The organism is Streptomyces sp. NBC_00271 (assembly GCF_036178845.1).
In the GTDB taxonomy this organism is placed as follows: Bacteria; Actinomycetota; Actinomycetes; order Streptomycetales; family Streptomycetaceae; genus Streptomyces.
Map to the genome: position 1 here is coordinate 114,795 of NZ_CP108071.1, position 115,343 is coordinate 230,137.

The window sequence follows — 115,343 nt, forward strand, 5'->3', positions numbered from 1 at the left end:
GATTCTTTGTCCCGGTGCAATCCGGGTTTACAGCCTGCGAACGGCCCCGAGGGGTCGCGCAGGGAGGACATGACGGGCATGAGGAAGTCTCGGTGCCAGGAAGCCGGCCCGCTCAGCGCAGATCCGTCTCCTGTCAGCTCCTGCCAGGCCATCCACAGTCCGTAAAGCTGTGCGACAGCTTCCAAATGCTCCCACCAGCGCGAGCACCAGGGCGCCATGGACGTGACCTCACGGCCGTAAACCGGAAGCAGCAATCCGTGGACCCACATCGTCAGGTCTTCGATGGCGGCCCTAAACTCCGGATCAGCTTTGTAAAGAATGAAAGGCGGTTCCCCCTGCGACGGCTGCGTGCCGTCGGGAGCGTCGGTTGCCGGCGGCGCCACAGCGTCTGCGGTCCCGGGTTGCCGGACCTCAGGGTCCGACGAGACCAGGACCCCGCCGTGCGGGAAGGTGCCCTCTTGGCCCGCTGTCAGCAACAGTCGGGGATCGGATTCCGTGGCCGGCGCGCCAGCCGCCCCGTCATCAGTGCTCGACGCCATGACCCACCCACTTCTGTGCGGCACGAATCGTGATTGCTTCGGCTTCCTCGGCGGCCGCCGCAGAGACAACGGCAGTGCCCGGTTTCTTGTACCGGGGAGGCAGGCGGATCAGTGCCGGCCTTGTTCCGGTGGCCAACAGCGGAGCCGTGCCCTTGGGCAGGGCCCGGACGCGGTCGGGCGGCAGGATCGGGCCGAGGCGGTAGGAGACGGACCGTGAGGTGCCCTCCTTGCTCCGAAGGACGCTCACGGTCCCCACGTCATGCCGGCCGACGAGCTTGCACACCTCGTCGACGAAGTCCGCGTCGTCCAGGCCTGTGCGGAGAAGTGCAACGGTCGCGGGGCTCCACATGGCGTCCATGCCCGGCCCCTCACCCCACACGCGGCCGCCCTGCCGGTAACTCCGCGACAGTGTCACCACGTTGGTCCCCCTAGAACCCGGCTGGCCGTAGAGATCCGGCAGGTCGGAGATCCGGCAGACGTTCACTGCCTCATCCAAACCCGCCGTCATGGGTGGACGAGCCGTCCACCCAGTCGCTCAGCGGACCGGTGGCGGGCTCAGCTCCCGCGGCGGCTTCCCGCTCCCTGGAGCCGCCAGGAGTCCGGGGCTGCTGCGACATCGGCCGGACACCCGCCGACCGCGTGGGCGGTGCCGGTCCGAAGTCGTCTTGCCACGACGGCGACATCTGTGGCGCCGCCAGTCCGCGTACCCAGGCACCTTCGCGAGGCCCGTTGGTTAAGGCACGCATGGATTTTTCAACTCCTTTACGCGAAGCGGATGGGGCAGCGTCGGACGCAACCAGGTCACAGAATGGGGATCAACGAATCGTGACGGGCTACCATCACGTGGCAATTGACACCTAAGTGCAACGGTCCTTGGAGGCGTTTTCTCCTCGGGCACCGTTGAGTATGCAGACCGCCCTGCACCTTTCAGCCTCCACTACGCGAAGACCCCGCCGTCCAGTTCACGGTTCGACCGCCTGAAAACAAGTTGAACCCCAACTGGTCCGGCCACGTACTTGATCCGAAAGACATCAGGGCGCCTCACAGCCCCGGACTCCTCCGGCCTGCTGCGGGCGGCACGGGATGTCTGTTGCCCCCGTCGTCCTCGCGGTTGGGATCGCGGCCGTTTTGGTTATCGGAGGTCTCTCGGTGAACCTCTAGTGGTGAGCCACCGTAGTAATCGAGGACAGCACACCAACAAGTGGAAGGACTCTAGTGCCTCAGAATAAGGTCACAGGATCAAGGTCCAGGGGACACGAAAGCTCGAGTGACGACGAATCCTGGCATTCCGGAAGTTCTTCAAGCTCTTACTACTCGGTCAGGACCACGGGCTCGGGGCGAAGTTCCGATCGATCCAGTGTGGACATCAGCGACTCCCTTGTAGTGGGACCGGAAGCGCCTCATGATCTCCGATTCTACCTGCACACCAACCAGCAGTTCTACTCTGCGTCTTCGTCCGACACGGAATTGAACGCGGTAGAGAGGTGGAGTGCAAGCCGGAAGCAGTGGGTGAGCGACCGTGATGCCTTCGTCAAGGGTATTCTACTCAAGGCGATTCCGTACATTCTGCAGGGCGCAGGCCGCGCCGTTGCAGGAAAGGTTGGAAATGCCATGTATGTCGCGGGGCAAGCAGCGCAAGGAATTGAACCTGCCATCAACGCGGCGTCTCAAGCCTATAAGGCATACCGGGGGGACCGGGATTTCAATGCGTTGGGCTTTGCGGGGAATGTCGCGCAGCTAGCTGGTGCCGGCGTCCGGGCGGCCGGCGCATACGGTGGATTCCCAGCACATACAGGTTACAGTCTTCAGGCTGGTGGCAACCTCGCGGTCGCCGCTGGTGGGGTCACTGCCAGTTTCCCTGGACCTCCTCCCCGCCATCCGCAGACGCCCGCTTCCGGCAGTCGGGCAGCTGGGCATACTGCACCTGCAGCGGCAAGTAGCACCCAGCAGCGACCAGTGCCCGCTTCAGTGAGCTGGGCGGCTGGGCATGCTCCACCTGCAGCGGTACATAGGAGTCAGCAGGGCCTACGACCAGAGGGTGACCGAGCCCGCGTGCGCCGTTCACAGAATTGGGGGTCGCTGGTGCCCGGTTCGCAGCCGCCAACTTATGCCACGTCTACGTCAGTCTCGAAGCGTGGTGGCCACTGAGCTATGGGTTCCACACCATCCTGCGTGTGATGAGGTCAGCATTGCCATACCCCGGTGAGCAGGCCGCCACCTGATCAGCTTTGTGCCCGTCTTCGGCTGAAGGCGGGCACAAGGGTGTTCGATTCGGTCATCGCCACGGCTGACGGGGAGACGTGCCACGGCGTGGCCAGGGCTGACGAGCTCGTGCACGGTAGGCAGTGAGGCGTCGAAGACGGCAGCGGGTTGCGGTGTTCATGGGCTGCTGTGCCGACGCCAGGTCCGCGATCCGATCGGACAGCAGTCTGAGCTGAACCGGATTTTGTAGCGGCCCTGAAGCCAGGCATGATCGCCTCGGCAGATGGGAGAACACAGATCCGATGCCTGCACCAAGGAAGTACCCGGACGAGCTGCGTGAGCGGGCTGTCCGCGAAGTCCAGACCTCCGGTCGACCGGTCGCCCACGTGGCCCGGGACCTCGGCATCCACAAGGAAGCATTGCGGGGCTGGGTCCGCCAGGCCGAAGCCGACCAGGGCAGCCGGCCCGACCTGCTGACCACCGCCGAGCGGACCGAACTCGCACAACTCCGCAAGGAAATAGCCGAGTTGCGGCGAGCCAACGAGATCCTCAAAGCCGCCTCGGTGTTTTTCGCGAAGGAGCTCGGCCAGCCCCGCACGAGGCAGACACAGTGATCAACCACCTCCGCGACGACTTCGGGGTCGAGCCGGTGTGCCGGGAACTGGACCTGCCGGTCTCGGCATACAACGCCCGCCGCAGGCGGCCCGCATCCGCCCGGCACCTGCGTGACGAACGGCTCATCGAGCACATCCGCCGTATCCACGCGGCCTCTGGGGAGACCTACGGAGTCCGGCGCGTCCACCGCCAGCTGCGACGCGAAGGCGTGCACGCCGCCCGGTGCACCGTCGAACGGCTGATGCGCGAAGGCGGCCTGGAAGGCGTCATCCGCGGACAGCGGCGCCGCACCACTGTCCCCGAGCCGTCCGCACCCAGGCCACCGGACCTGGTCAACCGCCAGTTCGAAGCCCATCGTCCGAACCAGCTCTGGGTCGCCGACCTCACCTATATCCGCACCTGGTCAGGCTGGGTCTACGTCGCCTTCGTCCTGGACGTGTACTCGCGCGTGATCGTCGGGTGGCAGCTCGCCACCCACATGCGCACCGATCTCCCGCTGGACGCCCTGGAGATGGCACTGTGGCGGCGTGGCATCAAGAAGGGCTCGGGCCTGATTCATCACAGTGATCGCGGTTCCCAAGGCGTATCCATCCGCTACAGCGAACGGCTGTTGGAAGCGGGCGCGAGCGCGTCAGTCGGCTCCGTCGCCGACAGCTACGACAACGCCACGGCTGAGGACCTCAACGGCTCTTTCAAGACCGAGCTGATCGAGCACCAGGGCCCATGGCGAGACGCTGACCTGGTCGAACACGCGGTCGTCCAGTGGGTCGGCTGGTACAACACCGAGCGCCTGCACTCCGCCTCGACTACGTCCCACCCGAGGAATTCGAAGCCGCGTACTACCGTTCCCTGGCCACCTCGAACGCCACCTGAAGACACTCAAACCGGCCGCTACGAAACTCGAGTCAGCTCAGTCCGGCGATGGCCTGGACGCTGTGACTCATGCGCTCTCGGCGACCGAGGTAGCCGGTCACGCTGGCAATACGGGCACCTGGCAGACCACTTGGCGCTGTGAGACCTGGCGCCGGCAGGGACCGAGCAAGGCAATCACGTACAGCATCTACGGCATCGCCGCGCACGCCGGCTGGGCCGGCGTCGTCGGAGGTGCAGCAGATCCGGCAAGAGAGAGACGGGGTGGTGCTGGGCCCGGCGAACGGGCCGCGGCCGTCGGCGGCACCTTCCCGCCCGGTCATCGCGGCGTCCTGAGGTGACGGTCACTCTCGCTGACGGAAGCGCGCGCCGGCCAACGGTGCGAAGACGGCCGTAATCCCCGCGGACCACATCAGCACGATCAGCGCAGGGTGGCCGACAGGCCCGCCGTTGATCAGGTTCCGGCTGGTATCGGCCAGCGCCGACAACGGATTGAACTGTGTAAAGGTCTGCAGCCAGTCCGGCATGGTCCGGGGGGGAGCAAAGATCGAACTGCCGAACTGAAGAGGCACTGCGACGATCACAATCAGGCCTTGAACTGATTGAGGAGTCCGCGCGACCATGCCGAGGAACAAGGATATCCAGAGAACCGCGGCAGCGAATACCAAGTTCAGCGAAATGGCCCCCAACAAGCCGAGCGGTCCTGCGGGTACGTCCAGGCCGATGACCATGGCGAGACAGAGCAGGATCGAAAGCGAGAACAGGGCTCTGAGGAGTTCTGCAATCAGTTTGGCGAACAGTACCGAGGAGGGCGATATTGGCAGTGATCGAAGGCGGTCCACGATACCGTCGCGGAAGTCAGTACTCATTCCGCTGCCGGCGGACAAGGAGATATTAGTGGCCAGGACACCGAGCAGGCCCGGCACCAAATATTGCATGTACGCCTCCCGGGAGGAGGACATGGCGCCGCCGAACACGTACACAAAGAGCACCGTGAAGACGACCGGCATCAGCACGGAATCGAGAAGCGACAGAGGGTCGTCTTTCACTCGCAGCAGATTTCGAAAAGTGAGGACTTGCGTGTGCCGCAGGTGGGCGCGTACATGGCCCCAGGACCCTTGCCACAGTGCTGTGATGCTCGGTGCGCTCACGAAGCCAGCCCCCCTTTCTCTTTCGGTCGATGCCCGTTACTGCCGGCAACCTTCCCCAAGGGTTCACCGTACTCGCTGGTCAGAGTGAGGAACACTTCGTCCAACGTGGGAGCACGGCTTTCTATACTGTGGACGGAGAACCCTGCCGACGCGATTACCCGGATTACAGCCGACATTTGTTCGTCGCCCTTCACCGGCACCGAAAGCAAGCATTGGTCCAGGTCGACCCGGACCTCGACCACTTTTGATGCGATCAAATACCGGTGCAGGGTGATGAGTTCGGAGTAGGAAACCGGCTGGATCACCATTGATTGGCCACCCAGTTGTGCCTTCAGCATGTCCAGAGTGCCAACGACCACCACGCTGCCGTGCTTCATGACAGTCAAAGCCTGGGCAAGTTTCTCGGCTTCCTCCATGTACTGTGTCGTGAGAAGTACGGCGGTCCCGGAGGCCGCGATATCGCGTATCTCGTCCCAGAGCTCATTGCGCGTCCGAGGATCCAGTCCCGTCGACGGTTCGTCGAGAAAGAGAACCTGAGGGCGGCCCACCATGCCTGCAGCGAGATCCAGGCGACGACGCATACCGCCGGAGTACGTCCTGGCCACGCGGTGAGCCGATTGCATAAGATCGAGCCACTCCAGCAACTCGTATGCGCGAGCACGAGCTCGCTTACGAGACATGTCGAGCAACCTGCCGATCAGGTAAAGATTTTGGAATCCGGAGAGGTGGTCGTCCACAGAGGCATACTGACCCGTGAGGCCGATGGCGCGACGCACCTTTCCTGCCTCGGAGGTTATGTCGTGCCCTGCCACGAACGCACTACCGGCGTCCAACCTGAGCAACGTGGAGAGGGCCCGGACAAGCGTTGTCTTGCCAGCTCCGTTAGGGCCGAGGACGCCATGGACTGTCCCAGGTGCGATAGTCAGGTCCAAGCCGTTCAACGCGGTGAACTTGCCAAACCTCTTTATTAAGCCGCGAGCGACAACACCTTCGGTTCCCGTGGCTTCGCGTGTCTCGAGTTGCGGCGCCATGGTCAGAATTCGTCTCCTAGAACTGAATAAGCAACCGAGTTTTCGATGCATGAATCCCGCATAAGTGAGCTCGAAGCTCCTGTGACCCCTAGCGGCGATATGCCGCCAAGGCTCACAGGCGCCTGGGCTGCGCGTCGTGGTTCAGGAGTAAACCGTCAGTTGGAGTCGCGGGGGAAGGGTCCATGCATGAGGCTCGCATGCCGCCCTGGCCAGGCTCATCCTCTGAGCGGCACTGCTGAGGATCCCCTCGATTTCGTGCTGTTGCTGCGCGCTGAGATAGCACCAGAAGAAGCTGTGCCACACGACTGTGTACACCGAGGGATCACTTGGTGCCTGCGCAAGTTCATTGGCGAGCCAGGCCGCAGCGTCGGCCCTGTCGACCCGAGGACGTTCTTCGGCAGCCAGAGCCAGGGCATCGTCCAGCTCCATCTGATCGATCTCACGCTCAGGGGGGAGGAATGAGTGGAGAATCATGGTGTCTGCAGGGCTGCTCGGGTCGCGCGGTGCCAGGTCACAACCGGCACGCTCCACGATCTGCAACTCACCCGGCATACGGCCCGGCGTAGCCAGTCGAACGGCCGAGTGGCGGTCTCCCCATTCCCAGCCGGGTCCGAACCATCGATAGCGGTCCACAAGCAGGTTCAGGCCGGCACAGGATCCCAGCTCGAGAAGCCTGACCCGGGATGCCGACAGTATGCCAAGCGCCTCAAGGAGCTGGGCTGCTCGGCTTGGATGGTGCTGTTGAACGGGACGGTCCAGTGCGTTACGGATCTCCTCGGGGTGCTCGAGGACTGCGCGAGTCACAAGCTCCCATGCCCGATGTGCATGCACGCACCAGTCCCTGCTGTCTTGCATCCGGTGGAGCAGGTCTCCTAGCTCGGGCGCGCGGCCCGCCAGGATGAGCCAACGGACGCCGGCAAGAATCCGGATACCTGAGAGCGAGGCGGTGGCGTTCGGGTGATCGGCTATCGCACGGCTGATGCGACCGTGTTCTTCAATATCATCGGTCACGCGCGAGAGCAGAAAAGAAGTAACAGGTGCGTACTGAGTAAGGCTGGCGGTCATCGCCCGCAGCTCAAGAATGTTCTGGTCCTGCGCTTGTGTCACGCGCTACTCCCCAAAAGAATGGGTCTCGGCATCCCGTCGGCACTTCTGACGGCCAATTATGCCAGGAGGAGGAAGAAGATAGAATCAGGGACACGGAAGGGGCCGACACCGGACTGTCGGCAACTCGCTCTCGGTCACCTGGCTCTCGGTCACCTGGCCGACACGATAGCGGCGTGATCGAGCTTACGCAATTCATTCTGCCCGCATCAGCTGGCCCCTATGTACAGTCATCAGGCAGAGCCTCCAAGGGCAGAAAAAAATGGCCCTTGGGCTTTCCTGCACAGACCAGCAGCCGCCCCTTCACGCTTTCCAAAATTGCGGGCCGCCTCGTACTACGCGCACATCCGGTAAGTAGTTCACCAGATTCCGAGTCGTCGCCGGGCGATGGGTACTCACCCGGCACTTTCGGTGACCTCGCCGCCCTCACCGGTCCAGTCCAGCAGTCCAGTCAGTCGGGACGAAACGGATCCAGGGCCTCGACGACCGCGCGATGACCACCAGGCTTGCAGTCGGCAGAGGGACCTGATGGGTCACGCAGAACGCTCTCCCATCTGCTCTGAATCGGGTGCGCTCCTGACATCAGTGGCGTTCGAAGCAGGCATGAAGGTCCCCTTCATCGCGATCATCGACTTGCTTTGACGACGTGTGTGAGGGACAGGAGGTTCAGATACCAGGTCAGCTGCCACCGGGATCGGGGCGCACGCGCCACCTCCCTGCGCCCCACGTCCTCGCCCCTCGGCCGTCCCGCCGCGTGCCCAGCAGGCCGTACGTGCCGCGGGCGGACGACCGACTCCCCCGCTGGAGAAGAAGCCCAGGGGCATTGCGTGATGAGGATTGGTCCGGGTTCGCCGGTCTCGCGGGTGACGTGCCGTCATGTCCGCTGTGTGGCAAGGAACCCCGCAGAGTAGAGCAGGCACGGTGCTGGTGATCATGTGGTTGTCGAGACCCATGAGAACCGAGCGAGACCGTGCCTGCCCGAACATCATCGCCCATCCCTTCCGCACTGGAGCAACTGGGCTCCCTGACCGATCCGCTCACCTCAAGTGATGTCGTTGACCTGCGATGTTTCCTGATCCTGGTCGCTGATCCCCGCGATGCGCGAGGACTGCGCTATCCGGCCCTCGCGTTGCTGTGCGCAGCCGTCTCGGCGGTGCTGACCGTGGCTCGCTCGCTCATCGCGATCGGCGAGTGGATCACGGATGCCCCACAGCACGTGCTGGGTGTCCTCGGCTTCGCCGTCGACCCGCTTACCGGTCTGCGGCCGGTGCCGCACGCCGCAACCGTGCGCCGCCTGCTGCAGCGCGTGGACGGTGACGCGCTGGACGCGGCGATCAGCGCATATCTGCAGGCCAGAACGCTGCCCCCGATCAAGCCTGAGGCGCAGAAGGCGCCAGTGCGACGGGTGATCGCGGTCGACGGCAAAGTGGTCCGCGGATCGCGAACCGCAACAGCCGCGGCGATCCAGCTGCTGGCGGCGATGGATCACCACGGCGTGGTCCTGGCCCAGCGACAGGTCGCCTCCAAGAGCAACGAGATCCCCGCCTTCGCACCGTTGCTGGACGGTCTCGGGCTGGAGAACACGGTGGTGACCGTCGACGCCCTGCACACCCAGCACGACCACGGGGCCTATCTGACCAGTCGCGGCGCGCACTACGTGGCCGTCGTGAAGAAGAACCATCCGGGCCTGTACGCCCAGGTCGGGAAGCTGCCCTGGCGGGACATCCCGCTCGGGCACCGCACGCGCGACCACGCACACCACCGCGACGAGATCCGCCGGCTCAAGGTCGCCGCGTTCCGCCACATCGACTACCCCGGCGCCCGCCAGGCGATCCAAGTCGTGCGGTGGCGACGCGACTTGAGCACCGGGAAGCTGACCATCGAGCGCGTCAACCTGATCACCAGCCTGAGCGTCTTCGACGCCACCTGCACCGAGCTCGCCACCTGGGTCAGAGGCCACTGGGGTATCGAGAACCTCCTGCACCACGTGCGAGACCGCACGTTCCGCGAGGACGACTCCAAGGTCCGCACCGGCAACCTGCCCCGCACCATGGCCTCCCTGCGCAACCTCGCCATCAGCGTCTTCCGCCAAGACGGTCGACCAACATCGCCGCCGCCCTCCGCCACACCGGCCGCACCTACCACCGGCCCCTACGAGCCCTCGGTCTCACGTGACGAACCCGGACAGATCTCGATCACGCAATGACCCTGAGAAGAAGCCGCGGGCAGGTTCGTCGAGTTCGGTCCGGCCGCGTACCGCAGGCCGCGGGCCCGGAAGCGGGCGAGGTCGCCCTCACGCGGCTGACGGCCTTGCGGGTCCGGACGGAGCGGACGCCGTCCAGATAGTCGATCGCTCGTTGTTGTGGGGCGCCGATGTTCGCGCCGCCATCGGCCCGCAAAGCCTGCCCGGTGACAAAGGGGAAGGACTGTGGCTCGGTGTGGACCGTTCCGATCGGGGTGTGGCCCCTTCCTGCCGGCTGCTCTGCCTGTTCCCCTGGATGTTGCACCCCGCTGATCGAACGCCGGTGCGTCGTCGTTTCTCCCAGTGCCGTGGTCCGGCCCGCAGGGCGAGGTGCGGCTGTTGTCCGCCGGGGAGGTTCAGAGGGTCTTGATGAGGCCGCCGTCGATGGTGAAGTCGGCGCCCGTGATGTTGCCGGCTCGGTCGCTGGCCAGCATGAGGACGAGGTCGGCGACTTCCTCGGGGCGGGTGAAGCGGCCGGTTGCGAAGCCGCCAGCGCCGGCGATGATCTCGTCGACGGCCGTGTCGTGGTCCACCCCCAAGGCGGACGCAACCTGGTCCGCCAGCCCGCCCTCGCCTACCCACATGTCCGTGGACACCGGGCCGGGAGCGACAGTGTTGACGCGTACGCCCTGGGGGCCGACTTCCTTGGACAGTGCCTTGGAGAAGTTGGTCAGGGCTGCCTTGGACGCGGTGTAGTCGATGATGCCGGGGTCGGGCAGGAAGGCGTTGACCGAGCTGATCGTCACGATTGCGCCATGGCTGGCCACCAGCGAAGGCAGAGCCGAGCGGCATGCCCGGACGGCGCTCATGAAGTTCGCGTTGAATGTGGTCAGCCAGTCCTCGTCGGTGACCGACAGGAACCCGTTCAACCGAGGGTGGAGGATGCCCACGTTGTTCACCAGGACGTCAATACCACCGAAGCGTTCCACAGCGGTTTCGACCAGTCGGTCGACCCCATCGGCAGCCGCGAGGTCACCCGCCACGGGCACCAGGCCGTGAGATTCGGCGAGTCCCGCAAGTCCCGGCCCAGGCGTGCGGGCCCCGGCCACGACGTAAGCGCCTTCCTCCGCGAAAGCACGGGCGATTGCCAGGCCGATGCCCCGGCTCGCGCCGGTGACAACTACTGTCTTGTCCTTGAGGTGCAGGTCCATGATGACTTCTTTCTGGATTGAATAATCCACAGAGTGAGGTGGGAGGAGTCGGTCGGGAGCGGAATGCAGCCAGCCGGCCGCTCAGTTCAAGACAACCAGAGCGCTGGAGACAGCACTCTCCAGGAACGCCCGGCCGGCGTGGACGTTGCCCATGACGCGCAGCCCTTGAACGAAGGCGGCCAGGAATCGGGCCGGCCCTGCCGGGCCCTTGTCAGCGGACAGCTCGCCACGCGCCCGCGCTCGCCCCAGGGCGCCGACGAGAGTGCCCTCCACCAGGCGCAGCGTCGCTCGGTTGCCGGATCGGCGGAGCGCTCGGTGGCGGCATTCACCAGGAAGCAGCCCCGCGCGGGATCGCACAGGTCCGCTTCGGTCATGCCGTGAGCGTTGCTCGCAGCGCGGACCACACGTCGGTGGCCGAATCCCGGTCAGAGATCAGCGCTCCGGCGTTGCGTGAGCGATACCGCTCAAGGGCGCGAGCATGGAGCTGCTCCTTGGAACCGAATGCGGCATACAGGCTCCCGCTGACGATGCCGAGTACAGCGGTGAGGTCCTGCAGGGAGGTCGCGGCGCAGCCGCGGCTCCAGAACAGGTCCATCCCACGGTCGATCGCCTGGTCTGCGTCGAACTGCCGGGGGCGTGCCATATCAGCACCGTAATTGTTCTGGATGAACAAGCAAGAATCATGATGGCCCGGCCTGGTTCGCAGCCTGGCCGGCCGGCTGCGGCCCGGCGTTCCTGGGGCCCACTGAGGCGACGCAGCGGGGAACGGGCGGAGGGCTCCCCCTGAGAAGCCGTGCGGCACAGCGGCCGATGGATGCGCCTTGCGGGAGCAGCGCACTCTCGGCCGCCGCGCGCGCGGAACCGATCCGCGATCCGGCCCATGATCACTTCAAGCGCCTCCCGCCAACGGCCGGATCCCTGTTGCGATCTGCGTCAACGACTCGTCGTCCCTCATCACGAACAAGATGACCACCGGTGACCGTAGCCGCCCCACCAGCGCGGATCACGATCTACAGCTGGAGTATCGGTTCCCTGCATGATGCCGTAGGGGTTGCAACGCACAATGAAGTCTTCTCGGCAACGTGACGGTTGCGGTGTGTGATGATGCCGGACGGCGGGATGGTGACTCGGCGTCAGACATGAGTGAAGCCCCTGGTAGGAACGAGTCTGCGAAGATCACGTTCCGTACAACCAGAGGCTCCACGTGGCGTCCAGTATCACCTACACCGCCGTGCTCGATGTCCGCAGGGCGACCGCCGAGCATCTCGCGAAGCTGCTGCGCGGGCACCGCGAGCAGCTCGGGACCCGCAAGGGCACTCGCGCGCTGGGCGTCTTCAAACAGGCGGTGTTCGTGCTGCGCTGGTTCGTCGACGGTACCCGGCTGGCCCAACTCGCCCGGGACAACGGCATCTCGGTACCGACCGCCTACCGCTACCTGCACGAAGGGCTGACGGTGCTCGCCAACCACGCTCCCGATCTGTCCACCGCGCTGGAGAGGGCGGCGGCGGCCGGGTACACCCACCTCAACCTGGACGGCACGGTCATCCGCACCGACCGTGTGGCCGCCGCCGGCCCCAACGGCGCGGACCTGTGGTGGTCGGGGAAGCACAAGCACCACGGAGGAAACGTGCAGGTCATCGCCACCCCGGACGGCTGGCCCCTCTGGGTCTCCCCGGTCCGCCCGGGCCGCGAGCACGACACCACCTGCGCACGGGCCCACGGGCTGGTCGACGCCCTGAACCGGCTCGCCGCCATCCTGGGCGTCCCTACCCTGACCGACCTCGGCTACGAGAACGCCGGGCCCGGCTTCCGCCACCCGGTCAAGAAGCCCAAGGGCGGTGAACTCGCCGACCCCGACCTGGCGTTCAACGCCGTGATCCGAGGCGTCCACGCTGTCGCCGAACGTGCCAACGCCCTGCTGAAGGTCACTTTCAAGGCCCTGCGCAGGGTCAGCCTCGACCCCTCGGCCATCACCCGCATCGCCCGAGCCGCCCTCGTCCTGCTCCAGCTCGAGCACGGCCGCACCGCCTGAACGAAGATCACAAAACGTCACGAGACGTTACCGAGAAGAGTTCAATGACCTCGCAACTGCAGATTCCGATAACGCATTTCAGGAGCGAATAGTTCAAGGCGCGATGCAAAATTTACTATCGCGTTCTCTCGGATCCGCCAATCAATCACCGGAGTTAATTGACAGTCCGATGGAATCGCCTCTACCGTTGTTGTGTCCGATACCGAGCACCCGGCAGAGGACTGCTGAGGTGCGTTCCAGAGTAGCCTGGAGTCGCCATGAATGAAATGTCCGTAATCAGTGCCGCAGAGCAGGTCCTGGCAGGTCAGCACGATGCTGAACTGCCTGAGCTTACCGACGAGGGTATCGACTACGCGGTGACCATGGACCACACGACGCCCAATTCCTACACCTCAAAGATCTGCTGAATAGGTACCGCCGGTTACTGAAGGCGTGCCGAATCCCCGAGCGGTACGCCTTCGCCGGGCCGGGGCCCTGAATGCCATTGTTCGGGCGGTAGCAAGAAATCCGCTGTCTCTGGAATTCGGGGCCCCGGTCACACGTGCACAGCAGAATTCCTAGTCAGAAAGTTTAATTCACACCATGACGGTCGTCGACATAACTCCGGCGTACAGCAGCCTACTGGTCTGGGAGGACGAAATCGCGGCGGCCGTTCGATCTTTCATTAGCCGACTCGGTGACTCATGCCCGTCCGTCGCAGACGTGGTCGTGAGACTCATCGACACCGATTTCACAAAGGCCAGCGTGTTTCGCCTCCTGCCCTTTCCTGTCCTGTCCGGTCTGGGCGGGGACACCATCCGTGCCCTGCCGGTGGCGGTTGCCTCGCGGATCTGGTGGACCGGGGCAGAAGTCTTCGATGACTTGGCTGACGGCCAGTATGACGACGCTGCTACTGGAGTGTCCGCCGCCCAAGCAGCTGTCGGCAGTGCTGCGTGTGTGGGCGTGATTCCCTTGGCAGTGCTCGACCACTGGGAACTGTCGCCCAGTCTCAGGACTCACTGGTCGCGGGAGCTCGTAAAGAGTTCACTCCATGCCGCCGAGGGCCAACTGTCGGACGTCTCCTCAGCCTCCGCAGCCCTCTCCTGGGCCACGGTGATGAGGGGATATGCGGGCAAGTGCGGAGCGCCGTACGCCAGAGACGCAGCCATGGCTGCACACTTGGCCGGCGCATCCGATGAGATGGTCCGTGGATGGCGCGCCTTCGGGCAGCTCTTCGGAGTGATGCGCCAGTTGGCCAATGACCGGGGAGCGGATTCGGCCGAGGTGGACGAGGACCTCGTCAACGGCACCCAGACATTGCTGCTCGCCCACGCATTCGAGACGGCCGGGGGAGCCACAGAGTTGGAGGAGCTCACGTCGCTCCGCGTTGCGGCTCAAAGCGACGTGACCGCACGCGTGGCCTTCGGGGAGCGGCTCAGCGCTCCGGGCATAGCGACCACCTACAACCGGCGCATAGACAGGATCCACCGGCATCTGTGCGCCCTGCTGGAAGCCTTGGCCCCAGCGTCGGGGGATAGGGCCCTGCTCAGGTGGATGCTGAACACCTCCGTGGAGGCGGCGCATCTGCACGGTGTGGAGGGTGCGGCATGATTCCGGCCAGCAGCCTTCGGACATTGCGCCACATGGCGGTCGCGATGACTCGGAGATGCCCATGTCCGTGAGCAATCCGGCCGGGCTCACCGATGATATCGGGGCGCCGGGAGCCGTATTTGCCTTGTGACGCCGGACCACCCGGACGCCGCTGCCCCATTATTCGGTCTCCGAGTCTTTGCGGGCGTGCGACTGCCGGGATGGCGTCCCGCGTGATGGTGTAGGCGATCACCGTGCGGGTGTGCGCGGGCGGGTGCCCGGGGCGTGCATCCGGTGACGGTCTCCGCTCCCTGCGCATAGGGCAGGCCACCGTGCAAATCTCCCTGGTGAACGGCCAGTTCAACCCGAGAGGTGCCCGATGGCCTTGTCCCAGTCTGACCTACAACGCCTGCTGGAGTCACTACGCACGGCGGACGGGATCGAGCTCGTCCGCAACGTCGCCGAGCGCATGCTGCAAGAGCTGATCGAGGCCGAGCTCAGCGGCCGGATCAGCGCCCAGTGGAACGAGCACACCGAAGCCCGCACCGCCTTCCGCAACGGCCACCGGGAGAAAACCCTGGCCACCCAGGCCGGCGATCTGGACCTGGCGATACCGAAGCTGCGCAGCGGCAGCTTCTTCCCCAGCCTGCTGGAACGGCGCCGCCGCATCGACCAGGCGCTCTACGCGGTCATCATGGAGGCGTACGTGCACGGGGTGTCCACCCGCTCGGTCGACGACCTGGTCAAGGCGCTCGGCGCGGACAGCGGCATCTCCAAGAGCGAGGTCTCACGGATCTGCGGTGACTTGGACGAACAGCTCACGGTCTTCCGCGGCCGGCCCCTGGATCACAGCCGCTTTCCCTACCTCTACCTGGACGCCACCTACTGCAAGGTGCGCGTGAACCACCGGATCGTCTCCCAGGCCGTGGTCATCGCCACCGGCATCAGTGAGGACGGCGGCCGTGAGGTGCTGGGTGTGATGGTCGGCGACAGCGAGACCGAAGCGTTCTGGAGCGAGTTCCTGCGCTCCTTGCGCGAACGCGGCCTGGGCGGGGTCCGTCTGGTCATCTCCGACAGTCACAGCGGCCTGGTGGCAGCGATCCGCAAGGTCATGCTCGGCGCCGCCTGGCAGCGTTGTCGTGTCCATTTCCTGAGGAATGTGTTTTCCGTGATCCCCAAGGGATCCGGGGAAATGGTCGCGGCGACCATCCGCACCATCTTCATCCAGCCCACCGCCGAAGCCGTCCATCACCAACTCGATGCGGTGGCCGACATGCTCGGGCAGCAGTTTCCCAAGGTCAGGAAGATGCTCCTGGACGCCAAGGAGGACCTGACCGCCTTCGCCGCCTTTCCCATCTCGCATTGGAAGAAGATCCAGTCCTCAAATCCCCTGGAACGGATCAACCGCGAGATCAAGCGCCGCACCGACGTCGTGCAGGTCTTCCAAACCCGGCCGCCCTCGAACGGCTGGTCACCGCCGTGCTCAGCGAGATGCTTCCCAATCTGGAAGTCAAGCGGCGTGAGTGACTGGTGGTGTCACGGTGTAGCACCGTCGGTCACGTATCAGGGCCCACAGGACGTTGACGCGACGACGGGCCAGGGCGAGGACGGCCTGGACGTGTCGTTTACCCTCGGCTCTCTTCCTGTCGTAGAAGCGGCGCGAGTTGGGGTCGCAGCGGATGCTGACCAAGGCGGAGGTGTAGAAGACGCGTTGCAGGCGTCGGTGGTATCGCTTGGGGCGGTGGAGGTTGCCGCTAACCTGCCCGGAGTCTCGTGGCGCGGGCGCCACGCCGGCGAAAGCGGCGAGCCGGTCCGGGGTGGGGAACGCGTCCATGCTGCCGCCAGTGGCGGCGAGGAGTTCGGCGCCCAGGGTGGTGCCGATGCCGGGCATGGAGGTGATCACATTGGCGAGTTCGTGTTCGCGAAACCGGCCCTCGATGAGCTTGTCCGTCTCGGTGATCTTCTCGTTGAGGGCCATCACCTCCCTCGCCAGGGTGTGCACCATCTTCGCGATGGCCCTCTCACCCGCAACGGCCGTGTGCTGGCGCTCCGCGGCCTCGACGGCCTTGGCTGCGAGGGCTTCAGCGCGGTAGACCTTGCGGTTGCGCAGCCAGGTCGTCAGGCGCCGTTTGCCCGTGCGGCGAATCGCTGCCGGGCTCTGGTATCCCGTCAGCAGGACCAAGGCGCCGACGGTTCCCATGTCTAGGGCCCGTTCCAGGGCCGGGAACATGCTGTTCAACAGGGACTTGAGTCGGTTGAGCGTGCGGGTTCGGTCCTCGACCAAGTCGGAGCGATGCTCGGTCAGAAGCCGCAGTTCGATGGCGGCCTCGTCACCGGGGCGGATCGGCAGCAGGTCCCGGCGCATCCGGGCCTGGTCGGCGATCACCTTCGCGTCCCGGGCGTCGGTCTTGCCCTCGCCGCGGTAGCTGTCGGTGGCCCGGTTCACTACGACACCAGGGATGTAGACGAGTTCCTGACCGTGGGCGATCAGCAGCTCGATCAACAGGGCGGGCTCACCACCCGTCATGTCCATCGCCCAGGTCACACGGCCACCGTCGGCGATGTCGAGAACGTCGCCGATCAGCTCCAGCAACTCGGGCTCGTCGTTGGCCACCCGGCGCGACAGCAACGTGTCACCCTCGGCATCCAGGACCAGGCAGTGGTGGTGGGTCTTGCCGCAGTCGGTCCCCGCCCATATCCGGCTCATTGCACTCCATCAGGTCGTTCTTGTCTTGCGTACCACGGACGACCTCGCCGGCATTGCTCTACACAGCGACACATTCGCACTTCCCAATCGGCGGCCGAGTCGTCGTGGGGAACCGGGCGGCCAAGCATCTCGAGCCACAACCGGCAGCACGACGACAGCCACACCCGGCTCCCCTGGGCGCCACAACCCTACGAATGGCTGGGGCTAACCCAGGAAGGAAGGTAGAGCACGACGAATGGATCGCCTTCCCCCGCCGCTACCTGTCCGAAGGCAGCATGACTGCCATCTACGCCGCCGAACACGCCGACCACACCACCCATGCACTCCCCAACACCCCGAACTGAAGTTCCCCCGAGATGCGGAGGAAGTTGACAGCTGGTCAGATGGGGCTCATGAGAGGACCTGTGACCATGGCTGCACCCCGGAAATACTCGCTCGAGTTGCGTGAGCGTGCGGTACGGATGTACCGCACCACCGAGCCGAAGCCCCAGATCAAGAAGCTGGCCGTCGACCTCGGCGTGCATCCCGAGGCCCTGCGCGGCTGGATCCGGCAGGCCGAGGCGGACGCCGGCGAACGCGACGACCGTCTCACCACTGATGAACGCGCCGAACTCGCGACCCTGCGCAAGGAGAACGCCCAGCTCAAGCGGGCCAATGACGTCTTGCGGACGGCCTCAGCTTTTTTCGCGGCACAACTCGACCCGACCCGGCCCAGGTGACGGCGCTCGTTGACGAGCATCCCCGTCTGGGAGTCGAGTACGTCCTGCGGGAACTGCACATCGCCTCCACCACCTACTATCGCTGGCGCCGTGCGGAGAAGGAGCCGTGCGAACGGCGGCGCCGCGACGTCGAGCTGACCGAGCGGATCAAGGAGATCCACGCGGATTCCGGCGGGAACTACGGCTCGCCGCGTGTGCACGCCGTCCTCAAACGCGAGGGCGTCCACGTGGGCCGCAAGCGGGTCGAGCGCCTGATGCGCGAGGCCGACATCGCGGGAATCAGCCCGCGGCGGAAGGGCTTCACGCGCCGCGACCCCAAGGCCACCCTCGCCCCGGACCTGGTCAACCGGGACTTCACCGCACCGGCACCGAACCGGTTGTGGGTCACCGACCTCACGATGATCTCCACCGGCGAGGGACCGTTGTGGCTCTCGGCGATCAGGGACGCCTTCTCCCGCCGGGTGGTCGCGTGGGAGACCTCCGCCCGCGCGGACGCCGACCTGGTCCTGACCACGCTGGAGTACGCGCTCGCGTCCCGCGAGGTCGAGCCCGGCAAGCTCATCCACCACGCCGACCACGGCTGTCAGTACACATCCATCAAGCTCACAACCCGGCTGTTGCGAGCTGGAGTTGAGGCGTCCATGGGCTCCGTCGGGGACTCGTACGACAACGCCCTCGCGGAGAACCTCTGGATGCTCATCAAAACCGAGGGCCTCCGTGGCCGCACCTTCACCACAAGGGCCGAGGCGAACCTCGCGCTCTTCGAGTACATCGACGGCTTCTATAACTCCCGCCGCATCCAGGAACGCCTCGGCTTCCTCAGCCCGATCGAGTTCGAGGAGAAGTACTACGCCGAGCAGGCGACGGCCGAACCAACGAATCTGAACACCCGTCACCCCCTGCCGACCAGCTGATCAGCGGCTCCCGCATGACGGGGGAACCTCAAACGCTACGCAAGATTGATCGCCTACACCAACACAGGGGACGTGACCACTGCCGGCGCTCACAGGCCGCGCTTTAGAGCTCGCCGCGCACCTCGCGCACCGCAGATCGAACCTGCTTCAGTCCGGGAGACGGCCTGCAAGCGTATGAGTCTGCAGTGCCGTGCCAGTTCCGGGCAGAAGTGCGTGCCCGGTCCAGGAGGCCGGTCGAACCCGCATCGTGACCGGCTCTGGGGCAGGGGCATTGCGTGATGAGGATTGGTCCGGGTTCGCCGGTCTCGCGGGTGACGTGCCGTCATGTCCGCTGTGTGGCAAGGAACCCCGCAGAGTAGAGCAGGCACGGTGCTGGTGATCATGTGGTTGTCGAGACCCATGAGAACCGAGCGAGACCGTGCCTGCCCGAACATCATCGCCCATCCCTTCCGCGCTGGAGCAACTGGGCTCCCTGACCGATCCGCTCACCTCAAGTGATGTCGTTGACCTGCGATGTTTCCTGATCCTGGTCGCTGATCCCCGCGATGCGCGAGGACTGCGCTATCCGGCCCTCGCGTTGCTGTGCGCAGCCGTCTCGGCGGTGCTGACCGTGGCTCGCTCGCTCATCGCGATCGGCGAGTGGATCACGGATGCCCCACAGCACGTGCTGGGTGTCCTCGGCTTCGCCGTCGACCCGCTTACCGGTCTGCGGCCGGTGCCGCACGCCGCAACCGTGCGCCGCCTGCTGCAGCGCGTGGACGGTGACGCGCTGGACGCGGCGATCAGCGCATATCTGCAGGCCAGAACGCTGCCCCCGATCAAGCCTGAGGCGCAGGAGGCGCCAGTGCGACGGGTGATCACGGTCGACGGCAAAGTGGTCCGCGGATCGCGAGGCTCTGACGGGGAGGCGGACCGCGCAAAGCCGCCGGAGTGCTGACCAACTCGTCACGTCAGCGTCACCGGAAGGGTTTCGTACCCGCGCAGCACCAGCCGGTCCCGGCGGGTCGGCCGCGCCTGCCGGTCCGGAGCCAGCCGCGGATAACGCGCCAGCAACCGACGGACGGCCACGGTCGCCTCCAGTCGGGCGAGCCTGGAGCCGAGGCAGAAATGCGCGCCCGCGCCGAAACTCAGCGGCCGGATGTCCGGACGGTCCGGATCGAAGCGGTCCGGGTCGTCGTACCGGCGCGGGTCGCGATTGGCGGCACCGAGCAGCAGCAGCACCTCGTCACCGGCCCGGATGCTGACGCCGTCGACCGTGAGGCCCTCGGCGAACGCCAGCCGCGAAGTGAGCTGAACCGGTGAGTCGTAGCGCAGCACCTCCTCGACAAAGTCGGCCGGTGCCACGGCGCCGGCCCGCAGCCCCGCAGCGATGTCGGGGTGGTCGAAGAGCACTTGCAGTCCGTTGCCGAGCAGGTTGGTGGTGGTCTCGAACCCTGCGACGAGCAGCAGGACGAGATTGGAGATCAGTTGCTCATCGGTCAGCCGGGCGTCCTCGGCGTCCCGCACCTGGACCAGCGCGCTGACCAGGTCGTCACTCGGATTGGCCCGCCGCTGCGCGACCAACTCGCGGAAGTACGCCTGCAGTTCGACGGCCGCAGCATCGGCGGAGTCGAGTACGGACAAGTCGGACAGCAATTCCAACGAGACCATCAGATCGGAGATGGGTCCCCGGAACCGGTAGCGGTCCGACTCCGGGAGGCCAAGCAGCTCACAGATGACACTGACCGGCAGCCGGAAGGCGAAGGCGTCCATGAAGTCCACCGGCGAGCCGTCCCCGCCCGCCTTGTCGAGACCGTCCATCAGGACGTCGACGGTCCGCGTGATCGCGGGCTCCAGCGCGGCGACGCGGCGGGCGGTGAAGACAGCGGAGACCAGCGACCGCACCTGGCCGTGAACCGGCGGATTGGTCCACAGCATCGAATCGTTCAGCACGGCGAACGAGGCATGCTTCTGGTATTCGTTCGACCAGGACATCCGGACCTCCCTGTCCGGCACGCCGTACCCGGGATCACGCAGGATGGCGTTGATCACCCGGTATCCGGAGGCGAGCAGAAACCCGTCCGCGACCGGCGCGATGGGTGGCAGCGCACGCGCATGCGCGTACAGCGGATAGGGGTCCGCCCGCCCCTCCGGGGTCATCAGTTGTTCCACTATCGTGGCCACGTCCATCGGCGCTCCTTCGCAACGGCGGACCACCGGCCTCGGCCGGTGGCGGCTCACACTGCCTCTGTCGTTGAATTCTCTAATCCTGTTGCGATGAGGGGCTTGCCGAAGTGGTGGCGCTGAATGACGGAGACGGGGCACCCACGCCCTCATACTTCGCGAACAAGGACCTAATCACTGTCACATACCCCTGGGATTGGTTTGTGGCCGGGACGCCCCTGGCCTGGCGTACCGCGTCCAGGCCGGCGTCATACGCCGCCAATGTCAGATCGAGTTGACTGCCGACGGCCTCGTTGTTTTCGATAAGATTTTTTACGTCTGCAGCCAAGGAGCACAGGTAGCGGCCTTGAGCCATGATCGAGTCGGGTGCGTCGAAGGCCGAAACCCTGCCGTTCCCGTCGTCGTCCTGGCCGAACTGGTTGAATACGGCTTCAGGTAGTTGGGAAATGCCTTGGGAGCCGTCCGGACCAACCAGCGTCGGGTTGTATGCAGACTCCCGCTCGATCTGGGCGGCGATTACGACGGGCCCGACCGTGTCGCAGATACCGCCCGCGTTGTGAATGGGTTCCAGCAGGTCCGCTGGCACTTGAGCCGGGTCTATTTCGCCTTTTCCGTCTCCCTGCATGATTTCGATGACCCGGTCTGCTTCGCCACCCGGGTCCGAGCTCCCGCCGCCACCCGTGAAGAAAAGAATGAGGGATATGAGCGGTGCGAACAGTACCCCGAGCCCACCAAAGATGACGATGACGACAGCAACGCCCGCCAAGGCGACGGGCGACATCAGGCAGCCGAAACCACCCGCTGCGCCGAGCGCCATCTGGGACGCGCTGCCGCTCGCTGAAGAATTCTGCTTGCCAGGGTCTTCTGGCGACTGCGTCACGAAGACATCACGTGCTCTCCCATACCGCTTGAACGAACTCCTCCACATTGAGTCGCCGATGTCATGGACACTGGTTGGCCGACCCTCGTTGTGGCGGTCTGACGGGCCACGACGGACTCAGAGAGCCCAACGAGTGCCAGAGCAAACCAGTTCAACGAGAACGACACGGTGCAAGGAAGGGGGGAAAGGGCCGTATGAGCGTTCCTTCGATGGAGCGCATCGTCTCGACAACCGAACGTGCCTTGGTGCCGGCAAAGGGAACTGACGGGGCGGTCAACTCCCGCCACGCCAGGACGAAGCGTGATTAGGCGGCGGGCGTCTTCATCAACTTGCCCTGAGCGGTTACAACGAACCACTCACCGTCCAGTCCCTGTCCATTGATGTCCCCGGGTACGGCGTCGCCGACGTAGTAGTAGAGTGGCCAATCACCATAGGTGACCTGACTGACGTCGCCCGTGAGTTTGGCCTTGCTCAGCAGCGACTTCTCCGTGCCTGCTCCGGCCCGTGCTGCCGTCGATGAGGTAAGGGCGGGCCAGACCGCTATGCAGTCCGTGCCGCAATTACTCACACTGCTCTTGTCCCGGGTGAATCCGTACAGGGTACGGCCCGACTGGTCCACGAGAATGCGCCCGAACTCGGAATCGGCGACCTTGATCGATACTGAGTGTCCGGCGTGCTGCCCTGCGGGCCGGGTGGCTCCGCCACCTCCCGCTTCAGTCCCCTTACTGCAAGCGGATGTGGTGACTAGTGCGAGTGCAACAGCAGGAAGTACTAGGAGAGCAAGGCGAGTACGCATTCGGGGACTCCTGTGAGAAATAAGGTGGGCGGTCGGTGACTGTTGGGGAAGGGACTGCGCAAGCCGTCCCTGGCACGAGTCGCTACGGCCGTACACCGGATCGGGTTCAAGCAGTGGTGTGCGAAATTTTTTCTCCGCTCGTGTTGATGCGGTCCCGGGACTCCTTGCGTAGTGCGGGGTGCACCCGACAGCGTCAATGACACGGAGGTCAACAAGTGCGCCCTCGTACTCTCGCTTCCACTGCGGTGGCCATGGTTGCCGCACTGGCTACCGCAACGCCCGCCCTGGCCATGAGCCAGCACGACCACCACATGCTCGGAGGGTCTACGAACCACGGCATGGACTACTCAAAGCCCAGGGGCCCTGCCAGGGGACCGTCTTTCTCCCTCGTGGCGAACCTCACCGGTGACCAGGAAGTTCCCGTAGCCGGCGGCCCCGCCGTCGGCGACAAGGACGGTTCCGCTCAAGCGCTTGTACAGGTCAGGGGTGACCGGGTCACCTTTGCCCTGGCGTGGCAGGGTATCGGTGCACCGACCCTGGGTCATATCCACCAGGGGAACGCCGGCACCAATGGTGACGTCAAGGTCCCGCTGTTCACTTCGGCAATGCCCAGCACCTTGAACTCAGCGGCCGGCCAGGTAAGCGTCACGGACGCAGCGCTGGCCCGGCAGCTCGAAAACGAACCCGCTCATTTCTACGTCAACCTGCACAGCAAGCAGTTTCCCGGCGGTGCGGTGCGTGGACAGCTCAAGCGTGCAAGGGCACACGTGAACCCTCTCAACATCATCGAGGGCGGCGCTCTGCATGCAATTTCCGATGGCGGACAGGAAGTTCCGAAGAACGACCAGAGTAAGGTGGGGGATCCAGACGGTGAGGCCATTACCTTCCTGCACGCGCGCAACAATACCGTTGATTTCTCCATGGCCTGGGTGAACATTGCACCTCCCACCCTGGGCCATGTCCACCAAGGACGTTTCGGGCAGAACGGTGATGTGAAGTTCCCGCTCTTCACGACGCCTGTTCCCGCCGGGGTCTTCGCGGTGTCCGGCTCTCTGGTCAACCAGGACCCGTCAGCGATCCGCCAGGTGCAGAACAATCCCGGGGATTTTTATTCCAACCTCCACACGCCTGAATTTCCTGACGGAGCCGTTCGGGGCCAGCTCTTCGGAAACGACCTCGGCTATGGCACGAGTACTTCCAGCGAGCCCAAGGAGACAACTCCCGGGAACAGCGGCGGGTCGGCTTCCAGCACGAATGGTAAGGCCGCCCCCCGATCCGGTCGCGCAACCCTGCTCGACGATCCTGGCCCGTTCTCCGGGAAAAGCCCCTCGCAGGGTGTGGCAGGCACGGGGTGCGTTGATGTGTCGCGGCCCGGGGTCGCGTCGGCCGTCCAGACTGAGCAGCCGATCAATGTCTGGTCTGGGCCGGGTTGCACCGGTGACTCGTTGGTGATCAGTGGCGACACCACTGACCTGAGCAAGGTCGGCTTCAACGACAAGATCGCTTCGATCTTCTTCGGTGACATCTGACATCCTCGTCACTTGCTTGCGGGGACGCACATGTCCGGCCTGTTGTCCGCTGGGCCGTGCTGTTCGGCACGGTGCGCCCCTTCTTCCTGGCTCGGGGCTGTCGGCGAATGAGCTTTTCAGAGTGGCCGCCGGGCGGGTGACGAGGCAGGTTCCCGCAACGCACGAGGCTCCTGCGCTGTTGAGAGAGATGTTCGGTGTCTCAACTCACCAGCACAGGAGCCGCGTTGGTTCCCTGTCCTGCCGCTCGTGATCCGGACACAGCCGAACGTGAAACACGCAGGTCACGGGGCAGGAGCGAACGTCTGCCGCAGTGATCACCACACAGCGTCTTCGACAGATCACCCTGTCGATGGCGGACGCCGTCTGCGTGCAAGCTCGCGACCAGCGTCAGGCGCTCAGTAACAGGCGCCCCACTCGCGCAGACGACAGTCATGTGACTGAAGCGGATGGAAAGCCACGCGCCAAGCATGGTCCTGCAAGTACAGGTTCGCTCATGACGGAAGGACGAATCGATGCCGCAGGGCACGGCGAAACCCGTGATTTTCATCCAAAGTCTCTGGCTGCACGCATCGTCCTGGGAGCCGTGGGTGCATATGTTCAAGGAAGCAGGATCCTCCCCGCTCGCGCCAGGTTGGCCAGGATCGGCAGAAAACGCTGATGCGAATTATGCCTGCCGAGAGAGTATCGCGGACAAGGGAATCGACGATGCTGTGCAATACTACGCGGGTATCGCGGCTGCATGTTCGCAACGACCGATTCTGATTGGTCATTCTTTCGGGGGTCTGATCGCTGAAACGCTGCTACAGCAGAGACTATGTGCTGCGGCGGTCTCTATCGCCGCTGTCCGTAGTGCGCGTGAAGTTCCCTTTTCCGCCTTGCGCTCTCCGTGGTCGAGACTTGCCTCCTTGTCCAGCAGGCTCCCCACTGTCACGTTGTCCGCGCGGCAGTTCAGATATGCGTTCGGCAACGCTGTGAGTCTGGAGGAGTCAGAGAGACTGTACGAACGTTGCACGGTTCCCGCACCAAGCAGACCTCTCTACGAAGTCGCGGCAGCCAATTCATCTCCCCTTCCCCCGGTCAAAAGCGAGACCGCAAACAACGGGCGTGGGCCACTGCTTCTAATCTCGGGGGGAGAGGACAACACCGTCCCCGCATCTGTTGTGAAGCATGCTTTCGAGGAGTATTACAGGTCATCGGCCGTGACTGATTATCTTGAACTCCCCGGCCGGGGCCATTCGCTGACGATTGACAGCGGCTGGCGGGACGTTGCCGCTGCTTGTCTTGAGTGGCTGGCCAAGCAGGACTGCAGCAGCTGACCCAGGATGGAAGCCGACGGCACGGCCGCACACTGCCTTCGCACCCAGGGCCTATACCCTCTGAGGTTCCCCCGCTGCGCGAGAGGTGCTGATCAGCTGGTCAGGACGGGTTGACGGGGTTTCAGGTTCGCTCGGTTGGGTGCTGCCTGTTCGGCGTAGTGCTTCTCCTCGAACTCGATGGGGCTGAGGTAGCCGAGGCGTTTCTGGATGCGCCGGGAGTTATAGAACCCATCGATGTACTCGAACAGCGCCAGGTTCGCCTCGGCCCGCGTGCCGAAGACGCGGCCGCGGATGCACTCCGTCTTGGTGATCATCCATAGGTTCTCCGCGAGTGATGCCGATCTCGAATTTTCCTCAGAGGTGCTCTTGCTCCCCAGTTGATTCGCGAAGCGAATCAACTGGGGATGTTCGGTGAGCGTCGGGGATGCTCCCAGTGTCAGACCCATCGGGAATGATCGGCTCATGCTGCAAGCGAGAGACGAACGCGGCCGCCTGGTGAAGAAGCCCCAGGCGTCGGCACTGAGTGAGATGGTGGCCAACCTTGGGCGGGGCAATGCCTTCGTGATTGTCGAGCGAGTCGACGATGAGTCCGAGGGTGACTGGTATGTGCAGGTGTGGTTGAGAGACGACAACACCTACCAGTTGGAGTTCCGGGACGGGACGGCCGCTGAGCACTATCAGACTCGGACGATCTCCCAGGAGAAAGTGATCGAGGCTCTGGGTGGGTGGGCCGAGAACCGCCGGACCTGGAAGGACGCCTTCATGTGGAACAACATCGGCGACTGGTTCGAGAACGCCGACTGACCCTACCGCCTGGTGCGACAAGGTCAGCGGTCTTGCTGAACTCAGCAGCGGCGCATGGGGATGACATCAGGGCTGGCCGCGGGAATGCTGGGTCGAGCGGCTTCGGGGGTCGCGAGCAACGCGACGATGGTGACCGGTTTGTCGCAGTGGGGGCAGTTGCGGATTGCCGTCGGTGCCAGTGGGGTCACCGGCAGAGGCGCCTCAGCTGGCGTGCCCTCGGCTTGGTCAGGGGTGTCCTCGCGTTCGCGGCGTCGGCGGCGGGCGGCTTCTGCTTTGCAGCGGGGTGTGCAGTAGGTATGACGGGCGGCTGCCTGGGGGTTGACCTGGAACTGTGTCCAGCAGATGGGGCAATCTCGGAGTTCAGCCAGCACGTCCGGTCACTCCCTTGCGGAGGTTGTCGGAGTGGGCCTGGTGCGAACGCAGACGATAGGACGGTCCGTCGATGCCGACCACCGCGGCCCGGTGCAGGAGCCGGTCGAGCATCGCGGCCGCGACCGTGGCGTCGCCAAAGGCGCCAGCCCAAACTGCGATACCGACGTTGGTCGTCAAAATCGTGCTCGACTTCAGATACCTCTGGTTGATCACCTGGAAGAGAGCTGACGCACCGTCACCAGGCAGCGGGAGATAGCCCAGTTCGTCGATCACCAGAAGCCGGGGGCCGGCGAAGAAACGCATGATGGTCGACCAGCGTCCTTCGAGAGCGGCCTTGTGGCATTTCGCCGCGAGTTCGGCGGCGGTGGTGAAGTAGACGCGGTGGCCGGCGTCGACCGCGGAGCGGGCGAGCGCGACGGCCAGCATCGTTTTGCCGACGCCTGGCGGGCCGACCAGCAGGACGTTGGAGGCGTTGTCGAGGAACCGCAGGGTGGCCAGGTCGCGGATGAGTTTCTCGTCGACTCCGGGCTGAGCGGCGAAGTCGAAGTCATTCAAGGTCCAGGGCTCGGGCAGGCAGGCGAACCGGAGCCGGGAGGCGAGTTTGCGCGCTTCGGTCGCCTCGACTTCGATCTCCAGGAGCTTCTCCAGGGCCGTGGTCAGCGTCATCCGCTCGGCTCGCGCCTGGTCGAGCACCCGGGGCAGGGCCTCGGCGGCGTCGTTGAGTTTGAGATAGGACAGGTGGCCTCGCAGCTGCTGGTAGCGGCGGGCCTCGCTCATCGGCCGGGTGTCACTCACTCTCACGCTCCTGGTTGTCGTGGGTGGGGTTCTGCCGTAGCTGGTCGGCGACGGCGGCATAGTGGGCCAGGTCGATCACGACCCGGTTCGCGACGTCCGATTTACTCTGGCCGCGGAGGCGTTCGGCTTCTGCCAGGGCCGCAGGAGATGGTGGCCGACGGACCTTGGTGCGGCAGGGCGCCTTGTCGGAGAAGGAGGCCAGCACCGCGCGTTCGAGGGCAATGACATGTCCAGCATCGCGGATGGTCTGTCCGGCCCCGTCCCGTGCCCGGCGGTGCTCGGCGACAATCGCTCGACCGGCCGTGATCACGTGCAGGGTGTCCTCGCCGAGCCGGGTGCGGACGATGACCTGGGACCCGGTCAGTCCGGGCGGGACGGAGTAGAAGTTCCCGGCGAAGGAGACCAGTGCCTGCGGGCTGACGGTGCGGGTCTGCTCCAGCTCAGCGGGGAACGGCCGGGTCGGCAGTTCCAGCAGCGGCTCTGTCTCGGCGAGCGCGCCGGCGGTGGTCGACAGTCCGTCGATCTTGCGTCGGCGGCCGTCCATCTGAATCGCCAGCTTGTCGATACCGTTCTGTCCGGCCTCGATGCTGATGCCGTCGGGGACGGTGCGCCACCAGCGTTGGGCCGCGGAGTGGTTGGCCTTCTCCACGACGCCCTTGCGGTTGCCGCGACGGGGCGGGCAGATATCAACTCCGGCCCCGTAGTACTTCGCGACGGCCGCGAAGGTCGGCAAGAGCCGTCCGGTCGGCGGATGACAGACGGTCGCCATCCGGTCGAAGCGCCACCGCCGCGATGTCCCGCCCAGGCGCCTCAGCACGGCATCGAGAGCCTGAACCAGGTGCGGAAAGGTCTCGGCCTCGGCCAGCACGGCCCGCCATCGGCCCGAGTGCGCGAGGGCACCGACCAGGAGGTGAGCATGGGAACCGACGCCCCACTCCTCGGGCGGGTCAGGGAGTTCGACCCAGTCGAACTGGATCTCCTCGCCCGGCGGGTGGGCGATGATCGCGACATCGCGCCCGCTCGAGGCCCGGCAGGGTTCGCAGTGCGGACGGGCCTGGTAGCGGCGCAGAGCCCGGGTGAATGTGGAGTAGCCGCCAGCGTAACCGAGTTCAACGATCTCGTCGAAGAGCGTCGTCGCCCACAGATGTGGGTCATCGCTCAGCCGCTGGCGGCAGTACTCCAGGAACGGCGTGAATGCGTCCGGCGACTGACGTCGATACCCCGACACGCGCTCGCCGTTGAGATAGGCGCGGATGGTTTTGCGGTCGTGGCCAAGATGCCGGGCGATCGCCGAGATCGACCAGCCTTGACGACGCAGCGCATGAGCATCCACGTCTTCCTCCCAGGTGAGCATCCGGGCCTCTCAACAGGCCGAATTCATCGCGCACCGAGACTGTCCGGGCCAACACGCGTACAGCCCGACACGCCGAGGAAGATCACGCAAAGGATGGGGAGATCAACTGAGCAGGTTTGGCCCCACCGAGAGCGCTACCTGGGGAAGTTCAAAGAGCGCCATCAACGGCTCCTATCTGTCAGTCATCGGCACCGTGCGGGTGCGGGTCATCGATGCGCAGATCACCGTGACCTGCACCGACGGCACTGTCTTCACCGGCTCCTACCGGCTGGCCACCACCCTGACGGACGCCCGCCGCTTCCCGGCGGCCGTGTTGGTGGATCTCTACCATCAGCGGTGGGAGCACGAATCAGCGTATTACGCGCTCCGCCACACGATCATGAACGGGCGCCTGTTGCGCTCGGGCGACCCCATCGGCATCGAGCAGGAGATGTGGTCGCTCCTTACGCTCTACCAGGCACTGCGGACCGTCATCGTCGACGCCGCCGAGTCCCTCCCTGGCACAGACCCCGACCGCTGCGGCTTCACTATCGCCTTCCAAGCCGCCCCTGACCAGGTCATCCACGCCGCCGACGTCGTCACCACGACCGTCAAACCGGTCGGTCTCATCGGACGCCGGATCCTGTCCGGCCTGCTCCCGCCCCGGCGACAGCGGGTGAGTACCCGCAAGGTCAAAACACCGACCTCCCGCTACAACGGGCGATGCGACAGCGACGGCCGGCCCGATGCCAGCCGCACCGTCACCGACCTCGACGTCACCATCCTCGAACCCTCCGATCCGCTGCCCGCGCTGCCGACCGCCTCCAGGGATGATCGGCACACCGCCCCCGGCAAGCGCCGCCGACACCGAATCCTGGCCCTGCTCCAGGAAGACCCCACCCGCCTCTGGCAACCCCGCGACATCGCGACTCACTTCGGCGACGTCACCCTGGAAACCATGTATAGACAACTGAACCGCTGGGCCGCCAGCGGACTCATCCACAAGCTCGGCCCCGGCCTCTACGCCGCCACAGTGTGGTCACCAACTCCCCTTGCGTGACCTGCGAAAACGTTAACTACCCGGCCTTGGGGGAGGCCCCCCTCACCCTCGCCGGATGAGCGGCAAACAACGCCGGCCAACCACCACGCCGTAGATCATTCGCGGGGCAACGCCTATCTCACGTCAATCATTCGTCAATCGAACGTGGCACTGCGGCTTGCAGCGTGTCTCTTGGGACCGGTCAGACCCTCCGGTCCCGCTTCCCGGTCGGCACGACCGCGTAGACAAGGAGTCAGCCGTGGGCTGGACAGCTTTGGGAGCAGAAAAGGCCGATGAGCGTGAGCAAAGTGTGTACATCAGCTACAACGAACACGTACCTGCCCTGTTCACGTATGTCTGCCGACTGGTAGGAGGCGATCGGCACAAGGCCGAGGACATCGTCCAGGAGACGCTTTTGCGATGCTGGAACAAGTTTGACCACGAGCACAGGGAGGTGTTGCGGCCCTGGCTGTTCAGGGTCGCCCGTAACCTTGTGATCGATGGTCACCGCAAGATCAACTCGCGGCCGCCCGAGGTCGACGGCGCCCCCTGGCTCGAGCAGGAAGCCGCGGAGATCGACGAGATCGAGCGGATGCTCTCCGCGGTCGTCGTCGATGACGCGCTCAAAGCGCTTTCACCGGCGCACCGTGAGGTCTTGTACCAGACGTACTTCGTCGGCCTGACGCTCGAAGAGGTCGCGCGGGCCCTCGACGTCCCCCTCGGTACCGTTAAGTCGCGCCTGTACTACGGCCTGCGCGCGCTTCACCTCGCAATCGAGGAGCGAGGGGCCAAGGCTCCCCCGAAAAAGGTGACACCGAGTTCTCCGACCACACCCGGTCGAGGTAGCCGGGGGCGGCTCAGCCGAAGCCTTGCCGGCGAGTGAATGGTATGAGCCTCGCAGGGCCGTATGCGGGTCTTCAGAGTTGAGCGGTGCCAAGGTGTCCACGGGCTCGGCGGGTGGTGACGCAGCGTGTCCGTAGCCGCTGATTGTCGGCGTTGCGGAAGCCGAACGCGTTGCGGGTGGCGACTTTGATCACGCGGTTGTTCCTCTCGCTATTGGCCTCAATGTGGCCTGTGTCGATGAACGCGGCCATCTCGGTCCACCAGCGGTCGACGGTGGCAGCGAGGGTAGGGCTTCAGGGATGTCGGATTCCGCGCACCAGGTGCGGACCTTCCAGCGGGAATGGCCGACTTGGAGGCGGTCCGTCATCGGCCCTTCACCACCCGTAGCCGGCCTGCTGCCCGCCCCTGATCCGGCCGAGACGAGGCCAACGGGGTGTTCCCCCGGCAGTGTCGGGCGGTCGGCGAGGGAGCGTTGAGCCATGCTGGGGCAGGGCGATTCACACCGCCTGGAGCGGCTACCGCGTCCATCTGACTGAGTGCTGCGACGAAGAGCGCCCCGAGCTGGTGGTCCACGTGGCCACGACACACTCGACCGTGCAGGACGTCGAGATGACCGCGATCATCCATGACGACCTCGCCAAGCGCGAGTTACTGCCGCGCGAGCACATCGTGGACAGCGGTTACGTCACGCCGGCGCACATCGAGCGGGCGGCACGGGTGCACGGCATCACCCTGCTCGGCCCGGTTGTCCCCGACAACAGCCGCCAGGCCACGGCCGGTTCGGGTTTCAGCAAGTCGGCCTTCCCCGTCGACTGGGACCGCCGGCAGGCCACCTGCCCCCAGGGCGCGGTCAGCCGGGAGTGGAGACCCCTGCGGATCAGCGGACACGACTACATCCAGGTCAAGTTCGCCAAAGCCGACTGCCAGGCCTGCCCGGTCCGCCCACAGTGCACCACCTCCGCCACCCGGCCAAGAGCCCTCGCCCTGCTACCCACCCTCCACGAGATCCAAAAGCGCAACCGGCTCGACCAGACCACCGAAGAGTGGCAGCGCCGCTACGCGATCCGAGCCGGCATCGAAGCCACCCTCTCGCAGAACGTCCGCGCCCACGGCCTGCGCCGCTCCCGCTACCGCGGGCTGGCGAAAACCCACGTCCAGCACGTACTCACCGCGCTGGCCTGCAACGTCGCCCGCATCGCCGACTGGATCAACACCCCATCCACAGCCCACCGCCGATCAAGCCACTTCCGTGCACTGTGCACCGCAGCCACCTGACCCCGCCAACATCACCAACAGAGTCACGCCGGGCAGTTAGGGCTCGCAGAGCATTAACCCTGGGTATTCAGCGAACTGGGCGGCCTTATGCCCCGATAGCAGAAAGGTGCCGTTGACCTGCAAGGATGCGAGTGTCTAGGTCGTATCCGCTGCAGAGAGCAAGGCACCTTTCCGGCGAGTGAGCGTACAGGGTGGGACGGTCGGCTGTCCGTGGTGGCCGATGGGAAGAGGCTGGTCGGGCATGCCGGAACGGTGCTGCTGCGCCGGTGCGCGGACCGCACGGGGCTGACGGGGGCGCTGGCAAGGGTTTTGCCGTCCAGCACAGTGGCCGGCTGGCGGGACCGCGCCGGGGTGCTGGTGCACCTGGCCATCGCGATCGTGCTGGGGGGCGGCGAACTTATCGGAGACCGAGCAGCTCCAGTTGCATGACGGGCCGCCGTTCGGGCCGACGGCCTCGGACTCCACCGCCCGCCGCACGCTGGCCGCGCTCGACGCGGCCACCCTGGTGAAGATCGCGAAGGTGCGGGCGCGGGTGCGTCGGCAGGTGTGGAGTCTGCTGCATTTGCGGCCCGGCGGCTTCCCGTGGCTGGCGGTGGCGGGCAAGCGGCTGACCGGCTGGATCGTCATCGACATCGACGCCACCATCATCACGGCGGCGTCCAAGAAGGCCGGGGCAGCAGTCACGTTCAAAAAGACCTTCGGGTTTCATCCGCTGGCCGCGTGGTGCGCGAACACAAGCGAGTCCCTGGCCATGATGCTGCGTCCCGGCAACGCCGGAGCAAACACGGTGACCGACCACATCCGCGTGCTCACCGACGCTATCGCCCAGATCCCCGGCTCCTCTTCGACCACCGCTACCTCTCCGAAGCCTCCATGGCCGAACTCCTCACCGCCAAACCGGCCGAGGACGACCACCAGCTTCCTCCACAGCAGGAACCGAATCAGCTCGGCCAGTGACTACATCACTCGGCGGGACACCATCACGAATGGTCGTGTCCCGCGACGTGGTGTAGGGGATCAAGCGCTACGCGTTCCGGTTCGAGATCCGTGGCGATCTCTGCGGAGACTGCAGCCCACGAAGTGTCCCGGCAAGGCAAGTTGGACATCCGATCGGGCATGGTCGGCGCCCCTGGCCTGCAAATTCCGGTGTCTTGATCCCGTACAACACGTGGCGGCAACACCGCTGCGTTAGACCGGCGGGCGGGTCGTCAAGGGGGCGAACATCAGGACGGGACCTCGGGTAAGTCCCTTGGTGTCGAGCCAGGGCGAGCAACCCGGAGGTCCCGTTGTTACCGAAGTCTGCCAGCGTCTCGTCGATACCGACAGGCCCGGACGTATACGCACCCGGCCATGTCGGTGAGCTGACCCAGATCATCGATCCCGTCCTCGTGGATGCGGTCATCGAGGAAACCGCCGCGAGGGAACAACGGCTGCGTCTGCTCCCGGCGCGGGTCGTGGGTACTTCGTCCTTGCCCTGGCCTTCTTCGAACGGTCCTCCTATCAGGGCGTCTGGGGCAAGCTCACCGTGGGCCTGGGCGATACCGTCGTGGCTCATCCGTGCGCGTCGTCTCTGTCGCGGGCCCGCCGCCGACTGGGCGTCGCACCCTTGCGTGCCCTGTTCACCGTTCTGGCCGGGCCGGTGGCCACCCCTGCCCAGACCTGCGCCTTCTACCGCGGGCGGCGCGTGGTCGCCATCGACGGCACCACGCTGAACGCCCCCGACGAGCCCGCTGTGACCTGGCGCTATCCCAAGCACATCGGTCCTGTGCGCGAGTTCGGCTACCCGATCGTGCGCCTGGTGGCCCTGGTCGAATGCGGCACCCGTGCCCTGATCGACGCGGTTTTCGGCCCGGACCGCACCGGGGAGATCTCATACGCCCACCGCCTGCTGGGCAGCCTGGACGGTTCGATGCTCCTGCTCGCCGACGCCTACTACGACGCCGTCGGCTTCCTGACCGCTGTCTCCGACACCGGCGCGGCCTTCCTGCTCCGGTCCACCCGCAAGCGCCGCCCGACCATCCGGCATCCTCTGCCGGACGGCTCCTACCGGACCTTCATCCAGTCCAACAACTACCGGGCAGGCCGTGGCTACGGGCAGCGCCTGGAGGTGAGGGTGATCGAGGCATGGGTGACCGTCACGCTCGCCGACGGGACCCGGCGCACCGAGCTGTGGCGTCTGCTCACCACGCTCCTGGACGCCGAGCGCCATCCCGCCATGGAGCTGATCGAGCTTTATCACCGGCGGTGGCAGGCGGAGACCTGCTACTTCTCGCTGAAGACCACCATCCTCGACGGGCGCATCCTGCGGTCCCGGACGGTCCCCGGCCTCGAGCAGGAGATCTATGCCCTGCTGACCGTCTACCAGGCCTTGGTCCGGATGGCCGGCGACCTCACCACCGCACACCCCGAACTGTCTCCTCGGCAGGTGAGCTTCACGATCCTGCTGCAGGCTGCCGCCGACCAGATCGTCGCCGGGAACGGCATCACCATCACCGAGCCGGTGACGCTGGTCGGCGCTATCGGCCATGTTGTCTTGGCGAACCTGGTCCCAGAGCAACGGCGGTGGCGGGTGAAGTCACGGATGCTGAAGAGGTACAGCAAGTACCCGTTCAACCGGACACGGCACCCCCGGAAGGCCCAGAAGTACACCCTCCACACCGAAGTGATCCCAGATGGATGGGTCCCTTGACATCAGCATCTCCCGCCAAAGGCAACGGTGTTGCACCCGGCGGGACGCCATCGTCGGTCGGCCAAGGCAACCGCTCCTCACCGTCGCGCGTACAGTCCACGCCGGCCTGTTCGCGCGGCGTTACCCCCGCTGTGGACACGCTGTCTGTCGGCCGACTGGCATGCGTCGTTACCCAGTGCACACGAGGACCGAAATCTGCCCCTCAGGGCGGCACTTCCACTGGCCGCTGAAGCCCCGACGGTCGAATCACCGCCCCTGCTGACGGCCTATCAGACGCTCCCAGATGCGCCTCGCGCTCCAGCCACCGTGGTCGGGCACGATCGGATGAGGCGCGGCAACGTCTGGGGCAACGTGGGTCGCCGACGGCTGCATGACCGGCGTGGAAGCAGGACTGGGCGCGCTCCGCGGGGCCTCATCGGGGAGCCTGTCCGCCCAAGCCGAGTCCTTCACCGGTTCGAAGCGCACCGGGAGCGCGGTCAGCGCGCGGTGGAAGGGGCCCGGCCGCCATTTCAGCTCTGCGACGGGTACGACGAGTTCCACATCGGGCAGCCTGTCCAGGAGCTTCTCGATGGCGACCGTGGCGATGAGCCGGGCCGAACCTTGCGCCGGACACGCGTGTGGACCCGCACTCCAGGCAAGGTGTGCGCGATTCCCGACACGATGGTTGGACGCCTGCGCGGGATCGTTGTTGGCGGCGGCCAGACTGATGATCACGGGATCACCCTGGCGCAGCCGGGTCCCCTCCAAGACGACATCGTGTACCGGGTAGTGCACGCAGTAGTTGGCCATCGGCGGGTCCTTCCACAGAACCTCGTCGAGAGCGTCCTCGATCGGCAGACTGCCACCGGACAGGCTGCCGGCGAACCGGTCGTCGGAGAGCAGCAGCCGAAGCACGTTTGCTATCAGGTTCTGCTCGGGCTCGGTGCCCGCCCCGAAGAGTACGGACAGCTCATGGACCATCTCCTCGTCGGTGAGTGCCACCGGATGGGCCATCATCCAGGAGATCACGTCGGGCCCAGGGGTCGCCCGCTTGAAAGCGATCAGTTCATTGAGGCACTGCAACGCCTCTCCGTGCGCGCACTTGGCATCGGCCCCTGCCTCGAAGATCGCGCGCATCGCCACGAACAGCCGCTCACCGTAGGCGGCGGGGCAGCCGATCATCCGGGTCAGTACAAGTAGCGGCAGCACCGCCGCGTAGTTGCTGAGCAGGTCCGCTTCACCAGCCTCCTGGAAGCTGTCGATGAGCGTGTCGGCTGTGGTCTCGACGTACGTACGCAGTGCGAGGGGATCGACCCGCTTCAGGCTGTCGTCCACCACGGCACGCCGTCTGCGGTGTTCCTCCCCCTCGGTGAACATGCAACTGGGCCGGTACTCCATCATCGGCATGACCGGGCTGTCCGGCCCGATGGTCCCCTCGGCCAGTGCACGCCACCGGCGGGGGTCCTTGCTGAAGGTCCCGGGGTCGCGCAGCACTCTGAGTGCGGTTTCGTAACCGATCACCATCGAGGCCTCCACACCGGGGGCGAGCTCGACCGGTACCACCGGTCCGAACCGGCGCAGTGCGGCATAGGTGCCGACGGGGTCGGCGGCGAACTCCGGTTTGTACAGCGGGGTCCGGGAACTGACGCCGGCGCCCGAGTGTGCTGGACAACCCGGTGGGGGTACCGCGCCGACGGCAGGGTCGGAAGTCATGCGCGCTCCTGGGGGATACGGGTCTGGAGGTATTCGACGAGTGTGATCAGAGCTTGGGTGGAGGACTTCGGATCACGGGCGTCACAACTGACGAGCGGTGTCTCAGGGAGCAGGTCAAGAGCATCGCGAAGCTCGGGTTCGGGATACCTCGGGGCGTTGTCGAAGGTGTTCACCGCCACGGCGTAGGGCAGTCCCTGCTCCTCCAGCCTTCCCATGACGTCGAAGGACTGCTCGAGGCGGCGCGTGTCGGCGAGCACCAGCGCCCCCAATGCTCCACGTGACATGTCGTTCCACAGGTGGATAAAACGCTGCTGTCCGGGTGCCCCGAACAGGTACATCACCAGGCGGTCGCTGAGCGTCAGGCGGCCGAAGTCCATGGCCACCGTGGTGGTGGTCTTCCCCTGAACTCCCGTGAGGTCGTCGATCAGGGCGCCGGCCTGGGTCATGACCTCCTCAGTTCTCAACGGTCTGATCTCGGAAAGGGTGTGGACGAAAGTAGTCTTGCCGACCGCGAAGTGCCCGACCACCAGAAGCTTCACCGAGATCCGCACCGTGTCCGGCAGATGACCATGGTCAGAGACGAGCGCGGAGACCATTGAGCACCTCCTGCAGTATCTCGGCCTCGGGGAGCCAAGCCGAGGGAATGGGGGAACGAGTCAGGATATGGCTGCTATCCACCAGGTCTCCGATGAGCACCTTGGTGACGCTGACCGGCAGACTCAGGAACGCGGCGATCTCTGCGACCGAGAGCGCACCTGCACGGCACAACTGCACGAGGCGGCGCTTCTCCGGACTCAGCGCACTCACGTTCTTGTCGGTGGCAATGACCAGCGTCACCAGATCGAGGGTGTTGCGCGTCGGATGGGCTCGGCCCTCGGTGACCACGTACGGCCGTACCAGGCCTTGTCTCTCACGCCTCAGCGGGGTCATGCAAGGCTGTCCATGCGCCGGGGGGGCGTGGTCAACTCCTTGCCGAGGCGGTCGACAAGTTTGTGCATGCGGAAGGTGACCGCCTCCATGTCTACCTTGTCGGAGGTGGAAACCGCCAGATACGCCCCGGGGCCGGCCGCAACGAGGAAGACGAAACCGTCGACGAACTCGATCAGGGTCTGCCGCCACGGTGTCTCGGATTGCCCACAGAACTCGGCGGTGCTGCGGCTGATCGACTGCAGACCTGACAGCGCCGCGGCCTGCCTGTCCGCCTCGTCCCGGCTGATGCCCTTGGAATGCGCGCGCAACATCCCGTCCGCAGAGAGCAGAATGGCATGACGCGCTTCGGGTACCTCCAGAGCGTCGTCGAGCATCCAGCCCAGCTTGTCGTTCATGATCTTGTTCATGCGTCACGTGTTCCTTCGGCGTCCGGGGTGAATCCGCGGCCGGATCGGGTGCCACGGGAGAAGGCCCCCAGGAGGGCAGCGGCGTCATTTGCGGAACGGACTTCCGCCGAGCCCTGCTCCGGCTGGGCGGCTGTGGAGGAGGGCGCGGCAACCGGCTGGCGACGGCGGCGCTTCGGCAGGTGGAGGGCCGATTCCGTGTGGAGAACCGGTTGCGTCTCAGCGAAGTCCTGCTCCGCCGTCCGCGATACGTCTGCTGATGCGTCCGTTCGGGTCTCGGTCTGGGCGCCCAGGGGGGTTAGTAGTGCACTCGGCAGGAACACGACCGCGCGTACTCCTCCGTAGGGGGACTGGGTATCCACGGAGACACTGAATCCGTAGCGGGCCGCGAGCAGACCGATCACCGCGAAACCGAACTGTGGCGGGTCGCCAAGTCTGCTGACGTCCACCTCCTGCTGCCCGGAAAGAAGGGCCTGCGCCCTCTCGATCTCCCGTCGGCGCAATCCCACTCCGGCGTCGTCGATCACCATCGAGACGCCGTTGTGCGCCGGTTGGAGGCTCACCTGGACCATGGTGTTGGGTTGGGAATGCCGTGCGGCGTTGTCCAGCAGTTCCGCAACGACCAGTACAGCGGGCTCCACAGCGCGGCTGACGACTGCGCTGTCCACCTGCTCGTAGACCTGAACGCGTCGATAGTCACGGATCCGGGACGTCGCGCCGCGCACCACGTCAACGAGCGGCGCGGCGGCTCGTTGCCGCCCCGGCCATGAGCCGCAGAGGACCGAGATGGCCTGCGCTCGACGACTGAACTGCGCGTTCATGTGGTCGATTCCCAGCAGATCATGGAGCACCTGCGGATCGTCGTGGGTCTCCTGCATTTCCGAGATCGCCAGTTGCTGCTCGTTGGCAAGACCCTGGAGCACGCGCATCGACGCCTTCAGCGCCGCCGTCGCTGCCTGGGTGGCACGCCTTTGCGTCGATTCTTCGGACCGAACAACCATGTCCGCCACCTGCTCGACGCTCCGCGCGAACGGTGTGGCGGTGAGCTGCGGGTGCAGGAGACCGGGCACCGACTCGGAGCGGTCGGACAACTCCAAAATCGCGGGAAGTCGTACCGCGGTCAGGTGCCCCATCTCCTCGTCTCGGGCGAGCAGTCCGGCTTCGAGGGCGGAACACCGCGCTTTCAGCGCGGCAGCCCCCCGGTGCCGGCGCGCCAGCAGGAACAGGGACACGACCGCGGCGACAGCCGGGATCCAGAATGCCGCCTCTGGTATGTCTGATGTCATTGATTCCTCGTGACAGCTCATCGGACGGGTCGCGGACGTGGCCGTTGGGGGAAGACCAATCCATCACCTTGCGGTAGGAGTCGTCGCGCCGGGCCACTGGGGGGCGGAAGCTCGCTCCATGGCGATCGGGCCGATACCGACGTGCTCCTGACGGGCGCCAGCAGGTGCAAAGTTATCCGTGAGAGCGGGCAGTTGTCAGCCTCGCCAGGGGGCTGACGGGGCAGACTTCAGTGATCGAAAAGGCAGCAGCACCTCATTCCTTCCTACCTGGGCGGCGGGTTGAGCCCCGCGCCCGCGGGGATCAGCAGTCAAGGGGGAGCGGGCGAGCTCGCTGATCCGCTGGGGTGACGCCTGTTGGCGGCCCAGGTCGGTGACGGTCAGCGCGCGCACCGCACGGGTCTCCCGGCGCCCGTGGCCGGTGCCGCGCTGATAGTGCCGGCGCGGCGACCTTGGTCCGGGGCAGAGACCGCAGCCGGGCGAACAGACGGACTGGTTGGTCTTGACTGAGGCTGATCCTTTGGAGTGGACACCCTGACAATGGGTCTCGAAGGTCCAGGAATGGATGTCCAGGTAGGACGTCAGTCTCCGATCCCGGGAAATCCCGGAAGGGACGCCGTCGCGTTGTACCGAGCCGGCGGTGGCAGGCGCACGTACGCGGCGGTGGCCGCGGAGCTCGGGATCACCAGGAGACGCTGCGCACGCGGGTCCGCAAGGACACCGCCCAGCACACGTCCGAGCACCGCGTGGACGGGGCCGGCCGGGGTCCCGCTGAGGAGCCGGCTCGGCTGCGGGCGGAGAACGCCCAGCTACTCAAGGCGGAGAAGGAGTGGCAGCTGAAGCGTGAGATCCTGCGCCGGGCGGCTGCGTATGTCGCTCGGGAGGTGAAGTGAAGACCCGCCGCTGAGACTTCCTCTCTGACAACTACTCCGGCTTCGGCGTCCAGCGGCTGTGCCGGGTCCTCGGGGTGTCCCGCTCCGGCTTCTACCGGCACCAGGCAACTGCCAAGGCTCGCCGCCGAGCGCCAGGCGGCCGACAATCGGGCGGTCGGGGAGATCCGCGCTGTCCACGCCGAACACCACGGCGCCTACCGCGCCCCGCACGTGCATGCCGAACGCCGGTCGCACGGGCGGAAGATCTCGGAGTCGTGGCCGAAGTGGGCGACGGCGTGACCAGCCTCGCCGTGCCGACGTGGCCGCCGCCCACAGGGCACGCGGGTGTTCTTCGTCGTCGGTCCGCACCGTGGCGACCTGCGGGCCGTCACCGGAATGATCGACGACGGACGGCTCACGGACGCGATGGACCGAATTGTCCCGCTGCCTGAGACGCGTATCGCCTACGAGGCACTCCGCACGGAGCACCGACGTGGCAATGTCGTTGTCTATGTCGACGGGGGCAATGGCGACTGACCGCTTCGCGGGTGCTCGTAGCCGCTCAGCCGTGGTGTGGCCGCCGTCCAAACGGCGGCCACACCACGGCTCGAACGGCTGCCCCGTCCTGCCTCGCTGCACGCTGAGCGCGTTTTCGCCTATGCGCGGTGACGCAGTCAGTTGACTCAAGAGAATTCCGCCCGGTGTTTTCTACGGTCACTACATGAAAAACTTCATACGCCCGTGGCGTATCGCCCTCACCATGCTGATGGCCACAGCGCTCATCGCAGCGACGACCTCCCTCATCACAACCTCCACCGCAGCCGCCTCCCCGGAGACGGCAGGGGCGCGGCCGCCGGCCGGATTTGCCGAACACATCGCCCACGTCAACGGCATCAACGTGGACTACGTCCGCGGCGGTCATGGACCCACCCTCGTCCTCCTGCACGGCTATCCGGAGACGTGGTACGAGTGGAAAGCGGTCATGCCCGCCCTCGCCAAGCACTACACCGTCATCGCACCCGACCTGCGCGGCGCCGGCAGATCCAGCGCGCCTCGCGACGGCTACGACAAGAAGACGATGGCCGAGGACCTGCACGCACTGCTGGTCCGACTCGGTCTTACCCGGCACATCAACCTGGTGGGCCACGACATCGGCACCATGGTGGCCTACTCCTACGCCGCCCAGCACCGTAACCAGGTCGCCAAGTTGGTACTCACCGAGGCACCGATACCGGACCAGAGCGTCTACAACTTCCCCGCACTCACCCCCGCAGGGCCCGGCTTCTGGAACTTCGGATTCTTCAACGTCACCAACGGCCTTCCCGAAGCGATGGTCAAGGGGCGCGAGCAGACGTGGATCGACCGGTTCGTGGCCATGCTCGCCGTTCACAAGGACCGTGCCACCGAGCCCGCCGCCGTGCGGGAGTACGCCCTACGGCTGAGTGACAGCGCCCACCTGCGGGCGAGCTTCGAGTGGTTCCGGGCGCTCAACCAGGACGTCGCCGACAACAAGACGTACGCCAAGAAGCCGCTGGAGATGCCGGTGCTGGCCCTGGGAGCCGAGAGCAGTCTCGGAACGAACGTTCCCGACCAGGTCCGGAAGTATGCCCGGAATATCCAGGGTGGCGTGGTCGCCGACTCCGGCCACTGGATCTTCGAGGAGCAGCCACAGGAGATGACGCGGCTGCTGCTGAACTTCCTCGCCAAGGCCTGAACACACACGCACCCGAGACCGGAGGCCGACACCATGAACCGAGTTCCCGACGAAGCCCTGATCCTGGTTCCCGGCGGCACCCTCGTCACCAGCACCCCCGAAGACGGCCGGGCTCTGGCCATCGCGATAGCCCGCAACACCGTGCACACCATCCAGCCCGACCTTGACGTACTCAAGGCCGGACGGCCCGGGTACGCCGGTGGCCCCGACGGGCTGATCGCAGCTGCCCAGGTCGTAGCACTGGAGTTCGCCACGATCGCGGCAGCCAACGGCTACTGGCGTTGACCCGTTGGCCGTTCGGCGTCGGCGGCGGCCGCCGACGCCGAACGGCCGAACTCGCCAGGCGCATCGCCGACTACCTCTGGAATACTGCTGCTGGCACACTTGCCCGAGGAACTGGCCGAAAGGCGGAGATCATGGCGCCTGGTTCATTGCTGCCGGAAGACGGGCACGGCCCGGGCAGCCAATACACCACGGATTCGGTGCCAGTCGGCCAGAGGCCCGCGTACTGGCGCGAAGCCCTGTCCCGGACTTTCTCCGCCGTCGACATCGTCCTCCCCGACAATGTGTACTCGGGCACCATCCGTACTTCCCAGCTGGGGAGTCTGCGGGTCGCCACAGTGGAATGCGATGGTCTGTACTGCGTACGCAACTCGCGCCTGATTTCCCAGGGCAACAGCGAGGACGTGATCGTACGACTCCAGGGCAGGGGCGTCGCCCGACTCGAGCAGGGCGCCCGCGAGGTCTACCTGCATCCGGGCGAGATCGTCCTGTACGACATGACACGCCCCCACCGAATGGACTTCCCCGAGCCCCAACAGACGAAATCCCTCGTCCTCCCGCGGCGACTCCTGGGGCTGGAGGAGTCCGACCTGCAACGGCTCACGGCGATACCCATCCGCCCCGACACAGCCCTGGGCGCGCTGCTGTCACCCTTTCTTTCCAGGCTCGTGGACACGGCGCAAACGTACCCGTCCCATATCGGTGAACTGCTGGCCCGTAACGCCGTGGACCTTCTCACGGCCCTGGCCGATGAACGCCTGGGCCGACGGACGGGCGAGACACCCGGTGCCGACCGGGCATTGCTCGTGCGGATCCAGGCGTACATCGGCCGACACCTCGCCGATCCGGACCTGACCCCGAAGGCCATAGCCCGAACCCACCACATCTCGGAGCGCTACCTGCACAAGCTCTTCGAGCAGACTGACGTCACCGTGGGCCGGTGGATTCAGCGCCGCAGGGTGGAGGAGTGCCGGCGTGAACTTGCCCATCCGGAAGCGGCCGGCCACACCGTGGCCGCCCTGGCACGCCGATGGGGTTTCACCAGCGCCGCCCACTTCAGCCGGGTGTTCCGAGCTGTGTACGGGATGTCCCCCAGGGAGTGGCGGGACGCGGGCAGCATGTGCGGGGTATCGAAGACACGGTCTGAGCCGCTCGATCCGGGCTTGCACCTTGCCCGTCCTGGGGCCGAGTTCTGACATGCCGGTTCATTCACCGAAGGTCGTTCCGTTGCAGAGATGAAGACTCCCGAACTGGCCGTGCCGTTCGGGGGCGCGGGACTGTCAGGGGTGGATTGCGAAGGGGCCGAGCAGCCCGGCGTCGATCCGAAGAGACTCCACCAGCGCGAAGGCGTTGTCGACCGTGAAGACGTCCGCGGCGGCCAGGACGCCTGTGCCGTCACCGGCGCCGCCGCCTGCTCCGCCGCGGCCTGCAGGTAGGTCTTGAAGATCGCCCACGAGTTGCCGGTAGGCCCGTACTGGCGAAGAACGGTGTGGGGTCCAGGGTGGCGATGGTGTCGCGGGCGCTGGCCTGCAGGTCCATGACGTACTACTGCTGGGTCTCGCCGTCGGCGCGGCGGCCGAGATGGCCGAGGTGACCGCCGACCAGCGTCCGCCATGGGTAACTCATCGCAATGTAGTGGGCACGGATCCAGCCCGGTATGTCCTGGGAGACCGCAAGGTTCTTGAAAGGCGCCCAGCCCGGATAGATCACGTCGACGAGCATGAGCGTCTTCTGGCGTAGGGCGTAGACGAAGATGTTGTCGGGAGCGTGGTTCGGTCCGTGATGGGCCAGCTCCAGCCGCTCCTCTCCGACATGCAGGACCATCCGGTCGTCGAAAGTGGTCGTGGGAGCGGGCCGATTGGGGTCACCAGCGCGCCGCAGCAGGCGACGGGTCTCGGTGTGGCCGATGCGCTCGACGTTCTTGCCCCACAGCGAGGCGGCCCCGATGTGGTCGGCGTGCGAGTGGGAGTAGATCAGGTGGGTCACCTGGCCGGGGGTGCCGGTGACGCGAGTGACGTCGTCGATGGCGCGTAGGAGGTTGCGGCCGATGGTCGGCGGCGCGTCCACCAGCACGACGCCTTCCCGGGTGGCGAGGAACATCGCCTGGTAATAGCCGTCGGTCACCGAGGAGAGGTTGCCTTCGACGCGGCCGACGAAATAGCCGTCCGCGTTGAGCGCGGGACCGACCGAGGCCGCGGGCACCGGCCCGTAGTCGGGCAAACCGTTCCAGGAAGGATCGTCCCGACCAGCGACGCGGCTGGAACGGATGCGACCATGGCCGCTCGTTTGAGGAAGATCCGGCGGTCGGCGTGGTTCTGTCCCTGCTGCTGCGCGGTCACGTCATCAACCTCTCTGTGAAGTCACTACTCGGGGTGGTTGTCATTCGTGATCCTGTCGGACCGCGGTGGATTGCGCACCGGGGGCTGGACCTGCGGCAGACGGCGCGTCTCGCCACGGCTCCCGCTTCGCGTGCAGGTGTTCGAAGGAGGCGTCCCAGTCGATCGATCGGCCCTCGGTTCCGGCGGGGACCACGGCGGAAGTGCCCGCCAGCCAGTCATGAACCGGAGCGACGTCAGTCTCGAGCAGCACTCCGCCGTCCCGACCCTTCAGACCGATGTGCAACGTCTCCCGCCGGTGGTACGGACACGGCGGCTCGAACCAAATGTCTCCCTCACCGCTCGGACGCAGCAGACCCTCGGCAAGCAGGTCCCGGGAGAAGACCCAGGTCGTGGTGCAGGCCATCGTGGCGAAGTCGACGGAGACCGCGAACGCGAATGCCGGGTCGTAGCGGAAACGGGCGCGGACGGGCAGCGTCGACGGCGGGGAACCACGCTGCCGCAGGGTCAGATACAGATCCGGTTGGCGTCGAAACGATGAGGACCGATCCTCGTCGCGGGGTCGGCGGCTGCCCATGATGCGTTCCTCCTGAAGTCCGCAGGTCATCCGGCTCTCGTGTCACATCAGATTCGGACATCACGCGCGTACACGCATCAGTCGAACGACTGCGACAGTGACACACTCAGTGGCGAGACCCGACAACACGGTCACCTACACGGCCCGCCGCGTCGCGCACAGCGGCGCGGGCTCAGCGCGTCCGAGAACGGTCGGGCAACGACCGCCGCGTCTCGCTGGTACGGCGTCGAACCCATCTCGGCTCATTGCGGCCGTGGCACTGCCGGATCCTTCGCAATCGGTCAGGGGCCGGGGTCGGGCCGGCTCACACCGCTTCCAACCGGTCCGCGAGCTGGACCCTGGAGGTGATGGCGAGTTTCGGAAAGATCCGGTACAGGTGCGACCCGATCGTCCTGGGGGAGAGATAGAGCCTTCTGCCGATCTCCCGGTTGGACAGTCCCTCGGCGGCCAGGCGCGCGATCTGCAGTTCCTGTGTCGAGAGCAGATTGAGCGCCGAGGGCTCTTCCACGGAGGTCCGCTCTCCGGCCGCACGCAGCTCTGCCCGTGCCTGACCGGCCCATGACTGTGCACCGATCAGATCGAACCTCATCAGCGCCGACCGCAGCGGCACACGCGATTCCGCCACCCGCCGGTGCCTTCGCAGCCAGCATCCGTAGGCGAGTTGAAGGCGGGCCTGTGGCCATGGCCAATCGGTCAGCCCCTGGCTGAGCGCCGCAACGAACAGGGCCTCGGCCTGATCGTCCGGCGCGAGAACCGCCCTGGCGTAGGAAAGCTGCACGCGCAGCGTCGTCGACGCAGTTCTGGAGGTCAGCTCCTCCAACTCGGCGATCACCGAGCGTGCCTCGTGAACGCGGTCGGCGCGCACGGCCGCCTCGGCGAAATCCATTACGCCATGGAAGGAAGCGGTGCTGTGGTGGCACGGGTCCTGAGTGTCAAACATACGCCGCAGACCCTCGTAGGCCCGGACGTACTCCCCCGCGGCCAACCAGCCGGTGCCGCGGGCGCGCTGCACGACCGACAGCACGCAGTTCAGCCCTCGGGCCCTGGCGGTCTCTTCAGCCTCATCGGCGAGTTGCTGTGCTGTTGCGTTGTCGCCGCGCAGTGCGGCAGTGACCGCCCGGTACGCCAGCGTCCCGCTGTTCCAGATCAGTTGGCCCGTCTCGTGCGCGAGGCGGCCGCCCTCGGCGGCGGCTGCCTCAGCCCGTTCCCAATCCCCCAGTTCGACGCGGCTCACCTGACCCATGTTGAGCACATGGGAAAGGAGACCGAGGCGGCCTTGTTCGCGCAGCTTCGCCTCCGCCCGGTCGAGGAACTCCAGGCTGGCCACCGGTGAGCCGATGGCCATGGCAGCCATGCCCAGCAGCCTCATCGCGGCGGGGTCCGTGACGGAGTCCACGGCGACCCGCGAGAGCAGCTCGGTGACACGAACCGACCGCAGGACGGTCTCCGCGAGACCGAGCGTCGCGACGTACCGCGGATCGTCCTCGACATCCTCCAGCCGTTCAGCGACGGCCACGACCTGGGCACGTGCGACTGGACCGGTGTCGGCCCACCAGCAGCGCAAGGCTGCCCCCAGCAGCAGATTGAGCGCCAGGTCCTTGTCGCCGGCCTGTGCGGAGCGCTGCGCGGTGTCGCACAGCTCGAACACCCTCGTGGCGTCGCCGGGCACCCCGTCGTGGAAGATCTCGCCAAACAACTCCATCCGCGCCCGGTCCAGTTCGGACAGGGCATTGGCTCCGGCCAGGGCCAGCAGTTGATCGACCATGTCGGCACGGCCGAGACCGAACGCGTGCTCCGCCGCGAGCAGGAGGCGACGTCCACGCGTTCCGGAATCACTGGTCAACTGCGCCGACCGCTCGAGTGCCGAGATCGCGGCGGCCACCGAGCCGCGCCGGATGCTCACGACGTGATGGGCCTCCAGTTCGTCGGCCACCTCGTCGTCCGGACCCACGATCGCCTGGGCGCGGTGCCAGGTGCGGCGGTACGGCTGATCGACAAGCACCTCGGCGAGCGCGGCGTTGGCGTCCAGGCGACGTCGTACCGACTCCGTCTGGAGAACACCGGAGCGGACAAGTGGGTGCCGGAAGAAGAGATTCACCTCGTCGAAGCGGATCAGCCCCGCCGCCGCGGCGGCGTCGAGTACATCAACGGTCACCGCGTGTCCCGACAGCACCGAGGCCGCAGCGAGGATTTCCGACACCGCGTTCTCGTCGGCGACGGAGGCGATGAGCAGGGCGTCACGGGTCGGGGAGGGCAGCTCCATGATCCGTCCGCCGAAAGCTTTCTCCAGCCGGGCGCTGAGCGGCACGTAGGTGGGAAGGGACTCGACAACGGGATTGCGCGCCAAGCGCCATCCTGCGGGGAGTTCGACGAGCGCGAGCGGGTTTCCGTTCGCCTGCCGCAGGATGCTCATCCGATCGGCCGCGCTCAGATCTGCCGCGGTGACCTTGAGGATCTCGAGGGAGGTTTGATCGTCCAGGCCGCCCAGGAGCAACTCGGGAAGCCGCGCGGCGACGAGCGGTCCGGTGTGCCCGTCACGTATCCCCGCGACGATGACGATCGGGTCGCTGCCGATCCGCCGGGCCAAGAAAGCCAGTGCCTCATGGCTCGGCCGGTCCAGCCACTGGACGTCGTCGACCAGTATGGCCAGCGGCCGGCGGGCCGACGTCTCCGTCAGCAGATTCAGCGCGGCCAGCGCGATGAGGAAGGGCTCGGGGGACGGCGCGTCCTCGGCACCGAACGCCGACGACAGCACCCGCCGCTGCAACGCGGGCAGCTTCTCCGCATCGTCGAGGAGAGGACTGAGCAGCTGGTGGAGGCCGGCGAACGGCATCCGTGCCTCCGCCTCCGTCCCTGTGGCCCGCAGGACGTGGTGCCCGGCGCGGCGGGCGTGGTCGGCCACGGCGTCCAGCAGGGTCGACTTGCCGATGCCGGCCTCGCCGCGGACGACGATCGCCCCGCCTCGTTCCTCGGCCTGGTCGATGACGTCGGACAGTGCTCTCAACTCTGTATGACGCCCGAAGACTTCCATCGCCATCATCACGCCGCCTCTCTTGCTGGGCAGTCGCTCGGCGGTCCCGGCGCGGAGCGCCGTCGGCGTCTTCGCCGGCTTCCCCCATGGCCGCGGAGCCCCTGGATCCCGTCTGCCATGCTCGCGCGGCAGTCCTTACCGTCCAACAGGTGAGCCGGGTCGTCCCGGCTGCCGGCCATGGGTTCCAGGCCCGCAGGCGAACACGACGGCGCCCCTGTGATGCGTGGTTCGGGAGCCCCCGTCGGGCTCTCACGAAGACATTAAGAGCCCGGCGTCCGTATGATCTGGCTGTGTACGCACAGGCCTTGCCTGAGGCTGCACACACCGGGACCTCCGCTCCGACCCGAGAAGATCACCGGCCCGTCCCGGCCGGGCCGCAGACACCGGACGGTACGGGGTGTCCGCGGCTGTGGTGGCCGTGGTGGCTTCTGGAGGACCGTTGGGAATCATTCTTGACACAGCAGACATATCGCCTCGTGACCGGTTGGAAGCTGTCAGCGTGGCCATGACGCACGCGGCGGTTCCCTGCCATGTGATCCATGAGAAGCGCGGCCTCGAAATCAGCACCCGTATGGAGCTGTGGCAGCTCGGCAACGTGAAAATCTTCTCCACCTGGTCGTCCGGCCTGCGGTTGCTCCGTACGCCCAAGCAGGCCAGACAGGACGCCGCACCTGTGGTGGCGCTCTCCGTCCAGAGGCTCGCCGACGCCCGTCAGGAACAGTTGGCATGCGAGCGTGTCGTCCCGCCCGGCGACATGCTGGTGATGGATCTGTCCGCGCCCTACGACTACGCCTGGTCGGGGCAGGGAGCGGTGAGCTGCATCCAGGTCCCCATCGATGACCTCGGCCTTCCGGTGGACGTCGTCCGACGTGCCGCCCGGCAACTGCCGAGCAGTCCCCTGTACCGCCTGGTCACCGAACACATCAGCCATCTCACGCAGGACGCCGCGCGGCTCAGCGAGCACCCGGCTGCAGCGACCCTGGGCGCCACGAGCACGGAACTGGCCATGGCGCTGCTGGCCTCCGCCGCGCAGGATGAGCTGCACTCCCGCCCGGTGCTCGCTGAAACCCTGCTCACACGGATACGCGCCTACGTACGGTGCCACCTCGCCAATCCGGAACTGGGACCCCACACCATCGCTGCCGCGCACAACATCTCCGTGCGTTACCTGTACAAGATCTGTTCCCAGGCCGATTTCAGTCTCGAACAGTGGATCATTGGCCAACGGCTCCATGGCGCACAGGAGGAACTGGCCCGGCCGGGCGGCCACCAACGATCCGTCACCGTGATCGCCAGGCAGTGGGGATTCCGCGATCCCACCCACTTCAGCCGCCGGTTCCGGGCGGAATACGGGTTGTCACCAAGCGAATTCAGACGCGCAGCCGCAGAACCGGACCCAAGTCGTTAGGCGCCGAGGCCAACCGGAAAGGCCCGTCCGCCCGTCGGGAATTCAGTCACATCACGCAAGCGGTTTCACCGGCCGGATGCCTAGCGTGGGCGTCGATCGACCGATGCGGCCGCCGGCCGCCGGCCCCGAAGGAGTCATGCCATGAACCATTCCGATGCGGCAGAGACGCGGGCTGGGGAAACCAGCGGCTCTCCAGCCAGTTCAGTGATGGGCTGGTGGAAGAGGGCGCATTGCCGGGGTTCCGACGTCGACAACTTCTTCCCGCTTCCCAACGACCGGCCGGCCGTTGAACGCGCGCTCGAGATGTGCTGTCGATGCCCAGTGCGGAATCCATGCCGCCGGTACGCCATCAGTCATTCCGAACGGTACGGAATATGGGGTGGTCTGACGGAGGCGACGCGCGAAGCACTCATGCGCAGGACGCCAGTACCTCGAGTGCCGAGGTGAGGCTGACGAGCCCGACAGCACCACTGGCGGTTCCCTGCCCTGGGCAGGTTGTCGCCGAGCTGAAGCCGGTCGGGCCCGACAGTTGGGCCTCGGTCGCGGTCGGATGACCGAAGCGGGTCTGTCGGGAGGCAGGGAGGCTGAACCAACTCTCCTCCCACAGCCGATCAGAGCGGGCCCTGGTGCTGCTGAACGCGGCACAGATCCACGTTCGACCGGATCGGCTCGGCCCCCTACGAGGCCAGACTGGAAATGAGGGCGGCCGGAGCGCCGCCCACCTGGCCCGCACCGGTCGAACAGCGCCGCGTAGAGGGCAGGGAACGGCAGATCGGCGCACTCGTCGCCCGCGGACTTCTGGACACGAGCTCGCGTACCGGCTCTACCCTCCCGTAGGCGTGGTGACGTTGTACCGGCAGAAGCTTCTGGTGGAGCGACGCCTCAAGGTCCGTCCCACTCGGCCGACCCCTCCGCCCCAGGGGCGGGATGACTGAAACAACCTGTTGGGAAGACTGCGTTCCCTGCCGTCCCCGGTGCAGCGGAGAGGCGGTTCTCCCTGGTCACTCGGGGAAATCGGGACGGGCCGACGGCAGTCGGACCACGGGCAGTCAGATGACTCAAGCGAGCAACGTGACCCGCCCGAAAGCATGCGGGCATAGCGACATCCCATGGAATCCGCCCGACGAAGGGACCCCCTGCCATGCCCGCCAATGCCGTACCCGTCGTCTTCATCCACGGCCTCTGGCTGCACACCTCCTCCTGGGCGCCCTGGCAGGAGCTGTTCGAGGTGGCGGGCTACCGCCCGATCGCGCCCGGCTGGCCCGGCGTGGCCCGATCCGTCGAGGAGGCCCGCGCCGATGCGAAGAGCATCGCCGACCGGGGCATCGATGACGTGGTGGAACACTACGCGGGCATCATCGCCGAACTGCCGCAGCCGCCCATCGTGATCGGCCACTCCTTCGGAGGCATGATCGCCGAGAAGCTGCTCGGCCAGAACCTCGGCGCCGCCGCGATCGCCATCGACGCGGCACAGATCAAGGGCGTGCTCCCGCTGCCACTGTCGGCGCTGCGCGCGACCTTCCCTGTGTTCGGCAATCCGGCCAACAAGCACCGGGCGGTCTCACTGACCGCCGAGCAGTTCCGGTTCGCCTTTGGCAACGCGGTCAGCGCCGAGGAGTCCGACGAGCTGTACGAACGCTGGACCATCCCCGCACCGGGTAAGCCCCTCTTCGAGGCGGCCGCTGCCAACTTCTCCCCGCACTCAGCCGCGAAGGTCGACACCGACAACAACGACCGCGGGCCACTGCTGCTGATCATGGGCGGCCAGGACCACACCGTCCCGGAGGCCATCACCAAATCCACGCTCAGGCAGTACCGCCACTCCACGGCTGTGACCGACCTCGTCGAATTCCCGGACCGCGGCCACTCGCTCACCATCGACAGCGGCTGGCGCGCGGTCGCCGACACCTGCCTCGACTGGCTTTCCCAGCAAGGTCTGTAGCGGATGTCCGCCGCCGAGAACTGTCCGCCGAGGAGGAGCTGAACCGTCTATCGCCCGCGGTCAGCTGACCGCGGGCTCCCCCGGGAGTCCCGGGCTCGCCGACGAGATCTTCGCTGATGACTTCCGCGGCGACCCTGTGGACCAGCGCGTCAACCTCGAGCCGGCCCTGCCATCAAGCAGCGCCGTTGTCGGCGTGGGCCCGGTCCCGCACAGTGCGACCGCGCAAGGAGGAAACATCACATGTCCGACACCCCTACCCCCTACACAGGTTTCGACCGGATGCCGCTGGCCGGCGAGTGGCGCCACGGCAGCTCCGGCTCCGTGCTCACCGACAGCAACCCCTACAGCGGCGAGGTCCTCGCCGAGATCCCGCTGGCCGGGAGCACGGACGTGGACCTGGCCTACCGCGCGGCGCGCGAGGCGCAGCGCGAGTGGGCGCAGACCGGCCCCGAGGGGCGCGCGGCGGTCTTCGAACGGGCCGCCGGCATCATCATGAAGCGGGCGGACGAGTTCGCCGACTGGCTGACTCGCGAGATCGGCGCCACCCGTGACCGTGCCGGTGTGGAGGTCGCCATCACCGCCGCGGTCACGGCCGCGGCGGCCGGCCACACCGCCGAGGTCGTGGACACGGTCGGAACGGATGTCCCCGACAAGGAGAACCGCGTCTACCGCAAACCCGCCGGGGTGGTCACCGTCATCAGTCCGTGGAACTTCCCGATGTACCTGTCCAATCGCTCCGTGGCCCCCGCGCTCGCGCTGGGTAACGCCGTCGTGCTGAAGCCGGCCGAGGACTCACCGGTCACCGGCGGCCTGCTGCTCGCCAAGGTGTACGAGGAAGCCGGACTGCCCACAGGTCTGCTCAGCGTCGTCGTCGGCCGGGGCCGGGACGTGGGCGATCATCTCGTGCAGCACGAGATCCCCCGGGTGATCTCCTTCACCGGCTCCACCTCAGTGGGCCGGGGCATCGCCCCCAAGGCGGGCCTGAAAAAGCTCGCGTTGGAGCTGGGCGGCAACGGACCGCTGGTGGTGCTGAACGACGCCGACCTCGAACGGGCCGTCGAATGCGCGGTGTTCGGCAGCTACTACCACCAGGGCCAGATCTGCATGGCGACCAACCGCGTCATCGTCGACGCTTCCGTCTACTACGAGTTCGTGGACCGGTTCGTCGAACGCGCCCGCGCACTGCGCACCGGCGACCCTCGGGAGGCATCCACCCAGATCGGCCCCGTCATCAGCCGCAGGCAGTTGAACGGCATCCAGGAGAAGGTGGTGGAATCCGTGGCCGGCGGAGCCAAGGTGTTGCTCGCTGGCGAACCGACCGGCCCGACCGGCCTCGTTCTGCCGCCCCACGTACTGCTCGGCGACAACTACGTGACCACGGCCGCCGAGGAGGTCTTCGGCCCCGTCGCCACCCTCATCCGCGCCCATGACGAGGCTGACGCCCTGCGGATCGCCAATGACACCATGTACGGCCTCTCCAGCGGCGTCTTCACCCGTGACGTGGAACGCGGCCTACGTTTCGCCCAGCAGGTGGAGGCCGGCATGACGCACATCAACGACACCACCGTGCACGACGACGTCCACGCGGCCTTCGGGGGCGAGAAGGCTTCCGGCATCGGCCGGTTCGGCGGCAAGTGGGTCGCCGATGACTTCACCACGCACCACTGGATCAGCATCCAGCACAAGCCGCGTCCACTGGTGTTCTGAGGAAGCGTCGGCGGTGACCTGAAGGGGTCGGACCGGGCCAGGACCGCGGTGGGGCTCAGCAGGCCCACTGCCGTCCTGGCCCGGCCCGCTTTGGCGGGGTACGGGCGCACAACCCATTCGGTGAGGAAATGGGGTCCGGTTCTCGCCACGGGGAGAACCGGTGCCTGAGCTCAGCCCCAAAGCGGACGAACTCCCGCCTGCTCCCGTTGGCCGCAGACGTCAGCCGTGGTGTCCTGGACCCCGCTCCGAGGTCCCGGCTTCGAGAGCTCAGTGGCGACTGCCCCCGCGGCCGCTCCGGCACCAGGTGGCGGCGGAGGACCACGGAGAGCTTCGGCTGCGCCACGGCGTCAGGCTGCTCGCTGTGGCCGTAGGGCCTTGCGGCGGGGCCGGAGTACCTCGCGCTCTTCTTCGGTCAGTCCGCCCCAGAGGCCGTACTCCTCCCCGCTGCGCAGGGCCGTGCGGACGCAGGCCTCCTTGACGGGGCAGCGCGCGCAGATCGCCCGGGCCCTCTCCTCCCGGGCGCGGCGCCGAAGGCCGCGCTCGCGTGTTGGGGAGAAGAAGACCGAGCTGTCCATGCCTCGGCACAGGGCGTGGCGCTGCCAGTCCCAGTAATCAACGAACGGGCGGTGTCGGGGGATCATGCTGCTTACTCCTTGTCTTCCGGACTGCGCGGTCACGACTCCGGGGCGTGAACCGACAGATCCGGAGCCTGCTGGTTGTGCTGGGTCGGCGTGGTAACGGCGCGGACCTCATCCGGAGTCAGATAGCCCCCGGTGTGTTCCATTTCCCGAATGGTGGCGGGCTGCCGGGCGAGGAACCCGGTGCGGACGAAGTCGTCACCCGCCACCGCGTGCAGGGCCCAGTTGGTGGCGACCCGGGCCCTGGCCACGAAGGTGGGCAGCGCCAGCAGGTGGTAGCCACGCGCCACCACCTGCGCCGGGAACCCGCTGAGTGGTATACCGAGCGGCCGGGACACCGACCCGAAGCCGCCCAGGTCCACGACCAGGCCCAGATCTCGGTGCCGATAGGAGTGCGGTCGCTGTCCGCGCACCCGCGCGGCGACGTTGGTGCCGGCGGTCCTGCCCTGACGCAGCGCGTGCTGCGCGGTGGGCGGGCAGATCGCGTCACCGCCGGTGGCCAGGTCGGGCACGGCGGCGGCGTCGCCGAGAGCGAACACGCCGTCAAGTCCCGGCACGGTCAGATCCGGTGTGACCGCGAGCCGTCCGCGCACGGTCTGCGCCTCCATGGAGGAAATCAGCGGGCTGGCAGCGACGCCTGCGGTCCACAGCAGCGTATGTGTGGACATCCGCCGACCGTCGGTGAGTACGACACTGTCGGGACCGGCCGAGGCGACGCTGACGCCGAGCGCAACGTTCATTCCGCGGCGTCGCAGCAGCTCCAGCGCCTTGTCGCCCAGGTAGTCGCCCAGTTCTGGCATCAGCCGCGGAGCGATGTCGACGAGGTGCCACTCGATCATCTGCGGATGCAGCCTGGGGTAACGGCGCGCCGTGGCAAGGGTGAGTCGCTGCAGATACGCGGCCGTCTCGGTGCCGGCGTAGCCGCCGCCCACGACGACGAAGCGCAGCCGGGCTTCCCGCTCGCGCGGGTCCTCGCTGGCATCCGCCAGGTCGAGTTGGGAGATGACGTGGTCGCGCATGGCGACTGCCTCTGCAAGGGTCTTCATGCCGTGGGCGTGCTCGGGCACGCCCGGGATGTCGAAGGAACGGGTGACGCTGCCGCTGGCCAGCACAATGAGGTCGTACCGTTCGTGCACCTCCTGGTCGGTGATCAGCCGCACCACGCACACCTTGGCCTCGGGATCGACACCGAGCGCGGCACCAGGGATGATCCGGGTCCGGTGCAGCGATCTGCGCAGCGAGACGGCCACCGACTGCGGCGTCAGCACCCCCGCCGCCACCTGTGGCAGCAGCGGTGGATAGAGCTCGTAGCTGAGCGGCGTCACCAAGGCGAGCTCCGCTTCGCCGGGTGCCAGAACCCGTTCCAGGCGGCGCGCGCAGGCAATGCCTGCGAAGCCACCTCCGACGATCAGGATGCGGGGGCGGGTCATAACGTTGTCCTCCCTGACGGATGAGCGGATCCAGTACTCCGGCATCCTGATCTGCGGAACCTGGCCCCGGCTTCTGTCGAATGACTGACGGTCGCGCCGTGCCTCAGGGCCGAATCCAATCCTGGGCGGGTGGCCGGCATGACATCCCAGGTGCAGTCAGCTGACCGCAACCAGGCCTGTCTGGCCACTCATACCTTTGGCTCGAAGCTGAGGTGTTCTACGAGGGCGAAGGAGAGAGGCCATGAAACGGGTACGACGAACACCTCCCGTGACAGTTGTCGTCAACGCCTCCGACCCGGTGATCGCGTACGACACCGCGGCTGCCTTACGGACTGAGCCCCTGCTACGCGTACTCGGCCAGGGCCAGACGGCCCGGGCGGAGGCGTTGCTACGGGCAGACCGATCTCCCTGAATTGGTGATCCGGACCCTGCAGTCGGACCTGAGTGCACGCCACACGGAACCTGGCCGGGCTTACCTCCCCAGAGCGTGGATCCGCGCGAAGCAAACGTGCTGTGGCTGCTGACCGAGGGGGCTCAGCGCCAGGGACATCGCCCTGGCGCTGGACCGCTCCGAGTGGACCAGCAAGCACGCGATCCACCGGTCCTGCAGCCGCCTGAGCCTGCACACCCGGACCCGGGCCGTTGCCGGTGCCGCCCCAGAGAATCCGATGTGAAGGCTCGCCAGCCGAGAGCGGGGATGCCGGCTCTCCGCCGCATGACTTCTCCCGAGTCACCGCTGCCGGAGGCGAACGCTCGCGGGCCCGAGATGACATGGAATCCTCCGGGCGGTCCGGTCCCGGCAACGATTCTCGGGACACGGGCAGTCAATCGACGGACGCGCGACAACTCGCGTCCGTGGAGGCTGACTCCCAGAGGAAAACGCCACAGGGAGGAAGAACATGGTCGGCCCACAGCATCCCGGCATGAACATCGGCCCGTCGGACCCTGACTGCCCGGATTTGCACCTCACTCTGTGGCTGCACGTGTCGCAACAGGAGACACTTCCGGTGGAGGCCCGCTTCCACTACGACCGCGCCAACCCTTTCGCGGTGTCTGTCATTTTCTCGAACGCGGCCGGTGGAGCCGTCACCTGGGTGCTCTCCCGAGAACTGCTGATGGCAGGCCTGCTGCGTCCGAGCGGCGAGGGCGACGTCCGGATCTGGCCACCCTGCCGACGCCATGGCGGGACGAACCTGCATGTTCTTCTGTTGGGGCGGACCGGCGCCGCCCTCCTCGATGTCGCCATCCTGCCTGTACGCGCCTGGCTTGCCGACACCTTCGCGCTCGTCCCCGTCGACACGGAGGCGCAATCCATCGACTGGGACAGTTCCTTCGAACGCGTCCTGCACCGGCGGTACTGGTGATGCCCCGTCACACGGGGGGAGCAGTCGCTGGGCGGCTTGTTCTCCTCTGCGGCAGAGGGAAATGGCGCCGAGGGGGGCCACTGTCCGTATCCGTTCCCAGCCCAGAGCCGGCAGAGCGATGACATCTCAGGAAGTGAGACCGGCCATGGCAGCCGATCCGGCAACGATACCCGGCGAGAGTAACCGGCTCGCCTACGCCAGTGGGCGAGGGCGCTGGGTCGTGGCGGCCACCGTCCTCGGCTCGGCAATCGCCTCCATCGACGCGACCGTGGTAGGCATCGCCCTGCCGGCCATCGGCCGTGAGTTCGGCTCGGGGCTGGCCACCCTGCAGTGGGTCGTCACCGCCTACACCCTCACACTGGCCAGCCTGCTGCTGGTCGGCGGGGCGCTCGGCGACCGCTACGGGCGCAGACGGGTCTTCATGGCCGGGGTCGTCTGGTTCGCCCTGGCCTCCGCACTCTGTGGTATCGCCGCCGACCCGGCGATCCTCATTGCCGCCCGCGCGCTGCAGGGAGTCGGCGCGGCACTGCTCACCCCCGGCAGCCTCGCCATTCTGGAGGCGTCCTTCCGGACCGAAGACCGCGGCAAGGCTATCGGCGCCTGGTCCGGCCTCAGCGGCGTGGCCACCGCGATCGGCCCGTTCCTAGGCGGATGGCTGGTCCAGGCCGTGTCCTGGAGGCTGATCTTCGTCATCAACCTCCCGCTCGCCGCCCTGGTCGTGGTGGTGGCCCAGCGCCACGTCCCCGAATCCCACGACCCGGACGCCGCCGGCCGGATCGACACGGCCGGCGCCGGGCTGATCACCGCCGGCCTGGTCGCCTTGGCCTACGGCCTCATCGACGGACCCACCGACGGCTGGACCAGCCCGACCGTGCAGATCGTGCTGATCAGCGCCGTTCTGCTGCTGGGCGGCTTCGTGGTCCGGGAACGCCGCACCGCCGCACCGATGCTGCCGCTGAAACTGTTCGGTTCCACCCAGTTCACGGCCACCAACGTCGTGACCTTCGTGCTGTACGGAGCATTGGGCGGCGCGCTCTTCCTGCTTCCCATCCAACTGCAGCAGGTCTCCGGCTACACGGCCCTGGAGGCCGGCGTTTCTCTGCTCCCGGTGACCGCTCTCATGCTGGCGCTCTCGGCCCGTTCCGGAGCCCTCGCCGCGCGCATCGGGCCGCGGCTGCAGATGAGTCTCGGCCCCGTCCTCGTCGGCTCCGGCCTTGCGCTGTTCACCCGTGTGGACCACGCGGGGAGTTACGTGACCGAAGTGCTACCCGCCGTCCTCGTCTTCGGCCTGGGCCTGGCCACCACGGTCGCGCCGCTGACCACCACCGCCCTGACCGCGGCCCCGGCCCGGCACGCCGGTATGGCCTCGGCCGTAAACAACGACGTCGCCCGTGCCGCCGGGCTCGTCGCCGTCGCCGTGCTCCCCGCGGCAGCGGGCATCACCGGCTCCGCATACCTCCACCCCGCGCAATTCTCCACCGGCTTCCACATCGCCTGTCTGATCTCCGCCGGGCTGTGCCTGCTGAGCGGCGTCCTCGCCGCAGCCACGATCCGCAACCCGCACGAGGGCCTGGCGCCGGCGTCCCCGGCTGCCCAGCACCACATGCACTGCAGCCTGGACGCACCGCCCGAGCACCCCAAGGGTCCTGAAGCGGTCGGATGACTGAAGTCTCCTGTCGCGCAACGGGCTTGACGACGTATCACCTGCGATCGGTTCCGGTGCCGAAGCTGGGACAGATCCTGCCCGGCGCGCGTTCGTGGAAGGGTTCCCGCAGGGCGTCGGACTCCTTGAGGATGCGACTTGACCTGCGCTCTGCAAGTAGATCGGCAGCAGTGCGATCAAACACCTCGAAAATATCGGTACGAACTGACGACGCTGAATGGATCGGGCCCTCAGCCCGAGTCTGGTGGCCCGCCGGACGGGTGATCAGAGCCGCCCTCAAGCGCGGACCATGGCAGAACGCCTCGTGTGCTTCAACTCCATCGGCCCGACGTAGTGACTCAAGCAGCCGCATCAGCTCAGAGTGGGACAAGGCCATCGTGCGCCCCCCCGTTGAACTGCCCGTTCACTACGGAGACTTGCGCGATGGCCTGCCCTTGTTCAGGGAGCATGCAACGCCAGCGGATGCACGCCCCGGGCAGACACCCGCGCGTTCCGGGACTCTGCCCGGCTACACCACTTCATGGGACGCGATCCGACGACTGCCCGTGCTGCGGTCCGATCGAAGCCCGTGACGCCCCCGATGAGGCTCTCTGGCATTTGCCGTCAGGCGCGCGTGCTGATTTGGCCCGTATCATCGGGCAGTGTCAACGGCCACTCAGTTCTCCCCGGAGGCGGCCAGTAATTCTCCCCACTGGCGGCCAGTAGAACTTCCCCAACCGCGGCCAGATATCTCCCCGCTGTTGGTCGGATGGGTCAGCGCAGGGGGATCACCCCCTGGCCGCTGGTGGCCTGGTTGAGCCGGAAGGAATCACCCTGGGTGACCACGACGTGAGCGTGGTGCAGGAGCCGGTCGACGGTGGCGGTGGCCAGGGTCTTGGGCATGATCTCGTCGAAGCCGGACGGGTGGAGGTTGCTCGAGACGGCCAGCGCCCGTCGTTCATATGCGGCATCGACCAGTCGGTAGAAGCCCTCCGCGGCGTCCGGTGAGACGGGCAGGAGCCCGATGTCGTCGACGATGATCAGGTCGGTGCGGATCAGCCGGGCCATGGCCCGGGCGAGCGAGTCGTCCGCGCGGTGACGTCGGACGAGGGCTCCGAGATCCTCGATGGTGAACCAGGCGACGGTCATGCCGGCCTCGATGGCGGCCTGGCCGAGTGCCTCGGTGAAGTGGCTCTTGCCAGTGCCCGAGGGCCCGCAGATGCAGAGATTCTCCTTGCGGGTCACCCACTCGAGCATCTTCAGCGAGTCCTGGGTCGGCCGAGGAATCGAGGAAGCGGTCTCGTCCCAGTCGCCGAAGGTCTTGCCGGCCGGGAACCCCGCCCGCTTGCGGCGAGTACGAAGATTGGCGGCGTCCCGGCCGGCGGCCTCCTCGGACAGAAGGACACGGACAACCTCGGCGGGGTCCCAGCGTTGGGCCTTCGCGGTGGGGATCAGATCGGTCAACGCCCGCCGGATGTGCGGGAGTTTCAGCCGCCGGGTGAGCTCGATGGCCTCGGCGAGGGGATCGCCGTGGGTGCCGGTGACGGTGCGGATCGGGGTGGCCATCAGAGCTCTTCCTTCTCATCGGCGATGCCGAAGTTGGACCAGGCGGAGGTGCCCGGCTGCAGACTGTGATCTTCGGAAGGCCGCGTGGGCTCGACCGTTTCCAGGCCGACTTGGTAGGTGAGGATGCGGATCAGGTCGTTCTCCGCAAACCGTCCGGCGATCGCCGCCGACCCCAGGGCCCGGTCGACATCGGCGGCGGAGTGCAGCTTGGCCAGCGCGACCGCCTCGGCCATCTTCGACTTGACCCTGCGAGCTCCGGCCGCCCCGGCCTCGATCAGCCAGGACGCAGCCCCGGGACCGAGCGCGAGGAAGGCCGCCTCCTCGGCGGAGTTCGCCCGCGGAGTCCGGGCGCCCTCCTTGTCCTCCCTCGGCGGGTAGTGCTCGTCCTTGATCTGTGGACTGCCGGGAGTCGAGCGGTCGCGGCGGGCGACCTCGGCCGGCCCGTCCTCGCCGACCGCGGTGACGACCAGCTCGTCGCCGTTGAAACGGGCCCAGACCCGGGTGTCGACGAGCTGGTGCGGGACCGAATACCGCACCCCCTCAACGGAGATCGTGGCGTCCCAGTTCACCCGCCGCGTGGTGCCGAACGCGACCGCGAACGGCTCCCTCGGCAGCGGATGCAATCGCCCGCGTTCCTCCGCGAGGGCCTCGGCCGGCTTGCGCCGGGTCGCCCGGTGGACCCGCGTGTTGACCTCCTCGCAGAAGTCACGGCAGGCCGCCTCCAGATGCCCGAACGACCCGTACTGCTCAAGCAGGTTGGCGTCGGTCGGCACCAGATCGGCCTTCGCGATGCGGACGGTCGCCTCGGATCCGCCCTTGGTTTCCGGGTCGGCCGGCAGACAAGTACGGATGGTCAGTCCGTAGTGTCGGGCGACCTCGACGATCTCCGGGTTGCGGACTGCGATGTTCGCGACGTGCATCGTGGTGACCGTCTTCTCGTTGTCGGTCAGCGCATAGGCCGGCACCCCTCCTATTCGCCGCAAAGTGGTGTCCAGGCAGGCCACGATCGTCGGCAGAGTCTTGTCGAACACCGGGATGACGACGCGGAACCGGGACCAGGCCAGCCAGGCGCACCACAACGAAGTACGGCGTCCGCCGATCCGCGGCCCCTCTCCCCAGTCCCACTGCAGCCACAATCCGGGTTCGGTGATCCACGGCCGATAGACCCGCCGTGCTCCGGCCCGCAGGCTTACCTTGACCTCCGCGACCACCCGCCGGGTGGTCCTTTCCCCGCCTGTGAAGCCCATCGCCGTGATCCGCCGGTGCACGACATCGGCACGGATCCGGCCGTGGGAGTTGACCACCAACTCCTCGATCTTCGCGAGGTATTCGTCGATCGGGCGGGCCCGGTGCTGCCGCTCGGTCGGGCTCTTGCCCTCGGCCCGAGCCTGCACATACCGGGCCACCGTGTGGTGGTCGCAGCCGGCCAGCTCGGCCGCAGCTCGGTAACTCCCCGTGAGGTCGTATGCCTCGAGGATCTCCATGATCTCCCTGCTGTTCTTCACACCGGCCAGCTTCGCTGACCGGTATCGGTCCAGGTCCGGGGAGATATCTAGCCGTCCGTGGGGCAATCCTTGGCCACGGGTGGGGCGCTAAGTGGCCGCCTACGGGGAGTATCTACTGACCGCCGTCAGGGCAGCTCGACGACGACCTTGAGCGCCGATGTCCTTCCATTTCGTGTATCCCGCCGCACAGCCCCGCGGCCGGTCGTGGGCGGCAACGACTCCACGAAGACTGAGCGGCGGGCCGGGCGCCCTCAGCCCAAGCGACAAGTTCTCGGCGTGCTTTGAAGCGTGACCCCCTTTCGGTCGAGGAAACAGTGATCCCTTCCGTGATCAAGTGAAGGAGATCGCGCGGTGTCCGGGGATCACCCGCACCCCGTGCGGCGCGCTGCGGCCAGCGATGATCCGCCGAAGTACTGGCGGGCGCTTTTCCGGCGCATCAGGCAGCCCGGCCGCCCGCCGGTACTGGTGATGATGGACATCATCGCGGCCCGGTCGGCCTCCCACCGATCAGCAGGGCGGGCGTCCAGCGTGCGGCGGAGTGCGCCCCTCGCAACTGCGCATGGGGAATCTCGCACGGCCCGCGCACGGCGCAGTCGACCCGTGACAGAGGCAGGGCCGGCGGCCCCTGCCGGCAGCAGGCCGAGCGGCCCCTGATGGTGGACGTGATCCCCATCACTGAGGTGAACCCCTCAGCCGTCAGTCGACATACTCAAGCACGACTGGAATCAGCCACACAGGATGGGTTCATGGATCGTTCAACGAACAGCTGGATCGCTGCGGGAGCAGGATCTGGCCCGAACATCGGACGCGTTGTCCCCGAAGGTGACGTCGAGGTGCGAGCGCCCGGAGGGCCGACGTCACGGGAACAGAATCTGCCCGGTGGAAAGGACCCATGGATCGTCGCGGACGCCGCTTACGGACCGCAGGGACCCACGTCCCCCTTGGTGGGGCGGGAGCGCGAGCTGCGGGTACTCGACGCCTTTCTCACTGGGCCGAACCCAAGGGGACCGATCCTGGTACTGCGCGGCGACCCGGGCATGGGCAAGACAATGCTTCTGCGCGCGGCCGCGGCACGTGCCGAAGCTGCGGGTACCCGGGCGCTGCGGGCGTCCGGAGTGGAGTTCGAGAGGGAATTCGCCTTCTCAGGGCTACACCAGCTACTCCGACCCCTGCAGCGTCACCTGGGCTGTTTGGAACCAGTGGAGCGCAACGTACTGGCACAGGTTCTCGGACTGGCCGAGGCGGCACGGCCGAGCAGGCTCGCGATCTCGTCGGCCACGCTGGCTCTCCTGGACGCAGCGGCTGTCCACTCCGCGCTGCTGCTGGTCGTGGACGACATACATTGGATGGATCGCTCCTCGGCGGAGATTCTCGGGTTCGTCGCCCGCAGGCTCGATCAACGTCGCATCCTCGTGCTTGCGGCAACCCGCTCAGGCCACGAGAGTCCGTTCGATCAAGCACGATTTCCTGAATGCGCTCTGGAGCCCCTGGACGGAGACTCGGCCCGCCGGTTGCTGGAGGATCGGTATCCACACCTGGCCCCATCTGTCCAGCAGTCTCTTCTCACCGACGCCGCCGGAAACCCTCTCGCCCTTCTGGAACTGGCCTCCTCGCTCAGCGACCGGCAGCTCACCGGCCTCGACGAGCTCCCGGCCTCGCTGCCCGTGAGCCATCGGCTGCGGATGCTCTTCGCCGGCCGCGTGAGCACTCTGCCCAGTGCCGCCGCCCACGTGTTGCTGCTCGCCGCGCTGGAAGGCTCTGGTGACCTGGTCATCGTCGAGGCTGCGGCGGGCGACAGTTGGGACCAAGCAGGTCTGGCGGCCGCGGAGGCGGCCGATCTGATCCGCGTGGGAGACAACAACCTGAGTTTCCGTCACCCCCTCATTCGCTCCGCGATCGTGCAGATGTCCTCTCCATCGGCGCGCCGCGACGCTCACCGAGCCCTGGCTGGATGCCTCGTACGAGACCCCGAGCGGCAAGCGTGGCACCTGGCCGGAGGGTCTGTGGAACCCGACGAGGCGGTCGCCCAGGCCCTGGAAGAAGCGGCCCGGCGTGCCGCCGGCCGCGGTGGGGCCACCGTCGCCATCACCGCGCTCGTACGGGCGGCGGAACTGAGTCCCGACCCTGCCGACCGGGCCCGCAGGCTGACGGAGGCCGCTTATACCGCCAACCACACCGCCCAGTTCGACCGCGCTGCAAGCCTGCTGGACAAAGCCCAGCGAGCCTGCGGAAATCCCCGGGACTTCGCTCGCGCGGCAGGGACAGCCACGGCGTATCTGCAACTCCACCACGAGGGCGACATCGACGCCGCACACCGTCTGCTGCTGTGGCTGCTCCAGGACGATGACGCCATCCCCAGCGACGGTGTGAAGAGCGACCGTGCCACCAACGAAGCGCTGTACACCATGCTCTTTGCCTGCTTCAGCGGAGGCCGGGAGGTCCTGTGGGATGCCTACGACGAGGTGTTGCTCCGCCATGCCGACGAGGCATCGGACGACCTGGCGTTCTACGGGGATGCCTTCGCTGCCGCCCAGGCCGACAGCGTGCGCGCGCGTCTACGGGAACAGCTCGCAACGCTTCCCGAAGACGGCGACTTCTGGCGTCTGCCACGACTGGGCCTCGCCGCCGTCCAGATCGATGCGCTCGACGAGTGCCGCCCACGACTCAGACGCACTGTCGAGCGTGAACGCGACGGTGGCGCGGTGGCCCCACAGCTCGCCTGTCTGATCCTCCTCTCGATCGAAGCCCGGCTCGCCGGACGGTGGGACGAGAGCCAGGCCCTCGCCGGCCAGGGAGCTGAGATCGCCGAGGCGAGTAGGTATCCGCTCTACAGCTGCATTCTGCGGTGCCAGTCCATGCTCGTCGCGGCCAACCGGGGACAGACGCGTACAACGCAGCAGTTGGCCTGGGAACTCACAGCGTGGGCCGGCCCCCGACGTGTGGGCCTGGCGATGGCTGCGGTCCTGCAGGCGCGCACCATCCTGGCCCTGGGAGAGGACAGCTACGAGGAGGCGTACACCCACGCGTCACGCGTCACGCCGCCCGGCGTGCTGTCTCCCCGTATCCACTACACGGCGGGCATGGTGATGGACCTGGTCGAGGCGGCGGTGCGCACCGGGCGGATGGCAGAGGCCCGAGCACATGTGGCTGCGGCACAACAGGCACAGATCGCTGGGATCTCATCCAGGCTGGACCTGCTGACGAGCGGTGCCGCGGCCCTGGCCGCCGACGATGAGGAGACCGGAAGCATCTTCGCCGACGCTCTGGCCAAGCCCGGCGCCAGCCGCTGGCCCTTTGAGCGCGCCCGCGTCGAGCTCTACTACGGCTGCTGGCTGCGCCGATCGCGTGATCTCACCGGATCGCGAGCGCACCTGCGCTCCGCGCTGAAGACCTTCACGAGCCTGGGCGCCGTGTCCTGGGCCGCCCGGGCGGAGCGCGAGCTGCGCGCGACCGGTGTCAGCCTGACCCGCTCGCCCGATGGGCGAGCCGTACTGACTCCCCAGGAGTGGCAGATCGCCACGCTCGCGGCAAGCGGTATGACGAACAAGCAAATCGGTGAGCGACTCTCTCTGTCCCCTCGCACGGTCGGCAGCCACCTCTACCGGCTCTTCCCCAAATTGGGCATCGCTTCGCGATCCGCGGTCCGCCGGGCTCTCGAGGGCGTCACCGACCCTGGCCAGGAAGCCGACCGGTGAATCCACCGACACGGCATCACGGACACGGCACGGCCGACGGGCTTCGGCTATTCCACGGGACTGACGTCCTCGACTTCTCCGGTCAGGCTGGAGGCCAGCTGCCCTCGGGAGGTGATGTTCAGTTTCGGGAAGATGCGATAGAGATGTGAGCCGACGGTGCGGGGGGAGAGGAAGAGCCGCTGAGCGATCTCGCGGTTGGACAGGCCGTCGGCCGCTAGCCGGGCGATCTGCAACTCCTGTGTGGAGAGCACGTCCTGAACAGACCGGACACGGGTGGGCGCCCGTTCGCCGGCCGCACGAAGCTCGATGCGGGCCTGCTCGGCCCACGCCCTCGCTCCCATCAGGTCGAAGACAGTCCGCGCGTTGCGCAGCGGCTCCCGTGACTCGAGGGCCCGCCGCCTGCGCCGCAGCCAGCTCCCGAAGGCCAGCTGGACGCGGGCCTTGACCCATGGCCAGCGCGTGAGGTCGGCTCTCAGCGCCGACAGGAACAGGTCCTCTGCCTCACCGTCCTCGGCCAGTACCGCACGCGCGTAAAGGAGTTGAACGTGCAGGAGCGGAGAGGGAGTGATCAGCGCGACGTCCTCCATCTCGGCAAGAATGCGACGGGCGTCGTCGCGGCGATCGGCGTGGACGGCGGCCTCGGCAAGGAACATCAGACCGGAGAAACGTTCCCTCTGGTGGTAGCAGGGTTCGAGCGGGTCGAAGAGCCGCTCCAGGGCTTCGTAGGCGTCACCGAACCCGCCCGCACTGATCCATGCGTAGCCGCGAGCAAGCTGCGCGCAGGCCAGGAAGTCGTTGAGGTTGCGAAGAACGGGGGACACTTCGGCTTGCGAAGCCAGTGCCAGTGCCTGTTCGACGTCCCCTCGCAGTCCGGCCGCCCTGCCGTAGTTGACCAGCTGCCCGATGCCCCACATCGACTGTCCGGTCTCCAGAGCAATCCGGCCCGCCTCCTCCGAGGCCGCTGCGACGCGTTCCCAGTCTCCCAGGTCCAGGCGGACCGGGCACTGCATACCGAGCACATGAGGGAGCAGGCCGAGACGTCCTTGGTCACGGAGTCTGGTCTCGGACCGGTCGAGGAAGTCAGCTGCCCGGACCTGGTCGCCGACCGCATGGGCCGCCATGCCGAACAGACGCAGCGCGTCCGCGTCGGTCACGCTCTCCAGGACGACGCCGGACAGGCGTTCCATGACGACACGGCCGCAGAGCACCGGTTCCGCCACGGCCAGGGTAGCGACATGGCGTGGGTCCTCCCGGACATTGGCGAGCTCCTCGGCGGTCTTCACCACGAGTGCGCGGGCGGCCTGGCCGGTGTCGGCCCACCAGCAGCGGAGCGCGGCACCCAGCAGAAGGTTGAGGGCAAGGTCGCAGTCGTCGGCCGCGGCGGCTTGCCGGGCGCTGCCGCACAGTTGCGTGACGCGTGCGGCGTCACCGGGTACACCGTCGTTGAAGATCTCCCGCAGCCACTCCATGCGCGCCTGGTCCAGATCCGAGAGCGGGCTGTGCGCCGCCGCATCGAGCAGACGCTGAACCATGTCCGGGCGCCCGAGCCCGAAGGCTTGTTCCGCGGCGAGGAGCAGGCGGCGGCCGCGGCGGGCCGGCTCGGCGGTCAGCTGGGCGGAACGTTCAAGAGCCCAGATGGCGGAGATCGGGGAGCCCCGGTGCAGGGCGATCTCGTGGCTGGTCTCGAGCTCGTCGGCGATCTCGTCGTCGGGTCCGACGATCGCCTGTGCGCGGTGCCAGGTGCGCCGGTAGGGCTCGTCCGCCAGCACCGTGGCGAGCGCGGCGTGGGCCGCCTGGCGACGGGTCGCGCCGTGGGACTGGAGGACGGCCGAGCGCACCAGGGGATGACGGAACCTGATGCGCATCTCATCGAAGCGCAGCAGCCCGGCCTCGGCCGCGGCTTCAAGGTCCCCGATGCTCACCTCGTGACCGGTCAGTACCGAGGCGGCGGCGATGACGTGGGACACCTCGCCGCCCGAGTCGACTGCGGCGACCAGCACCGCGGCAGAGGTGGACGGGGCCAGCTGGGAGATGCGACCGGCGAAGGCTGCCTCGAGCCGGGCGGTCAACGGCATGAACGAGGGACTGGGGTGTGCGCCGGTGTCGCTCGTACGACGCCAGGCGACCGGCAGCTCCACCAGGGCCAAGGGGTTGCCTCGGGCTGCCCGCAGGATCCGGTCGCGATCGGAGGGGCTCAGGTTGTCGGCATGGACCGACAGAACCTCGCAGGCCGAGGCGTCGTCGAGGCCCTGGACTTCCAGTTCCAGGAGACCGGAGGTGATGAAGGGGCCGGTGTGGCCCTTGCGTATGGCGCCGAGTACGACGATCGGATCGCGGCTGATGCGTCGTGCGAGGAACGCGATGGCGTCGTGGGTGGGCTGGTCCAGCCACTGCACGTCATCGACGGCGACGAGCAGGGGGCGCTCCGCCGCCACGTCTGTCAGGAGATTCAAGGTCGCGAGGGCGATGAGGGTCGGCTCCGGTGGCAGCCCCTCCTGGACGCCGAAGGCCGACATCAATGCGCGGTGCTGGGGGGAAGGAAGGCCTTCGGCAGCTCCCAGGACCGGTCTCAGGAGTTGATGCAAACCCGCGAACGGCACCAGGCTCTCGGACTCGACGCCCACTGCTTGCAGGATCTGCAGACCCTGGCCGCGGGCGTGTCGAGCTGCAGCGGCCAGGAGTGTCGACTTGCCGATTCCCGCTTCACCGACGATGGCCGCCGCTCCGCCACGCTCGGCAACATGCTCGGCGAGGTCGGTCAGCACACGTAGCTCGGCGTCCCTACCAATGACGGTGGGCGGAAGATACGCCGGTTCCATCGCTGTGAATGTCAACGCGTGTCCTGTCTGGGCGCCGTATGGCCGGCACGAGAGAACATCGACGTCAGCGCGCCCAGCCACGCTCAGGCTACAACGCGGAGTGGTCCTGCCGCAGAGGCGCTGAGCCAGGGTTTTATGGACCTTGACGACCGGTGGCGCAGGCCTGGCAGGGCCCCACGGCGAGCAAATCCGTGGGGTCCTTCCAGGCCTTCGGACCGTTCGATCTTGAAAATATTGCGAATCGACGTTCGCGGCCGCAAGGCCTGTCGATGACCACGCGGGACGCAGTGACGATCACCGCTGCACGGAAGGGTGGACAGATCAGCCACCAGGTTCAGCTCGCTCCTGAGACACCGGGGGCAATTCATAGAGCCTCACCACGTGCCTGAATCAGCTCCCTGAGCGCCATGTCCGACCACGTCAGGGCACCCATGTGGCGGAGGGTCCGGTGCGCCGCTCGCAGCTGCGGCCGGGCATCGCCGAGACGGCCGGCGCGACGCAGCCAGCTCCCGTACGCGAGCTGGATGCGGGCCCTACCCCAGGGCCACCGGCTCAGGTCGTACTCAAGGCCCTCCAGGTAAAGGGCCTCCGCCTGGGCGTCGTCAGCCAGTACGGCCCTGGCGTACAGCAGCTGCACGAGCAGCATGGGCGAGGGCGTCAGGGCAGCGGTCTCTTCCAGGCCCGCCACTACGTCACGCGCGTCGTCTCGACGGTCGGCGTATACGGCGGCCTCCGCGAGGAGCATCACCCCGTTGAACCTCTCCCGTTGGTGAAAGCTCGGATCGGCCGGGTCGAAGGGGCGGCGGTAGGCCGCGTAGGCCTCTGCGTATCGGCCCGTGACGAACCAAACGAGTCCCCGGGCGAGCTGTGCCCAGCACAGCATGGCGTTGAGATGCAGTCGGCGGGCCGGCACTTCGGCCTGCGCGGTGAGTTCCAGCGCTCGCCCTGCGTTGCCCCGCAGGCCGTTGGCCAAGGCGTCATAGACCATCGTTCCGGTGTGCCAGATCGTCTGCCCGGTCTCCTCGGCCAGGCGCAGGCCCTCGCGGGCGGCCTCGTCGGCACGTGTCCAGTCGCCGAGGCCAAGCTGGGCGCCGGCCTGCAGGCTCAGAACGTGGGTGAGCATACCCAGAGAGCCCTGATCACGCAGGGTCGACTCGGCCTTGTCGAGCAGGTCGGCGGCCTGCGGCAAGTCGCCGATGGCGTATGCGGCCATGCCCAGACGGCGCAGGGTGACAGCATCGTCGATGTCGTCGATGTCGATTCGTTCGAGTCGGCGGCTGACGTCGCCGCCCTTGAGCACGGGCTCCGCGATGGCGAGAGTGACGATGCAGCGTGGATCGTGCCCCAAGCCAACCAGACCTTCGGCAGCCTGGACGACACGGGCCCGCACCACCGGACCGCCATTGGTCCACCAGCACCGCAGCGCGGCCCCGGCCAGGACGTAAAGCGAGAGGTCGGTGTCGCCGGCGTCGACTGAGCGCCGGGCGACATCGCACAGCTCCAGCACCCGGGTCGCCTCACCGAGCGCCCCGCCCTTGAATATCTCCCGCAGCCACTGCGCCCGGGCCCGGTCCAGCTCGTCCAGTTCGGTACGTGCAGCGGTGCCGACAAGACGGTCCACCAGACTCTCGCGCCCCATTCGGAACGCGTGCTCGGCGGCCAGCAGCAGTCGGTGCCCGCGCCGGGCCGAACTGCTCGTCAACTGCGCGGATCTTTCCAGGCCGGCAATCGCCGACATCACGGCACCACGGCTGAGTGATTCGGTGACCGTGGCCTCCAACTCGTCGGCGATCTCGTCGTCCGGCCCGACTACCGACTGTGCCCGGTGCCACGTACGGCGGTACGGCTCGTCGACCAGCACCGCGGACAGTGCCGCATTCGCCGCCTGCCTGCGTCGCACGGTCTCCGACTGCAGGACGCCCGAGCGCACCAGCGGGTGCCTGAACTCGACGCTGGCGGCGGAGACCGTGAGCAGCCCGGCCCGCTCCGCCGGCTCCAGGACATCCAGCGCCGTGTCCCGGCGGCTGAGCACCCCCGTGGCCGCGAGTATTTCGGACACGTCATTGGTTCCGTCCACTGCCGCCACAAGAACCGCGTCGCGCGTCGCGTCGGGAAGCTCCGCCATGCGACCGGCGAAGGCCCGTTCCAACCGCGCGGTAAGGGGCAGGGGCTGCTGGTCCGACGTAGGCGCGTCCGGGCCCCGCCAGAGTGTCGGCAGCTCAAGGAGCGCCAGCGGATTCCCTGAGGCCTCGTGCCGGATCCGCCTTCGTGCCGCCGCGCCAAGGTCCCCGGCGTGGGAGAGCAGGATGCGCTCGGCCGACGCGTCATCGACGCCGCGTACGTGGAGTTCCGGGAAGCCGGCGGAGACGAACGGGCCCTCGTGCCCGGTGCGCGCCGCGCCGATGACGACGAGCCCGGTGTCCTGCGCCCGCCGGGCGATGAACGTCAGCGTCTCCTGGGTTTGGGCGTCGAGCCACTGGACGTCGTCTGCGATAACCGCCACCGGCCGCTCGGCGGCTCCTGCGGCCAGCAAGCCCAGCGCCGCGCGGGCAATGAGGGACAGTTCCGGTCGCGACGCGCTGTCCGACCGGCCGAAGGCCGCCAGCAGGGCGTCGCATTCGGAGGCCGGCAGAGCGTCCACAGTCGCCAGCACCGGGTCCAGGAGCTGGTGCAGCCCGGCGAAGGGCAGCTGGGCCTCGGCCTCCACACCGACCGTCGTCAGCACCCTGAACCCGGCGACGCGCGACTTCCGCTCGGCAGCCCGGAGCAGTGCGGACTTGCCGATACCCGGATCTCCGACGATGACTAACACGCCGCCGGAAGCCGCGCCCTCGACGACCGTCCTTTCGAGGATCTTCAGCTCACTCTCCCTGCCCGTCAGCGCGGGCAGGGTCAGAATCGGCATTTCCTCGGTCGCATGCAGTGTCTCCTTGACGGTCCGCTCCACTGGTCACCGGATGCTCGGGATGACCAATGGTCACCGGAGGCTCTCCCCGGCTTGTCCAGGTGCGCTGCGGACGCTGTGACTGCGTCCGTCGCGGGACCTGGCTACGGCTTGAGCGCTTCCAGCAGGACGGGGGTCTCGACGTACACTTCGAGACCCATGATCCGGCCGTTCCTGACCCGCCAGACGTGCATCTCCCGGGCGTCGAACGGCTTGCCGGTGGCGCGGACGATGCCCCGGGTCCGGCCGGTCTGAACGACCCGGTCCCCGGCCTGATACAGCCGTCTCGGTCTCCACCTCGCTGTGAATGGCGCTCGATACGGCTTGGTAGAACCTCTGGAACCCGGTGAGGCCGGCGTACGAACCACCCCAGGGCAGCTCCTCGCTGTGATAGACGGTGATCTCCGGGTCTGCCAGGGAAGCGCCGTCCGGGTCGACCCGTTGACGAAGTCATAGACGACACGGACTACCGCGAGGTCATCCTGCGGCTGATCGGTCAGGGGCTTGTCCACGGCTGTTCCCCCTCGATGGTTGCGTCTCCACCCAGAGTCGGCCGCCTGCGTCATCCCCCGCCGATGCTGACGGCCGTGGCTACCTGGCGCAGCCGTCTCAGAGCCCCGCTCACCCGGATCAGCTCGCCGAACATGGCTTTGGCTGAGACGGACATGACGTCGTTCGGGACGACGTTGCCGTCGTCATCGAGGAACTGGCGGACAAAGGGCAGGGCAACCGCCTCAACAACCGGGGCCATCTTGAGCGCGGTGACGACTTGCTTGATCATTTGAGCAGCCCGGGTGCCGGCTGCGACACCGCCGTAACTGACCAGGCCGACCGGTTTGTACCGCCATTCCTGGTACAGATAGTCAATCGCATTCTTCAGTTCTGCGTTGTAGCCGTAGTTGTATTCGGGCATGACGAAAACAAAGGCTTCCGCCTCTGCCACCTTGGCACTCCAGTCGCGTGTGTGCTGATGCGTGTACTGGCCCAGCCTCGGATGATTGGGTTCGTTCATGAAGGGGAGATTCACCTCTCGGAGATCGACCAACTCGATCTCCGAGAAGCCACCGTGCGCCGCCGCCTCCGCTTCGATCCATCCTCCGATCGACAGTCCTACCCGGCCCGGCCGGGTACTGGCCACGATGATCTTTAGTTTGGTCAAGGTTCCTCTCTTCGGATCGCTCACGGTTTACGCGTCATGGGGGCAAAGCTGCTCTAGAACTTCGTCGCGACGTCGGCGGGGACGCGCTTCTGCGCAAAAGCTGGAAGGTCCGCCGACGGCATCTGTGCCCGGGTCACTTCCTCAATGAGGGCTGCATTCCGGTGCTGACCCCGATCCGATTCCACAAGTTGATCGTGCCGATCGCCAGGATGAGATCGGCGATCTCCTTTTCCGTGAAGGCCTGCTCCACCCCAGCCCACACTTCGTCCGGGACACCGCCCTCACCCAGGCGTGTCGCCGCGTCGGTCAGCATGAGAGCGGCCCGTTCCCGCGAGCTGAGGAAGGGGAACTCACGCCACACCGCCACTCCCATAACACGCTGGGTGCTCTCGCCTGCCTTGAGAAGGTCGTGGCTGTGCAAATCGACGCAGTAGGTACACCCGTTCAGGACGGAGGCCCGCAGCCTGACCAGATTGAGCAGCTGATCGTCGACATTCGCCTGGACGTACTTATCCAGACCTATCAGCGCCTGATAACCCTCCGGCGCAACGTGTCCCAACCTCATCCGCCCGCTCATGACGTCACCTTTCGTAGTTCGGTCTTGCACTCCATGCGACCGCCGCCAGGACGTGAACGACGTCAATGATCAACGTGACCACGAAGCCGACTCCAACGCCCTGGGCCGCAGAACGATGCCGGAGGGCGGCTCAGGAACCGGGACTCCAGAGCAGCGGATAAGCCCCGGCCCTCGCCGATGCGATACACGATGCTGATACCGACGGCGCCGTCGCTTGGGTCATCTGACTGCTGTTCCGCAGCCTCGTCCGCGGAAGCGGGTTGCGTTAGGGCGAGGAAGTATTCCGGTGGCTGGCCCTGGCGGGCGGCTCATCTCGCCCAACTCCCGCTTCCCGCAGGAAGTTGCAGGAGGGCGGCGCCCTGCGCGCGGCAGCCCTTCCCAGCTATGCGCCTCCGGACATCCGCCGCGAGCAGCAGCAGCCGTTCGGCATCGGCCGGGTCGGGAGACAACTCGGCGGCGCGCTCCAGTCGGCCGCGTCAGGCGCCGTGCAGGAGGGCGATGGTGGGTTTAGCGGCGGTCCGGGCGTGCGCGGAGGGGACGGCTGAGGCGGTCGTGCCCAGGCCGGCGGCGCGGGCGGGTGAGGCGGTGGTTGAACACGGGGTTTCTCCTTCTGTGGTGCGGGGCGGACGGAAGGTCCGCGAGTGGTGGTCGTGGGGCGGTTTCACATCGGGGAGGCGGCCACCCCGCGGCCTTGGGGGCCAAACGCAAGAGCGGGGCAGGTGCGCACGCTCAGGCGCGGCTGAGGCTGTGACCAGCGGCCCAGTCGAGGGCGTAGTCGGCGGCTTCCTGCCACCCGTCCTGGCCGGTGATGAAGTGGGAGCGGCCGGGAAACCCCTGGTACTCCGTGACGGCCGGGGAGTTGCGGCACAGGCGCCGATTGGCCTTGCTAACCTCAGCCGCGATGTGGTCGGCATCGCCAGCGGTGAACAGCAGCGGCGCTCGTCGCCGGTTGCAGAGGTTGATTTTCGTGGCGGCGCGGGGCTTGAAGTCGGCGAAGGCCCCTGGAAGGGCACACGTGCCGATCCGGGCACCTCACAGCGCTCATAGACGGCCGCGGGTTCCTCTTCGCTGAGGGTTTTGGTGAAGCCGTAGTGGAACTGACTCGGCGTCAGCGCGATGGCCTTTTCTTGTTGGCGGGGTTGCCCAGGACCGGCCAGGCCGACTTCAGGGTGGAGAACGGCAGCGGGAGCACGCCCTTAACGGGGGCCGAGTCGATGGCGCCGCCGAAGGAATGTCCGATGATCACGTGCGCCTCGGGGGCGCGTCTGATCTCTTCGACCTCGCAGTCAAGGTCCGGCCAGGACGGGGCGATGACCCGGTAGCCCTGCATCGGGTAGCGCTGAGCCCCCTTCTCCCAACTGCGAGGGGTCGTCCAGAGCCTGTGGATGAGCACGACCGAGTCGGCCGCTACACCGACTGACTCGCCCGCGGACATTCAGTGGCATAGGCATGCCGCGGACGAAGCCTGGCATTCCCCTCGCAAGCAGTGCGGCTGCGCGAGCCGCTCAAGGCGTTCGCAGGTGGCCGCGCGCCGCTACGGGGGCAACCATCGCTGCTCCGACCAATGCGGCGTCCCGCGGATTGGCCGCCTGCCGTACTTCCGGCAGCGGCGGCCCGGCGGTCCGCAGGCCGCGGGTAAAGGGGTCCGCGATCAGGTCCCAGGCCCCGGTGATGGAACCGCCCACCACCAGCACCGAGGCGCCGAAACCGACGATCCACGGGCCGAGCGCGCGGCCCAGGGCCTCGAAGGCCTCGCCCAGTACGGCACGGGCCGGGCCGGACCCGGCCCGTGCCTGTTCGGCCACCTCACGCACCCCCTCCACCGCGGCCGCGGCCTTCGGTCCTGCCAGAGCCGTGAACCGCTGGACTATGGCGCGGCTGGAGATGGTGTCCTCCAGCGGCCGCCCATCGACGCGCAGGAGGTCGACACGGCCTTCGGAGGGAACGAGTGGGCCGGAGCAGACGAGCCTTCCATCGCGGAGGAAAGCCGAGCCCACCCCGGTACCGAGCGTGATTCCCACGGCGCGGCGGTGTCCCGCCGCAGCTCCGACGGCGGCCTCGCCGAGCAGGAAGGAGTGGGCGTCGTTGACGAAGGCCGCGGCGGTCATCCGCTCCCCGAGGGTGCCCCGGAGCGCCCGGCCGAGATCCATCCCGTACAAGGCGTCGAACTTCCCGACGCCGCGGTACCACGCCACCCCGGTGGCGTAGTCGAAGGGGCCGGGCAGGGCGATGCCCCAGGCGGAGGCCGCGGTGGGCAGCAGCGCGGCGCAGCCGGCGACGCTGTCCACGATCTCCCGTGCGTCGCCTTGGGGCGCGACGGGCATGCGTCGGTGCGTGCCCGGCCGGATCACGCCGGCAACCGGGTCTACGAGGGCGGCCGAGACATGGCTGCCGCCGAGTTCGAGGACGGGGATGTCCGCAGGGAGTCTCACCGGAGCAGCGCCTTCACCACCCGGGCGCCACCCGCCCCCAGCGGTGTGAGGGTGTAGCCCCCCACCGTGGCTGGCAGGACCACCGTCTCGGCGTAGGCCAGTCGCAGGCGGTGCCCGCTGTGGGTCTCGATCAGGGCGCCGCCGCCTTCGACCACGTTGAGGATGTGGAAGCGGTCCATGGTGTCGTCCTCGGCGCGGCTGCCGGGCCCGAGCACCGTGCGCCGTACCTCGAAGAACATCTCCGACAGGGCGCCGACGACCTCCTCGCGCCACCCGTGGCCCTCGCGCAGGGTCCGTGGGCGCTGGATGAGGGTGTCGGGGACGGCGGCGCCCGAGCGCTCGCGGTCGAGGTTACGGAAGGCGTGGTCGACGTGGACGGGGCGCTGCGCACCCTCGGCGTCCTTGCGGAGCCAGTCGTAGAAGCGCAGCGAGTACAGGTACGGGGTGGCGCTGATCTCCAGCACCACATTGCCGCGCCCGCTCCCGTGGGGTGTGCCGGCGGGGATCAGGAACAGCTGGTGCGCCTTTGCGGGGAAGGCACCCACGTAGCGCTCGATGTCGAAGGGTCGGCCGTGCTCGTTCGCCGCATGCGCCTCGCTCTCGAAGCGCTCCAGGTCGGCGCCCTCGCGTAGGCCGAGATAGACCTTGGCGTCTTGGCCGCCGGTCATCACGTAATAGGTCTCGTGCTGGGTGTAGGGCCAGCCGAACACCTCGCGCATGTAGTCGGACCGGGGGTGGCAGTGGACGGAGAGGCTGCCGCCGTCGACCGTGTCCAGGTAGTCGAATCGCAACGGGAAGGAGGTGCCGAAGGTGCGGTGCCCGGGTTCGCCCATGATCTCGCGGGGGTGCAGGCCGACCAGTACCTGGAAGGGAACCTCCACCTGGGCCTCGGGGCCGTCACCGATCAGCACACCGGATTCGGGGGCGATGAGTTCGTAGCCGAGGGCGGTGTTTCGGGCGTGGGGGTTCATACCGAGGGTGCGCTGGGCCCAGTGGCCGCCCCAGGAGGTGGAGTTGAAGGTGGGGCGGGTGCGGAAGGGGCGGGTGGCCAGCTGGGCGGCGGTGCGGCGCAGGGTCTCGCCGTCCAGGGAGGCAGGGCCCTGGGCGTCCTGTAGGTCGAGCCAGCGGTCGATGCGGGGCGCGAGGGTCTCCCGGTGCCGGTCCAGCAGCGGCCAGTCGATGTAGAACAGCCGCTTGGTGGTGGCTGCTCCGGTGCCCTCGGGCTGGCCCAGGTTCCGGCCGGTGCCCGCGGTGACGGCCGCTTCCGCGTGACGTTTGGGCAGGTCGGCGTACCAGAGGACATCGTGCGGGAGGAGCGCCGCGCCGGGGCCGAGGACGACGGCGAAGCCGGCGTCGGGTCGCGGCGGGTGGGGGAGGCTGTCGAAAAGGTCGGCGAGGGTGCCGTCGGCGAGGGGAGCGAAGTGAGGGTCGTCGGGGAGCCGGGTGGAACGGGTCGCCCTGTCGATCACCTCCCATGGGGCGAAGTGGTCGCGTACGTCCAGGAAGGCCAGGGGCAGGTCCAGTTGTGCCGCGGCTTCGCGCAGGCGCTCGGTGACGGCGCTCCAGTCCAGGATGGCGGGCCCGTCCAGGGCGAGGACGCCCGGTCCGTCCGGCAGAGCGGTGAGGGCGCGGGCCCACCCGCGGTCGACCGTGCCGCCGCAGGGGGACTGGCGGGGGCTGGCGTCGTAGGTGGGAACACCGGCGGAAGGTGTCATGATGGGGCCTGCTGCTTCCTTGATCATGGGGCCGATCGTGGGGTGGATCACGGGGTGCTGCCGGGGATCGCCGGCGGGGCGCCGAAGGTCAGGGGGACTGCCGAAATCGCCGCCCAGTCCTCCGGGCTCAGGTCCTCTGCTGCCCGGCGGGCGGCGGACCGTGCCTGCGCCGCCGAGCGGGCGCCGGCCACGACGCAGGCCACGGCCGGGTGGCGTAGCGGGAACCGCAGGGCGGCGTGCGGCAGGGCGACCTGCCGCCGTACGCAGACCTCGGCCAGGGCGCGTGCGTCCCTGAGCACCGCAGCGGGGGCGGGTCCGTAGTCGAAGAACGCGTCGTTCGACGGCCAGGGGGTGGCAAGCACACCGGAGTTGAAGGGAGCCGCGGCGATCACCGAGACTCCGTGTTCGACACAGAGGTCGAGCAGCGGTCCGGCGGAGCGGTCCACGAGTGTCCACCGGCCGGCCACCATGACGGCGTCCACGTCGGTCTCGCTGACGATCCTCATCAGTGGGGCGACAGTGTTCATCCCCGCCCCGATGGCTCCGATCACGCCCTGGTCGCGCAGCTCCGCCAGGGCGGGCAACGCCTGATCGATCGCGGTGTCCATGTGGTCGTCAGGGTCGTGGACGAGGACGAGGTCGACCCGGTCCAGCCCGAGTCTGCGCAGGCTGCCGTCCAGGCTGCGCAAGACTCCGTCGCGCGAGTAGTCCGGCTGCCTGGTGAGCGTGTCGGGTACGGCGAAACCACCGACGCGGACGTCGGAACCGTTGCGCGCGGGGTTGGGCACCAGCAGCCGTCCCACCTTGGTCGAGACGGTGAACCGCGCTCGTGGGCGGCCCGCCAGGGCGGCGCCGAGGCGGCGTTCCGACAGTCCGAGGCCGTAGTGCGGTGCGGTGTCGAAGTACCGGACTCCGCACTCCCAGGCGGCGTCGACGGTGGCCTCGGCCTCGTCCTCGTCCAGTGGGGAGTGGAGGTTGCCCAGAGGCGCGGCACCGAGGCCGAGGCGGCTGACGTGGACGTCGGTGGCGCCGAGGCGGCGGGAGTCGGAGTGTCGGCGGTGCGGATCGCGGGGTTCGCGGGGGTGGGCGTAGTGCTTCAACGGCTGCGCCTCTCGGTGGCGTTGGAGCCCGATGCTTCCGAAGCATCTGCTTCATCCGGCGCGAGGACGATACGTATGGGGTCGCGATGGACGCAACGGCCGGAACCAAAGAATCGGCCTGTCTGCGAATACGGCGTCACTTGACCACAGGCGCCGGATTTCTCTCGACCGGATGCTTCCCATCCAGTAGGCCCGGTGCCATAGTTGCCGCGCCGATAGATCTGAAGCATTCGAGCCGCGAGGAGATCGTCCGGTGCCAGACGTGCCCACCCCCGGTGCCGCAGGAGCGAGTGACCCGACGGACCGCTACCGCCCCGGGTACGAACTCGTCGCGGAGCAGTTGCTGACGTACATCGCCGAGCAGAACCTGCTGCCCGGCGACCGGCTTCCCACGGAACAGGGCCTCGCGGAAGTCCTGGGCGCGTCCCGCAACGTCACCCGTGAGGCCGTCAAGGTCCTGGCCGCGATCGGCCGGCTGAGCGTCCGCAAGGGCGCCGGTATCTTCGTCGCCGCCTCGACCAGCGCGCTGGCCGACGGCCAGCTCGCTCACTTCCAGCCCACCAGCATGGAGCACCTGCTGATGCTCCTCGACTACCGCCGCCTGATCGAGGCCGAGACGGCGCGGCGTGCCGCGGCGCTCGCCACCCCGATCGAGGTGCGTGCCATACGCGAGCACGCTCAGGACTCACTCGCGGCCGCCCGGACCGGGGACGTTCAGGCGTTCGCCCGCGCGGACGCCCTGTTCCACGACGCGGTCGGCGTCGCCGCGCACAACGTGTTCCTGCGTTCGAGCGTCGCCAACATTCGCCGCTTCGCTGCCCAGTCGGACGTGCTGCTCTTCCACGGAGACGTCCCCGGGTCGATCGAGGTGGCCGGCAACCAGCACCTCGCCGTCGCCGAGGCCATCGCTGCGGGCGAGGCCGAAGCCGCTGTGGAGCAGATGACCGCCCATATCGGGACCACCCAGGCTCAATTCGAGCGTAAGATCCGCGACCGGCTCTTCACCATGTCCGACCGCGCGGGCGCGCAGCAACCGGCACCCGCCCCCGCGCCCGCACGGTCGTCGCGGGGCGCGACCCCGCCCCCTGGTACGCAGAGCTCCGCGTCCTGACCGGTCCTCGCGCCATCGAGCGACCCAAGCGACCCACCCGTACGACGGGCGGAGACCCACCTTCCCCCCCGGCACGTGATTGGAACTTTCAGTGTCGAGAATTCCTGTCTTCCTCCGCGCCCTGGCGCGGAGAACCACCGCCATCGCCGCCATATCCGTCGCTGTCACCGCCCTCGTCCCGCCGGGCACCGCCGCCGCGGCTCGAACTTCCGTTGCGCCCCCGGCCCTCAGCGTCTACGTCTCCCCTTCCCAGGGCCGCGACAACTGGCCCGGCACCCAGGCCCGTCCGTTCCGAACCCTGCAGGGCGCCAGGGCGCACGTCCGCCTGATCAACCGGGACATGCACCGCGACATCCATGTCGAAATGCTCGGCGGCACCTACCAGCTCACCGACACCTTCGAGCTGACCAGTGCCGACTCCGGCACCAACGGGCACCGCGTGGTCTACGAGGCGGCAGCGGGCGCCCACCCGGTCATCAGCGGCGGCACCGCCGTCACCGGCTGGAAACCGGCCGACGCCGGCCACCGGATCTACGAGGCCCATGTCGGCGACCTCGACTTCCGCCAGATGTACGTCAACGGCGAACCGCAGACCCGTGCCCGCGGGCCCGAGAACCCGTCGGGCTTCTCCAAGACCGCGACCGGTTACACCGTCACCGACACCTCCCTCGCCGGCTGGAAGAACCAGTCCGACGTGGAAGTCGTCAGCGCCTGGGGCTGGATGCTCTACCGCTGCCCCGTCAAGTCGATCAGCACCACGACCATGACGATGCAGCAGCCCTGCTTCCACAACGCCAACCTCCACCAGGGCCAGGAGATCCAGAACCCGACCTGGCTCGAGAACGCCCGCGAACTGCTGGACACCCCGGGGGAGTGGTACCTCGACAAGAGCGAGGGCGAGCTCTACTACATGCCCAAGCCCGGCCAGGACCTCGCGACCGCGGCCGTAACGGTGCCCCGCGTCCAGGATCTGGTGGACCTGAACGGCACCGTCGACCACCCCGCGTCCGATGTGACCTTCCGGGGCATCACCTTCTCCTACTCGACCTGGCTCGATCCCAGCTCCGACGACGGTCTCGTCGAGGGCCAAGCCGGCTTCCGCATCATCGGGAACGACAACCCCGACTTCGACTCCACCCGCCTGAAGTGGGTCAAGACCCCCGGCGCCGTCAACGTCGGCTACGGACGCGGAATCTCCTTCGAGGACTCCGTCTTCACCCACCTCGGTGCGGTGGGCCTGAACCTCGACACCGGTACCCAGGGCACCACGATCACCGGCAACGTCTTCAAGCAGATCGCCGCGACCGGCATCCAGATCGGCGGCACCGACGTCATCGACCACCACCCGGGCGACCCCCGCTCGATCACAAAGGACAACACCGTCCGCGACAACGTCGTCACGGCTGTCGCCGACCAGTACCGCGGCTCGCTCGGCATCCTCGCCGGCTATACCGACCACACCGTCATCACCCACAACAAGGTGTACGACCTGCCCTACAGCGGCATCTCCGTCGGCTGGGGCTGGGGCCTCACCGACCAGGGCGGCGACAGCAACTATCCGGGCAACTCCGGGGTCCCGGTGTACGACACGCCCACCACCAGCCGGGACACCCTCGTCACCGACAACGAGATCAGCGACATCATGAAGCACCAGGCCGACGGGGGCGCCATCTACACCCTGAGCGCCGACCCCGGCGGCGTGGTCTCCGGCAACTACATCCACAAGGTCCCGGCACTGGCCTACGGCGCCATCTACCAGGATGAGGGAAGCCGTTACTGGCACACCACCGGCAACGCCATCTGCGACGTGTCGTACCAGTGGCTGCTGCTGAACCACGGCCTGGACATCACCGCCGAACACAACTTCACCTCTCAGGCCGCCTACTCGGCACAGTTCAACAGCACCGGCAGCACCGTCCGCGACAACCCGACCGTCGACGGCTGTGACCAACTACCCGCCTCGATCGTCGACAACGCGGGCCTCGAACTCGCCTTCCGCCACCTCGATCCCGATCCCGCCTCCGACGACCACACCGCACCCACCGCGCCCGGCACGCCCACCGCGGACACCGACTTCCCGACCGTCGCCCGCCTCAGCTGGGACGCCTCCCAGGACAACAAGGGCGTCACCGGCTACTCCGTCTACCGCGACGGCGAGCTGACCGGCGCCTCCACCGGCCCCACCGCCCTGATGACGGGCCTGTCCCCGGGCAGCACCCACTCCTTCACGGTCACCGCCCGCGACGCGGCCGGCAACGAATCCCGCCCCGGACCGCCCGTCACCGTCACCATGCCCGAGAGCGGCGTGAACGTCGCCCAGGGCAAGGACGCCGCCGCCTCCTCCGCCTTCTCCGCCGACTACGGACCTGGACGCGCCGTGGACGGCGACCCGAACACCCGCTGGGCGCAGGGCCCGGGGCTGCCCGACCCGTCCTGGCTCCAGGTCGACCTCGGTGCCCAGTACGACGTGAGCGGTGCCATCACCACCTTCGAGAAGGCCGGCGGCTACCGCTACCGCATCCAGGTCTCACCCGACGAAGCCCGCTGGTCCACTCTGGACAACCACACCGGCAGCCCCACCAGCGAGGCGACCAGCTACTCCCCGGCCGCCAAGCCCATCGCCGGACGCTATGTGCGTCTCACCGTCACCGATTCCAACCGGATCGGCGGCAGCATCTATGAACTCTCCGTCTACGGAAAGGCCCTGGCCCCCAGCGACGACCACCAGGCGCCCGCTGCTCCCGGGCAGCCCACCGTCGCCCCCGTGCTGCCGACCGCCGCGTACCTGAGCTGGCCAGCCGCCATCGACGACACCGGTGTGACCTCCTACGCGGTTTACCAGGACGGCACCCGCGTCGCCGTCACCGACCGCACCAGTGTGCACGTGGAGAACCTCGCACCCCGCACGCACTACACCTTCACCGTCATCGCCCGTGACGCCGCCCTGAACGCCTCGCCACCCAGCCCCGCCGCCGCCCTCACCACACCCGACGACATCGATCTCGCCCGCGGCAAGGCCGCCACCGCCTCCTCCACCTTCTCCGGCGACTACGGTCCGGAACGCGCCGTGGACGGCGACCCGAACACTCGCTGGGCACAGGGCCCCGGCCTGCCCGACCCGTCCTGGCTCCAGGTCGACCTCGGCGACGTCACCAAGGTGTCGGGCATCGTGACCACCTTCGAGCTGAGCGGCGGCTACCGCTACCGCATGGAGTACTCCGTCGACGGCGTGAACTGGTCGACGCTCGACGACCACACCGCCGACGCCACCACCACCTCGGTGAACACCTCCTACGCCGACTCGCCGGTCTCCGCGCGCTACGTCCGGCTGACCGTCACCAACTCCAGCTCGAACGGCGGCAGTGTTTACGCGCTCCAGGTCTACGGCGGTTTCTGACCCGTAGCCCGCGCTCCTGCCCCGCAGCTCCTCCCCTTCCTCCCCTCCCCTCCCCTCCCCTCCCCTCCCCTCCCCTCCCTTCCTGTCCGTCCGAGCCGAAAGGCAGCATGAAGATCACCCATGTCCAGGTCCATCGCGTCGGGGTACCGGCCGCCGACCCGCCGTTCAGTTGGCGGGACGGACTGAGCGGCAGCGCACCGGTGGGCGACGGCGCGGTCCTGCACATCGGTACCGACGCGGGCGCCGAGGGAGTGGCGCTGTTCGCCCGCCCGGGAGCGGCCGCGATGCTGGAGGACCTGGTCGACCGGGTCTTCCGCGAGGAACTCCTCGGCCAGGACCCACTCCAGCGGGAATGGCTCTGGCACCGGGTCTGGGAAGTCGACCGCATCCAGGAGCTGCCGCTGCCCGCCTTCGGCCTCGTCGACACCGCCCTGTGGGATCTCGCGGGCAGGATGAACGACCAGCCGGTCTGGCAGCTCCTCGGCGGCTTCCGCACCGAGATCCCCGCCTACGCCTCCACGTCCACCTTCGCCTCCACCGAGGAGTTCCTCCACGTCGCCGATCAGTGCCTGGCCGCTGGCTACCGCGGCATCAAACTGCACGCCTGGGGTGACGCCCGCAGGGACGCCGCCCTGTGCCTGGCCCTGCGCGAGCACGTGGGCCCCGACGTACCCCTGATGTACGACGGCTCCGCCGGATTCGACCTGCCCGATGCCATCCACCTGGGCCGGGCGCTCACCGAGGCCAGCTACCTCTGGTACGAGGAGCCGATGCGCGAGTTCAGCATCACCGCGTACCAGCGGCTCGCCGAGTCCGTCGGCGTCCCCCTCCTGGTGGCCGAGACCTCCGACGGCGCCCACATGAACTCGGCGGACTTCATCAACGCGGGCGCCGCCACCTTCGGCGTACGGGTGGGCACCACTCTTCGCGGCGGCATCACCGGGGCCATGCGCACCGCCCACCTGGCCGACGCCTACCGGCTCCGCGCCGAGGTGCACGGCTCCGACATCCCCAACCACCACCTGTGCATGGCCATCTCCAACACCACCTACTACGAGTCGCTCGTCACCGCCACGACGGTCGTGCGCGAGCGCCACGTCGACGACCACGGTCTCGTGCACGCACCCACAGGACCGGGCATCGCGCTTCCCCTCGACTACGCCTACGGCAAGGAACTCAGCCGCTTCGTCGAGTCCGCCGCCGGCTGAACCACCTCGCCCGCAGGTGAGAACAGAAAGGCAAGACAATGACGTCTTCCGCAATCCCGGGCCCCGCCCGCACCCGCCGCAGAACTCTGAGAACCGCCGCCGTCCTCGCCCTCTGCGCGGCCACCGCACTGGCCGGCTGCGCCAGTGCCGACACGTCCTCCTCCAAGGAGGCCGGCACCGGCAAGTTCACCCCGGTCAAGCAGGACGGCACCGCGAAGATCACCGTCTGGGCGGACTCCACCCGGCTGCCCGCCGTGCAGGAGTACCAAAAGACGCACCCCGACGCGAAGTTGAACATCGTCACCTACGACGGCGGCGCCGACGGCTCGACCTATCTCCAGACGAAGGTGCAGCTCTTCGACCGCACCGGCAAGGGCTGGCCTGACGTCGTCTTCGGCACCCCCACCGACGTCACCTGGGCGACCACCCCGACCAAGTCCGGGGCCACTCCCTTCGCGGCCCCCCTCGACCAGGGACTGGTACCGCAGCAGACCCTCGGCAACTTCGCCCACGGTTCCCTGGCACCCTGCCAGGCCGGCGGGCACACCTACTGCCTGCGCAACGACATCGCCCAGGTCGTGCTCTGGTACAACAAAACACAGCTGGACAAGTGGGGTTACCAGGCCCCCACCACCTGGCCGCAGTACCAGGCACTCGGCCTGAAGATCGCCAAGGAGCATCCCGGCTACCTCGTCGGCTCGATCGGGGACACCAACTCCCAGGAGTCCTACCTGTGGTCCAGCCGGTGCCCGGCCTTCGACCTGAAGGGAACCGACCAACTGCGGGTCGCCCTGCAGGACGACAAGTGCACCCGCATGAGCAAGCTGCTCGACTCCCTGATCTCGGCCAAGGCGGTCAGCACGCAGGGCTTCTTCAGCCAGGGCTTCGCCAAGACCAGCGGCCGCAAGGTCGTCATGGCCTACGGCCCCTCCTGGTACGGCCAGTACCTGTTCAACGCCGCCTTCAAGGTGCCCGCGGGCCAGATCGCGGCGGCCCCGCCACTGTCCTGGCCTGGCGAGACGACCCGCGCGACCGGCAACGTCGGCGGCGGCGTGTGGATGGTCTCCTCGCACAGCGCCAACCTCAAGGCGGCCACCGACGTCGTCAGCTGGCTGACGACGTCCGACGCGAACCAGGCGAAGGCCCCGACCTACCCCGCCTACGCACCCGCGGCCAAGGCATGGCTGGCCAACCCCGACATCAAGAAGTACTTCGCCGATGACGTCGCCGATGCCTTCCAGCAGGCCGCCGACGAAGTCTGGACCGGCTGGGGCAACACCCGTTTCAGCGACGCCACCGCCTGGTCCAGCGTCGTCCTCCCGGCGCTGACTTCCGGCAGGTCGCTCACCGCGACACTGCCCGCCTGGCAGTCCGCCATCGCCGACGAAGCCAAGGCCCGCGGCTACAAGGTGACCACGCAGTGACGCTGCTCGACACCCGGCAGACCGCCGGCCCCGTCCCCCGCCCCAGTGTCACACCGCGGCGGGGACGGGCCGGCGGCCCGGCCAGCTACTTCTTCGTCGCGGGCTACACGATCCTGCTGCTCGCCTTCGGCGTCTTCCCCACCGGCTACGCCCTCTACCTGTCGGTGACCAACGATCGGGGCCAGTTCACCGGCGTCAACCAGTTCGTCAAGGTCGCCCAGGACTACCGCTTCGCGCCGGCCTTCACCCACATCGTGGTCTACCTGGCGATGTGGCTGGCCCTGCTCGTCGTACTGACGGTCGTGACCGCCGTCGCGTTGCGCGGCCGCATGCGACCCGGCCTGTCCGCGCTGCTGCGATTCCTCTACTACATCCCGGGGGCGCTGGCCGGCGTGGCGAGCGTCCTGGTCTGGCTGTTCATGCTCGATCCCGACGTCAGCCCCGCCTCCTGGCTGGTGGAAGCGCTCGGCTTCCACACGTTCGCCGCGGTGCTCGCCCCCGGCAACCTCCCGGTGATCTTCGTCCTGATCGCCTTCTGGACAGGCGCCGGCGGCTGGATGGTCGTGATGTACGGGGCACTCAACAACATCCCGGACGAGGTGCTGGAGGCAGCGCGGGTGGACGGTGCCGGGCCGTGGCAGACCGCCTGGCACATCCAGATCCCCATGATCAGGCAGTGGATCGCCTACATGACGATCCTCGCTTTCGCCGGCGGCACCCAGTTGTTCGTAGAGCCCCAGCTCCTGCAGACCGCAAGCCTCGGCCGGGTCGACCCAAGCTGGACGCCCAACCAACTGGCGTACACCTTCGCCTTCCAGCAGGGCGACTTCAACGGTGCCGCCGCCATCTCGGTCTTCCTGCTGGCGCTCGGCCTCATCTGCGCGGGCCTGCTGGTGTCGCGTACCAACATGTTCACGATGGACGAGAAATGACGCTTACCGCTTCCGCCGCTGCCCGGTCCCCAGCCGTACGACGCCGGGCGCCCTCCCGTGCCCTGTCCGTGCTCGTCATCGGGGTGCTGCTCACGGCCCTGGTGGTCTTCTTCGTCCTGCCAGTGCTGTGGCTGCTGCTCGCCCCGTCGAAGACCGCCGATCAGATCATCCGCGACGCGCCGCTGTCCTTCGGGTCCTTCTCCCGCATCAGTACCGCGTGGCGGCACCTGTTCGCCTTCCAGGACGGCGCCATGCTGGTCTGGCTCCGCAACTCCGCGATCTACTCGGGCGCTTCACTGCTGCTCACTCTGCTGACCAGTGTGCCGGCCGGTTACGCGCTGGCACTGACCCGCTTCCGCGGCCGCCGGACCCTGCTCACCATCACGCTCATCACCATGATCATGCCTTCGGCGACGCTGGTGCTGCCGATCTTCCTGGAACTGAACCGCTTCCACCTGATCGGCACGGCCTGGTCGGTCATCCTGCCGTTCTCGTTCTACCCCTTCGGCGTGTACTTGGTGTACATCTACTTCGCGACCAGCCTGCCGCGCGAACTCCTTTCGGCCGCACGCATCGACGGCTGCTCCGAGTGGCAGATCTTCGCCCGAATCGCCCTGCCGCTGGCCAAGCCCGTGGTCGGGCTGGTGGCGTTCTTCAGCTTCGTCGGCAACTGGAACAACTTCTTCCTGCCCTACCTGGTGCTGCCCAACAGCGACCAGTTCCCGGTCCAGGTCGGCCTGAACCAACTACTGTCCTCCACGCCCTCCTTCAACCCGGTCGCCGGCGCCGGCCTGGACATCACGGTGCCGGAGCTGGCCCTCGCCATCATCGTGGCCATCCTGCCGGTCCTTGTGCTCTTCATCTTCTCGCAGCGCACCCTCGTCTCGGGGATGCTCGCCGGCTCGACCAAGGAGTGACCCGGGGTCCTCGACGTATCCAATACATCCCAAGGGAGGCGAAGGCCGGCGGACGTCCGGCGTGGTCGAGCTGGTCGTACCGCACCCGGCAGGCGTGGCCCTCGGCGTGGGCAGCCGGTTCAGCGGGTCTCCAGAGGCGGGATCGCGGGGACCTCCGGGGCGTTGTCGATGTCCGCGGGCGTCATCCGGAGCTCCTGGGGATAGGCCTCGCGCCGGATGCGGCGGGCGGGTTCGGTGGTGCGCCACATGTAGAGGCAGCGGCCGCACTGGAGCACGTCCCAGGCGCCGGGGACCGGGGAGGTGGTGACGGTCTCGACGATGTCGTGCGCACAGCGGGGGCAGATCACGATGGCTCCTGAAGGGGTTTCAGCGGGCGGCGATCAGGGACTGAAGGCGCTTGGTCCACTCCTTGGCCTCCGGCAGATCACGGACCGGCGTACTGAAGTTCCCGCGGTTGTCCGGGGAGACGGGCGTCGTGGCGTCGGTGATCATCTTGCTGGTGATGCCGACCGGGGAGGCGGCCGGTGCCAGTTCCATGACGGACAGGTTCGGGATGATGACGACGTCGTCCTTGGGGTTGACCTTGGCCGACATCGCCCACATCACCTGGGGCAGGTTGAAGGGGTCGATGTCCTCGTCGACGACGATCACCTGGGTGACGTAGCCGAGGCCGTGGGGAGTGGTCATCGCGCGCATGCCGACCGCCTTGGCGAAGCCGCCGTAGCGCTTCTTCGTGGAGATGATCACGGTGAGGCCGTGGGTGTACATCGCGTTGACCGCCTGCACCTCGGGGAACTCGGCGCGCAGTTGCTTCAGCAGCGGGACACAGGTGTTCGGTCCGACCAGGTAGTCCACCTCGGTCCAGGGCATGCCCAGGTAGAGCGATTCGAAGATCGGGTCGGTGCGGTGGGAGACCCGGTCGACGCGGATCACCGGCATCCGCCGTCCGCCGGAGTAATGGCCGGTGAACTCGCCGAAGGGGCCCTCGATCTGGCGCTTGCGGCTCTCGATCACGCCCTCGATGACGACCTCGGAGCCCCAGGGGACGTCGAATCCGGTGAGCGGCGCCGTGGCGATGGGCGCGGGCGCGCCGCGCAGGGCACCGGCCATCTCGTACTCGGACCGGTCGTAGCCCATCGGCATACCGGCCGCGATGGTCATCACCGGATCGTTGCCCAGAGTGATCGCGATGGGCAGGTCCTCGCCGAGGCTCTCGGCCTTGCGCAGATGCAGGGCCACGTCATGCATCGGAACCGGCTGGATGGCGAGCCGACTGCGGCCGATGACCTCGATCCGGTAGATGCCGACGTTCTGCTTGCCGAAGTCGTCCGGGTCCTTCGGGTCGCGGGAGACCACGGCGCCCTTGTCCAGGTAGAAGCCGCCGTCGCCGTCGTTCAGCCGGAACAACGGGAGGATCTGGAACAGGTCGACGTCCGTCCCCTCCACGGTGTTCTCACGCCAGGGCGCGTCCCCGCGTCGCTCGGGCGCGACGGGGAAGGCGTCCCAGCGGCGCGCGAACTCCTCGACCTGGTCCTTGACCGGGGTGCCCGCGGGCAATCCCAGCGCGAGCGCGTGGTTGCGCCAGGAACCGTGGACGTTCATCGCGATCCGGGCATGGGAGAAACCCGTCACGTTGTCGAAGTACAGGGCGGGGGCTCCCTCGCCGATCCGGCCGGCCGCGTTGGCCGCGGCGGCCAGGTCGGGCTCGGGCAGGACCTCCTCGGTGATCTTCAGCAGCTGGCCCTCCTCCTCCAGCGTCGTCAGGAAGCTGCGCAGGTCGTCGTAGGCCATGTCCGGCTCCTTCTCAGGCGACTGGGTGGATGGGGGCGGTCCGGACGGCGCGCATGCCCTCCCAGCGCTTGGCGGCGGGGGCGGGCAGTGCGAGCTGGTCGAGGACACGGACGGTGATGTGATCGACGATGTCGTCGACCGAGGCGGGGTGGTTGTAGAAGGCGGGCATGGGCGGCACGATCCGCACTCCTTTGCGGGCCAGGTCGAGCATGTTCTCCAGATGGATCTCGCTCAGCGGCGTCTCACGCGGTACGAGCACCAGAGGACGCCGCTCCTTGAGCACCACGTCGGCGGCACGGCCGACCAGGCCCTCGCCGTAACCCGCACGGATACCGGCCAACGTCTTCATGGAGCACGGCACAATGACCATGCCGTCGGTCCGGAACGAGCCCGACGCGATGGTCGCCCCCTGATCCTCGGGGTTGTGCACCACGTCGGCGAGATCCGCGACCTCGCGGACACTGCGACCGGTCTCCAGTTCGATGGTGGTCCGCGCCCAGCGACTGAGAATCAGATGGGTCTCCACCTCGGGCAGCTCCGCCAGCCGCTGCAACAGCCGAAACCCGAGCACAGCGCCCGTGGCTCCGGTCATCCCCACGATCAGCCGCACGTCGATCAACTCCTTGCTTCCGGGCTTTCCCTCGCCTTCGACGCTATGGGCCGCGCGGTCGGCCAGAGCGGTAGCCTGGGGACCGGTCATGGGAAAAAACCGACAGCCTTCCGTTGCCGAGGTGTCGTACCGGCCCTCACTGAGCGCGCCCATAGGGATGGACATCCTCGACTTCGCCGAACTGTCCACACGCGGAGACCGGCGGGGATTGGACCTGTCCAGTCCGCTCCGGCCCGCCTTCCACCATCTGATCCACGTCAGGAAGGGCCCGGTCCGGCACACCGTGGACTTCCAGGACCACACACTTGACTCGGGCTCCTGGCTCTGGGTGCGGGCCGGCCAGGTCCACCAGTACGTCCCCCGGGATCACCTCGCCGCGCGGGGCACCATCATCATCTGGCAACCCGGTTTCGTGCCCGCGGAGCCTCCCCACGACGGCTCGCCCATGCTCCTCACCAGCCGGCACGCCCGCTCCGCCGGCCTCGCGCTGCACCACCTCGCCCACGAATACAGCGACCTGGCCTCCATTCCCCTCGACGCCCACATCGAGACACTGCGCCACCTCCTCAGCGTCCTGCTGCTGCGTCTGACCCACGCCTGTCCGGGCCCGGCGTCGCCCGGGTCGGGCGGCGATGTCTTCCGCCGCTTCCGTGCCGCCGTCGAACGCGACTTCGCCGACTCCCACCACGTCAACGACTACGCCGCCGCGCTCGGCTACAGCGTCCGCACTCTGTCCCGCGCCGCCCGCGCCGCGACCGGCTCCACCGCCAAGCAGTACCTCGACGCCCGTATCCTCCTGGAAGCCCGGCGGCTTCTGGTCCACACCGATGCCACCTCCGCCGAGATATCCCGCCGACTGGGCTTCCCGGACCCCAGCGACTTCACGAAGTTCTTCCGGAAACGTGACGGCGCGACGCCACTGCGATTCCGTGCGGTGGCCCGAGGAAGAGCTCGGGGGATGATCTCCACCCCGGCGTCCGTCGAGTAGACCCTCCAGACCCGCTCCGACGCGTCCGCCCACCCTCTCTCCGTCGCTTGGCGGTCGCCCGTTACGGTGAGATGCCCGATGCGGCCGAGACAGGAGAAACATATGAGCAGTGCCCCGGCCGCAGCTGTGCCGTTCGACCAGTTCCTCGCGCAACTGAGCGCCGGCCTGCCTCCCGCCCCGACGGCGACTCGGCGACCAGCCCCGAGCCGCCGTCCTGGCTTCGACAGGTGATCGCCGTGCTGTACGACGGCCAGGATGCCGCCGCCGCGAAGGGCTGGGCGCTGCGCCTTCATGGCGAACTGGAACGCCTCGGTGGCCAGGTGCCCCTCGCTGTGGTGCACGACTGGCACGTCCACGGCGTGGTACCGATGCTGGCCGAGGCGAATGCCCGGCATGGCGGGTCGGCGGAGCCCCAGCAGGTGGTAGGACGGCTGCACACCCGGGCGCTGGCGGGCGAGCACATCTCGGAGGCCGAGTGGAACGCGGCGCTCGTACCGGCGCTGCGGGATGTCTACCGCCTTGCCTACGCCTACGGGGACGCCTTCTCCAATGCCTACGCCGGCGCCCACGCGTACGCGATCGACAACGACTACGGCCAGGAGCGGGCCGACGGGTTCGCCCGCACCTACGCCGAACTCAACACCACCGCCAATGCCCGGTCCTTCGCTGACGCCAACGCCCTGACGCACGCAGGTGCGGCGGCGGACGCCTTCACGGCGGCGGACGCACAAACCTATGCCGAAGCCTGGCCGTTCGCCCATGTGCAGGTTTATGCCCACGCCTGCGCCCACCAGGGCGGGTCGGCGGCCAACGGCCGGACGGCCGACCAGGACGAGCGGCTCCGGGCGACTTACCGACACCTCGCCGACCGGCTCACCGACAGCCTGGCGCGGGCCCCTGCCTGAGCCGGGTGAGTCCGCTCCGGGGGGCCGGTGCCGCCCTGTGGCACCGGCCCCGAAAAACGTTCCCGATGCCGCTTCGACAACCTCACATGCGGTGTCCGGCGAACTCCCGGGGTTCCGCCGTTCAGGCCTGCGGCGGCTGGCCCTTGATGGCGACCCGCTGCCCATAGCGCGCGTGCGGGTAATAGTCCCAGATGGCGTGGTGCTGGACGCAGCGGTTGTCCCAGAACACCAGTGTGTTGGGGGTCCAGCGGACACGGCAGCTCAGCATGGTCCTGTGCGCGACCACGTCGAACAGCATGTCGAGGAGCGCCCTGCTCTCGTCGCCGGACAGCTGCACGATGTGCGAGGTGTAGGCCGGGTTGACGAACAGCAGCTTGCGACCGGTCTCAGGGTGGCATATCACCACTGGGTGTTCGTTCCTGGGCAGGACAGAGCCTGCCGGCGGGGTGTGGCCCTGCCAGGCGACGGCGTCGTCATGGATCGCGGTCAGGTCGTCCAGGAAGATCCTCATGGCCGGCGACAGCATCTCGTAGGCGAGATGCATGTTGGCGAACATGGTGTCGCCGCCGCTGCCGGTCTCCGGGATCCGGGTGATGTAGAGCATCGACCCCAGTGCGAGTTCGGCGTTGGAGGTCCCGTCGGCGTGCCACCCGTGGCCGTCGACGTCGGTGGAGTCCTTGCTCGCGCTGATCTCCAACCCCGTCTCGTCGGTGGATCGGCCACGCAGGTCGACGAGAGTTCGAGGAGCGCTCGGCAGACGGTGTCCTGCGCCGCCATGAAGACCTCTGGATCGGAGTGCTCGGGCACCCGCTGAGGCGGCATCACCGCGAGGACCCGGAGCCCGAGTTCGTGTGCCAGGCGGTAGAAGTCGAGAGCGCCGCGGGTCATGGCCCGGACTATGCCGTCGAACAGCCGACTCGATAGGAAGCCCGGCGGGAACTCACCGCGGACCCGGTAGACCTGCCAGTTCTCCAGAGTGGCGATGAAGTGGGCGCTGAAGCCGAGGGTCGACACCAGCGGGAGGGTCAGCCCGCCGAGGCCGGATACGCCCAGCTCATCCAGGAAGCCCCGGTAGTACCGGTCCGCTTCGGGCTTACGGAACACGCCATCGCCGTCATCCACGCGAACCGGCAGCTCACGACGCACAGTTGGATGCCGCCGCGGAGCGGCTCGCGGGCCGGTTGCGCAGCAAGGGCATCGGTTCGGGAGCGCTCGTCGAGGTGCGGGCGAGCCGAACGGAGCGGCTCCTGGTCGGCCTGCTCGGAGTCCTGAAGGCGGGTGCGGCGTATATTCCGCTCGACCCGGAGTACCCGGCGGAACGGCTCGACTTCATCACCGGCGACACCTGCGCCGTACTGGAGTTGGGAGACGCCGAGCTCTCAGCCGTCACCGAGGACACCGGCGAGCCGAACAAGCCGGCCACCGCGTCGCCGGAACCGGACGACCTGGCCTATGTGATCTACACCTCCGGTTCGACCGGCCGCCCCAAGGGCGTGCAGATCGAACACGGTTCGCTCGTCAACCTACTGCTGGCCATGCGCGACCTGCTCGACGCCCGGCGGGCCCATCGCTGGTTGGCGTCGGCCTCGGCGGCGTTCGACATGTCCGTGCCGGAGCTCTATCTCCCTCTGGTGACCGGCGGCACGATCGTCATGGTGAGCGAGACCCAGACGCGTGAGGGAGCGGCGCTGCGCGAGCTGATCGCCCGGCATGAGGTCACCCACATGCAGGCGACCCCGACCGGCTGGTCGATGCTCCTGGACGTCGGCTTCGACGCGCCCGGCATCACCGCGATCACCGGAGGCGAGGCACTGACCTTGACGCTCGCTCAGCGGTTGCGCCCTAAAGTGGGCAGACTCGTCAACCTCTACGGGCCGACCGAGACGACGGTCTGGTCAATGGCCGACGAGATCGGTCCGGAGACCGACCGGGTGACCATCGGCCACCCGCTGGCGAACACCCGGGTGTACGTGCTCGACGAGCGCCTGACACCCGTACCCGCGAGGCTGCATGACGTCCCGAGACCGCGGAAATGGTCCCAGTCGACCTGCCGCTCCCCATACGGCGGCTTCGGGCCTGCCAGAGGATCGCATGTGACGGCCGTGACCGCGGCGCCGATGGGGACCGCCTCGCCGCTGAGTAAACTCGGCTTCAGCATCCTGAACTGCCGTGACTCCGTTAAGTAACTGGTTGGTCGCGGGATTTCGTCACCCCTTTCCGCAATTCTTGATTGTTTAATCCACAACTTGTTAGGGTTGAGTGCAGAAAGATGTGCGGCATCCCAGGGCCACCCCGATACCGGATCGAGATTCACAATCGGCCCGTGCGGCCGCATCAGAGGAAGCCCCGCGCCCTTCGCCGATCACCCAAGGAGTTGCAGCATGGATCTGAATCTCGCCAACAAGGTCGTCGTCGTCACCGGCGCCAGCCGCGGCGTCGGCCTTGCGACCGTACAGTCCTTCGTCCAGGAGGGCGCGACTGTCGTCGCCGGAGCCCGCACCGTCTCGACGGCATTGCAGGAACTCGCCGCCCATGCTCAAGTGCTGTCCGTCTCGGTGGACCTGGCCACCAGCGCCGGGCCGCAACAGCTCGTCGACGCAGCCGTTCAGCTGTTCGGCGGAGTGGACGTCCTCGTCAACAACGTGGGTGCCGTCAGCCCTCGACTGCAGGGCATCGCCTCCATCACGGACGAACAGTGGCTCGAATCCCTGAATCTGAACCTGATGAGCGCAGTCCGCGCCTCGCGTGCCGCCCTGCCCAGCCTGCTGGAACGCCAGGGCACCATCGTCAACATCAGTTCGGTCAACGCATTCCTCCCCGACCCCGGTGTCGCCGACTACACCGTCTCCAAGGCCGCGCTCACCAACTTCTCCAAGGCGCTCTCCAAGGAGGTCGGCCCCCAGGGCGTGCGCATCAACACCGTCAGCCCCGGCCCGATCACGACCGACATCTGGACCGCAGAGAGCGGCCTGGTCGGCACCATCGCTGCCGCCATGGGGGTCGACATGGAAACGGCGACCGACCAGTTCGTGGCCGAGCTCGGCGGTTTCGCGACGGGCCGCTTCACCCGCCCCGAGGAAGTCGCGGACCTCATCGTCATGATCGCCAGCAGCCGCGCCGGCAACGTCACCGGCGCCGACTTCGTCATCGACGGCGGACTCATCAAAACCCTCTGACCCCTCCTGCATGCTTCGGCCGACCCGGATGGCCTGCCCCCAGACAACGGCCTGCGCACCGGTTATAGACGTTCGGAGCCGATCTCGAAATCGCTCATTGATGCGAGGCGCACTGCGCCGTCCGGTCGGCAAACTGGGGCATGCGGTCACGCAAGACAGAAAGGGCAGCCGCCCCTGCCCTCACCGAGGGCCGGTTACGGCGCCCCTGGGCCGCACAGGTTCCGGTTCACCCCCTTCGCGCACCACTGATGGTTGACCGTTAAACTTTATCGGGTACAGTGAAGGAGTCGGGGCAAGCGAGACCGCCTGACTCCCCGACCGCCCGGCTACTGATGCCGGCCGCGTCACGGCACGCGACGAGCACCCGGGTCGACTCACCATTCGTCCGCTCCCTGCGGCTGCGGCCATTCCATCTCCACATCCTGGTTATGGAATGATCAATCCTGAACGTCTAAGGAAGAGAACTATGCCTCACCTGCTCCACATCGACTCCAGCTCGCGCGGCGCCGACTCCCTCACCCGGCAGATCAGCGCCAGGTATGTCGCCGCCTGGCGCCGGCAGAACCCTGAAGGCACCGTGACCTACCGGGACGTGACCGTAAACGTGCCGAACTTCGTTTCGGCGGACTGGGTCACCGGCGTCTTCGCTCCGGCCGAGCACCACACGCTGCAGACCAAGGCCGCAGTCGACGCATCCTCCGCACTCATCAGCGAGGTGGAGGCCGCCGACGTGCTGGTTCTCGGTGTACCGATGTACAACTTCAATGTCCCTGCGACCTTCAAAGCCTGGATCGACCAGATCTGCATGGCAGGTCGGACCTTCACATACGGCGAGGACGGCCCGCGCGGTGTGCTCGCCGGCAAGAAGGCCGTCATCGCGCGTGCGTCCGGCAGCGACTTCAGCAACCCCGCGTTCGCCCCCATGGACTTCCATGCCCCTTACCTGCGCGGCGTCCTCGGGTTCATCGGCATAACTGATATCGAGTTCATCTCTGTCAGTGGAATGACCCCCGAGCAGGTCAACGCCGGACTCGCCGATGCCGACCAGGCTATTGCCGCGTCCCTCAAGGCTCTCTGACGACTTCGGCCAGGAATAGGGGACCATCCGGCGCGGCAGCCGAGGACGAGTTGCTCGTGCAGCACGCTTCCCTCGGCTGCCGCGTCGTCCGGCTGCTTTCTCAGCGCCGCTGGGATGCCCGGGAACTGCCTCGCAGAACGCTTCCGCCCGCCTCCCGTCAGGCTCTGCTCAGACGAGTGCAGGGCCGATGCCACCTCTTCCGGATGGAAGAACGCGTACGCATCGGCCCACGTGGGAGATACATTCAGCCGGGGCGACGCGGTCTGACGCGCCGGATGGGGCACCCCGCCACGCCCGGCGGCCGACGCGCCGTCGACAGACATGGGCCGACTGACAGGAACCACGCACGAGGGCTGCCGTCGTTCTTGATGATTCAGACCATAACCATTAGCTTGGCGCCCATGGCTCGCCCCCGGGAGTTCGACAGAGACCAGGCGATAGACCGCGCGATGGGTCTGTTCTGGAGCCGCGGATACGGCGCGACCTCCCTGCAGGACCTCACTGCGGAACTCGGCATCGGCAGCGGCAGTCTGTACGCGGCGTTCGGCTCGAAGGAAAAGCTCTACGCCCTGGCCCTCGAGAGATACTGCTCCCACAACTCCGGAGCGCTCATCGCCGAACTGGAGTCGGCTGCCGACGTGCGATCCGCGCTGCGAGCGGCACTCGCGGCCATGGCCGAGGCGGACCTGTGCGACCCCGAACGGGGCTGTTTCCTGGTCAATGCCGCCACTGAGCGCTCTGCCGATCCGGCAACCGTGGACCGCGTCGGAGGGACGCTGCGCCTGGTGGAGAGCTCCATCGCCGGCGCGTTGGAACGGGGGCAGGCGCGTGGGGAACTGTCAGCTGACAAAGACCCCGCAGGGCTGGCCCGGTTCCTCACCACCTTCATCCAAGGGATGCGTCTCATGGGCAAGGCCCGCGTCGGCCGGGAATTCCTGGAGAGTGCTGTCTCCAACGCTCTGACCGTCCTGGACTGAGCAGCCGGTCGGCTTCGTTCTTTTCGGCGGCCAGGGGCTCGGGCTTACGACGGCCCCACTCCATGAGGTAGGCCGGAGCGGAGGTCGTGTCGGAGCTCCGGGCGCCCCTCGCCCGCGTAGCCGACCCCGGCGCGAAGGACGAGGCCGCCTTCAAGCTGAAGGAGGTGCGTCGGTACGGGCCGCGACGGGGCCGCCGATGCGCCTGGACACTCACATACATACGTACAGGGTGCGGCGCAGGACCGCCGGCGATCGTGACGCGCGTCATACCTGCGGGCCAGCAGAAGGTCGTCATCGGACCCTCTCCGCCGTCTCGGGCGTACGAAAGTGCTCGGTCCGCTCGGCCAAGTGTCCAAAAAATCCATCCACCCGCCAGTGACTGCCTGCTTCCGGGAAGAATCGGCGCTCTTTCGCTTGTGTCTCATGACGTCAGCGCGCCTGGCCGTCGCGACACCGGCAGTGGCATGAAGACGAGGAGTTCATGAGAGACGAAGGTGCAGTCGTGGCCGCGAGCGTGAGCAATCCCTGCTGGCCGAGTTCTTGGACGTGCGGGACAGGGCAGTCCCAGATCCCGGGCGGCCAGCGCATGGCTGCGTGCCTCCCTGGTCCGGCCGGTGTGCAGGGCCTCCTCCACCAGGTCGAGCAGGGTCCGTAGGGCCGGCACGGATTGCAGTCACCGAGGGCGATTGAGTTCCCGAGCGAGTAATTCGACTGATCCGAAGTGCACGACTGCCGGACGAATCTAGAGGCATCGCTCAGCACAGCCGACGCAGAGAATCCACCTCAAGGAGCTTCCCATGTCCGACAACTTGCTCCCGTCGTCTTCATCCACGGTCTGTGGCTGCACGCCTCATCCTGAGGACCGCACCGTCCCCGACGTCGTGACCCGGGCCGCGTACAAGCTCTACGGCGACTCAACGGCGGTCACCGACCTCAGGCAGTTCGCCGACCGTGGCCACTCGCTCACCGTCGATGCCGGCTGGCCCACGATCGCGGAATTCATCCTGGGCTGGCTCGCCTCGCAGAACGTCAACCCCAGCACCACGGCCACCCTCGCCTGACCGGGGGACCGTCCCCTGCCCACCTTTATCCCTTCACAGCAGCGTCACGTCCGGGCCGAGTGCGGACCCGGCCCTCAACAAGGAGTCACATCATGAAGAAGGTCCTGATTCCCGCTCTGACCGCCACCGCCCTCGCCGCCGCCCTGGTCACCACGGCGCTTCCCGCAGCGGCCAACGGTTCGACGGTCAAGGCGACCACAGTGTCGAGCAGCACCAGCGGGCCCACTGACCCGGGGGGCGAGAAGGTCCCGGCCGGATTCACCGAGCACCGGGTCAAGGTGGGGGACGTCCACATCGACTACATCGCCGGCGGACACGGCAAGACCCTGGTCCTGCTGCACGGCTACCCGCAGACCTGGTACGAGTGGCGCAAGGTGCTGCCCGAGCTGAGCAAGCACTACCACGTCATCGCTCCCGACCTGCGCGGCGCCGGCCGCAGTGATGCACCCGCCACCGGCTACGACAAGAAGACCCTCGCCAACGACATCCACGGGCTGCTGGTACGGCTGCACCGGGACAAGGACGTCCGCCTGGTCGGCCACGACATCGGCACCATGGTCGCCTACTCCTACGCTGCCGCCCACCCCCAGGAGGTGACCAAGCTCGTGCTGAGTGAGGCCCCGATCCCCGACCAGAGCATCTTCAACTGGCCGGCACTGACCCCGGCCGGTCCCGGTCTGTGGAACTTCGGCTTCTTCAACGTCACCAACGGCCTGCCCGAGCAGACGGTCCGCGGCCGTGAGACCCAGTGGGTCGCCAGCTTCGGCGACATGCTGGAGCACGACAAGAGCGGCATCAGCCGCAAGGACGCCTCGGTCTACGGAACCTATCTGAAGGACCCCGCCCACCTGAGCGCCAGCTTCAAGTGGTTCCGCACCATGAACCAGGACGTCGCCGACGACGCGGGCTACTCCAAGAACAAGCTCACGATGCCGGTCCTCGCCATAGGCGCCCAGTACAGCCTGGGTGACCTCGTCCCCGACCAGGTCCGCAAGTACGCCGCCAGCGTCAGCGGCGCGGTGGTACCGAACTCGGGCCACTGGATCTACGAGGAGCAGCCGGCCGCGGCCACCAAGCTCCTGCTCGACTTCCTGGGCAGGTGATCGGCTAGCTGGCCAAACCGCCAGGCGGGCCCGGACCACCATTCCGGGCCCGCCTCCACGGCTGGGCAACGGGCCTCAGAGCCGTGCGGGCGGGGACCGGTGCCCATCGGTGATGAAGGACTCCAAGGGCAGGAACCGGAGTTCGGAAGCGGTCAAGCAGCCCGTGAAGGGCGATACGGGCCTCCAGCCCTGCCTCGGCTCCCCGGCCGTGGCATCGCGACCGAGGAGAACGACCGGCTGCTGGTGGAACTCGCGGCCGAGGCCTGACGAACCGTCAGCTCTCAGCCGCCCTCGAGGTGAGCGAGGTAGCGGTGGGGAACCGTCTGACGCGGCGGTTCGCCGGGACCGGTACCCGCTCGCGCCTGGAACTGACCACGGCACTGGGCGACAGCCGGCGACCGCACGCGATTCCCCGTGCCGCACCTCATATAAGCCCACACCTCACGGCGTACGCCACGGCGTGGGTTCGATTACGGAGATTGAGCCGCTTCATCAGGTTGTAGAGAATGTTCTTGACCGTCCGCTCGGAATAGCTGAGCTTTTGGGCTATCTCCTGCAGATCGCAGCCCGCGGACACCAAGCGCAGGACGTCAATCTCTCGGGGAGTCAGACCAGAGGCGGTCAGTCCGTGCCGGGCGAGCACGTCGCGGTTGGTCCGCAGTACCTGATCGAACAGTTTCCCCTGGAGCTCGGGCGGGAAATCACCGCACCCCTCGCCGACGCTCACTACGGTGTTGGTGAACGCCGCCGGAGTAAACTCACTGCGCCACATCACGGCACGCACGCCGCACTCCAGCGCCGCATAGAGGTCCGCCTGCCACTGATCGCCGATGATGAGCAGGAAACGAGGGTCGGTCATTTCTGCCGACAGTTGGCTGAGCATGTCCAAGCTCGCCACGACCACGGTGTCCAGAGCCACGACGAAGACGTCGGCCTCCTGCAGTTGGGCAGTGGCGACCAGGCTCAGTCGGGGCTCCAGCCGGATATGTCCGACCAAACCCAGTCGGGTAATGGGGTCGGCCGCATGGACCGCCACGCTGATCGGGCTCATTGTCATCTCCTGCGGTAGGAATCGTGCTCGGCGAAGACGAACGGGTGGCCAGAGCCTCTTTTCGGTACTGCCCGGCTCCTCCTCAGGCGTATGTATGGCAAAGGTTCACGGGATCACCCGAGCGCCGGTTCCGCCCCGTTTTCGGTCGGCCCCCAAGAGGTGACGGGCTTGCCCATGCGGACGGGTCCCACAGGCATCCCGACGCCTCGGCCAGGGGTGCGGCTGACGTAGGGAAAGGTCGCGCGAGTCGCACCGGGGCCGCGGTCTCCCAGAAACCCTGCTGACCTGCGGCGTCGCGCCTCGGGTTCCGGCATGGGCGTGCGCGTTCCCGGGGTCGCCGGTGCGCAGGCCGTGGGCCTGCTCGATGAACCGCTCCACAAACCCGTCAATCACGGAGTCGTCGATGATGACGCGATTGGTCGCCATGCAGATCTGGCCCTGGTGGTCATAGCTGCCGAACACGGCGCATTCCACGGCCCGTTCGAGATCGGCGTCGTTCAGCACCCCCAGCGGTCCGTTTCCGCCCAGTTCCAGCGCGAGCCCCTTCAGACCCGCCTTGGCGGCGAGGCCACGCCCCACGAGGGTGGAACTAGTGAACGAGATCACCCTGGGGGCCTCATGCTCGACGAGACGGTCGCCGGCGTCCCGGCTGCGGCCGATCTGACACCGAGCTTGGCGAAGATGTGCTTCATGTGCGTGTTGACGGTGTGCACGGACACAGGGAGACGCTCAGCTTTGGCCCGATTGGTGAGGACGTCCACGACGAGCGGGATCAGTTTCCGCCCGGGCTCCGTCAGACGCTCCCACCCCCGGAGGACTGGCCGTGGGGTGCGGTACCACGCCGCTGCGCACGGCCGAAGGCGCCGTCGGATCCGCTCGTGATCGCGCACGGCTCCTGAGGCCGACGCCAGATGCCCTGCCTCTTCGAGGTACGGTCCGATCCGGCCAGGAGCACCCCGAGGTCCTCACAGGCGGCCGCCGGGGCCAATGGCCTGCCGCTGCTCCGGTAGGCGCGGTGATGGTGGAGGACAGTTCGCCCGGCGGCCCGTCGAGAAGGCCGTTTGACACGGGCGCGGACCGCCCCAATGATCTGCTGGCCGTCGTTCTGTGCGGCCAGGCCGCGGAGTGCTTCGGACACGGCCCGCACAGCCGCCGAAACCGCCTCCCGCAGCATCGCCTTCGGCCTGCCCATGGCCAAGTTCCTCGTCCCCGAGCTGCCCTTCGCCGGTGAGGGAGAGAAGAGAGTGGTCTGGTCAGCTACCACGGCCCGGCACAGCGTCGTCACGTTCAACCACCGACGTTCGGTGGCGGCCCAGCCCCTGACGTCCAGCGCATCCATCGAAGATTCCGGGGCCCGTGCGGTGCCCAGGACCTCGGAACTCACGCGGAGCCCTCGCCGAGCACGGCGAGGAACGTCTCGTCCTCTACGTAGATCTCGAGAGCCCTGATCAGGCCGTCGGTGACGCGCCAGACGTGAACTTCGTGGGAGTCAAAAGGACGGCCGTTGGCGCGGACGGTGCCCCGGGTGCGTCCCACCTGGACCACACGGTCCCCGGCCTGGTAGACCGCCTCGGGCTCGACGGTGCTGCTGATGTGGGAACTGACAGTGGTGAAGAACTCCCGGAACCCCGCAAGCCCCTGGTAGAAGCCCCCCCAGGGCAGCCTGTCGGACTGCCGGATAGTGATCTCCGGATGGACGAGCGCAGCCGCTGCCGCCGCGTCTCCATTCCTGATCGCCTCATATGCCGCATAGACGACTTCCATGCCATCCCGCTTCATCGGTGCCCCTCTCTTTCTGTCGGGGGCCGGACGCGCCGGTCGCGCGTCCGATCTCCGCCCAGAGTGATCGATCCGCCCCCGCATCGCTTCGGTCATTCGACTGGGGGATCCGCGTACGTCGCGATCAGTTTTGCCTTCCAGCCGGGCAGCGACCTCCGCGCCAAGCCAGGTACAGGACACCCTCGCGGACCTGAGTCATGTGACTGCCCGTTCACCCGTGACCGCCGCGCGATCCGCGGTTGCTCACCAGGAACAGAACTTCCCCCCGCTGCGGGCACGTTGCTGCCATCGACGACACGGGAGACCCCGCACCCTTCCGCGGCGACTCCACACGCCGTCAGGGCCTGGTTTGTCTCCATCAGTCAGCGATCCGCTCGGTGAGCGACTCGGCCGTTTGCTACACCTCCGCGCTGTCTTCGACCAAGCGGCGGTGGAGTTCCTTGGTCATGGCGTGGATCGCGCGAGTCAGGTCGGTGTTGGTCTTGAGTTCCAACTCCTGCTCGACGAAATCATGGTCGGCCTTCATCTGCTGGAAGGCGGCCTGCCGATTCTGGCCGATCATGACGAACGTGGACAGGAAGATCGCCTCCAGAGACACCACCAGGGTCAAGGTGGGCCAGGGACTGGCCTCGAGGAACACCATCCAGAACGCGAAAACGATCGCATGCAGATAGACGAAGGGCATCGAACCGGCGAACCGTGTGATCGCGTCGGCGATGCGCAGTTGGACATCCTCCGCACGGCGCTCGCGATGCGCCACCACTGCCGGGTGGTGGTCCATGCCATCTTGCTCGCTCATCTCAACCTGCCTCTCGCGTACCGCGGTGTTCTGGGCCCTGCCGACGGCACGATCCGGCAACCGCCAGAGCCTCCGCAGCGGAGGGAGGCGGCGCCGGAGACTCACCTCGCGGTCGCGTCGGTGGTCCGGTGACGCCTGCGCCGGGTCATCCTCGCAGCAAGGCCGTTCTCTCCGCCGGTCAGGTCACCGGTACGTCCTCCGCCGGCCGGGGTCGTCCGGTGCGGCGGTGGCACGGTCGGGGCCCGCCGAGCAGGCGGGCTTTCGGCGCGTCCGGAGCTGGCGATCCGGGCCAGGCAGTGCGACGGACCCCGTTCACCTGGTCGGCGAGCCGCCGTGCCTGCGAGCCGTCACCGCGCAGCCATTCGAGCTTGCGGCAACCGCACAACACGACATCAACACGGGCACGCCACACAGCGTCCTGGCCAGGAGCGCTACCCCGAATCGACCGAAGCGAGGCACCCCCCTACCAGGGTCGGGTCCCGGCCGTCGGGGTCGACGAGCCGGAACCAGGGGGCGCTGCTTAAATTCTCCCCCTCGCGAACGGGGAGATTCCTGGCTCACGCTGCGGGCGATCGATGTGAAGTGGCGCCTCGGTGTCCCCGCCGTCGGCTGGAAATACCCGCCAAGCGGATACGGCTGACTGACGGCGACGAGATCGAGTACGACCGGCTGCTGATCGCCACCGGCATACGGGCGCGGCCTGGCCGAACGTTGGGCGCTCATCCTCGACCTGGCACCTCCGTGACAGGGCCCACAAATATGCATACGAGATGCATATTTTTGTTAGGCTTGGGCTGCGCTCGTCTTCCGGCACGTGCGGCGGCCGAGGGCCCCGCCTCGACGTCGAACCCGGGGCTCGCGGATGTTCCACCTCGTCCTCGCCACGATCGGCGCCGTACTCGTCCTGGAAAGGCTGTGCCCGTGCCATCCGAACATGACCTCTCGAGCCGCGACGATGTGTCCGCCCTGGTCACCGAGTTCTATCGGCGAGCCTTCGCGGACCCGCTGATCGGTCCGATCTTCACCGACATCGCACATATGGATCTCGCCGCCCATCTGCCCGTGATGTGCGACTTCTGGGAGACCGTGCTCTTCCGGGCGGGTCTCTACCGCCGCAACGCCCTGCAGGTCCATGTGCGGTTGCACTGGCTCGCCCCGCTGGAGGCCGAGCACTTCGCGCGTTGGCTGGCACTGTGGACAGGCACGGTGGACGACCTGTTCAGCGGCGAGAAAGCCGAGCTGGCCAAGGTCCAAGCCGAGCGTATCGGCGGATCGCTGCTGCGTAGGGTCCATGGTGCGGACGCCGGTGAGCTGGTCACCTTCCACCGCCACCCGGTCATGCCCCCGGCCCCGACTGGCCTCGGGCTCAAGCCGGCCCAGGAGATGTGAACGGTGGCACACCGTCCGCGCGCTCGCCGGCCGCGCCCGCCTCGCCGACCTCCTGGAAGCCGAACCCTACCTGGACGTACTCTCCACTACCTGCGTCCGCTCGCCTGGGAGCTCACCCGCCTCTCCAAGGCCAAGCGCGTCACGCCGGTCGTCCTGCTCGACACGTTCGAGGACACCTGTGACTGCACCCACCGGGACCTCGACCTCCGCTGGATCATCATCGCCGGCGATTCGACCCCCAACGTGCCGTGCGATTGCCGACGTTCGCCGTCCCCACGGTCCGGGCGAAGATCCAGCAACCCCCGGCCGTTCGCCGATGTCCCGCACGGTGGTGCATTCGAAAACGCGCTCGGCGAGCAACTCGCCCTCGGCCTGCACCAACAGCTCCCTGCTGCGCGCCGAGTCCCGTCGGCGCGCGGGCTTCTCCGCACTCGCCGACGGAACGCGGCCATCGGGACCGCTTCCTGGGCCTCCTGCGGGTGCTAGGCCAGGTACGCCATCTATCGGAGCCGTCTTGAGCTTCGACAGGATCGCTGCCTCGACGGTCATTGTCCACGTCGCCCACCGTGGAAGGCCCTCACGAGCCGGTGTCTGAACCCCGGCCTGAACATCGCTGCCACCGCGGGATCCGATCAGTTGGCGGTGGGCTCCTCGTAAGGGATGCGGCTCAGGTGCCGGACCTCTCCTAGGGTGCCCCATTCATCCCCGCCGAGCTTGGTGAGCGGGCGCAGGAGCTCGCTGCTGGGACGCTCGTCGACGATGCAGTCCTCGTCCGCCGCGGCATGGACCACCCGTCCGAAGACGAGGGTGGAGTTGCCCATGCGCAGGGTGGTGTGCGAACGGCACTCCAGAACCACGTGCGAGGTGGCCACTCTGGGGGGACGCACACACCTGCTGGCCTCGCGCTCAATGCCCGCGGTATCGAATTCGCTGACCGACCGGGGGTAGTCGATGGCGGTGGCGTTGATCAACTCCAGCAGCGATTCGGACGAGAAGTTGACGACGAACTCGCCGGTGTCCTCGACGTTGCGCAGGGAGTCCTTGCGGCCGATCGAGGTGAACTGCACGATCGGGGGATCGGTGCTGGCGATGCTGAAGAAAGAGTGGGGGGCGAGGTTCTCGGTGCCCCCCTTCGAGCTGATCGTGGAGACCCAGGCGATCGGGCGAGGGACGACGACTGACGTCAGGAACCTGTAGAAGGCCGCCCTGCCCATTGCCTCGGGATCGTATTCGATGCGCATGCGCCCAGTATTGATCCGAACGCGTTGCGCAACCATGGATGGGGGCGAGAGCGTGTTGGGCCGGGCCGCCTGGGCGGGGCCGGAGCCATGCCTGCGCTCGCCCACCAGGGGAGGTGAGCGGGCGCAGGCGGTGCGGTGAGTCGGTCAGAGTGTTGTTTGCCTGGTGCGGGGATGGTCCACCGTTCGTCGAGGTCGGCCGACTCCTGCTCACTGACCGCGTTGGCGAACGCGAAACGGGACTGCTCCGCCGTCAGGGACCCGGGCCGGTGCTCAACGCAAGCCGGGGGGCTGCGTCCAGCGCATCGCGAAGTTCTACGACCGGCACCACTGACCCGCCTCCGCGAGGCCATGGCCCATGGACGAGGTCGGCGAAGGCCGGTCGACAGTGCGTCCAGCACCTCCGTCGCACTGCGGGCCATCGCTAGGTTCATGCGTCGGCACGCGGGCACCGCTACGGAACGTGCGCCGTGCACGTCACGGACCGACCGGTCATTGCCACCGAACACAGGAACGGGGCTGTCGCCGGTGGGATACGACTGCGGCATGACGATCCGAGCACCTACGTCACGCACGCCGATCCGATGCAGTCACATGACTCAAGTCAGTTCAACTGCTTCGAACTTAGCGTGGCAGCCCAGGCCGCACCAGCTGCGGCAGGAGCTGACGCTGAGTGGAGCCAGAGATGACGTCCATGCCCGTCACGGGCCTCGTCGACGGAACGCCCGCACGGCCCGCCGACCTCGTCGTACGAAACGCGAAGATCTTCACGGGCGATGACCAGCGCCCCTTCGCCACCGCGCTGGCGGCCACCGCCGGCGTCATAGACACCGTTGGCGGAGACGCCGACGTCGCGGGTCTCATCGGATCGAAGACCGTGGTCGTGGATGCCATGGGCCGCCGCGTGGTGCCAGGGCTGAACGACTCGCACAACCATGTGGTCCGCGGAGGCCTGCACTACACCCTCGAACTGCGCTGGGACGGCGTGCGCACCTTGCGGCAGGCGCTCGCGATGCTGCGCGAGCAGGCAGCCCGGACGCCCCAGGGTCAATGGGTACGCGTGGCCGGCGGGTGGAGCGTGGAGTCGTTCGTCGAGCGCCGGATGCCCACCCCGGCCGAGCTGAACGAGGCCGCCCCGGACACGCCGGTGATCGTGACGCACCTCTACCAGGCGGCCATCCTCAACCGTGCCGCGCTGAAGGCGGCCGGGATCACCCGGGAGACCGCGGCGCCGCCCGGTGGCCAGATCGTCCGCGGCCACGACGGCGAACCCACCGGCATGCTGATCGCCTCCCCCAGCGCGCTGCTGCTCTACTCCACGATCGCCAAGGCCCCGGTCCTGGACCCCGAGGGCCAGCGGGAGTCCACCCGGCAGTTCCTCCACGAGCTGAACCGCTTCGGCCTGACCTCGCTCATCGACGCGGCAGGCGGCTTCCAGGACTTCCCGAGCGGCTACGCGGCCGTGACCGGCCTGCACGAGGCAGGCGAGCTGACGGTGCGCATCGCGTACCACCTCTTCCCGCAGACATTCGGCGGCGAGGTGGACGACCTGCGCCGCTGGATCGGTATGGTCCGCCCCGAGGACGGCGACGGCTGGCTGCGCTTCAACGGTGCCGGGGAGAACCTCATCTGGGCCGCCGCCGACTTCGAGAACTTCACCCAGCCGCGCCCCGAACTTCCTGCCTACGAGGGTGAGTTCGAGAAGGCCGTACGGCTGCTCATGGAGCACGGCTGGGGTTTCCGGCTGCACGCCACGTACGACGAGACCATCCGCCGCGACCTCGCCGTCTTCGAGAAACTCGCCGCCGAGGGGCTCTTCCCCAGCGGCAACCGCTGGCTCTTCGACCATGCGGAGACCATCTCCCCCGAGAGCCTGGACCGTGTCGCCGCGCTCGGCGGCGCCATCGGTGTGCAGCACCGGCTCGCCTACCAGGGCGAGACCTTCCGCGACCGCTACGGCGCCGAGGCCGCCGCCGCGGCCCCGCCGCTGGGCGCGATGCGGGAACGCGGACTGACCGTGGCGGCCGGGACGGACGCCACCCGCGTCTCCACCTACAACCCCTGGGTGGCCCTGTACTGGCTGGTCTCCGGGCGCAACGTGGCCGGTGTGCCGCTGCGCTCGCCCGCCAACCGGGTGGACCGGGAGACGGCTCTCGCGATGTACACGTCGGCCGGAGCGGCGCTCACCGGGGAAGAGGATGTCAAGGGCCATCTGAGCCCCGGTCATTACGCCGACCTCGCGGTGCTGAGCGACGACTACTTCACCGTCCCGGAAGACGAGATCCCCGCCATCGAGTCACTGCTCACCGTGGCGGGCGGCCGGATCGTCTACGCGGCGGGCCAGTTCGAAGGCCTCGCCGCGTCGGCACCGGCCGTGATGCCCGAGTGGAGCCCGATCGCCCACTTCGGCGGCTACCAGGCTTCACCGTGGCCCGCCCGCCCGGAGCGCTCCGGGGTCCGGCAGGCCGAGCTGCTGGGTCAGGCCGCCGCCGAATCCGCCGGCTACCGCCGCTGGCGCGTCGAGCGCGGTCTCGCCGCCGACGTCCCCGCCCTCGACGACCCCTGCTTCGGCTGAGGAGCATCCGATGACTGTGGGTCTGCTCATCCTCCGTCTCGTCACCGGACTGCTGCTGGCCGCGCACGGGCTGCAGAAGGTGAGCTTCCGACTGGGCGGACAGGGTCTGGCGGGCGGCATCGCCGAGTTCCGGGAGGACGGCTTCCGCGGCGGGGCGCTCACCGCCCTGGCCGCCGGCGGAGGTCAGATCACCGCCGGAATCCTCTTCCTCGCAGGGGCGCTCACTCCGCTTGCGGTCGCCACCGCCGTGGGTGTGATGACCGTCGCCGTCACCGTCAAATGGCCGAACGGGCCCTGGGCCCCGCACGACGGCTACGAATACCCCGGCTTCCTGGTGGTGGCCGCGGTGGTGCTCGGCTTCACAGGACCCGGGAGCTGGTCGCTCGACGACTTCTACGGGCCGACCCCCTGGCCCGGATGGGTGGCAGCGACCGCCGCCGCGGTCGGACTGGCCGCCGGCCTGCTCACCCGGCTCGCCCTGCACCGGGCCCCGCACACCCCCACCGCCGAGGAGACGTCATGAAGGCCGTCCTGCTCCGTACATCCGACCGGCTGCTGCCGAGCAGCTCCCACACCTACGGACCGCTGCCGACACTGCTCGTCGTGCTCACGTTCGTGACCGGCGTCGTGGACGCCGTCAGCTATCTCGGCCTGGGCCGTGTCTTCGTCGCCAACATGACGGGCAACGTGATCTTCTTCGCGTTCTCCCTGTCGGGGGCCAAGACCCTCTCCCTGTGGGCCTCGGCGCTGGCCATCGGCGCCTTCATGGCGGGGGCATGGGGCGAGGCCCGCATCGCGGGCAGCCCCGACGACACCGTGCGGCGCTTCCGGATGATCGTAGGCGTCCAGGCCCTGCTGGTGTCGGGCGCCGCCGTGACGGCCGCCGCGCTCGGGCACCACTCGACGGGAGCGATCGCCCTGCTGATCATCCTCCTCGGTTGCGGGATGGGCCTGCAGAACGCGGTCGTCCGCCGACTGGCCGTCCCCGACCTCACCACCACCGTGCTGACTCTGACCGTCACCGGGCTCGCCTCCGACCGCCCGGGCCGACCCACCATACGCCGCCTCACGTCCATCGCCGCGATGCTCTGCGGCGCCCTGTGCGGAGGCGCACTCACCCTGCACGCCGGGATCGCCTGGGCCCTTCTGCTCGCCCTGATCCTTCTGCTCACCGTGGCCGCCACGGCGAGCACCCCGACCGAAAGGAACCTCGCGTGACAACCGCCGACACCTCCGGATGGACTGCCCGACGCGCGCTGCTCAAGCGTGCTGCACTGGCCGCGTCCCTGCCTGCCGCCGCCACAGTGCTGGGCGGCGCCCTGACCGGCACCGCCCGCGCGGCCGACGGCCCCGACCTGCCCGACTTCGCCCCCGTGCCCAGCCAGGCATTCGGCCCGGCGCTCAACGAGAAGGGCTACTACGTGGGCCGCATCGGCGGCGCCTTGTATTGGGTCACCGACGGCAGCTACCAGGCGATGTTCCTCGCCACCCGTGAAGGCGTGGTACTGGTCGACGCCCCGCCCACGATCGGCCACAACCTGCAGCGCGCGATCGACGACGTCACCGGACCGCTCGGCCTGCCGAACCGGGTCACACACCTGGTCTACTCGCACTCCCACGCCGACCACATCGGCGCCGCCGGGCTGTGGGACAAGAACGTCGAGCGCATCGCCCATGTCGAGAACCGTCGCCTCCTGCGACGCGACGCCGACCCCGAGCGGCCGGTGCCCACCACCGTCTTCGAGGACCGCCTCACCGTCAAGGTTGGCGGCGAGCGCCTGGAACTGGCGTACCACGGACCCAACCACTCGCCGGACAACATTTACGTGTACGCGCCCGACTACCGCACCCTGATGCTGGTCGACGTCGTCTACCCGGGCTGGGTCCCCTTCAAGGAACTCGCGGTCTCGCAGGACATCCCCGGCTGGATCAAGGCCCATGACACGGCACTGAGCTACCCCTGGCGGACACTCGTCGGCGGCCACCTCGGGCGCCTGGGCCACCGCTCGGACGCGGAAACGCAGAAGCAGTACATGGACGACCTGACGGCCAGCACACACGCCGCCCTCACCGGGCTCGACCCGACCCCGTACTTCGCCAAGTACGGGCCGTCCGGCAACGCCTGGGCCATCTTCAAGACCTACCTGGCCGCCGTAGCCGAGCACGCCGCCGCCCCGGTGACCGACAAGTACCTGGGGGTCCTGGCCGCCGCCGACGTCTTCACCGTGGACAACGCCGCCGCGCTGCTCGAATCGCTCCGCATCGACTCCGACGTCCTCGGCCCGTTCGGGATCCACGCGTGACCGCCAAGGCACCGATCGGCTTTTTCACCCACGTGATCCCGGTGGGAGGCATCGACATCGAGTACGCGCGCGGTGGCGAGGGCCCCACCGTGGTGCTGCTGCACGGCTATCCGCAGACCTGGTACGAGTGGCGGGGCGTCATGCTCGCCCTCGCCGAGCACTACACCGTCATCGCGCCCAGCCTGCGCGGCGCCGGCCGGTCCAGCGCGCCCCTCGACGGCTACGACAAGAAGACCATGGCCGCGGATGTGCACGCTCTGTTGCGTCACCTCAACCTGGCCGACGACGTGCGCCTGGTCGGCCACGACATCGGCAGCATGGTCGCCTACGCCTACGCCGCGCAGTTCCCCGGCACGGTACGACGGCTGGTGCTCAGCGAGGCGCCGATCCCCGACGAGAGCATCTACCGCGCCCCCGCACTGACCGCCGCCGGGCCCGGAGCCTGGAACTGGGGATTCTTCAACCTGGAAGAAGGCACACCCGAGAGCGTAATCTCCGGACGGGAGCGGACCTGGGTCGAAGGGTTCATCGGCGCCAAGGCCGTTCAGAAGCACCGGGCGACCGACGCGACCGCACTGGACGAGTACGCCCTGCGGCTCAGCGACCCCGCGCATCTGCGGGCGAGTCTCGCCTGGTTTCGCGCGTTCGACCAAGACGTCGCCGACAACGCGGAGTTCGGCAAGACGCCCCTTGAGATGCCCATTCTGGCCGTCGGTGCGGCATCGAGCCACGCCACACGCGTCGCGGACCAGGTGCGACAGTACGCACGGCACGTCCAGGGCGTGGTCGTCGACGACTGCGGCCACTGGCTCTACGAGGAGCAGCCCCTCGAAACCGCCCGGCTGCTCCGGGGGTTCCTCGCCTGACACACCGGCGCTGGACTCGTCATCGCCCGGACCGGGATCCTGCACTCTCCCGGTCCGGGCTGGGCGGTCTTCCCGACGCCCGTACCGCATTCCGCATGCGCAGTCATCCGACTCAGGCCGCTCCGAGTACTGCTCACGCACTTGTGAGAAGAGCCGCGCCGTGCTGACCGTGCCCCTGCGGCTCCCGCCAGGACGGTTGGGCGCAAGGACGTTCGCCGATGCGCTCATGTCCGCGGAGGCCGACGCCCTCTGCCGCGCCGTATACGGGGAGGTTCGGGAGCGTGCCGGCGTATGTGGTGCGGCCCTCGCCTGCCTGAATGGTGGTGACGGCCGCCCACTGTCCAAAGTGCGGGTGGTCGCAGCCGGCGAGGACCGTGGCTCCCTCGGCGTTGAGCCCGTCGGTCCACATCGTCACGGCGGCAGACTCGTCGAGTTCGAGTTCGGTGTCCTTGGAGACGACCGTCACGTCCTCGGTGAGGTTGCTGAACTCGTCGTACCCAGACACTGGCGGACTCGGCAAGCCGGACCGGCATGGCGTCGGTGCGGGCTCGGGTCTTGTCGTCGGCGTAGCTGGCGCGAGGGCCGCGCGCCGGCGTCGCCGCCTACGGGCTCATGGCCCACACCATGGACCTCGTCGACCTCGCCCGGACCACACTCCATAGGCCCTGTTCGACCTGATGCGCCCGGTCGACGAGGCCGTACGGGAATGGCCCCGCAAGACGCGGCCGGACGCGACACCCACTCTGGTACGGGATCCTCAACGCCGCTGACTTCGGCGTTCCGCAGACGCGAAGGAGGGCGATCCTGCCTGAGGTCGGTCTGCGGCCTGTGCGCGGTGCGGCCACGTAGCCGACGGTACGCACTGAGCGACCAAGAGCGGTACGCCATCCGGAGGGACTGACCGAGGCGGCCCGCGAGGCGATCACGAGCCGGTTGCCGAGACCGGTTTCAGTCATATGACGGAAGCCACCCGTTCTGACCTTCTCGCATCCTGAACAGGAATCACACGCCCGCAGTGAGTCCAGGGGGCACGGGGCCAGGGCCGGTCGGAACACCGCCCTCATCGCAAGGAGTGATGGACTGATGACCACCATGCGTGCTGTTCGAGCTCACAAGCGGGGCGGTCCGGAGCAGCTGGTGTACGAGAGCGCACCACGTCCCGAACCGGCCGCGGGCGAGGTGCTTGTGTCCGTGCACGCCGCCTCCATCACCAACGGCGAGCTCGCCTGGGAGGCCACATGGACTGACAGCTTCGACGGGACCGGCAGCGATCGCACGCCGGTCGTTCCCTCGCATGAGGTCAGCGGAGTCGTGGCCGAACTCGGTTCGGCCGTTACCGGCCTCGCCGTGGGAGACGAGGTGTACGGGCTGATCCCGTTCACGCGTGACGGAGCCACTGCCGAGTACGTCACCGTTCCCGCGGACGCACTGGCAGCCAAGCCGTCCCGGCTGGACCATGCCGGTGCGGCGGCCGTCCCGCTGGCGGCCCTCACTGCCTGGCAGGCACTGGTCGGCCATGCCTCGTTGACGACCGGGCAGCACGTCCTGGTCCACGGCGGGGCCGGAGGTGTCGGCTCCTTCGCCGTGCAGATCGCCGCAGCACTCGGCGCGCGAGTGACGGCGACGGCTTCCGCACGAGACCGGGAATTCGTCGCACGGCTCGGCGCGGACCAGGTCATCGACTACGCTGGCGACCGCTTCGAGGACCGCGTGGACGGCGCCGACCTCGTGCTGGACACGGTCGGCGGCGACACACTGGCCCGCTCATGGGCGGCGCTGCGCCCGGGCGGCACCCTGATCAGTATCGTGCAGCCCCCGAATCCGGATGACGCCGCCTCGCGCGGAGCACGCGGGGTGTTCTTCGTCGTCGAGCCGGACCGTACCGGTCTCGAGGCCGTCACCGAGCTGATCGACAACGGCAGCCTCACCCCGGTCGTGGACCGTGTCGTCCCCCTGTCCGAGACTCCTGCCGCCTACGCGGCCCTGCAGTCGGAACATCCCAGAGGGAAGATCGTGATCCGGGTGAGCGAAGACACCGGCGTCGCCTGAATCGGGAGGTCGTGGGCCACCGGTTCGATAGGCCGGTGACGCATTACCCGTGCCTGTCACGACGTCATGGCCGCGTGCCCCTGCCGCCCCGGCCAAGGGTCCGCGACGGGGTCGACGTATCCCTGAACGCTCGCCAAGGGTGCTGCGCACCACCATCGCGACGCGTGCGCGTACGTCCGCTGCGCAGCTGAGGTACAGGGCGGCGAGCGCCTCATCGCGGATGGACTCCAGCAGATCCTGCGGCCCCAGTCCGCTCTGCCTGGCGGCACTATTCAGAAGAGTAGCCAGATCACCGATGGCCCGACATTCGATGAAGCCCGCGCAGGCGCCGGCCACGCACGGCCGGCCCCTGGGTTTCCTGTCGTGCGGTGTATTCCTCATGGACGGTCATGATCATTCCTTCCACGGCCCCGAAGGACATCGCCTGATCGGAAACAGTGCACCCGGCCGCCCTTTACGTCCCACCGGAGCTGCCACCATCGCACCGCCTTCACATCGTTCGACGCTTCCGTCAAGCGACTGCATCTTCATCTGAAATCCGGTGAGACAACGGGCCGGGCACGGAGACGCTTCGTGGAGAGCGAGACACCCGGTTTCAGTACTGCGACGGAACGACTCCCGGCGCATCCGAGCCGCGCTCGTCACACCACATCGCACCTCGACCGCAGTCGGATGACGGATACCCCGGACGTTCGGAAAGCGCCAGGCTGTTCACGCCCTAGAATTGATCCGAATCCCTGGAATCGTCGTGGCCTATGCGGTAAACGTGGCCGTCATCTATTACTCATCCACCGGAACCGTCTTCTAACTCGTCCAGGCCGCCGCGACAGCCGCGGAAAAGGCGAGGGCCGAGGTGCGGCTGCGGAAGGTGAGGGAACGCGCGCCAGCGGAGGCCGTCGTCACCGATCAGGGCTGGTCCGACCCACCACGCCGCCACCCAGCGCACCCCCGTCGCGACCCTCGATGACCTGGAGTGGGCTGACGCGAGCATGCTCGGCTCGCCCACCCGTTATGGGCTGTCCGCGTCTCAGTTGACGGCCACCACGGTCCCGCCGCGCCCGCGCATCACCACGATCCCGCTCCGTCGCAGCGACGGCCGTGTGGCCTCCGGTCAGCGCACGGCCGTTTCATGCCTTTCTCGGCACCCCGTTGCTCGCGCCGGCGACGCGCTGCGGTGGGAAGTGAAGAGTGCTACCCGTCGTGGTGCACGGCGTCGAGAACGATGCGCAGGACCGCCTGCGGGTGGGACACCATTACTGCGTGCGAGGAGTCCGCGTACTCGACATGGGCATGCGCGCGCTCGGCCATGAACCGCTGACCTGCGGGCGGAATGGCCTTGTCGTTGCGCGTGACGAGGTCCCAGGACGGGATGGTCTTCCACGCCGGATCGCCGGACGTCTCGGTGTCGGCCGTGTAGGACAGGGGCCTCTGCGTGGCGGCCATCACCGAGGCCGCGGAGGCGGACACGTCGGCCGCGAACACCTCCCGGAAGTCCTGGGGCTTGATGTAGATGTCCGCATCCTGGCCGCCCGGCGCGGACGGGTTCGGAGCCGGGCGCGTGAGGGTCGTGTCGGGGCCGAGCAGCGAACCCGGGTACTTCTGCGGGTCGAGTACGGTCGCGATGCTCTCCCCCTTGTCGGGGACGAACGCTCCCACATACACCAACGCCTTGACGTTGTCAACTCCGCGGGCCGCGTTGGTGATGACCGCACCGCCGTAGGAGTGTCCGACGAGCACGATCGGTCCGCTGATCGTCCGCAGGATCGAGCGTATGTAGTCGGCGTCGCTGGTGAGACCGCGCAGCGGATTCGGCGCCGCGACAACCGGATAGCCGAGGCGCTGCAGATCCGCGACATCCGTGTTCCACCCGCTGGAGTCGGCGAAGGCCCCGTGAACAAAGACGATCGTGGGCTTCGCGGTGCTTTCGGGGCTGCTGTCCGCGGTGGCAGCCGCGCCGACCGCGTTCGGCAGGAATACGGTGAGGGCCGCGCTGAAGGTCAGTACGGGGTACATCCAGCGTCGCTTGAGGGGGCGAAGGCGAACGGGCATGGCTTTCCCTTTCCCGGGATTGGGTGCCCACTTTCACAACTGGGCCGGAACAGCGGCGAAGTCATCCGTCGCCGTGAGGCCGACAGTAAGGGGGAAGGCCCTTCAGGGACTTCGGTCATATGACTGTCCCACCTTGATCGCGAAGGTGACTCCTCACATCCGCGGTACGAGGCTTGCCATTGGTGGATTCATGATCCGGTCGTGCTGGTGGCATGCGGCGGACGGGCAAGCACTGCGGACGACGGCGGGGCATAGGAACGGGCCGATCGCCGTGCCGAACGCTCGCGATGCCGAATGAATGGCCGATGGCCGGCAGAGAGACGCCGACCACGGTTGCGTCGATGGAGGCGACCATCGATCCGAGGACGGTGGCGGCCAGGACCCATCGTCCTGCCGCACCGGAGTACCGGAGCAATGTTGCGCTTCCGGATGCCTCACTCGCTTCCACGAGAGCTCCTGACGCTGCGGATTCCGAGGAGCCCAGCATGAAGGCCTGGTCACACGCAGGCTTGAGTCGTATGACTCAAGCGGCCGCGCCCGGCCAAGCGCGCTTCGAACGCCTCCTGAGCAGCGGCGCCGATGACGCTCGCGGAGACGCACGTAGCGCCCGGCGATCCCGGGCCCGGTGCTCGGCGGCGTAGTGGTGATTGCGGCGCTACAGCGGAGCAGCTCGGAGAGAGCCGTCTCCGCCGCCCTGCGCCCGATGCGACGGCTCTTGGCGCAGCAGTTCGACGATCCCCCACCGCCCTTCCTGGACAGTGGCGACGTGCCATACGGACGGCCAGTGTTCGGGAGACCGCCGAGGACGTCGTGTCGCTGACTTCCTGGAGGCCTCGCCGGTGTTCCCGTCGCTGCAGGCCGTCGTACGGCCACGGCCCCCCTCCCACGCTAACGTGTCCTGATCACCGGCGATGGCAACGTGTGGCCGGGAGCGAACAGTGACGGGACGGTGCCAGGTGGCTCAGGGCGAGCATCGGCTCATCGGGCGACAGGAGGAGCTCGCGCGGTTGGAGCGGGTGCTGGCGGTTCCCACGCACCACGCCTTCGCCGTGCTGCGCGGCGAAGCTGGCACGGGCAAGAGCGCGCTGCTTCAGATGGCCGTGGCCCTGGCCGGCGAGGCGGG

The 115,343-nt window shown here is 67.5% G+C and carries 92 protein-coding genes and 12 pseudogenes (2 of these 104 cut by a window edge); 53 read left to right on the forward strand and 51 right to left on the reverse strand.

All coding sequences use genetic code 11. The features are described from left to right. Both OG798_RS57055 and OG798_RS55300 read right to left on the reverse strand, forming a co-directional pair. A protein-coding gene (locus OG798_RS57055) for a DUF4913 domain-containing protein (protein ID WP_443054258.1) crosses the window boundary here: on the reverse strand, positions 1-539 show its 5' portion. It extends 22 nt beyond the left edge of the window; the window shows 539 of its 561 coding nt (coding positions 1-539); its start codon is at positions 537-539; the stop codon falls past the left edge of the window. After that, a pseudogene (locus tag OG798_RS55300) lies at positions 523-1,082 on the reverse strand (TraM recognition domain-containing protein); the annotation flags it as partial. The pseudogene OG798_RS55300 and the gene OG798_RS57055, both read right to left, overlap by 17 nt. Before the next feature lie 1,961 nt (positions 1,083-3,043). Between OG798_RS55300 and OG798_RS55305 the strand changes: the two are divergent. Beyond that, positions 3,044-4,229: pseudogene (locus OG798_RS55305) on the forward strand (IS3 family transposase). Positions 4,230-4,570: 341 nt separating this feature from the next. Here OG798_RS55305 and OG798_RS55310 read toward each other — a convergent pair. The 3 genes from OG798_RS55310 to OG798_RS55320 form a co-directional block, all read right to left on the reverse strand. Beyond that, positions 4,571-5,377, reverse strand: a complete 807-nt coding sequence (locus OG798_RS55310; RefSeq protein WP_328760371.1) for an ABC transporter permease — start codon at positions 5,375-5,377, stop codon at positions 4,571-4,573. After that, entirely contained in the window at positions 5,374-6,459 is a 1,086-nt protein-coding gene (locus OG798_RS55315) for an ATP-binding cassette domain-containing protein (RefSeq protein ID WP_328760372.1), read from the reverse strand. The genes OG798_RS55310 and OG798_RS55315 overlap by 4 nt, the downstream gene beginning before the upstream one ends. 90 nt (positions 6,460-6,549) lie before the next feature. Then, a complete protein-coding gene (locus OG798_RS55320; RefSeq protein WP_328760373.1) occupies positions 6,550-7,515 on the reverse strand; it encodes a DUF2332 domain-containing protein in 966 nt (321 codons plus the stop codon). Positions 7,516-8,482: 967 nt separating this feature from the next. Here OG798_RS55320 and OG798_RS55325 point away from each other — a divergent pair. Then, on the forward strand, positions 8,483-9,718 hold the full coding sequence (locus OG798_RS55325; RefSeq protein WP_328760375.1) for an ISAs1 family transposase: 1,236 nt from the start codon (positions 8,483-8,485) through the stop codon (positions 9,716-9,718). Between the two features lie 392 nt (positions 9,719-10,110). Here the strand turns inward: OG798_RS55325 and OG798_RS55330 are convergent, their stop codons facing one another. From OG798_RS55330 to OG798_RS55340, 3 genes are all read right to left on the reverse strand, one after another. Beyond that, entirely contained in the window at positions 10,111-10,905 is a 795-nt protein-coding gene (locus OG798_RS55330) for an oxidoreductase (RefSeq protein ID WP_328760377.1), read from the reverse strand. An 81-nt stretch (positions 10,906-10,986) separates the two neighbouring features. After that, positions 10,987-11,178, reverse strand: a complete 192-nt coding sequence (locus tag OG798_RS55335) for a hypothetical protein (protein ID WP_328760379.1) — start codon at positions 11,176-11,178, stop codon at positions 10,987-10,989. A 97-nt stretch (positions 11,179-11,275) separates the two neighbouring features. Beyond that, positions 11,276-11,578 (reverse strand): TetR/AcrR family transcriptional regulator, encoded by a 303-nt coding sequence (locus OG798_RS55340; protein ID WP_328760381.1) that lies wholly within the window; start codon positions 11,576-11,578, stop codon positions 11,276-11,278. 531 nt (positions 11,579-12,109) lie between these two features. Here OG798_RS55340 and OG798_RS55345 point away from each other — a divergent pair. From OG798_RS55345 to OG798_RS55360, 4 genes and pseudogenes are all read left to right on the forward strand, one after another. After that, positions 12,110-12,937: an HARBI1 family protein gene (locus OG798_RS55345; RefSeq protein ID WP_328756145.1), complete on the forward strand. Its 828-nt coding sequence runs from the start codon at positions 12,110-12,112 to the stop codon at positions 12,935-12,937. 257 nt (positions 12,938-13,194) lie between these two features. Beyond that, the gene (locus tag OG798_RS55350) at positions 13,195-13,344 is read left to right on the forward strand and encodes a hypothetical protein (RefSeq protein ID WP_328760382.1); all 150 of its coding nucleotides are present in this window, start codon (positions 13,195-13,197) and stop codon (positions 13,342-13,344) included. A 175-nt stretch (positions 13,345-13,519) separates the two neighbouring features. Next, a complete protein-coding gene (locus tag OG798_RS55355) occupies positions 13,520-14,527 on the forward strand; it encodes a polyprenyl synthetase family protein (protein WP_328760383.1) in 1,008 nt (335 codons plus the stop codon). Positions 14,528-14,885: 358 nt separating this feature from the next. Beyond that, a pseudogene (locus OG798_RS55360) lies at positions 14,886-16,000 on the forward strand (IS256 family transposase); the annotation flags it as partial. 16 nt (positions 16,001-16,016) lie between these two features. On the opposite strand, the gene OG798_RS55365 reads toward OG798_RS55360, so the two are convergent. Further along, a complete protein-coding gene (locus OG798_RS55365; protein ID WP_143607032.1) occupies positions 16,017-17,213 on the reverse strand; it encodes an IS110 family transposase in 1,197 nt (398 codons plus the stop codon). 194 nt (positions 17,214-17,407) lie between these two features. Here OG798_RS55365 and OG798_RS55370 point away from each other — a divergent pair, with 194 nt between their 5' ends. The 4 genes from OG798_RS55370 (at position 17,408) to OG798_RS55385 (ending at position 19,783) form a co-directional block, all read left to right on the forward strand. Further along, complete coding sequence (locus tag OG798_RS55370) at positions 17,408-17,557, forward strand: hypothetical protein (protein WP_328760384.1); 150 nt, start codon at positions 17,408-17,410, stop codon at positions 17,555-17,557. 66 nt (positions 17,558-17,623) lie between these two features. Further along, on the forward strand, positions 17,624-17,932 hold the full coding sequence (locus OG798_RS55375) for a transposase (protein WP_328512883.1): 309 nt from the start codon (positions 17,624-17,626) through the stop codon (positions 17,930-17,932). Next, positions 17,929-18,846 (forward strand): IS3 family transposase, encoded by a 918-nt coding sequence (locus OG798_RS55380; protein ID WP_328512882.1) that lies wholly within the window; start codon positions 17,929-17,931, stop codon positions 18,844-18,846. Before OG798_RS55375 ends, OG798_RS55380 begins: the two co-directional genes overlap by 4 nt. Before the next feature lie 418 nt (positions 18,847-19,264). Continuing rightward, complete coding sequence (locus OG798_RS55385) at positions 19,265-19,783, forward strand: transposase family protein (RefSeq protein ID WP_328760386.1); 519 nt, start codon at positions 19,265-19,267, stop codon at positions 19,781-19,783. Between the two features lie 8 nt (positions 19,784-19,791). Here the strand turns inward: OG798_RS55385 and OG798_RS55390 are convergent, their stop codons facing one another. The 3 genes from OG798_RS55390 to OG798_RS57060 form a co-directional block, all read right to left on the reverse strand. Then, the gene (locus OG798_RS55390) at positions 19,792-21,015 is read right to left on the reverse strand and encodes a cytochrome P450 (protein ID WP_328760387.1); all 1,224 of its coding nucleotides are present in this window, start codon (positions 21,013-21,015) and stop codon (positions 19,792-19,794) included. 73 nt (positions 21,016-21,088) lie between these two features. Continuing rightward, positions 21,089-21,889 (reverse strand): lytic transglycosylase domain-containing protein, encoded by an 801-nt coding sequence (locus tag OG798_RS55395; protein ID WP_328760388.1) that lies wholly within the window; start codon positions 21,887-21,889, stop codon positions 21,089-21,091. Between the two features lie 304 nt (positions 21,890-22,193). Then, positions 22,194-22,685 carry a COG4315 family predicted lipoprotein gene (locus OG798_RS57060; RefSeq protein WP_443054260.1) on the reverse strand — a complete coding sequence of 164 codons (492 nt, stop codon included), beginning with the start codon at positions 22,683-22,685 and terminating at the stop codon, positions 22,194-22,196. A 389-nt stretch (positions 22,686-23,074) separates the two neighbouring features. Between OG798_RS57060 and OG798_RS55400 the strand changes: the two genes are divergently transcribed. Further along, complete coding sequence (locus OG798_RS55400) at positions 23,075-24,214, forward strand: CHRD domain-containing protein (protein ID WP_328760389.1); 1,140 nt, start codon at positions 23,075-23,077, stop codon at positions 24,212-24,214. A gap of 512 nt (positions 24,215-24,726) precedes the next feature. Then, positions 24,727-25,530, forward strand: a complete 804-nt coding sequence (locus OG798_RS55405) for an alpha/beta hydrolase (RefSeq protein WP_328760391.1) — start codon at positions 24,727-24,729, stop codon at positions 25,528-25,530. Between the two features lie 92 nt (positions 25,531-25,622). Here OG798_RS55405 and OG798_RS55410 read toward each other — a convergent pair whose 3' ends face one another. Further along, entirely contained in the window at positions 25,623-25,844 is a 222-nt protein-coding gene (locus tag OG798_RS55410) for an IS3 family transposase (RefSeq protein ID WP_328760392.1), read from the reverse strand. A 148-nt stretch (positions 25,845-25,992) separates the two neighbouring features. Between OG798_RS55410 and OG798_RS55415 the strand changes: the two genes are divergently transcribed. Continuing rightward, complete coding sequence (locus OG798_RS55415; RefSeq protein WP_328760394.1) at positions 25,993-26,334, forward strand: hypothetical protein; 342 nt, start codon at positions 25,993-25,995, stop codon at positions 26,332-26,334. A 360-nt stretch (positions 26,335-26,694) separates the two neighbouring features. Here the strand turns inward: OG798_RS55415 and istB (OG798_RS55420) are convergent, their stop codons facing one another. Both istB (OG798_RS55420) and istA (OG798_RS55425) read right to left on the reverse strand, forming a co-directional pair. Beyond that, on the reverse strand, positions 26,695-27,483 hold the full coding sequence (gene istB, locus OG798_RS55420) for an IS21-like element helper ATPase IstB (RefSeq protein ID WP_443054275.1): 789 nt from the start codon (positions 27,481-27,483) through the stop codon (positions 26,695-26,697). A 10-nt stretch (positions 27,484-27,493) separates the two neighbouring features. After that, positions 27,494-28,855 (reverse strand): IS21 family transposase, encoded by a 1,362-nt coding sequence (gene istA / locus OG798_RS55425; protein WP_443054261.1) that lies wholly within the window; start codon positions 28,853-28,855, stop codon positions 27,494-27,496. A gap of 193 nt (positions 28,856-29,048) precedes the next feature. Here istA (OG798_RS55425) and OG798_RS55430 point away from each other — a divergent pair, with 193 nt between their 5' ends. Continuing rightward, on the forward strand, positions 29,049-29,894 hold the full coding sequence (locus OG798_RS55430; RefSeq protein ID WP_328760400.1) for a hypothetical protein: 846 nt from the start codon (positions 29,049-29,051) through the stop codon (positions 29,892-29,894). 238 nt (positions 29,895-30,132) lie between these two features. After that, positions 30,133-30,756, forward strand: a complete 624-nt coding sequence (locus OG798_RS55435) for a sigma-70 family RNA polymerase sigma factor (protein ID WP_328760401.1) — start codon at positions 30,133-30,135, stop codon at positions 30,754-30,756. Positions 30,757-30,790: 34 nt separating this feature from the next. Here the strand turns inward: OG798_RS55435 and OG798_RS55440 are convergent. Beyond that, positions 30,791-30,991: pseudogene (locus OG798_RS55440) on the reverse strand (transposase); the annotation flags it as partial. A gap of 298 nt (positions 30,992-31,289) precedes the next feature. Between OG798_RS55440 and OG798_RS55445 the strand changes: the two are divergent. From OG798_RS55445 to OG798_RS55455, 4 genes and pseudogenes are all read left to right on the forward strand, one after another. Then, complete coding sequence (locus tag OG798_RS55445) at positions 31,290-31,991, forward strand: transposase (RefSeq protein WP_328760404.1); 702 nt, start codon at positions 31,290-31,292, stop codon at positions 31,989-31,991. Positions 31,992-32,412: 421 nt separating this feature from the next. After that, a pseudogene (locus tag OG798_RS57065) lies at positions 32,413-32,760 on the forward strand (transposase); the annotation flags it as partial. A 517-nt stretch (positions 32,761-33,277) separates the two neighbouring features. Beyond that, positions 33,278-33,436 (forward strand): annotated as a pseudogene (locus tag OG798_RS57070) (transposase domain-containing protein); the annotation flags it as partial. 26 nt (positions 33,437-33,462) lie between these two features. Beyond that, a pseudogene (locus tag OG798_RS55455) lies at positions 33,463-34,680 on the forward strand (IS4 family transposase); the annotation flags it as partial. A 246-nt stretch (positions 34,681-34,926) separates the two neighbouring features. Here the strand turns inward: OG798_RS55455 and OG798_RS55460 are convergent. From OG798_RS55460 to OG798_RS55480, 5 genes are read right to left on the reverse strand one after another with little or no spacing between them, the layout of a single operon-like run. Beyond that, complete coding sequence (locus OG798_RS55460; RefSeq protein WP_328760406.1) at positions 34,927-36,372, reverse strand: cytochrome P450; 1,446 nt, start codon at positions 36,370-36,372, stop codon at positions 34,927-34,929. After that, positions 36,369-36,968 (reverse strand): GTP-binding protein, encoded by a 600-nt coding sequence (locus OG798_RS55465; RefSeq protein ID WP_328760407.1) that lies wholly within the window; start codon positions 36,966-36,968, stop codon positions 36,369-36,371. The genes OG798_RS55460 and OG798_RS55465 overlap by 4 nt, the downstream gene beginning before the upstream one ends. Continuing rightward, positions 36,946-37,302: a DUF742 domain-containing protein gene (locus OG798_RS55470; RefSeq protein WP_328760409.1), complete on the reverse strand. Its 357-nt coding sequence runs from the start codon at positions 37,300-37,302 to the stop codon at positions 36,946-36,948. The genes OG798_RS55465 and OG798_RS55470 overlap by 23 nt, the downstream gene beginning before the upstream one ends. After that, the gene (locus tag OG798_RS55475) at positions 37,299-37,709 is read right to left on the reverse strand and encodes a roadblock/LC7 domain-containing protein (protein ID WP_328760410.1); all 411 of its coding nucleotides are present in this window, start codon (positions 37,707-37,709) and stop codon (positions 37,299-37,301) included. Before OG798_RS55475 ends, OG798_RS55470 begins: the two co-directional genes overlap by 4 nt. Further along, a complete protein-coding gene (locus tag OG798_RS55480; protein ID WP_328760412.1) occupies positions 37,706-38,992 on the reverse strand; it encodes an ATP-binding protein in 1,287 nt (428 codons plus the stop codon). The genes OG798_RS55475 and OG798_RS55480 overlap by 4 nt, the downstream gene beginning before the upstream one ends. Before the next feature lie 1,199 nt (positions 38,993-40,191). Between OG798_RS55480 and OG798_RS55490 the strand changes: the two are divergent. The 4 genes and pseudogenes from OG798_RS55490 to OG798_RS55505 all read left to right on the forward strand — a co-directional run. Next, positions 40,192-40,398: pseudogene (locus tag OG798_RS55490) on the forward strand (zinc-binding dehydrogenase); the annotation flags it as partial. Positions 40,399-40,582: 184 nt separating this feature from the next. Further along, positions 40,583-41,575, forward strand: a complete 993-nt coding sequence (locus OG798_RS55495; protein WP_328760413.1) for an alpha/beta fold hydrolase — start codon at positions 40,583-40,585, stop codon at positions 41,573-41,575. 33 nt (positions 41,576-41,608) lie between these two features. Continuing rightward, positions 41,609-41,860, forward strand: coding sequence for a hexameric tyrosine-coordinated heme protein (locus OG798_RS55500; RefSeq protein ID WP_328760414.1), 252 nt, complete (start codon positions 41,609-41,611; stop codon positions 41,858-41,860). A 197-nt stretch (positions 41,861-42,057) separates the two neighbouring features. Next, positions 42,058-43,053: a helix-turn-helix domain-containing protein gene (locus tag OG798_RS55505; RefSeq protein WP_328760415.1), complete on the forward strand. Its 996-nt coding sequence runs from the start codon at positions 42,058-42,060 to the stop codon at positions 43,051-43,053. A gap of 84 nt (positions 43,054-43,137) precedes the next feature. On the opposite strand, the gene OG798_RS55510 is transcribed toward OG798_RS55505, so the two are convergent. The 4 genes from OG798_RS55510 to OG798_RS55525 form a co-directional block, all read right to left on the reverse strand. Further along, on the reverse strand, positions 43,138-43,311 hold the full coding sequence (locus tag OG798_RS55510; RefSeq protein WP_328760417.1) for a hypothetical protein: 174 nt from the start codon (positions 43,309-43,311) through the stop codon (positions 43,138-43,140). A gap of 91 nt (positions 43,312-43,402) precedes the next feature. Continuing rightward, a complete protein-coding gene (locus OG798_RS55515; protein WP_328760420.1) occupies positions 43,403-44,077 on the reverse strand; it encodes an MBL fold metallo-hydrolase in 675 nt (224 codons plus the stop codon). A gap of 159 nt (positions 44,078-44,236) precedes the next feature. Beyond that, entirely contained in the window at positions 44,237-44,770 is a 534-nt protein-coding gene (locus tag OG798_RS55520; protein ID WP_328760421.1) for an SsgA family sporulation/cell division regulator, read from the reverse strand. A gap of 304 nt (positions 44,771-45,074) precedes the next feature. Beyond that, positions 45,075-47,810, reverse strand: a complete 2,736-nt coding sequence (locus tag OG798_RS55525) for an ATP-binding protein (protein ID WP_328760424.1) — start codon at positions 47,808-47,810, stop codon at positions 45,075-45,077. A gap of 400 nt (positions 47,811-48,210) precedes the next feature. Between OG798_RS55525 and OG798_RS55530 the strand changes: the two genes are divergently transcribed. The 4 genes from OG798_RS55530 to OG798_RS55540 all read left to right on the forward strand — a co-directional run bounded on the left by OG798_RS55530 (position 48,211) and on the right by OG798_RS55540 (position 52,858). Beyond that, positions 48,211-49,209: a helix-turn-helix domain-containing protein gene (locus OG798_RS55530; protein ID WP_328760425.1), complete on the forward strand. Its 999-nt coding sequence runs from the start codon at positions 48,211-48,213 to the stop codon at positions 49,207-49,209. A gap of 207 nt (positions 49,210-49,416) precedes the next feature. After that, positions 49,417-49,656 (forward strand): WhiB family transcriptional regulator, encoded by a 240-nt coding sequence (locus OG798_RS57075; RefSeq protein WP_443054276.1) that lies wholly within the window; start codon positions 49,417-49,419, stop codon positions 49,654-49,656. A gap of 694 nt (positions 49,657-50,350) precedes the next feature. Beyond that, positions 50,351-51,151, forward strand: coding sequence for an alpha/beta hydrolase (locus tag OG798_RS55535; protein WP_328760426.1), 801 nt, complete (start codon positions 50,351-50,353; stop codon positions 51,149-51,151). Between the two features lie 240 nt (positions 51,152-51,391). Next, positions 51,392-52,858 (forward strand): aldehyde dehydrogenase family protein, encoded by a 1,467-nt coding sequence (locus OG798_RS55540; protein WP_328760427.1) that lies wholly within the window; start codon positions 51,392-51,394, stop codon positions 52,856-52,858. A 347-nt stretch (positions 52,859-53,205) separates the two neighbouring features. Here the strand turns inward: OG798_RS55540 and OG798_RS55545 are convergent, their stop codons facing one another. Then, positions 53,206-53,499 (reverse strand): WhiB family transcriptional regulator, encoded by a 294-nt coding sequence (locus OG798_RS55545; protein ID WP_328760428.1) that lies wholly within the window; start codon positions 53,497-53,499, stop codon positions 53,206-53,208. Positions 53,500-53,531: 32 nt separating this feature from the next. Next, a complete protein-coding gene (locus OG798_RS55550; protein ID WP_328760429.1) occupies positions 53,532-54,926 on the reverse strand; it encodes an NAD(P)/FAD-dependent oxidoreductase in 1,395 nt (464 codons plus the stop codon). 899 nt (positions 54,927-55,825) lie between these two features. Between OG798_RS55550 and OG798_RS55555 the strand changes: the two genes are divergently transcribed. Then, positions 55,826-56,290 (forward strand): SsgA family sporulation/cell division regulator, encoded by a 465-nt coding sequence (locus tag OG798_RS55555; RefSeq protein WP_328760430.1) that lies wholly within the window; start codon positions 55,826-55,828, stop codon positions 56,288-56,290. 145 nt (positions 56,291-56,435) lie between these two features. Beyond that, positions 56,436-57,953 (forward strand): DHA2 family efflux MFS transporter permease subunit, encoded by a 1,518-nt coding sequence (locus OG798_RS55560; protein ID WP_328760431.1) that lies wholly within the window; start codon positions 56,436-56,438, stop codon positions 57,951-57,953. A gap of 753 nt (positions 57,954-58,706) precedes the next feature. On the opposite strand, the gene istB (OG798_RS55565) is transcribed toward OG798_RS55560, so the two are convergent. Together istB (OG798_RS55565) and istA (OG798_RS55570) are read right to left on the reverse strand one after the other, a co-directional pair. Next, a complete protein-coding gene (gene istB / locus OG798_RS55565; RefSeq protein ID WP_266639805.1) occupies positions 58,707-59,498 on the reverse strand; it encodes an IS21-like element helper ATPase IstB in 792 nt (263 codons plus the stop codon). Continuing rightward, positions 59,498-61,003, reverse strand: coding sequence for an IS21 family transposase (gene istA, locus OG798_RS55570; RefSeq protein ID WP_328760433.1), 1,506 nt, complete (start codon positions 61,001-61,003; stop codon positions 59,498-59,500). Before istA (OG798_RS55570) ends, istB (OG798_RS55565) begins: the two co-directional genes overlap by 1 nt. A gap of 746 nt (positions 61,004-61,749) precedes the next feature. Here istA (OG798_RS55570) and OG798_RS55575 point away from each other — a divergent pair. Next, a complete protein-coding gene (locus OG798_RS55575) occupies positions 61,750-64,698 on the forward strand; it encodes a helix-turn-helix transcriptional regulator (protein WP_328760435.1) in 2,949 nt (982 codons plus the stop codon). Between the two features lie 47 nt (positions 64,699-64,745). Here the strand turns inward: OG798_RS55575 and OG798_RS55580 are convergent, their stop codons facing one another. The 9 genes from OG798_RS55580 to OG798_RS55620 all read right to left on the reverse strand — a co-directional run bounded on the left by OG798_RS55580 (position 64,746) and on the right by OG798_RS55620 (position 77,444). After that, positions 64,746-67,517, reverse strand: a complete 2,772-nt coding sequence (locus OG798_RS55580) for an ATP-binding protein (RefSeq protein ID WP_328760437.1) — start codon at positions 67,515-67,517, stop codon at positions 64,746-64,748. Positions 67,518-67,881: 364 nt separating this feature from the next. Then, positions 67,882-70,422, reverse strand: coding sequence for an AAA family ATPase (locus OG798_RS55585; RefSeq protein ID WP_328760439.1), 2,541 nt, complete (start codon positions 70,420-70,422; stop codon positions 67,882-67,884). A 143-nt stretch (positions 70,423-70,565) separates the two neighbouring features. Next, positions 70,566-70,973, reverse strand: coding sequence for a nuclear transport factor 2 family protein (locus OG798_RS55590; RefSeq protein ID WP_328760440.1), 408 nt, complete (start codon positions 70,971-70,973; stop codon positions 70,566-70,568). A 50-nt stretch (positions 70,974-71,023) separates the two neighbouring features. Continuing rightward, positions 71,024-71,620 carry an NADPH-dependent FMN reductase gene (locus OG798_RS55595; RefSeq protein ID WP_328760587.1) on the reverse strand — a complete coding sequence of 199 codons (597 nt, stop codon included), beginning with the start codon at positions 71,618-71,620 and terminating at the stop codon, positions 71,024-71,026. Positions 71,621-71,753: 133 nt separating this feature from the next. Further along, positions 71,754-72,197: a carboxymuconolactone decarboxylase family protein gene (locus tag OG798_RS55600; RefSeq protein ID WP_328760441.1), complete on the reverse strand. Its 444-nt coding sequence runs from the start codon at positions 72,195-72,197 to the stop codon at positions 71,754-71,756. Between the two features lie 1,108 nt (positions 72,198-73,305). Then, a complete protein-coding gene (locus tag OG798_RS55605; protein ID WP_328760444.1) occupies positions 73,306-73,590 on the reverse strand; it encodes a hypothetical protein in 285 nt (94 codons plus the stop codon). Positions 73,591-73,702: 112 nt separating this feature from the next. Next, complete coding sequence (locus OG798_RS55610; RefSeq protein WP_328760446.1) at positions 73,703-74,629, reverse strand: ROK family protein; 927 nt, start codon at positions 74,627-74,629, stop codon at positions 73,703-73,705. Continuing rightward, positions 74,626-76,371, reverse strand: a complete 1,746-nt coding sequence (locus OG798_RS55615; protein WP_328760448.1) for a class I mannose-6-phosphate isomerase — start codon at positions 76,369-76,371, stop codon at positions 74,626-74,628. The genes OG798_RS55610 and OG798_RS55615 overlap by 4 nt, the downstream gene beginning before the upstream one ends. A gap of 20 nt (positions 76,372-76,391) precedes the next feature. Next, positions 76,392-77,444, reverse strand: a complete 1,053-nt coding sequence (locus tag OG798_RS55620; RefSeq protein WP_328760450.1) for an aldo/keto reductase — start codon at positions 77,442-77,444, stop codon at positions 76,392-76,394. A gap of 253 nt (positions 77,445-77,697) precedes the next feature. Here OG798_RS55620 and OG798_RS55625 point away from each other — a divergent pair, with 253 nt between their 5' ends. The 6 genes from OG798_RS55625 (at position 77,698) to OG798_RS55650 (ending at position 86,433) form a co-directional block, all read left to right on the forward strand. Next, on the forward strand, positions 77,698-78,555 hold the full coding sequence (locus OG798_RS55625) for a FadR/GntR family transcriptional regulator (protein ID WP_328760452.1): 858 nt from the start codon (positions 77,698-77,700) through the stop codon (positions 78,553-78,555). Positions 78,556-78,646: 91 nt separating this feature from the next. After that, the gene (locus OG798_RS55630) at positions 78,647-81,952 is read left to right on the forward strand and encodes a discoidin domain-containing protein (RefSeq protein ID WP_328760453.1); all 3,306 of its coding nucleotides are present in this window, start codon (positions 78,647-78,649) and stop codon (positions 81,950-81,952) included. A gap of 107 nt (positions 81,953-82,059) precedes the next feature. Then, on the forward strand, positions 82,060-83,160 hold the full coding sequence (locus tag OG798_RS55635) for an enolase C-terminal domain-like protein (protein WP_328760455.1): 1,101 nt from the start codon (positions 82,060-82,062) through the stop codon (positions 83,158-83,160). 38 nt (positions 83,161-83,198) lie between these two features. Beyond that, positions 83,199-84,584, forward strand: coding sequence for an ABC transporter substrate-binding protein (locus tag OG798_RS55640; RefSeq protein ID WP_328760456.1), 1,386 nt, complete (start codon positions 83,199-83,201; stop codon positions 84,582-84,584). Beyond that, positions 84,581-85,516, forward strand: a complete 936-nt coding sequence (locus tag OG798_RS55645) for a carbohydrate ABC transporter permease (RefSeq protein ID WP_328760457.1) — start codon at positions 84,581-84,583, stop codon at positions 85,514-85,516. Before OG798_RS55640 ends, OG798_RS55645 begins: the two co-directional genes overlap by 4 nt. Continuing rightward, positions 85,513-86,433, forward strand: coding sequence for a carbohydrate ABC transporter permease (locus OG798_RS55650; protein ID WP_328760459.1), 921 nt, complete (start codon positions 85,513-85,515; stop codon positions 86,431-86,433). Before OG798_RS55645 ends, OG798_RS55650 begins: the two co-directional genes overlap by 4 nt. Positions 86,434-86,552: 119 nt before the next feature. Here OG798_RS55650 and OG798_RS55655 read toward each other — a convergent pair whose 3' ends face one another. From OG798_RS55655 to OG798_RS55665, 3 genes are read right to left on the reverse strand one after another with little or no spacing between them, the layout of a single operon-like run. Further along, a complete protein-coding gene (locus tag OG798_RS55655) occupies positions 86,553-86,780 on the reverse strand; it encodes a non-oxidative hydroxyarylic acid decarboxylases subunit D (protein WP_328760462.1) in 228 nt (75 codons plus the stop codon). A 19-nt stretch (positions 86,781-86,799) separates the two neighbouring features. Then, complete coding sequence (locus OG798_RS55660; protein WP_328760463.1) at positions 86,800-88,224, reverse strand: non-oxidative hydroxyarylic acid decarboxylases subunit C; 1,425 nt, start codon at positions 88,222-88,224, stop codon at positions 86,800-86,802. 13 nt (positions 88,225-88,237) lie between these two features. Continuing rightward, positions 88,238-88,834, reverse strand: a complete 597-nt coding sequence (locus OG798_RS55665) for a non-oxidative hydroxyarylic acid decarboxylases subunit B (protein WP_328760589.1) — start codon at positions 88,832-88,834, stop codon at positions 88,238-88,240. Positions 88,835-88,922: 88 nt separating this feature from the next. Between OG798_RS55665 and OG798_RS55670 the strand changes: the two genes are divergently transcribed. Both OG798_RS55670 and OG798_RS55675 read left to right on the forward strand, forming a co-directional pair. Next, positions 88,923-89,822, forward strand: coding sequence for a helix-turn-helix transcriptional regulator (locus OG798_RS55670; protein WP_328760465.1), 900 nt, complete (start codon positions 88,923-88,925; stop codon positions 89,820-89,822). 227 nt (positions 89,823-90,049) lie between these two features. After that, complete coding sequence (locus OG798_RS55675; protein WP_328760467.1) at positions 90,050-90,727, forward strand: SpcZ; 678 nt, start codon at positions 90,050-90,052, stop codon at positions 90,725-90,727. A 121-nt stretch (positions 90,728-90,848) separates the two neighbouring features. Here the strand turns inward: OG798_RS55675 and OG798_RS55680 are convergent. Continuing rightward, a pseudogene (locus OG798_RS55680) lies at positions 90,849-91,394 on the reverse strand (TauD/TfdA dioxygenase family protein); the annotation flags it as partial. A gap of 514 nt (positions 91,395-91,908) precedes the next feature. Between OG798_RS55680 and OG798_RS55685 the strand changes: the two are divergent. From OG798_RS55685 to OG798_RS55710, 6 genes and pseudogenes are all read left to right on the forward strand, one after another. Then, a complete protein-coding gene (locus OG798_RS55685) occupies positions 91,909-92,913 on the forward strand; it encodes an AMP-binding protein (RefSeq protein WP_443054277.1) in 1,005 nt (334 codons plus the stop codon). Positions 92,914-93,108: 195 nt separating this feature from the next. After that, positions 93,109-93,903 (forward strand): oxidoreductase, encoded by a 795-nt coding sequence (locus tag OG798_RS55690; RefSeq protein ID WP_328760470.1) that lies wholly within the window; start codon positions 93,109-93,111, stop codon positions 93,901-93,903. 466 nt (positions 93,904-94,369) lie between these two features. After that, positions 94,370-94,981, forward strand: a complete 612-nt coding sequence (locus OG798_RS55695; protein ID WP_328760471.1) for an FMN-dependent NADH-azoreductase — start codon at positions 94,370-94,372, stop codon at positions 94,979-94,981. A gap of 401 nt (positions 94,982-95,382) precedes the next feature. Then, complete coding sequence (locus OG798_RS55700) at positions 95,383-95,958, forward strand: TetR/AcrR family transcriptional regulator (RefSeq protein ID WP_328760472.1); 576 nt, start codon at positions 95,383-95,385, stop codon at positions 95,956-95,958. 857 nt (positions 95,959-96,815) lie between these two features. Further along, positions 96,816-97,019, forward strand: a pseudogene (locus OG798_RS55705) (alpha/beta hydrolase); the annotation flags it as partial. 92 nt (positions 97,020-97,111) lie between these two features. After that, complete coding sequence (locus tag OG798_RS55710) at positions 97,112-98,122, forward strand: alpha/beta fold hydrolase (RefSeq protein WP_328760473.1); 1,011 nt, start codon at positions 97,112-97,114, stop codon at positions 98,120-98,122. A gap of 424 nt (positions 98,123-98,546) precedes the next feature. Here the strand turns inward: OG798_RS55710 and OG798_RS55715 are convergent, their stop codons facing one another. From OG798_RS55715 to OG798_RS55730, 5 genes are all read right to left on the reverse strand, one after another. After that, positions 98,547-99,173 carry a helix-turn-helix transcriptional regulator gene (locus OG798_RS55715; protein ID WP_328760474.1) on the reverse strand — a complete coding sequence of 209 codons (627 nt, stop codon included), beginning with the start codon at positions 99,171-99,173 and terminating at the stop codon, positions 98,547-98,549. A 105-nt stretch (positions 99,174-99,278) separates the two neighbouring features. Beyond that, positions 99,279-99,779, reverse strand: coding sequence for an aldehyde dehydrogenase family protein (locus OG798_RS55720; RefSeq protein ID WP_443054265.1), 501 nt, complete (start codon positions 99,777-99,779; stop codon positions 99,279-99,281). Continuing rightward, on the reverse strand, positions 99,776-100,063 hold the full coding sequence (locus OG798_RS57080; RefSeq protein WP_443054266.1) for a helix-turn-helix transcriptional regulator: 288 nt from the start codon (positions 100,061-100,063) through the stop codon (positions 99,776-99,778). The genes OG798_RS55720 and OG798_RS57080 overlap by 4 nt, the downstream gene beginning before the upstream one ends. A 490-nt stretch (positions 100,064-100,553) precedes the next feature. After that, positions 100,554-100,937, reverse strand: a complete 384-nt coding sequence (locus OG798_RS55725; RefSeq protein ID WP_328760476.1) for a nuclear transport factor 2 family protein — start codon at positions 100,935-100,937, stop codon at positions 100,554-100,556. 412 nt (positions 100,938-101,349) lie between these two features. Further along, complete coding sequence (locus tag OG798_RS55730; protein ID WP_328760478.1) at positions 101,350-101,751, reverse strand: DUF1003 domain-containing protein; 402 nt, start codon at positions 101,749-101,751, stop codon at positions 101,350-101,352. A gap of 921 nt (positions 101,752-102,672) precedes the next feature. Here OG798_RS55730 and OG798_RS55735 point away from each other — a divergent pair. Next, positions 102,673-103,140: a group III truncated hemoglobin gene (locus tag OG798_RS55735; RefSeq protein ID WP_328760480.1), complete on the forward strand. Its 468-nt coding sequence runs from the start codon at positions 102,673-102,675 to the stop codon at positions 103,138-103,140. A 632-nt stretch (positions 103,141-103,772) separates the two neighbouring features. Here the strand turns inward: OG798_RS55735 and OG798_RS55740 are convergent. Next, positions 103,773-104,381, reverse strand: a complete 609-nt coding sequence (locus OG798_RS55740) for a flavin reductase family protein (protein ID WP_328760482.1) — start codon at positions 104,379-104,381, stop codon at positions 103,773-103,775. Between the two features lie 682 nt (positions 104,382-105,063). Here OG798_RS55740 and OG798_RS55745 point away from each other — a divergent pair. Genes OG798_RS55745 through OG798_RS55765 form a run of 5 tightly spaced genes read left to right on the forward strand, consistent with a single transcriptional unit; the run spans position 105,064 to position 110,122 of the window. Continuing rightward, entirely contained in the window at positions 105,064-106,953 is a 1,890-nt protein-coding gene (locus tag OG798_RS55745) for an amidohydrolase (protein ID WP_328760483.1), read from the forward strand. 10 nt (positions 106,954-106,963) lie between these two features. Next, entirely contained in the window at positions 106,964-107,476 is a 513-nt protein-coding gene (locus tag OG798_RS55750; protein WP_328760485.1) for a DoxX family protein, read from the forward strand. Next, positions 107,473-108,171 (forward strand): YoaK family protein, encoded by a 699-nt coding sequence (locus tag OG798_RS55755; RefSeq protein ID WP_328760487.1) that lies wholly within the window; start codon positions 107,473-107,475, stop codon positions 108,169-108,171. The genes OG798_RS55750 and OG798_RS55755 overlap by 4 nt, the downstream gene beginning before the upstream one ends. After that, positions 108,168-109,256 carry an MBL fold metallo-hydrolase gene (locus OG798_RS55760; RefSeq protein WP_328760488.1) on the forward strand — a complete coding sequence of 363 codons (1,089 nt, stop codon included), beginning with the start codon at positions 108,168-108,170 and terminating at the stop codon, positions 109,254-109,256. Before OG798_RS55755 ends, OG798_RS55760 begins: the two co-directional genes overlap by 4 nt. Next, complete coding sequence (locus tag OG798_RS55765) at positions 109,253-110,122, forward strand: alpha/beta fold hydrolase (protein ID WP_328760490.1); 870 nt, start codon at positions 109,253-109,255, stop codon at positions 110,120-110,122. Before OG798_RS55760 ends, OG798_RS55765 begins: the two co-directional genes overlap by 4 nt. A gap of 133 nt (positions 110,123-110,255) precedes the next feature. Here the strand turns inward: OG798_RS55765 and OG798_RS55770 are convergent, their stop codons facing one another. Beyond that, entirely contained in the window at positions 110,256-110,627 is a 372-nt protein-coding gene (locus OG798_RS55770; protein ID WP_328760492.1) for a hypothetical protein, read from the reverse strand. 236 nt (positions 110,628-110,863) lie between these two features. Between OG798_RS55770 and OG798_RS55775 the strand changes: the two are divergent. Further along, positions 110,864-110,929: pseudogene (locus OG798_RS55775) on the forward strand (DNA cytosine methyltransferase); the annotation flags it as partial. Positions 110,930-111,214: 285 nt separating this feature from the next. After that, positions 111,215-112,171: an NADP-dependent oxidoreductase gene (locus OG798_RS55780; protein ID WP_443054278.1), complete on the forward strand. Its 957-nt coding sequence runs from the start codon at positions 111,215-111,217 to the stop codon at positions 112,169-112,171. A 1,191-nt stretch (positions 112,172-113,362) separates the two neighbouring features. Here OG798_RS55780 and OG798_RS55785 read toward each other — a convergent pair. Beyond that, a complete protein-coding gene (locus OG798_RS55785; RefSeq protein ID WP_328760495.1) occupies positions 113,363-114,220 on the reverse strand; it encodes an alpha/beta fold hydrolase in 858 nt (285 codons plus the stop codon). A 289-nt stretch (positions 114,221-114,509) separates the two neighbouring features. Next, a pseudogene (locus OG798_RS55790) lies at positions 114,510-114,707 on the reverse strand (hypothetical protein); the annotation flags it as partial. 469 nt (positions 114,708-115,176) lie between these two features. Between OG798_RS55790 and OG798_RS55795 the strand changes: the two are divergent. Further along, positions 115,177-115,343, forward strand: the 5' portion of a protein-coding gene (locus OG798_RS55795) for a helix-turn-helix transcriptional regulator (protein ID WP_328760497.1). 2,578 nt of this gene lie beyond the right edge of the window; the window shows 167 of its 2,745 coding nt (coding positions 1-167); it begins with the start codon at positions 115,177-115,179; its stop codon lies beyond the right edge, outside the window.

Coding starts and splice junctions, on each gene's coding strand:
- OG798_RS55315 (WP_328760372.1), bottom strand. CDS start 6,459: ATGCATCGAAAACTCGGTTGCTTATTCAGTTCTAGGAGACGAATTCTG.
- OG798_RS55330 (WP_328760377.1), bottom strand. CDS start 10,905: ATGGACCTGCACCTCAAGGACAAGACAGTAGTTGTCACCGGCGCGAGC.
- OG798_RS55350 (WP_328760382.1), top strand. CDS start 13,195: ATGAATGAAATGTCCGTAATCAGTGCCGCAGAGCAGGTCCTGGCAGGT.
- OG798_RS55355 (WP_328760383.1), top strand. CDS start 13,520: ATGACGGTCGTCGACATAACTCCGGCGTACAGCAGCCTACTGGTCTGG.
- OG798_RS55365 (WP_143607032.1), bottom strand. CDS start 17,213: ATGAGCCGGATATGGGCGGGGACCGACTGCGGCAAGACCCACCACCAC.
- OG798_RS55370 (WP_328760384.1), top strand. CDS start 17,408: ATGGCTGGGGCTAACCCAGGAAGGAAGGTAGAGCACGACGAATGGATC.
- OG798_RS55375 (WP_328512883.1), top strand. CDS start 17,624: ATGGCTGCACCCCGGAAATACTCGCTCGAGTTGCGTGAGCGTGCGGTA.
- OG798_RS55390 (WP_328760387.1), bottom strand. CDS start 21,015: ATGGACGTGGCCACGATAGTGGAACAACTGATGACCCCGGAGGGGCGG.
- OG798_RS57060 (WP_443054260.1), bottom strand. CDS start 22,685: ATGCGTACTCGCCTTGCTCTCCTAGTACTTCCTGCTGTTGCACTCGCA.
- OG798_RS55405 (WP_328760391.1), top strand. CDS start 24,727: ATGCCGCAGGGCACGGCGAAACCCGTGATTTTCATCCAAAGTCTCTGG.
- OG798_RS55410 (WP_328760392.1), bottom strand. CDS start 25,844: ATGATCACCAAGACGGAGTGCATCCGCGGCCGCGTCTTCGGCACGCGG.
- OG798_RS55415 (WP_328760394.1), top strand. CDS start 25,993: ATGCTGCAAGCGAGAGACGAACGCGGCCGCCTGGTGAAGAAGCCCCAG.
- istB (WP_443054275.1), bottom strand. CDS start 27,483: ATGAGCGAGGCCCGCCGCTACCAGCAGCTGCGAGGCCACCTGTCCTAT.
- istA (WP_443054261.1), bottom strand. CDS start 28,855: ATGCTCACCTGGGAGGAAGACGTGGATGCTCATGCGCTGCGTCGTCAA.
- OG798_RS55460 (WP_328760406.1), bottom strand. CDS start 36,372: ATGACTTCCGACCCTGCCGTCGGCGCGGTACCCCCACCGGGTTGTCCA.
- OG798_RS55465 (WP_328760407.1), bottom strand. CDS start 36,968: ATGGTCTCCGCGCTCGTCTCTGACCATGGTCATCTGCCGGACACGGTG.
- OG798_RS55470 (WP_328760409.1), bottom strand. CDS start 37,302: ATGACCCCGCTGAGGCGTGAGAGACAAGGCCTGGTACGGCCGTACGTG.
- OG798_RS55475 (WP_328760410.1), bottom strand. CDS start 37,709: ATGAACAAGATCATGAACGACAAGCTGGGCTGGATGCTCGACGACGCT.
- OG798_RS55480 (WP_328760412.1), bottom strand. CDS start 38,992: ATGACATCAGACATACCAGAGGCGGCATTCTGGATCCCGGCTGTCGCC.
- OG798_RS55495 (WP_328760413.1), top strand. CDS start 40,583: ATGAAAAACTTCATACGCCCGTGGCGTATCGCCCTCACCATGCTGATG.
- OG798_RS55500 (WP_328760414.1), top strand. CDS start 41,609: ATGAACCGAGTTCCCGACGAAGCCCTGATCCTGGTTCCCGGCGGCACC.
- OG798_RS55520 (WP_328760421.1), bottom strand. CDS start 44,770: ATGGGCAGCCGCCGACCCCGCGACGAGGATCGGTCCTCATCGTTTCGA.
- OG798_RS55525 (WP_328760424.1), bottom strand. CDS start 47,810: ATGATGGCGATGGAAGTCTTCGGGCGTCATACAGAGTTGAGAGCACTG.
- OG798_RS57075 (WP_443054276.1), top strand. CDS start 49,417: ATGGGCTGGTGGAAGAGGGCGCATTGCCGGGGTTCCGACGTCGACAAC.
- OG798_RS55535 (WP_328760426.1), top strand. CDS start 50,351: ATGCCCGCCAATGCCGTACCCGTCGTCTTCATCCACGGCCTCTGGCTG.
- OG798_RS55540 (WP_328760427.1), top strand. CDS start 51,392: ATGTCCGACACCCCTACCCCCTACACAGGTTTCGACCGGATGCCGCTG.
- OG798_RS55545 (WP_328760428.1), bottom strand. CDS start 53,499: ATGATCCCCCGACACCGCCCGTTCGTTGATTACTGGGACTGGCAGCGC.
- OG798_RS55550 (WP_328760429.1), bottom strand. CDS start 54,926: ATGACCCGCCCCCGCATCCTGATCGTCGGAGGTGGCTTCGCAGGCATT.
- OG798_RS55555 (WP_328760430.1), top strand. CDS start 55,826: ATGGTCGGCCCACAGCATCCCGGCATGAACATCGGCCCGTCGGACCCT.
- OG798_RS55560 (WP_328760431.1), top strand. CDS start 56,436: ATGGCAGCCGATCCGGCAACGATACCCGGCGAGAGTAACCGGCTCGCC.
- istB (WP_266639805.1), bottom strand. CDS start 59,498: ATGGCCACCCCGATCCGCACCGTCACCGGCACCCACGGCGATCCCCTC.
- OG798_RS55575 (WP_328760435.1), top strand. CDS start 61,750: ATGGATCGTTCAACGAACAGCTGGATCGCTGCGGGAGCAGGATCTGGC.
- OG798_RS55580 (WP_328760437.1), bottom strand. CDS start 67,517: ATGGAACCGGCGTATCTTCCGCCCACCGTCATTGGTAGGGACGCCGAG.
- OG798_RS55585 (WP_328760439.1), bottom strand. CDS start 70,422: ATGCCGATTCTGACCCTGCCCGCGCTGACGGGCAGGGAGAGTGAGCTG.
- OG798_RS55600 (WP_328760441.1), bottom strand. CDS start 72,197: ATGAGCGGGCGGATGAGGTTGGGACACGTTGCGCCGGAGGGTTATCAG.
- OG798_RS55615 (WP_328760448.1), bottom strand. CDS start 76,371: ATGATCAAGGAAGCAGCAGGCCCCATCATGACACCTTCCGCCGGTGTT.
- OG798_RS55635 (WP_328760455.1), top strand. CDS start 82,060: ATGAAGATCACCCATGTCCAGGTCCATCGCGTCGGGGTACCGGCCGCC.
- OG798_RS55640 (WP_328760456.1), top strand. CDS start 83,199: ATGACGTCTTCCGCAATCCCGGGCCCCGCCCGCACCCGCCGCAGAACT.
- OG798_RS55650 (WP_328760459.1), top strand. CDS start 85,513: ATGACGCTTACCGCTTCCGCCGCTGCCCGGTCCCCAGCCGTACGACGC.
- OG798_RS55660 (WP_328760463.1), bottom strand. CDS start 88,224: ATGGCCTACGACGACCTGCGCAGCTTCCTGACGACGCTGGAGGAGGAG.
- OG798_RS55670 (WP_328760465.1), top strand. CDS start 88,923: ATGGGAAAAAACCGACAGCCTTCCGTTGCCGAGGTGTCGTACCGGCCC.
- OG798_RS55690 (WP_328760470.1), top strand. CDS start 93,109: ATGGATCTGAATCTCGCCAACAAGGTCGTCGTCGTCACCGGCGCCAGC.
- OG798_RS55695 (WP_328760471.1), top strand. CDS start 94,370: ATGCCTCACCTGCTCCACATCGACTCCAGCTCGCGCGGCGCCGACTCC.
- OG798_RS55700 (WP_328760472.1), top strand. CDS start 95,383: ATGGCTCGCCCCCGGGAGTTCGACAGAGACCAGGCGATAGACCGCGCG.
- OG798_RS55710 (WP_328760473.1), top strand. CDS start 97,112: ATGAAGAAGGTCCTGATTCCCGCTCTGACCGCCACCGCCCTCGCCGCC.
- OG798_RS55715 (WP_328760474.1), bottom strand. CDS start 99,173: ATGAGCCCGATCAGCGTGGCGGTCCATGCGGCCGACCCCATTACCCGA.
- OG798_RS55725 (WP_328760476.1), bottom strand. CDS start 100,937: ATGGAAGTCGTCTATGCGGCATATGAGGCGATCAGGAATGGAGACGCG.
- OG798_RS55730 (WP_328760478.1), bottom strand. CDS start 101,751: ATGAGCGAGCAAGATGGCATGGACCACCACCCGGCAGTGGTGGCGCAT.
- OG798_RS55740 (WP_328760482.1), bottom strand. CDS start 104,381: ATGCGCATCGAATACGATCCCGAGGCAATGGGCAGGGCGGCCTTCTAC.
- OG798_RS55745 (WP_328760483.1), top strand. CDS start 105,064: ATGACGTCCATGCCCGTCACGGGCCTCGTCGACGGAACGCCCGCACGG.
- OG798_RS55750 (WP_328760485.1), top strand. CDS start 106,964: ATGACTGTGGGTCTGCTCATCCTCCGTCTCGTCACCGGACTGCTGCTG.
- OG798_RS55755 (WP_328760487.1), top strand. CDS start 107,473: ATGAAGGCCGTCCTGCTCCGTACATCCGACCGGCTGCTGCCGAGCAGC.
- OG798_RS55780 (WP_443054278.1), top strand. CDS start 111,215: ATGCGTGCTGTTCGAGCTCACAAGCGGGGCGGTCCGGAGCAGCTGGTG.
- OG798_RS55785 (WP_328760495.1), bottom strand. CDS start 114,220: ATGCCCGTTCGCCTTCGCCCCCTCAAGCGACGCTGGATGTACCCCGTA.